The sequence below is a fragment of the Bacillus timonensis genome (genome assembly GCF_004799755.1).
In the GTDB taxonomy this organism is placed as follows: domain Bacteria; phylum Bacillota; class Bacilli; order Bacillales; family Bacillaceae_L; genus Ferdinandcohnia; species Ferdinandcohnia timonensis_A.
In genome coordinates this window covers 115,344-202,791 of the sequence record NZ_SLUB01000003.1, presented here as the reverse complement: position 1 = coordinate 202,791, position 87,448 = coordinate 115,344, and the positions used below count along the sequence as shown (strand labels likewise).

Sequence of the window (87,448 nt, the reverse complement as noted above, 5' to 3'; positions counted from 1 at the left end):
TGTTCGCCCATTAAAGCGGTACGCGAGCTGGGTTCAGAACGTCGTGAGACAGTTCGGTCCCTATCCGTCGTGGGCGTAGGAAATTTGAGAGGAGCTGTCCTTAGTACGAGAGGACCGGGATGGACACACCGCTGGTGTACCAGTTGTCCTGCCAAGGGCATAGCTGGGTAGCTATGTGTGGAAGGGATAAGTGCTGAAAGCATCTAAGCATGAAGCCCCCCTCAAGATGAGATTTCCCATAGTGTTAAACTAGTAAGATCCCTCGAAGATGACGAGGTTGATAGGTCAGAGGTGGAAGCATGGTGACATGTGCAGCTGACTGATACTAATCGATCGAGGACTTAACCAAAATGATGAATGTTGGAGCGTTATCTAGTTTTGAGGGAATGAAAATTTTCTCTTGAAATTTATTGTGAAGATAGTATAATATATCTTGTCTTTACCTTATCTAGTGACGATGGCGAGAAGGTCACACCCGTTCCCATACCGAACACGGAAGTTAAGCTTCTCTGCGCCGATGGTAGTTGGGACTTTGTCCCTGTGAGAGTAGGACGTCGCTAGGTTGGAGAAGATGGAGGATTAGCTCAGCTGGGAGAGCACCTGCCTTACAAGCAGGGGGTCGGCGGTTCGATCCCGTCATCCTCCACCATTAATTTTAACTTTTGCCGGTGTAGCTCAGTTGGTAGAGCACGACCGAATAAGCTTCTTGAAATTACTTCAGCGTACTAATCGAACTGCTTCTTGAATAAGCTTTCTGAGATTAGGACGACATATCTCAATCAAATCCTCAGTGGTTTGAGATCTTAATAATGCCGGTGTAGCTCAGTTGGTAGAGCAACTGACTTGTAATCAGTAGGTCGTGGGTTCGACTCCTATCGCCGGCACCACTTGTGAGCCATTAGCTCAGTCGGTAGAGCACAATCGAATAAGCTTCGAAGTAATACTTCAGCGTACCAATCGAGCTGCTACTTGAATTGACTTTCCGAGATTGGGACGTCGAAGATGTACTTTAATACGAGTACCGGATTTCATTATTACCCAATCTTTTGTACGAGCCATTAGCTCAGTCGGTAGAGCATCTGACTTTTAATCAGAGGGTCGAAGGTTCGAGTCCTTCATGGCTCACCATTTAAATAGTTTTGCGGGTGTGGCGGAATTGGCAGACGCGCTAGACTTAGGATCTAGTGTCTTTGACGTGGGGGTTCGAGTCCCTTCACCCGCATTATGCGGAAGTAGTTCAGTGGTAGAACACCACCTTGCCAAGGTGGGGGTCGCGGGTTCGAATCCCGTCTTCCGCTCCAAAGAAACTTACAATGCCGGGGTGGCGGAACTGGCAGACGCACAGGACTTAAAATCCTGCGGTAGGTGACTACCGTACCGGTTCGATTCCGGTCCTCGGCACCATTTGAATAATAATGCGCCCGTAGCTCAATTGGATAGAGCGTCTGACTACGGATCAGAAGGTTATGGGTTCGACTCCTTTCGGGCGCGCCATATTACGGGAAGTAGCTCAGCTTGGTAGAGCACTTGGTTTGGGACCAAGGGGTCGCAGGTTCGAATCCTGTCTTCCCGACCATTTAACAAATTGGGGCCTTAGCTCAGCTGGGAGAGCGCCTGCTTTGCACGCAGGAGGTCAGCGGTTCGATCCCGCTAGGCTCCACCAACGATTTTAAAAATGTAATGATATTATCCATGGCGGTGTAGCTCAGCTGGCTAGAGCGTACGGTTCATACCCGTGAGGTCGGGGGTTCGATCCCCTCCGCCGCTACCATTAAATTTAACAGCACTACGGACCTTTAGCTCAGCTGGTTAGAGCAGACGGCTCATAACCGTCCGGTCGTAGGTTCGAGTCCTACAAGGTCCACCATCTACAACTTCTTATATGTGGAGGAATACCCAAGTCCGGCTGAAGGGATCGGTCTTGAAAACCGACAGGGGTGTTAAAGCCCGCGGGGGTTCGAATCCCTCTTCCTCCGCCATATTTATTATTTAAGAATAGTTAAATTTTATATATTTTCTATTATCGCGGGGTGGAGCAGTCTGGTAGCTCGTCGGGCTCATAACCCGAAGGTCGTAGGTTCAAATCCTGCCCCCGCAACCAAAAAAAATGTTGACAAAGCAAAAATATTATCGTAAGATAATAATCGTGTCAGTTTTAAAAATGATAGATTAATTATTTTAAAATGGTCCCGTGGTGTAGCGGTTAACATGCCTGCCTGTCACGCAGGAGATCGCCGGTTCGATCCCGGTCGGGACCGCCATATGTAGTGGCTCAGTAGCTCAGTCGGTAGAGCAAAGGACTGAAAATCCTTGTGTCGGCGGTTCGATTCCGTCCTGAGCCACCTTATTATTTTTTAAAAAATTAATGGCGGCTGTGGCGAAGTGGTTAACGCATCGGATTGTGGTTCCGACATTCGTGGGTTCGATTCCCATCAGCCGCCCCATATAATGCGGGTGTAGTTTAATGGTAAAACCTCAGCCTTCCAAGCTGATGTCGTGAGTTCGATTCTCATCACCCGCTCCAATTTTATCATAATGGGCCTATAGCTCAGCTGGTTAGAGCGCACGCCTGATAAGCGTGAGGTCGATGGTTCGAGTCCATTTAGGCCCACCATATTTTTATTCCGCAGTAGCTCAGTGGTAGAGCTATCGGCTGTTAACCGATCGGTCGTAGGTTCGAATCCTACCTGCGGAGCCATTTTTGGGGAAGTACTCAAGTGGCTGAAGAGGCGCCCCTGCTAAGGGTGTAGGTCGCGTAAGCGGCGCGAGGGTTCAAATCCCTCCTTCTCCGCCATGACGATTTTAATATATTTTCTGGCCCGTTGGTCAAGCGGTTAAGACACCGCCCTTTCACGGCGGTAACACGGGTTCGAATCCCGTACGGGTCATCAAGCGTTATGAGAATATCTCATGGCGTTTTTTATTTTTTATAGAAATCTTCTATAAAAAAGGCTCTATAATATTTGTTGGGGTTTAGAAAAAATTTGTGTGCATAAAAAAACACGCAAACTCTTCATTCTTTTATACTTGAATTGACTAGAAACAAGTCTAAAGAATGGAGTTGCGTGCTATATGGATTTTACCATGATTATTCCTGGATTAAAAGGGGCTATCTTAACCAAAGTTGAAGAAGTGGGCGAAGTAGTACGACTGTACGTTGAAATGGAACGAAAAGTACACCGGTGTCCCAAATGTAATCAAAGAACGAGTAAGGTTCATGACTATCGTGTGCAAAAAATTCAACACTTAAAGTGGTTTGAAAGAAAAACTCAAATCTTTTATAAGCGTAGACGTTATGTCTGTGAATGCGGAAAACGTTTTTCGGAGAAAAACCCTTTTGTCATGCGTTATCAGCGTACTTCAATAGAGTGGAATCAAGCAATATCGATAAAAGCGATTAAAGGAAAAACGTTCAAGGAAACGGCCGAGATCTATGGATGTTCTCCTTCAACCATTATACGTAGATTCGATCAAATATCCCGAAGTGAAATTCGTCCTGTGGAAGAGTTACCAACAGTTATAGCCATTGATGAATACAAAGGTGACACCCGGGAAGGAAAATATCAGTTAATCATTGCGGATGGGATTACAAAAGAACCGATTGATATTCTACCAAATCGCTATAAACGTACGATTAAGGACTACTTGAGAAAGCATGGATCTAGGGTTCAAATCGTCATCATGGATATGAATCATTCCTTTAAAGCAGCCGTTCAAGAGGCATTGGCTAAACCCGTTATTGTAGCTGATAGGTTTCATTTTTGTCGTTACATTTATTGGGGGCTTGATGGAGTAAGACGCCGAATACAAAATGAGTTTCATGGATACGACCGAAAAAAGTGTAAACGTATGAAACATGTATTTCATAAAGATAGCCAGCGCTTAACTAAGGATGAACGTTGGCATTTAGAGCGATACTTGGAAATGTCCAGTGAACTCAGAAGAGCATATGAAATCAAAGAGGCTTATCGTTCTTGGTTTTCACGGGCCAAGGAAAATGGAAAAAGCCAGATTAGTTTAGTTAAAAAAGAATTAGAAGAATTATATAAGTTTATTGAGGATTCAAAGATACCAGAGATGAGTAAAGCCATAAAGACCATACAAAATTGGCAAGTTGAAGTATTAAATAGTTTTGCCTATGAATATTCAAATGGATTTTTAGAGGGAATTAATAATTCCACCAAAGTTCTAAAGCGAAATGCTTATGGATTTAGAGTGTTTGAACGCTTTAGGGCTAAAATCTTATTAACACACAAGTATAAAAGAATAGGGGTACATATTGGTTAACCAGGTTGTGGGGCATTTTCCTCAATAAAAAATGATGAATGGTACCATCCATCATTTTTTATTGAGGCCACCAAGTGAAGCGCGGTAGCCTAAAACCCCAACATTTGACTTAGAACCTAAAAAAAAAACACCTGTTGCCAGGTGTACTAATCTTTGGGCATAAAATCCTCTTCGATTTTTTGTGCAGGGTTATCTAAGTCCACATCAGAAAAGATACCAGGAGATACTCCACGAAACATATCAAAAGCAAGAATTTTATCGTCTGGCCCATCAAATAATGGAGCTTCACCGTTGAAATCTTCAACTTCTTTTTTTCGTCTCATCTCTACACCTCCATCTATTATCCTCCCAGTTCTTCATTTAATTATTCTTTTATTAATTATCCCCATTTAGAAAATTACCAAGTCCTCCTAGAATACTCCCTTCACCTGTGCTTCCACCATTTCTAGGTGCACTCGCAAAAATTCGGTCTGCTAGGCGGCTAAATGGTAGTGATTGTATCCATACCGTACCAGGGCCTCTAACAGTAGCATAGAATAGACCTTCACCACCAAAAAAAGCGGTTTTAATTTTTCCTACATACTCAATGCTATAATCGACATCTCTTGTTAATCCGACTAGGCAACCTGTATCGATTCTAAGGATTTCCCCAGGTTGAAGTTCTTTTTTATGTATGGTACCACCTGCATGTAAAAATGCTAGACCATCTCCTTCTAATTTTTGCATGATAAATCCTTCTCCACCAAAGAAGCCAGTTCCTAATTTTCTTTGAAAATCAATGCCAACTGAAACCCCTTTTGCTGCACATAAAAACGCATCCTTTTGACAAACTACTTTGCCACCTAGCATGCTTAAATCAACAGGAATGATTTTCCCTGGATAGGGTGCAGCAAAGGAAACATGTTTTTTCCCCATATTGCTATTTGTAAAGACAGTCATAAATAGACTTTCTCCTGTGAGTACCCTTTTACCAGCCCCTAATAGTTTTCCAAAAAGACCTCCACCTGCAGATCCTGAGCCGTCACCGAATATTGTTTCCATCGAAATGCCATCTTCCATCATCATCATGGCACCAGCTTCGGCAATGACACTTTCACTTGGATCTAATTCGATTTCAACAAACTGCATATCGTCTCCATAAAGTTTATATTCGATCTCATGTGCGTTCATCCGGTTCTTCCTTTCTTTCTCCAAAATATATACAAAGAAGTAATTCGTCATTTACTAGTATTATCCTTTAAGATTGTAAATGAAGTATGAAAAAAATGTTAATTCTAGTTGAGGATATCCATGACAAATTGAAATAGGAGTACTATAATATATTTAGAATTTTCTTGAAATAATTAAAGCGAAGGGGGATTGTATGAGTTCGGAAATCATTATAAAAAGACGGTTATGGCCAAGAAAGAAGCGTTGGAGGGCAGTTTTATTAACAGGAATCGTTATCATACTCCTTCTAATAGCAAGCATTATAATAGGCTATTTATTTTTAAGAAAAAGTTTACCTATGATTGAGGGAAACGTTTCGGTTGCAGGAATAACAGATAAAGTAGAAGTAATCCGCGATCAAAATGGGGTTCCACATATTGTTGCAAAAAATAATCATGATTTGTATTTCGCTCAAGGGTACGTTACGGCACAGGATCGTTTATTTCAAATGGATTTAAGTAGAAAACAGGCTTCAGGAGAGCTAAGTGAAGTAATTGGTTCTTCTCTTGTTGATCAAGATAAGTATTTTAGAACTCTTGGTCTAAGAAGGGCTGCAAAAATATCATATGAAGGATATTCAGACGAAGCTAAGTCTGTTCTCCAATCTTATGCAGATGGCGTAAATGCTTTTATATTGGAAGCAAAGGAAAAGAATACATTGCCTGTCGAATTTACTCTGGCAGGATATGAACCGACTGAATGGAGTCCCATTGATTCTCTTACCATTGGAAAATACATGGCCTACGATTTAGGGGGACATTATAAAGGGCAGGCATTTCGCTATTATATGGCACAGCATGTATCAGACGAAAAATTACTAGAATTGTTCCCGACCTATCCTGAAGAAGGTGCAACTGTTATTCAAGCAATGAGAGATCATCCCGTTGATATTTCAAAAAGTATAGCAACTGCTCCGTTTCCAAATGAGTTTAATGGGAGTAATAACTGGGTGGTTAGTGGTGTGAAATCAGAATCGGGTATGCCAATCCTAGCCGATGATCCACATCTCGCATTAGCTACACCATCAATTTGGTATGAAACGCATTTGCAAAGTGATGAAGTGAACGTTAGTGGTGTGATATTTGCCGGTGTCCCAGGAATCATATTAGGACGTAATGAACATATAGCGTGGGGAGTTACAAACGTGGGTCCTGATGTCCAGGATTTATATATTGAAAGAAGGAATCCGGACAATCCTAATCAGTTTGAGTATATGGGGAACTGGGAAGAAGCCACCATTATTGAGGAGCCAATAAAAGTAAAGGATGGGGATACAATCCCATATCAAGTCCAGGTTACAAGACATGGTCCAATCATTTCTGAATTTACTCATGATCACAAGGAGGAAACAGCTTTAGCATTAAGATGGACTGCACTTGATGCTTCGACTGAACTAGAAGCGGTGTTGATGTTTAATCAGGCGAAAAACTGGACTGAATTTAAAGAAGCTCTTACATATTTTCATACACCTGCTCAAAACTTTGTTTTTGCAGCTAAAGACGGAACGATTGCCTATCGAGCAAATGGGTTAATCCCAATTCGAAAGAAAGGAGATAGTTCTGTACCTGTACCAGGATGGACAGATGAATACGAGTGGGAGGGATATATTCCTTGGGATGAACTTCCTACGATTGTGAACCCGGAGGAAGGTTTTATCTCTACCGCAAACAATAAAATTGCGAAGGATGAATATCCTTATCATATTACAAATACGTGGGCTCAGCCTTATCGACAGCAACGGATTCAAGATGTATTGTCAAGTAAGAAAGTGTTAACGGCAAAGGATATGCTTAAACTTCAATTTGATCAGCATAATCTGCAGGCTGAAGAGTTTGTTCCGTTTTTAATAGATGTAGTATCAAACAGCGAAGATGGGCTTAGAGACATTGATAAAACGGTTATAAAGGAGTTTGAGGCTTGGGATTTTGTGGACCGAATAGAAGATGGCGAGCCTTTAGTCTTTCATAAATGGATGGAGGAATTTGCAAATGTCCTATTTGAAGAATCCATTCCTAAGGAAATCGATAACTTGTTTGAAGGAAAATCTCAAATTGTAGACCAAATGATTCGAGATGCAAAAAATGGACATGAAGGGATATGGTTATCTGAGGCAGGTGGTATAGAACAGGTAACAGTTGAGTCTTTTAAAAGGGCAGTTGAATTTGCCATCGAAAAGCAAGGGGACAAACCAAGTAAATGGTCTTGGGGTGAATTCCACCAGGTTCCGTTTAATCACCCATTGTCTGCCATTACACCGTTAAACTATTTATTTAATAGCAATGAAGCTGTATCAATGGGGGGAAGTGGGGTCACAGTTGCAGCTGCAAGCTTTAACCGTGATACAGGTGCAATTACCCATGGAGCGGCTTGGAGATCTGTCATTGACTTAGCAAACATGGAAGAAAGCTATAATGTGGTTGGTCCAGGCCAATCTGGCCATGTTTTAAGTACATTTTATCATGATCAAATTACGGATTGGACAACAGGGAATTACCATATCACCTATACCAATAAAGAGAAGTATAAAGAGAATAGTTATAAGCTTGTTTTACATCCAGCTAAGTAAGATAAAAAGCAGTGGGAATTTTTCCACTGCTTTTCATTTTTAATCTTCGGCTTCGTCCTTTGTATAAGGTTCTTTTTCATATGGAGGAAGGTCTCCAAACATCGTCATAATTCCTTCTTCCTCTAGCACTTCTTCATATCGTTCATGCTGGCTATTTGGATAGATGATAATCTCTTTTCCTTCAATATCTGTTCCAACAAAGTTCTCATAATCCTCAACATAGCCTACATTCTCATCAGATTCAATGAACACCTCATTATAACTGTCAACGGGATCTACAAGGTCTGAAGGAGATTCAGATGTTCCGTACCTCGCGACGTCCTGCCATGAATCCTCTGCATCATACGCTACATTATCTTCCTCATCCACGAACTTCCCAAATGGTGGCATTAATACGCCTTCTTCAATAGGTCGATTATGGGAAACGACTTGATTAGGACTATGTTCTACACAATAAGTAGTTGTTGGAATCGCGTCTAGACGATCAAGTGCTATGTCTTTACCGCATTTTTCACAAATGCCATATCGTCCTTCGTCGATCGCTTGCAATGCGGACTCAATGTCTTTTAATTGTTTTTCAATATGTTCATTTAAGGCAATATCTTTTTCGCGTTCATACAAATCTGTTCCTTGGTCTGCAGGATGATTATCATAAAGGGAGAGTTCACCCATGGATTCATGATAGTGACCTTGCTCCAAATCAAAATGATCCCCATCATCTAACTGTTCTTCAACCTCTTTTTTTGCCTTTATCAACTGTGAACGGAAGGTTGATAATTGCTCATTTGATAACATTGTAAGCACTCCTTCCAAAATGAGTTCGTATTGAATCTTGTTATGTATTATTTACATAAACACGAAAATCATAAATGTAAAAAAGTGAAAGGGATAAAAAGAAAAAACACGATATCAAAATCGTGTTTTAAAAGAAGTACCCGATAAAGATTCCAATAGATAAAAGGAATCCAAAAATTGTATTTGTTTGAGCAGTTGCCTTCATTGCTGGCATCATTTGAATTGGTTCAGATTTACCAATAAATCCTGTTACTGCTTTAATGGCTTTTGGAACACTTATGAATACAAGAAGAGTCCAAAATGAAGCAATCCCGATAAATGCCAAAACGATGATCCACATATAGGAAATGAAAAGCAAACCAGCAAAGAACTTGATTGCCTTGGTTCTTCCTAATAAAATCGGCAAAGTGCGACGTCCATTCTTTTTATCGCCATCCAAATCACGAATATTGTTTGACATATTGATAGCACCAACAAGAATCATAATTGGAATTGAAATTAAAATACTTGTGGTCGTAACTGTACTGGTTTGGATGAAAAACGATATTAAAATAATAATCATGCCCATAAAGAAACCAGCTGCTAGTTCTCCAAATGGTGTAGATGAAATAGGGAGTGGACCTCCAGTATATAAATAACCTACCGACATACAAATAGTCCCCACTAATGCCAACCACCAACTACTATTCATACAAATATAAACACCTAATAGTGCAGCAATTCCAAAGAAAGAAAATGCAAGGTTTAAAATAACCTTAGGCTTAATTCCATCTCGAACAATTGTACCGCCAATTCCGACCGAGTCTGCAGTATCAAGACCGCGTTTGTAATCAAAATACTCATTTATCATATTAGTTGCCGCTTGAATTAGAAGACATGCGAGTAACATTGTTAAGAATAGACCTATATGAATAGATGTTTCCAATAGTGCAAGAACTGTCCCTAAAATGACTGGAACAAATGATGCAGTTAGTGTATGTGGCCGCATGAGTCTCCACCATACCTGAAAACCACTAGAAGGCTTTTTGGAAAGCTTCTGATTTGACTGAAGTCCTGATTGCATAAGTTTTCTCCTCTCACGACAAAGCTCATGTATATCCAAAGTACAGTTTAGTGAATTGGACAAGTACTGTCAATGGTTTAAAGTTACAAAAAAGACATATCAACCTTATGATCCTTTTACCCAGCAGACTAACTTCACGTAAATTACATAATAATAAGGAAGTAAGTGGTCAGTGTATTGCAGGTATGGTAGAATCAAGTTTGTTGACAACAATTCATTATGAGGTATATCGTAAAGGCAGTTTTTAATAATAAGTTATACCTAGATAATATAGAGTGCTTATCAAGAGCTTGATTCATTTTAAATGATATACTATAAACAATATCTGTTATTTCTATATAAAATTGATGGAATCTATTTCGGGGGGATAAAAGTTGGTCATGATACAACAAAAAGGTTTGAGTGATTACATAAAGAAAGGTATAAACCGTTCCAAAGAGCTTTCTAGGCCTGTTCTGATAAGTCAGGTTAAAGAAATGAAGAACATAGACCCCCTATTGTTCTTTGCTGCTGGAAAAAGGACACCTTTTGAAACGCGTTCTTTCTGGTCAAATCCTACAAATGATACAATCATCGTTGGACTGGGGGAAGCCTATACAATTAGTGATAACGAGTCTACGGAACGTTTTGAGGCTATTGAAAAACAGTGGAAAAGACTCGTTCAGCATTCAATCATTGTTGATGATTTTGCACCTTATTCTACTGGTCCTATTTTAATGGGAGGGTTTTCATTTGATCCATTAAAAAAGAGAACAGAGCTTTGGGATTATTTTGATGACGCGAAATTTGTCTTGCCTGTTATCATGCTCTCCTATTATAAAGGTAGTACTTATTTAACGACGAATATTATTTGTGAACCGAACGGGACTACTTTTGGTGGATCCGACTTGGAGCAATTGGAAGTACTGCTTAAGGAAAATTATAAATATCAAAAGAACCATTCATTTACAAAAGAGGAAGTTCAGCCACAGGAATGGATGGATTCAGTTCGAAACGCAACCAAAAAGGTACAGAACGGTGAGGTTGAAAAGGTTGTATTAGCAAGAGAAATTAAGCTGCATTTTGACGAACCGATTGAAGCTGACGCAGTGTTGGCGCGTCTAAAAGAAGAGCAGCCGATGAGTTATTTATTCGCAATTGAATATAAAAATTCATGCTTTATCGGAGCATCTCCTGAACGTCTAATTAAGAAAAAAGGAGAGGAATTCTTAACTACTTGTCTCGCTGGCTCTATCCGCCGTGGAAAAACGCCGTCAGAGGACAAGCAATTAGAAAATGAACTATTACACGACCCTAAAAATCTGCATGAACATGATGTCGTTGTTCAAATGATTAAAAATGCGATGAAAGAGTCCTGTTCAAGTATTACGTCACCAACACATCCAGGTATTTTAAAAATGCGCGATATCCAGCATCTATACACACCTGTAAAAGGTGTAGCTAAAGATGATGTATCATTGCTAACGGTTGTGAATCGATTACACCCAACACCAGCTTTAGGTGGTCAACCTAAACAAAAGGCATTTGAAATTATTCGTGAACTTGAAATTCTTGATCGTGGTTGGTATGGGAGCCCTGTAGGTTGGTTTGATACAAATGATAATGGGGAATTTGCAGTTGCCATACGTTCGGGTTTATTAAATGGTAACAATGCATCCTTGTTTGCTGGTTGTGGGATCGTAGGAGATTCCCAACCAGAAAGTGAATATACAGAAACGATGATTAAGTTTAGACCGATGCTATCTGCATTAGGAGGCTTATATAATGAATAATCAAGCATTAACTCGGTATGTGGCATCATTTGTTGATGAATTAGTACGAGTGGGGGTTACCGAGGCTGTTGTAAGCCCTGGCTCACGCTCTACTCCGATGGCGATTTTAATGGCAGAACATCCTGACATGAAAGTTACCATTAATATTGATGAACGCTCTTCAGCGTTTTATGCGCTCGGTGTGGCTAAAGCAACGAAGAAACCTGTTGCGATTTTATGTACGTCCGGTACGGCTGCAGCGAATTTTTTCCCAGCAATTGTAGAGGCCTATTATTCCAGGGTTCCACTTATTGTTTTGACAGCAGACCGACCACATGAATTACGAGATGTAGGAGCACCACAAGCTATCAATCAAAATCAATTATACGGAAATCATGCGAAATGGTTTGTCGAAATGGCCCTACCGGAAGAGTCAGAACAAATGCTATCATATGCACGTACAATGGCTGGTAGAGCTGCAGGAACAGCACTATCTGCACCGGCAGGACCTGTCCATTTGAATTTTCCTTTCCGTGAACCGCTTGTACCGAACTTAGGTTTAGAAAACCTATGGAGAACAAATGAGTCCCAACGTAAAAACGTGAATGTTGTCGTTGGAAAACCGAAAATGGATGAAGAACAGGCTCAGTATTTTAGTGAACTAGTTAGCAGCAAAAAGAAAGGGATTATTGTTTGTGGTTCACATTATGATGAAGAGTTTGGCTATGCTGTTGCAAGTTTAGCAGAAATACTTCAGTTTCCAGTTCTCGCTGACCCATTATCACAACTAAGAAGTGGTGAACATCCGACATCATATATAGTAGACGGGTACGATGCTTTTTTACGTGATGAAGAATTCCGAGAAACATTCTCACCAGAAATCATTATTCGATTCGGTGCAATGCCAGTCTCAAAAGCACTTCTTCAATATATCCAAAAATATAAGAATACAACTCAAATCATTGTAGATGGGGATGGAGGATGGAGAGATCCTACCTTATCAGCAACAGATATGGTTTATTGTGATGAAATTGAATTTTGTGAGATGATCATTAGCCGAACAGAGAAACAAAGAGATTCTAGTTGGGTGAAAGATTGGCTCAAAGTCAACAATCTTGTAAAAGAAAATGTAAAAAAGGTACATAAAGAAGAGACTTTATTTGAAGGGAAAGTATTTACTGAACTTCAAGAAATTCTCCCAACGGGTTCTACCTTATTTGTTGGAAATAGTATGCCTATACGTGATCTTGATACATTCTTTTTAAACAATGAAAAGTCAATCCATGTGTTAGGTAACCGAGGTGCCAACGGTATCGACGGTCTAGTTTCAACTGCGATGGGCATCAGCTCACAAAATGAACATACCGTTTTAGTCATAGGTGATCTCTCACTCTATCATGATCTAAATGGATTATTGGCCGCAAAACATCACCACTTAAATATTACGATTGTTTTAATTAACAATGACGGTGGCGGTATTTTTTCTTTCTTACCACAATCCCAAGAAGAAAAGCATTTTGAGACCCTTTTTGGGACACCAATTGGTCTAGAGTATGAACATGCCGTTAAATTGTATGGTGGAAAATTTACAAGTATTAAGGATTGGACAGAGTTCCGTACAGCGATCACTACTTCTTTTGAAGAAAAAGGATTACATGTTGTAGAGGTAAAAACAGATCGCCACGAGAATGTCATGATTCATCGAAAAATGTGGAATAATGTTTCCCAGGAAATAAACGAAGCACTCAAAAGGAACCAATAAAATGTATATTTCTTCTAATGGATCTACCTATCATGTGAAAGTAATCGGTGAAGGTGTGCCGATTGTTTTACTTCATGGTTTTACAGGCAGTATGACGACTTGGAATCAAACAGTTGATATCCTGAAACAACAATTTCAATGTGTGCTAATCGATATTATGGGACATGGTAAAACAGATTCTCCAGATGACTTTACAAGATATCAAATTGAAAAAGTTGCTCGTGATATCATTCATATATTAGATATATTGGAGATTCCAAGCGCACATATTGTTGGATATTCGATGGGAGGAAGATTGGCTTTGGCGACAGCCATTATTTATCCAACCAGAGTTGCCAGCCTTATCTTAGAGAGTAGCTCACCAGGGTTAAAGACAAATGAAGAAAGAGCTGCCCGAAGAAAGTCGGATGAACAGTTAGCGACTCGTATAGAACAAGAGGGAATGGTTGATTTTGTTGATTATTGGGAGAACATTTCATTGTTTTCTACACAAAAAGCACTATCGAAGGATAAACAGTTAGAAATTCGTCATCAACGTCTAGAAAACAATCCTGTCGGGCTAGCAAACAGCTTGAGAGGAATGGGGACCGGTGCCCAACCTTCTTACTGGGATCGTTTGACTAAAGTTAAATGCCCAACATTATTACTGTGTGGAGAACTTGATCAAAAGTTTTGTACGATTGCGGAAGAGATGGGCTTAAGCATGCAAAATGCAAGAGTGGAAAAAATAGTGGAAGCGGGACATGCAATTCATGTGGAACAACCGTATTTTTTTGGTAAAATAATAATTGAGTTTGTTTCTGATCATTTTTCATAATGATCAAATATACATACATAAAAGGAGGACAAGCTAATGGCTTCAGTTGAATGGGTTGCAGAACGTAACTATGATGAAATCTTATATGAAACATACAATGGCATTGCGAAAATTACAATTAACCGTCCGCATGTTAGGAACGCATTTACTCCAAAAACAGTAGCAGAAATGATTGATGCTTTTGCCTATGCAAGAGATGATTCAAACATTGGTGTAATCGTACTTGCCGGTGCAGGAGATGAAGCGTTCTGTTCTGGTGGAGATCAAAAGGTAAGAGGACATGGTGGGTATGTTGGAGATGACCAAATTCCACGATTAAATGTTCTTGATTTACAACGACTAATCCGGGTTATTCCAAAGCCAGTTATTGCAATGGTTTCAGGCTATGCAATTGGTGGTGGACATGTGTTACATGTTGTATGTGACTTAACAATTGCCGCAGATAATGCTATTTTTGGACAAACAGGACCAAAGGTTGGAAGCTTTGATGCTGGTTATGGTTCAGGTTATCTTGCCCGCATCATTGGTCATAAAAAGGCACGTGAAATTTGGTTCCTTTGTCGTCAATATAATGCTCAAGAAGCATTGGATATGGGTCTTGTTAATACAGTTGTTCCTTTAGAGCAGCTTGAAGAAGAAACAATAAAGTGGTGTGAAGAAATTCTTGAAAAGAGCCCAACAGCACTTCGTTTCTTGAAAGCAGCAATGAATGCTGATACAGACGGTTTAGCTGGGCTTCAACAAATGGCTGGCGATGCGACACTTCTGTATTACACAACAGATGAAGCAAAGGAAGGCCGTGACGCGTTTAAAGAAAAGCGTATGCCAGACTTTAAACAATTCCCTCGTTTCCCTTAATCGTTCATTTTTCAGCTTGATGAAAACTTCATCAAGCTGTTTTTGCATTTTAAACTTTATTCAGCTAATTTTATAAGATGTGGGGATGAAATAATAAGAGTAACTATTATTAAGTAGGCGTTCAAAACTTGGCTGAATAAAGTTCGGCCTCCGGCGGATGCCACGATTTATTAAAGGTAATTTTCGAGAAGTAAGATTAAAGACTAAAAACGCCACATCCTGTGGCAACGTCTTTATGACCCACTTCCTGTGGGCCTAAAAATCGGGCGCAAATACGCCTTGGCGCATTTGATTAAGAGGAGACTTAACAAAGATGAAATCTACAGAGATACCAAATTGGCTTAAGCAACGTGCATTTTTAACACCCAATCGAATAGCCATTAAAACTGAATATGAAGAAATCTCATTTATCACTTTACATAAAAATGTGGTAAGGAAAGCAAACCAATTAACATTTGCCGGTATTCATAAGGGGGATGTTGTTTCCGTCCTCATGAAGAATAGTGTGGAGATGGTTGAGGTCATCCACGCATTAAAATATATTGGTGCGGTAACGGTGCTCTTAAATAGTAAGCTTACAAGCAATGAGTTAGGATTTCAATTAACCGACTCTGGTACGAAAATGATGCTAACTGAAGATGCCTTAATCGAAAAAGTAAATGAGATCGATATCGAAAAGGTTCTGGTGAAGGAAATGGAACAATTCCCCGAAAAGGAATGCCATATCCAGGAATACTTCTCGTTGGATCAAGCTGATACCATTATGTATACATCAGGGACGACTGGTCGACCAAAAGGAGTAATCCATACATACGGAAATCATTGGTGGAGTGCAGTAGGTTCTAGTTTGAATCTAGGGTTGCACCAGGATGACTGCTGGTTACTTGCTGTTCCTATGTTTCATATTAGTGGATTATCGATTTTGTATAGAAGTGTGATTTATGGAATACCTGCAGTCATTCATGAAGGCTTTGACCCCAAAAAGGCGAATGCTGCGATTATGAACCAAGGTGTTACCATCATGTCTATTGTAAGTGTCATGCTTTCACGAATGCTAGCTGAATTGGGAGATGAAAAGTATCCGGACAGTTTTAGATGTATGCTTCTTGGAGGAGGGCCAGCGCCGAAACCTTTATTAGAAAAGTGTATGGCACATAATATTCCTGTTTTCCAAACCTATGGGATGACTGAAACAGCTTCACAAGTTGTTACACTAGCTCCAGAGTACAGTATTTCAAAACTTGGCTCTGCTGGAAAACCACTTTTTCCGGTACAAATCAAAATTGAAAAAGAGGGAAAACCCGCAAAACCTAATGAAATAGGCGAAATTGTTGTAAAAGGACCAAGTGTAACGAAAGGCTATTTAAATCGAATCGATGCAACAAAGACGTCCATTGTTGATGGATGGCTTTATACGGGTGATATTGGATATTTGGATGACGAAGGCTTTCTCTTTGTGATGGATCGCCGCTCCGATTTAATCATTTCAGGGGGAGAAAATATTTATCCTGCTGAACTTGAAGCTGTTTTATTGGCACACCCCAAGATTTTGGAAGCAGGGGTGACAGGGATTGAAGATGCAAAGTGGGGTCAGGTGCCAGCTGCTTTTGTTAGAAAAGAGGAAGGAAGCCATATAACTGAAGCTGAGATTATTGCCTTTTGTTATGAAAATTTAGCACGTTTCAAGGTTCCAAAATCAATCTATTTCGTCGATCGCCTTCCAAGAAATGCTTCAAATAAACTCTTGCGCCGAAAATTAATTGAGTTATTAAAGGATGAAAACAATGATTAAGGTAAAAAAAACCACGCTTCATCTCATTGAACAAAACCTCCTTTCGCCATTTGTAACAAGCATGGGAAAGGTTGACAAAAGAGAGAGTATTCTCGTTGAAATAGAGGATGTTGATGGTGCTGTGGGTTGGGGAGAGGTGGTTGCTTTTTCATCCCCATGGTATACCGAAGAGACGATAAAAACATGCTGGCATATGCTTGAGGATTATCTAGTGCCAAAAATGGGAAAAGAAGAGTACCAACACCCAGAACAGCTACATGATAGCTTTCACTTTGTGAAACGTAACAACATGGCTAAGGCTAGTCTTGATATGGCGATATGGGATTTATTTTCAAAAAAGCAAGGAATCTCACTTTCTAAGGCATTGGGTGGTACGAAAGACTTTATTGATTCAGGAGTAGTCGTGAGCATTGATTCTATCGACCAGGTTTTGCGTAAAATGGAGGAGTATGTGAAATCGGGCTATAAGCGTATCAAAATAAAAATCAAGCCGGGACAGGATTATGACTTACTCAAACAAATTAGACATGAGTTTCCAACCTTACCATTAATGGTGGATGCTAATTCTGCTTATACATTAAAAGATATTAATCAGCTTCAAGCATTAGATGAGTTTCGTTTAATGATGATTGAACAGCCACTAGCGGAAGATGATATTTTTGACCATGCAAAATTGCAGAGAGAACTATCAACACCGATTTGTTTAGATGAAAGTATTACGTCAGCTGAGGATGCAAGAAAGGCAATTGAAATGGGGAGTTGTCAGGTCCTCAATATTAAAATCGGGCGCGTCGGTGGTATCACTGTGGCTAAAAGAATTCATGATGTTTGTAAAACACATAATATCCCTGTGTGGTGTGGAGGAATGCTTGAGACTGGCATTTCCAGAGCCCATAATATTGCTTTAGCAAGTCTTCCTAATTTTTCGATTCCTGGAGATATATCAGCAACCTCAAGATATTGGAAAAAGGATGTCATTCTTCCGGAAGTAATAGTTGAAAATGGTTGCATTGCCGTGCCACATAGTCCTGGAATTGGATATCAAGTTGACCGCGAATGGATTCAACAAATAACCAAACAGAAATTAGTAATGGGATTATAGAGTGGATCGGCAATGCACATTTTTTAATTATTGGATAAACAATAGTAAACTTAAGGCCATTACAGCCATGCCTGCTATTAAACCGTATATCGATAAGTGTCCACTGTCATAACGTTTTGATGCTGGAAGTAATTCATCCAGTGAAATAAACACCATAATTCCTGCCACAGCGGCAAAAATCATTCCAAACATCACGTCATTTAAAAATGGCATTAAAATTAAGAACGCTACAATGGCCCCAATAGGTTCTGCTAAACCAGAAAGGAAAGAGAGCTTAAAGGCTCTTTTTTTATCCCCTGTAGCAAAATAGACAGGTACGGCAACAGCGATGCCCTCTGGTATATTATGAATCGCTACAGCAACTGCAATGGCGATTCCAAGGCCTGGGTCTTGGAGTGCAGATGTAAAGGTGGCAATGCCTTCGGGAAAATTATGAATCCCGATTGCGAGTGCGGTGAAGGTTCCCATTTTTAATAATGCTGCTTCTTCAATTTCTGAAGAGGTGAGATTCATATCCTCCACTTTTTTGACCTCATGGGGATTGCTGCTTGCTGGTACAAATTTATCAATTACCGCAATTAAGAGCATTCCCCCAAAGAAGCCGATCACTGTCATCCAATTTCCCAATTGATCACCTAATTCTGAGGTTAAGGCAACTTTTGCTTTGAAGAAGATTTCAATCATGGATACATAAATCATGACCCCTGCTGAGAAACCGAGTGTCAGGGATAGAAATTTTGTATTGGTTCTTGACGTGAACAGGGATATTAAACTACCGATACCGGTTGCAAGACCAGCAAATAAGGTTAAGCCAAAAGCGAGTAATAAATTCTCATACATCGCTTATTCTCCTCTCAAGCTGTTATTTTTAATGTTTTTTGTCCGAATGAATAAATGTTTCCTTTGTGCAACTTTTAAAAGTATCATATGTTCAAATCTCTATTTTGTCAATTATTTTATTTCAAAAAATTCGACATGTTCATTAGGATATGCAAACTTGACGTTCAAGGATTAAAAAAAGACAGCTGAGTAATCAGCTGCCTTAGACTAGTCTTTATAGTTAACCTTCAGGAACGAAGGTTTTACAGTCGGTTTCTGTTTGTTCTGATGCGGTTTTACCGGTGTGACTCACAACATAGATCGCATCGGCACTACATTTATTCCCGTTTGCCCAATAATGACAATTCTTAACTTCGCATAATACGTCTTGTGCCATTTTACTACACCTCTTTCATGGAATATGGTCTAGCATCCTTTATTTTCTCCATCTCCAGAGAGTGGATAACAAGCAACATATCCCAAGGGAGGTAGTTAATTTAGTGCTTTTGTTAAGGTATTAAGATTTTGCCTCATTAAGCTAAAATAATCTTCGTTGCTTTCGATTTCTTGTTCCGTTATGGCTTCTAAATTGTGAAGGGTTAGGCTTTCTGTACCCGTTTCTTTTTGAACCGTTTCGGCAATCTTTGACGATATATTTTGTTCGAATAGAATATATTTAAGATTGTGCTCTTTTACTTCATCAATAATATTTTTGAGTTCTTTTTGTGATGGTTCATTTGTTGGGGAGTACCCAGTGATACTAATTTGCTTGATCCCATAGCGTTCTTCCCAATAGCCATAGGCAGAATGTGCAACTAAAATTTCTTTTTGTTTAGCAGAACTTGTAACTTCCTTGAAATCTGTATTTAAGGCTTCTAATTGTACCTTTAATTCTTTAAAGTTTTGTTCGTATACATCCTTATCTGAGGGATCAATATCGGATAGAGCATTTTTAATATTCTCGGCCATTTGAATAGAATAAATAGGATCTAACCAAATATGTGGGTCGATATTACCATGATTGTGCTCATCACTATGATGTTCATCACCCTCCGAGTGTAAAAACTCAATCCCAGCACCTGCTTCAATTAATGCAACATTTTCGTTATTAAGTGTTTTTTGGGCAGTTTCAACAAAGGCTTCTACTCCAACACCTGTATATATAAATGCATCTGCACTCGCGATTTTCGTCATATCTCTTGGAGTTGGCTCAAATGAATGAGCATCTGCTCCTGGTGGGTATACACTTTTTACTAAAACATCTTCACCACCAATTTTTTGTGTGAAATCTGTTAGAGGAAATACAGTCGTATAAACTGTTAGTTTACCTTCTTTATTTGTTTCATCTGCTCCGCAAGCCGAAAGGATGCTGATTAATAAAAGGAGCACAAAATATCCGCTTATTTTTTTCATGAATTGTCTCCTCTCAATTCTCTAAAAGGTCTTTGTTTTAAATCCTTTCATATTATATCGTAATTATTACGATTTGAGAACTAGAAACTTTTTCTGATACTCAATATCTCTTTTTAGTATCTCGGACTACGTAGAAATTAATTGACCAACTGCATAAAAAGTTATTAATAAAGACTGGTTTTTGATAAAATAAAATGAAATAAAAGAAAAAGGTGATCAAATGTCTCAATTGGATAGTATTTTAGAGTTCAACAAAACATTTGTTGAATCAAAGGAATATGAAAAATACCAAACCACAAAGCTTCCAAATAAAAGAATGGTTATCGTTACATGTATGGATACTCGACTTATTGAGCTTTTACCAAAAGCAATGAATATGAAAAATGGGGATGTGAAAATACTAAAGGTTGCTGGAGCAGTTGTTTCACATCCGTTCGGAAGTGTAATGAGAAGTATCTTGGTTGCGGTTTATGATTTAAATGCAGACGAAATTTGCATTGTTGGCCACCATGATTGCGGTATGAGTGCACTAGATGCCGATTCGATTTTACATAAAATTAAAGATCGTGGAGTTACTCATGCAAGAATTGATACTTTAAAATATTCCGGAATTGATCTTGAAGAATGGTTTCAAGGTTTCAGCAGTGTAGAGGAGAGCGTCCGACATAGTGTTGAAATGGTTGAAAACCATCCCCTTCTTCCAAAAGACGTGCCTGTTCACGGTCTCGTTATTAATCCAGAGACAGGTAAACTGGATGTCGTTCTTAATGGATACAAGTAAGAATGGGGTCATGGATTTGACCTCTTTTTAAATTTATAGGTTAAACAATTGCTAATATTGGTTAACATGGGTAATAGCAAGATTAATGTCATAAAACAGACACAGGAATAAATAGGCTTTTGTTGTACCATGTAGATGAGGTGAAGGTTATGAGAAAAAAGTTCTTATTTCTTTTTATAACTGCAATTATAACGCTTGCAGGGTGTAATAATGAAACGGAAACGAATAATACGAATACGGATGAGTTAACTCCTATTGCAGTTGATGTTAAAATGGATCCTGAAAAAATCAATCCGGGAGATGATGTAACCCTCCATGCATTTGTAACACAGGGAGAAGATAAGGTGGAGGATGCAGATGAAGTTCGATTCGAAATTGTTCAAAAAGGTAGTGAAGATAGCGAATTTGTAGATGGGGAACACACTTCTGGCGGAGAATATACGGCTGTTAAAACGTTTGATACGGAAGGTGTTTATTTTGTCACTGCCCACGTAACGGCTAGGAGCATGCATACAATGCCAAAGGTTGAAGTCGTTATCGGCAATCCTGATGTTAGCGAAGAGCCAGCAGATAAAGCAACAGAAAACCGTGATCATCATGAAGGTGAGAATCATCACGGTAGTGGCGATGTTACAATCGATTTTCCGTTAGAAGCTGAGTATTCCAAAGGGGAAGCTTCTACATTGGAAGTATCCTTTGAACAAACAGGAACCCCATTGACTGAAGCAAGGGTTCGGTTTGAGGTTTGGAAGACAGGCGCAGAAAAACATGATTTTATAGATGCAAACGAAATAAAAGCTGGCGTTTATCAGTCTGATTATACATTTGCAGAAACTGGTAATTACAATATTCAAGTACATGTTGAAAAGGGAGAAATCCACGAACATCTTGAAAAAGCAACAAATGTTAAATAATGAAAGGAAGGCTAGCATCAATGATGATGCTTACCTTCCTTTTTTTCTGGAACAAAATCAATTCCACCTGGATGAAGGGGATGACATTTTAATAATCGTTTTATGGTTAACCAGCCACCTTTAATTGCACCAAAGCGCTTGATTGCTTCAAGTCCATATTGTGAACATGTCGGATAAAAACGACAGGTTGGTGGTTTTAGCGGAGATATAAATTTTTGATAGGTCCGAATGATTCCTATAAATAACGCTTGAAGCAATTTTTTCTACTTCCCTTATCGTTTTTTTGTATTTATACTATACTATATGTAATAGATAAAAGCATCTTATACGTCTAATTCTATTTAAACAGATGAAAAAAATCGGAATTAGCGTTATGATAGATATAGATTAAAATGAGGGAGTGGAAGAGAATGCCATCAGTAGAAAGCTTTGAATTAGACCATAATGCTGTAAAAGCACCATATGTAAGACACTGTGGTGTCCATAAAGTGGGGACAGATGGAGTCGTAAATAAATTTGATATTCGTTTTTGTCAGCCAAATAAACAAGCAATGAAGCCAGACGTTATTCATACACTTGAACATTTATTAGCTTTTAATCTTCGTGAGCATTGTGAGAAATATGATCATTTTGATATTATTGATATTTCTCCAATGGGTTGCCAAACAGGCTATTACTTAGTGGTAAGCGGGGAGCCTACTGTTTCCGAAATCATTGATCTACTTGAAGCAACGATGCAAAGTGCATTAGAAATCACAGAAATTCCAGCAGCTAATGAAACTCAATGTGGTCAAGCAAAACTTCATGACTTAGAAGGTGCAAAACGCCTTATGCGTTTCTGGTTATCACAATCAAAAGAAGACCTTCATAAAGTTTTCGGATAATAAAAAAAGACCTCAGCCAAAGTGGCTGAGGTTTTAAAGTTTAGGTGGAATACGATATTTCGTCCCTTGCTCAAATGAATAGGCCAATTTAATCAATGTGCTTTCGGAATATGCAGTTCCGGTGAACGTAATTCCGACTGGTTCGCCTTCAAGTGTATACCCCGCAGGAACGGTAACCGATGGATAACCAGCTTTTGCTGGGATTCCAGCCCCAACATTATTTGGAAATACAATTGCATCCAATTGATGCTCGTTTAGTACGTAATCAATTCCATTATCCGTTGAATGGTATTGATCGTTTTCTAGTGCCTCAAGATACTCTTTTTCTGTCAAAGTTCCACTCGTATTTTCTGCCTCTTCTAAAATCACTTGACCGTATTTTAGCATTTTTTCTTCATTTTCTATGTTATATTTGATAAGGTCAGCTAAATTCCGAACTTTTACGGAAGGGTCTAATCGACGTAAATAATTGTTGAGGTCAACCTTAAATTCGTAGGTTAACACATCGTAGCTCCACTTATTCTTGCTAGATGGAATTTTTATATCATCTATGACAATTGCCCCAAGTTCTTCAAGCTTCTTAACAGCTTCTTTCATAACTGTCCGTTTTTCTTCGCTAAGGTAGTCAAAATATACGTCTCTTGCAATACCAATCCGTGCACCTTTTAAACCATTAGCATCTAAATATTCTGTGAAATCAGTAGAAGGCAGCACTCTACTTGTATAAGTAATTGGGTCACGTTCGTCTACTTCAGCAATGGCAGATAAAAGGTAAGCAGCATCTTTTACTGTGCGAGCCATTGGACCTGCTGTATCCTGTGTATGGGCAATTGGAATAATCCCAGAACGACTTACTAATCCTACTGTAGGCTTAATGCCAACAAGTGAGTTTTGACTAGACGGACTTAATATGGAGCCTGATGTTTCAGTACCAATGGCTACAACTGCAAAGTTTGCGGCAATGGCTGAACCTGAACCCGCGCTAGAACCGCCAACGTCAAATGTACCTGGCCCATAAGGGTTTAATGTTTGACCGCCGCGTGAACTATAGCCACTAGGCATTCCTTCCGTCATAAAGTTCGCCCATTCCGTCATATTCGTTTTTCCAAGTATGATTGCTCCAGCTTCTCTTAATAGATAAGTAACATGTGAATCCTCTGGTGCATATGACTCTGCTAAGGCAAGCGATCCGGCAGATGTGTGCATCTTATCATTTGTATCAAGATTATCTTTAAGTAAAACAGGAATTCCATGAAGCGGGCCACGGGGACCTTTTTCCTTTCGTTCAGCATCCAACATCATTGCAAGATGAAGGGCATCTGGGTTAATCTCAATAATTGACTTTAACTTTGAGTCATAGCTTGAAATTCTATGTAAATACATGAGCACCAATTGTTTGGCAGTAAGCTCTTCTTTTTCATACTTTTCTTGAATGGAATCAATTGTAGCCTCAATTAACCAATCATTAGCTAAGTCTTGAAGGATTTTATTTTCCATCTGAATTCTCCTCATTTTCATAATGATTTAAATGTGGATTCTCTTCTAAGTCATCGACTGTATGCTTGTACTGATATGCTTTTGAAGTTGTGCTAACAGCTAAAAATAAGACTACTAGCACAATAATGATTGAAACAATTAAAATTGCAAGCATGCTACATAGCAACCCCCTCTATTTTTCTCCTTTCATTTTAACATGGTACAGAGGTGGAAGGTATTGATATTCATTCAAAAAAAGTAAAAGGTTGTCATCTGCAAAAAAACAATCGAAAAATTTATGTTTCACCATGATATAAAGGGGGTATGTTAACAAATAAGGAGGAGATTTTATGAAAACACAATTAATCGAAATCGTAAATAAGCAAGTGGCAAACTGGAGTGTTCTATACACGAAGCTACATAATTACCATTGGTATGTAAAGGGCCCTCAATTCTTTACGCTACATGTAAAATTTGAAGAGTTATATAATGAGGCTGCTGTTCACATAGACGAATTAGCAGAACGACTTCTTGCAATCAGTGGACAACCTGTTGCAACTATGAAGGAAATTCTTGAATTATCTTCCATTCAGGAAGCAAACGGAAATGAAACTGCTGAAGAAATGGTAGCGAACATTTCAAATGATTTTTCCATTCTAACAGGAGAGTTAAAGGAAGGTATGAAGGTAGCTGCAGATGTGGATGATGAAACAACAGGTGACATGCTGCTTGCGATTCACAAAGAACTTGAAAAACATATTTGGATGCTTCAATCCTTCTTAGGAAAATAAGAAATATCATGGCCCTTCTTTCTTGTCGAAAGAAGGGTTTTGTATTATTTTTAATTATATAGGGGAGGAGAAAATATGATCGATTTGCGAAGTGATACCGTAACAAAACCAACAGCCGAAATGAGAAAAGCAGCGTATGAAGCTGAGGTTGGTGACGATGTTTATCAGGAAGATCCGACTGTGAAGGAGCTTGAGCAAACAGCTGCAGAAATGCTTGGGAAAGACGCCGCTATGTTTGTAACAAGTGGGACCCAAGGGAATCAAATTGCGGTTTTAACTCACACAAGAAGAGGAAATGAAATTATTGTAGAACAGGATTCACATATTCTTAATTACGAAGGTGCAGCTATTTCTGCATTTGCAGGTGTTCAACCAAGAGCGATTAAAGGAAAAAGAGGAGCAATGGATCCTGCTGAAGTTGAGGCGGCCATTCAAGAAGAGGATGTACATAACCCTGAAACCGGTTTGATTTGTATTGAAAATACACATAACAGAGCGGGTGGGGCAGTCATTCCACTTGAAAATATGAAAGCCATCTATGAAATTGCATCGGCAAACCAGATTCCTGTCCATTTAGACGGTGCACGTTTATTTAATGCAGCGGTTGCACTTGGGTGTCCTGTAAAGGATATTGCTCAATATACGGACTCCGTGCAATTTTGTTTGTCGAAAGGATTAGGTGCCCCAGTTGGCTCGATCATTGCAGGAAGTGGGGACTTTATAAACCAAGCAAGGAAGTGGAGGAAACGCCTTGGTGGTGGCTTAAGACAGGTTGGGATTATTGCGGCACCGGGACTAGTAGCACTTCGGACAATGGTTGACCGTCTTGCAGTTGATCACGAGAATGCTACGTTTTTAGCGCAAGGACTCGGAAATATTAGCGGTTTGAACGTTGTTAACCAGGTTGATACGAATATTATTTTAGTGGAAGTAAGTGAGAGAGGATTAACCTCAAGCCAGTTTGCTGCACTATTAAAAGAACATGGCGTATTAGTTTCAACATTTGGACCTAAACTTGTGCGATTTACAACTCATTATGATGTGGATCGAGAGACAATTGAAAAAGCTATACAGATTGTTGGTAAACTTTAATACCGATTACTTTAAAGGATTGCTCGTTAGCAGACAATCCTTTTTTTGATGAGATTAAAGCTAATGTTGATAGAAACAAAGTAACGCCGATAGAATTAAATTATCGTCGATAGACCCAACCTAATGAATATTCCTCAGTTCATCCACGGTCATCATCTTCGACTGGCCGATTCCATCACGGGCCATTTTTGCTTTTAGGTTCTCAATCATATAAAAACCGACTAAATTACGCAATTCCTGGTCGGTTAAATCACTTAAAAGGTCAATCAAATCTTCACGCGCAAATTGTTCAAGTACGGAGAAAGCAATGATGTCTGCATCTTCTTCGTCACCCGTTAATTTATTTCGATACATTTCATAAACTTCATCAATGATTTTCATATGTGTTTCCCCTTTATCTTTATTTTTACAGGTTTTCTTGGAAATTAGTATATGGGGGAACGTACCAAAAGATACTCATGTATTGAAAATAGGCAAGAAAACAGTTTTGCGCCAAGTGCATATTTTTTATACCAGAGGAAAAAGCTAAAATAACGGAATGACATTGTTAGGAGTGAACATGTTGGAACAACAGCCAAGGAAAACCTATTATATCTCTGTTGGAAGTGGAGAAATTTCTCAAGTAAAGTCTGGTTCTACATGGGAGTATAAAATTGAAGCAACCGACGAAGAAGTTCGTCAGTTGAGAAACCTTTTTGATGGTAACTATTCCAATGAGGTTGAAAACTTTTTACGTGCACATGTGCCTTTTGTTGAATATCATTATGATTCATCTAATGACAAATATGACTCTAATCTGCTTCAGGTGTATCAAATCATCTACCAACTGGGAGACCAAGAAGCAAAGAATTTCATTGAATCGGAAGGAATCCTGGATGTTTTACGAACAATTGATTAAGCCACTTCTACATGAAGCGGCTTGTTTTTATGTTATCATAATAAAAAACCAACAATAATGGAGACTAAACAAATGATTGTTTTTCATGATATGTATCATAATGAAGTGAATTTATCGTTTACACCAGATCCTTTTTCCACTCACCCTAAACATGTATGGGTCATTTGTCGTTATGATGGCCATTGGCTACTAACTGACCATTCCGAACGAGGACTTGAATTTCCAGGTGGTAAGGTAGAAGAAGGGGAAACTGCGGATGCTGCTGCTTTACGAGAGGTAATGGAAGAGACAGGAGCAGAGGTTTCAGAACTTGCATATATCGGGCAATATAAGGTCATTGGTAAAGGAAAAACGATTATTAAAAATATTTATTTTGCTGAAATTGAAAGGCTTCTTGAGAAGCAGGATTACTTTGAAACAAAAGGTCCTGTTCTGTTAAAGGAAATTCCTTTGGATACGGTGAAGTTTGATCGCCGCTATAGCTTTATCATGAAGGATGATGTTCTCCCGCATAGCCTGGACTATGTAGAAAACTACATAAAAACGAAGAAAGCTCTCTAGCAATCAACTAGAAGAGCTTTTATTTTGAATCCTTAATTAATTTTTTTTCAAGGTACTCGACGCCTTGGTACATAAGTGTCGCACAGATTGCGATTAATAATAAGCTTAGGAAGATTAATGTGAAATTGAACACCTGGAATCCATAGATAATGAGATAGCCTAAGCCTTGCTTTGAAACGAGGAATTCCCCAACGATGACTCCAACCCAAGATAATCCGACATTCACCTTTAATGTAGAGATTATCGCTGGAAAGGAAGAGGGAAGGATGACATTGCGGAAAATTTGCTTTCGATTCGCTCCAAACGTTAACAAGACTTTAATATAGTTATAATCCACTTCTTTAAACGACGTGTAGACGACAATCGTGGTGATAATGATGGAAATAATGGCTCCCATCGCAATAATTGAGATATATCCAGTTCCTAATGCCACAATTAAGATAGGACCAAGTGCAACCTTTGGCATGGCATTAAGAACAACTAAATAGGGGTCAAGAATATTAGATAGACGTTCAGACCACCATAAGATCGCTGCAATCAAAGCTCCTAAGAGGGTTCCTAAAATAAACCCAAGAACGGTTTCAAATAATGTTACTGCAAGGTTATTAAACAATGTTCCATCATTCATTTTTTCTAAAAAGAGAGTCCAAATTTTAGAAGGGCGACTAAAGATTAAAGGGTCAATCCAATGATATCGACTCGCAATCTCCCATATACCGAAAAAGACGAGAAAAATGAGAATTTGATAAAAACGAACCACTTTTTTCTCTTTTTTTATGTTCTGTAAGTAATGATGATGGAGTTCTTTAATGTTGAGATTTTGTTTCAAGTTGATCTAACTCCTCCCATATTTGCTGAAAAATGTTCGAATACTCTGGGTGCTGTCTTGCATCGAATGGAGTCTCATTCCGTAAGTTTTCTGGGATATCAAATACTCTTGCAATTTTCCCTGGACTTTTCGACAGGAGATAAATTCGGTCACTCATCGCAATGGCTTCTCCGATATCATGTGTGACAAGGACGGCTGTTTTGCGATATTCCTTGAGTGTATCAGAAACGAGATCTTCTAATTTTAGCTTCGTTTGAAAGTCTAATGCGGAGAATGGTTCATCAAGTAGGAGTATTTTTGGATTTGTTGCTAACGTACGAACCAAAGCAGCTCTTTGTCTCATTCCACCAGAAAGCTGATTGGGATACGCTTTTTCAACCCCTTGTAACCCAATTTCATCAAGTAATGCTAATGTGTTTTTTCTGGATTGTTCGGTTTCTTGATACATGATTTGAAGACCTACAAGAATATTCTCCTCAATCGTCTTCCACGGAAACAAGTAATCCTGCTGTAGCATATACCCAATGTCAGACTTTGCCTTTTCAATCGTCTTTCCTTCTATCAAAACCTCTCCATAGGTTGGTTTTAATAATCCAGCTATAATGGAGAGTAATGTTGTTTTACCACACCCACTAGGTCCGAGGAGGGAGATGAACTCCCCTTCCTCGATTGTGAGTGAAATGTTTTCGAGTGCGGTCGTTGTAGAATCCTTTGTAAAATAAACATGGTGTAGATCTTTTACTGACAAAAAGTTCATAGTAACACTCCTATTTGGAAATTACTTTTTCAGCAATACTTGTGTTAACAAGTGTGGTGTAATCAATTCTTTTCGGTAATTCACCAGCCTCATCCATGATGTCCTGCAGATTATTCCAAGCTTCTTCTGACAGGACAGGGTTTGTTGCGTAAGAGCCTTGGTTCTTATAACGTTCAATAGAGGATGTGATTAAATCAATAGGTGTATCTGGAAAGAATTCTTGCACGGATTTTGCAATTTCTTCTGGACTATGTGAATCAACCCATTGCTGCGCTTTGTAGACTGCGCGTGTGAATTTTTCAACAGCATCGCTATTTTCATCAATAAAGCTTTGCTTTGTCATAAATGTTGTATAGGGTACCTTTCCAGATTGTTCGCCGAAAGAAGCCACAATATAGCCACGGCCTTCTTTTTCGAACAAACTAGCAGTTGGTTCAAATAATTGGACAAAGTCGCCTGTACCTGATGCATATGCACTAGAAATATTGGCGAAATCGATGTTTTGAATGAGATTCAAATCTCCATGCGGGTCAATATCGTGCTTCTTTAGAACAAATTCCCCAACCATTTGTGGCATTCCGCCTTTACGTTGACCAAGGAATGTACTATCTTTAAGTTGGTCCCAGCTAAAATTTTCAATATCTTCTCTTGCCATTAAAAACGTACCGTCCGTTTGTGTAAGAGCTGCAAAGTTAATAACAGGATCGGTGGATCCCTGTGCTTCCACATAAATAGATGTTTCTGAACCAACTAAGGCAACATCAGCACCGCCAGAGATTAAAGCAGTCATGGTTTTATCTCCACCTGGTACGGTTGTTAATTCAATTTCTAAGCCTTCTTCTTCAAAAAATCCTTCTGTAATGGCTACATACTGAGGTGCGTAAAACACAGAACGCGTTACCTCAGCAATTCGGATTTTTTGAACCTGGTCATTATTACAAGCGGCTAATGGAATAATAAGCAGTAATCCAATAAGGCTAGCAAAAAAACGACGCATGTATTCATTCCTCCTTGACAGTTGATCTGTCTGCATAAGTAATATCTAAGATAGATTATGAAACGTGATAAAAATGTGTGAATGCCTATTTTTCCTTTTTTGTAAGGAGGATTTTATAAATTTTTTTCTGAAATAATGAGATAGAGAGGATGGATAAAAATGGCGGATGGCACAATAGTCGAAAAGCAGAGATTTCCGTCTCCTAACCCTAAAATTAATCTTTATTTAATTACATATTTGAGCAAAGGATTGAAAATAAAAGGGTATCTTGCTGAACCGAAGGAAGAAGGGGTGTATGACGGTTTTTTGTATTTGCGTGGTGGGATAAAAAATGTTGGAAAGGTACGAATTGGTCGGATTATTCAATTTGCCTCACAAGGCTTTGTGGTGATGGCGCCCTTTTATCGTGGAAATCAAGGGGGAGAGGGCAACGAGGATTTCGCCGGACATGATCGATACGATGCTTTCTCTGCGGTTAAAGTGTTGGAGGAACATGAAAAAGTGAATCCAACGCGAATACATGTTTTTGGTTTCTCTCGCGGGGGAGTGATGGCTCTATTAACGGCAATCCATCAGCCACAAATTTGTTCGGTTGTTTCATGGGGAGGCGTAAGTGATTTAAGCTTAACGTATGTGGAGCGTACCGATATGCGGAGAATGATGAAGCGGGTCATTGGAGGAACTCCAACTAAATATCCAGATCGATACAAGTGGAGAACCCCCTTATATGAAATTGAGAAACTTGAAGCGCCATTGCTTATTATTCATGGTGAAAAAGATGAAAATGTTTCTGTTGAACACGCATATCGACTTGAAAAAAGAGTAAGAGAGCTCGGAAAACAGGTAGAAAGCTGGTATTTCCCTCAATACGATCATTATTTTCCGCCGCATGAAAATAGGGAAACGGTGTGGAGATTAACAGAATGGATGAAAACGAGGGAGCCCAAAACCGAAAAGCTCGAGGGGTGATTTTCCTCGAGCTTTTAAATATTGAAATTAGATTCTAGGTCCACCCAATAATTCAATTTCCTTTGAAACATTAGGGAACTTTTTAAAGTTTTCTTTGAACTTTACTGCTAACTCTTTTGCTTTCACATAGTACGTACTTTGGTCTGCCCATGTTTTTGCAGGCTGTAGTACATCATCAGGAACACCTGGAATATGGATCGGAATTTCTAAACCGAAAATATCATTTTTCACGGTTTCCGCATGAGTCAGTTCACCTTCTAATGCTGCTTGAACCATTGCACGTGTATAGGAGAGCTTCATACGACTTCCTACTCCATACTCTCCACCAGTCCACCCAGTATTCACTAAAAATACCTGAACATTGTGCTCGTCAATTTTTCTTCCAAGCATCTCAGCATACTCAGTTGCAGCAAGTGGAAGGAAAGGAGATCCAAAGCAAGTTGAGAATGTTGCCTCTGGTGCAGTAACTCCGCGCTCTGTGCCTGCTAGCTTGCTTGTGTAGCCACTTAGGAAATGGTACATGGCTTGTTCTTTTGTTAGCTTACTTATTGGAGGAAGCACACCGAAAGCATCTGCTGTTAGAAATACAATTGTATTTGGGTGTCCTGCAATGCTCGGTACAATAATATTATCGATATTGTCGATTTGGTAGGCAGCTCTTGTATTTTCCGTCAATGAATTGTCATCATAATCAGCTATTCTTGATTCATCATCAACAACCACATTTTCCAACACTGAGCCAAAACGAATTGCATCAAAAATTTGTGGTTCCTTCTCACGAGAAAGATTGATGCATTTTGCATAGCAGCCACCTTCAATATTAAAGACTCCTGAGCTAGACCAACCATGCTCGTCATCACCAATAAGACGACGATTTGGATCTGCAGAAAGAGTTGTCTTCCCTGTTCCGGATAGACCAAAGAATAGCGCGACGTCCCCTTCTTGACCAACATTGGCCGAGCAGTGCATGGAAAGGATGTTTTGTTCAGGTAATACATAGTTCATCACTGAGAAAATTGATTTTTTAATTTCACCTGCATACTCCGTTCCTCCAATTAAAACTGTTCGCCTTTCAAAGGAAATAATGATAAAGGTTTCAGAACGAGTACCATCGACTTCAGGGTCTGCCTTGAAATTTGGTGCACTGATAACTGTGAATTCAGCTTGATGTGTTTTTAAGTCTTCTTCAGTTGGTCGAACGAACAATTGTTGGGAAAAAAGATTATGCCATGCATATTCGTTTATTACTTGGATTGGCATACGTACTTTTTTATCAGCACCTGCATACCCATTGAATACAAAAATTTCATCTTTTTCTTTCAAATATGAAAGTACCTTTGTGTAAAGGTTTTCAAATACAGTTTCAGAAATTGGCTTATTTACCTTGCCCCAGTCAATTCTATCTTTCGTAGACGCTTCTTCTACGATGTATTTGTCCTCTGGTGATCTTCCTGTATATTTCCCAGTTGTTGCACATACAGCCCCAGTCGAAGTAAGGATTCCTTCTTGTCTAGTGAGTACTTTTTCAACTAAAATAGGAACAGATAGGTTATGATGCGCGTTTTTTCCATTCACTAATGCTAATAGCTGCTCATTTGAAACTTCAACTGAATTCATGTAAAACCATCCTTTACCTTTTTTTATATAATCAAAATTTACAATTAGTATAACACATTGAATAAAATAGTCTATACTATTTACGTATTTTACGTAACATATCTTTAAAAAGTGCGTACAGATTCAAAAATAGTTCATGTGTTTGGATGTATGTCTGTTCTTGAGAAAAAAGTTGACACATTTCAATAGTGTTTTTTTCGGAATTTTTGTTGACTGAAAAGGATGACTACGTTATGATAATTCATTGAACGGATACTCTCTTATCCCGAGCTGGCGGAGGGACAGGCCCGATGAAACCCGGCAACCATCACTTTTTTACATATCAAGCGTATTTTTGTGAATCCTATACATAAATGTAGGTCTCCATGATAAAAGTGATAAGGTGCTAACCTGAGCAAGGTATGTCCTTGATCGATAAGAGTGAAAGGCGAGAAAAATGATAATACCTTTCCTCAAAAAAAGTAGGGAAGGTTTTTTATTTCTTTAATGAGAACTATGTTACTTAAAGCGTTTATATGTGTTTACCACAGATAACTAGTCTATTTTTATGCTGTATTTATGGTTATTAATATAGGATAGAAAGTCGTGAAGGTAACAATACTAAGGGAATGAGTACCGTATCAATGATTGTCAGAATTTGAGTATGACTTGATTCTGAATCCGAAAAGGAGGAAGCGTTTGTGACAACTAGACGCCGTTTATTTACTTCTGAGTCTGTTACGGAAGGACATCCAGATAAAATCTGTGACCAAATTTCAGATTCTATTTTAGATGCCATCTTAGCAAATGATGCAAATGCACGCGTAGCGTGTGAAACTTCTGTTACAACAGGTCTTGTACTTGTTGCGGGAGAAATTACAACCTCTACATATGTAGATATCCCAAAGATTGTCCGTGAAACGATTAAAGAGATTGGTTATACTCGCGCTAAATACGGATTTGACTATGCAACCTGTGCGGTCTTAACATCAATTGATGAGCAGTCTCCAGACATTGCAATGGGGGTTGACCAAGCTTTAGAGGCACGTGAAGGTCAAATGACAGACGAGCAAATTGAAGCAATAGGTGCAGGGGACCAAGGCTTAATGTTTGGTTATGCATGTAATGAAACAAAGGAGTTAATGCCTTTACCAATTTCGTTAGCTCATAAGCTATCACGCCGTTTAACGAAAGTTCGTAAGGATGAGATTCTTCCGTACTTACGTCCCGATGGAAAGACTCAGGTAACAGTAGAGTATGATGAGAATAACAATCCTGTCCGTATCGACACAATTGTCATTTCAACACAGCATCATCCGGAAATTTCATTAGAACAAATTCAGCGAAATCTTAAAGAACATGTAATCAATCCAGTTGTTCCTAGTGAACTCATTGATGAAAATACAAAATACTTTATTAATCCAACTGGTCGATTTGTAATCGGTGGTCCTCAAGGGGATGCTGGTTTAACAGGTCGTAAAATAATTGTTGATACGTATGGTGGTTATGCACGCCATGGCGGTGGTGCATTCTCAGGTAAGGATCCAACTAAGGTAGACCGTTCTGCTGCATATGCTGCACGTTATGTTGCGAAAAACCTCGTTGCAGCTGGATTAGCTGATAAATGTGAAGTTCAGCTTGCATACGCAATCGGTGTTGCTCAGCCAGTTTCTATTGCTGTTGATACTTTCGGAACAGGAACAGTATCTGAGGATGTTCTTGTAGAGTTGGTGCGTAATAATTTTGATTTACGCCCAGCCGGTATTATTAAAATGTTGGATCTTCGTCGTCCAATTTATAAACAAACTGCCGCATATGGTCACTTTGGTAGAAACGATCTTGATTTACCATGGGAGCGTACGGATAAAGCGGAAACTCTTAAAACACAAGCTTCTGCAAAATAAGAGAGAAAAGCTCGCTAATTTGGCGAGCTTTTTAGTTACTGCGTCTTTCTTTTTGTACTTGTTTATAATGCTGTCCTTTTTCAACATATTCACGGCGAATTCTAGCCATATCTTGTTTATCGTCTTCGTTTAGTTCACGAATCACCTTAGCGGGTCTTCCAAAGGCAAGAGTGTTGGGCGGGATTTTTTTACCTTGTGGAACGAGGCTTCCAGCACCAATAAAAGCACCTTCACCAATTTCAGCACCATCGAGGATAATCGATCCCATCCCAATTAGAGCATTTTTACGAATGATTGAGCTATGTAGGATAACCTGATGTCCAATTGTGACATCATCTTCAACGATTAAGGGATTATTGGGGCTTTGATGTAAGGTAGAATTGTCCTGGATGCTTACTCTTTTTCCGATAACTGTTGGGGCTACGTCACCTCGAATCACGGTATTAAACCATATATTTGTTTCCTCACCGATTTTAACGTCCCCGGTAACTGTGGCATAGTCCGCAATGAATGAAGATTCCGCTATTTCAGGATATTTCCCTTTGTATGGATAAATCATAACAGATACATCCTCTCTTAATTGTTTGATATTCGCTGAAATATCATTTAAGGTAAGTGTATCAACTTTCACAAGTATCGTAAATCAACATATATTCGGTTTATCTAAAATTTGAGGTGATATCTTTGGTACCAACACAACCAATTAGTTTAATGAAGAAAGTGTATCGTGAGGTATTTCCAATTGTCCATCGTGAATTAGCTATTTGGAAAAAGAAAGCAGAGGAGATTCCAAATGAGGAGCTTCGGATGCAGGCTTTGGCAAGTATTCAAACTAAAACCTTTCACTGTGAAGGTGGGGCCATCCTCGCATTATTAGCAGAAGAACAAATAGAGGAATGCATCCGTTTTATTGTAGCTTATCAGACAATTAGTGATTATCTGGATAATCTGTGTGATCGAAGTACCTCATTAGACCCTGTTGACTTTCGTTCGCTCCATGATTCCATGCCAGATGCATTACGGCCAGGGCAACCAACTAAAAATTATTATCAGTATCGCAATGAACAGAATGATGGCGGCTATTTAGAAAGCCTAGTCTTAACCTGCCAGGAAGTTCTTCAAAACATCAACCATTATGATAAAATCGCTACTTATTTACAGGAATTAGCTGCCTATTACTGTGATCTGCAAATACATAAGCATGTCAAGGTGGAAGAGCGTGTACCGAGGCTTGAGAACTGGTTTAAAAGCCATCAAGATCATCTCCCACGTATGGAATGGTATGAATTTTCAGCATGCTCAGGTTCAACACTAGGTATTTTTTGTTTAGTTGCTTATGCATTTCATGAGGAATTCAACCAGGAAATTGCCATTAAAGTTCGAAATGGATATTTTCCTTATATCCAAGGGCTCCACATCCTTCTTGATTATTTCATCGACCAAGAAGAAGACCGTCAAGGCGGGGACTTGAATTTCTGTTTTTACTATCCGCATGAGAATGAACTTGTGGCTCGCCTTAAGCATTTTATTATTGAAGCAGACAAGCATACAGCGGGATTGCCAAATGAAAAATTCCATCGAATGATTAATCGAGGATTATTGGGTCTTTACTTATCAGATGAAAAGGTTCGAACACAACGAAGTGTTTTAAAAATCGCAAAGAAAATCATTAGACTTGGTGGAAAGACGTCGTTTTTCTTTTACGTGAATGGACGGGCTTACCGAAGATTTCAACATGTAATTGGATAAAAAGATAGAGCGATGCAAGCTCTATCTTTTCTCGATAGCGATAATAAATGGCGGATTATTTATTTGATTCATAAATCGATACATTAATACATGTGCACGTTGTTGATCAAGTGTTGAGCAGTATTTTAAAAGGCGATCTCGCTCAACTGCTCCTTCTTCGTGACCGTGATACACCACAAGGACAATAATACCCTCAGGCTTCATAAGAGCTAGTAATTGCTCGATCGCATCAATCGTAGAATCAGGCTTTGTGACAATTTCCTTATTTCCACCAGGTAAATATCCTAAATTAAAAACGGCACCAGTAATTTTACCGTGGGCCTCTGTCGGTAATGTTGTTAAAAGTTGATTATGGCTTTTATGAAACAGGCTAACTCGATTGAGTAAATCCTGCTTTTGCAGTCGGGAAGTTGTACTTTCGATTGCATCTCTTTGTATATCAAAGCCGAAAACATGTCCATTATCCCCAACTAATGACGCTAACATAGCGGTGTCATGCCCATTTCCGATCGTTGCATCAACGGCATAATCGCCTTCATTAACTGCAAGTGTTAGTAAATTCCGTGCAAATGGAAGAATGCGGTCTATTTTCATAACACTTCAACAACCTTTTGATAATATTTCCCTTGATAGCTATCTCGACGTTTCAGTTCAGCATCAATAGTGTTCAATACTTCCCATTTATTTACACTCCACATCGGCCCTACCATTAAATCAATTGGACCGTCCCCTGTTATGCGATGAACAATCATTTCTGGGGGTAAAATTTCAAGTTGGTCACAAACTAATTGTATATATTCATCAAAAGAGAGGAATTCCAAAAGTCCTTTTTCATATTGTTTGACCATCGGTGTTCCTTTTAATAAATGTAGCAAATGAATTTTTATTCCTTGTACATCGAGTTTCGCAACCTGCTTTGCGGTTTCCATCATCATCTCTGGCGTTTCCTGCGGGAGCCCATTAATTATATGAGAGCAAATCTGAATATTGTGCTTACGAAGCTTATTGACCCCTTCAATATAGCATTGAAAGTCGTGAGCACGATTAATTAGTTGTGCTGTTTTTTCATGTACGGTTTGTAAGCCAAGCTCAACCCAAAGATAAGTTCGTTCATTTAGCTCTGCTAAATATTCGACAACATCATCCGGAAGACAATCAGGTCTTGTTGCAATCGAAATACCAACAACCCCTTCTTGGTTTAAAACAGGCTCGAATCGTTCACGCAATACCTCAACAGGTGCGTGAGTGTTCGTGAAGGCCTGGAAATACGCCATGTATTTACCGTCCTTCCATTTTTCATGCATTCTATTTTTTATTGTATGAAACTGTGTAAGAATATCATCCGCACGATTTCCAGCAAAATCACCAGATCCCGAAACACTACAAAACGTGCAGCCACCGTGTGCCACTGTACCATCTCGATTTGGGCAATCAAACCCTCCATCAAGTGCAACTTTAAATACCTTATGTCCAAATGTATTTCGTAAGTGATAATTCCATGTATGATATCGTTTATTATCTGTTGAATATGGAAAAGGGTTAACCTGAGGCATTTGTTTGCCACTCCTAACTAAGTAAAAATACCTACGTTAAATTTTAGCATGGGGGCTTAAAGAAACTCAAATGAAAAAAATTCAAAAGTTTAAAGACTAAGCACGCCAAATCCTGTGGCAACGTCATTGTGTGTCCCACCTCGTGTGGGCCACATAAATTGGTAATAACTTTTCTGAGAGAAGAAATTAAGGATGAACACACTATAAAGGAGAAAGCTTAGTTTTTCTCATTTTGGAATTAGGAGGGGGAAGTATGGCTACTCGACAATCTGTTGAGGCGTTTTTGCAACGCTGTGAGGATTCTCTTCGTAATGCCCAAGAACAAATCACCACTGCTAGAAGGCAAGAAGCTTATAATGAAACAGAGTATACCGAGGCACAGATGCAATTAGAGGAAGTCACAAACGAATTAGCAAAGCTGGCTCAGAGCTGTAATGACCAGCAACGTGAGCAATTGCACCGAATGAGACTCCAATTGCAGCAACTCCAAAATGATATGACTTTAGATGCAAATATCATTCAAGAGTATAAGATGTAGGGGATGAAATTATGAAAAAACGTTCCGACCAAAACAATCCTGAGCAAAAAACGAAAAATGGTAGAAATAGCAATGATGTGGAATTCGGACAGGATTTTGATCCTGTGAAGAAATCAAAGCAAAATTACCTTAAAAAAGGGCAACCGATAAAATCAAAGCAACGCCCTGAATAAACGTTGAACCGACAAGTGATGTATGCTTGTCGGTTTATATTTGAGTCTATTTGTCTTTCAAGCGTATATCGTGAGATGGCCCTTGTTTTTACAATACACGCTCGTCCTCTAATCCTCTAAACATGTCCCGTGAGATGGCTCTTACAATACACGCCCGCCCCCAAATCCTCTAAGCATGTCCCGCTAGATGGTTCTAGCGGTACACGCCCGCCCTCAAATCCTCTAAGCATGTACCGTGAGACGGTTCTTGCGATACATGCTCGTCCTAAATTCCGCCTAAGCCTGTCCCGTGAGAGAGTTCTTGCGATACATGCTCGTCCTCAAATCCTCTAAACATGTCCCGTGAGACGGTTCTCGCGATACACGCTCGCCTCAAATTCACCCAAGAATGTACCGCAACAATGTTCTCGCGGAACATGCACGGCAAAAATTCACCTAAGCCTGTACCGTGACCTTGTCCTTTTATCGGAATACTTTTTTAAATTGATTAAATGTGTAGCAGGGAATAGAATTATTTTGGTATGCAATTTAAAAAAGTTTAAAAGGAGGTGCCCGTATGCCGAGAGCACTTTGGATGATCATCATCGGAATGGTGATTAATGTAACTGGTTCATCTTTTTTATGGCCGTTAAACGCGATTTATATTCATGGCCATCTAGGAAAGTCTCTATCTGTAGCAGGTCTTGTGTTAATGGTGAATGCGGGTGCGACCGTAATCGGGAATTTAGTAGGTGGCGTCCTATTTGATAAAATTGGCGGCTACAAGTCAATTTTATCAGGAATCCTTATTTCTTTAGTGGCTCTTACAGGATTAACCTTCTTTCATGGGTGGCCACATTATGTTATTTTTCTTACCATCATAGGTCTAGGGACTGGAATGGTGTTTCCAGCCATGTTCGCGATGGCAGGAGCCGTTTGGCCAGAAGGTGGAAGAAAGTCATTTAATGCAGTCTATATCGCGCAGAACCTCGGAGTAGCGATAGGCTCAGGCCTTGGTGGATTTGTAGCTTCCTACTCGTTTGATTATATTTTTATGGCCAATACATTCATGTATGTCTTGTTCTTCCTGGTGGCATTATTCGGTTATCGTGGAATACATGCTGAAAAAGGAAAGCAAACAAGTATCCTTGAACAATCTAAAACAGTCAGAAACCGTTCGAAATTAACTGCCCTGTTAATTCTTTGTATCGGTTATGTTTTATGTTGGGTAGCCTATGTGCAATGGCAGGCTACAATTTCAAGCTATACACAGGACATTGGCATCACATTAAAACAATATAGTTTATTATGGACAGTCAATGGTGGATTAATTGTCCTCGGACAGCCGTTACTGAACATAGCGATAAAAACCATTGCTAAATCCTTAAAAAAACAAATTATCATTGGAATTCTTATTTTTATTTGTTCGTTCCTACTTGTCTCAACGGCTGATTCATTTAGCGGGTTTTTAGTGGCCATGATTATTTTAACGGTTGGTGAAATGTTTGTTTGGCCAGCTGTTCCAACGATTGCAAATGATCTTGCACCTAAAGGAAGAGAAGGTTTTTATCAAGGAATAGTGAATAGTACGGCAACCGGTGGCAGAATGATTGGACCTGTTCTTGGTGGAATACTTGTAGATTTATGGGGCATGAGTATATTATTCACGGTCCTGGCAGTTTTATTGTTCGTTTCCATTTTTACAACGGTTATCTATGATAGAAAACTGAAAGAAAAAAGCAATATTGTCCTAAGTGCGAAGGCCTGATACATAGTTTGTATCGGGTCTTTATTTTTATCCTCTTTAATGACCTGTTGTACTGGTGATATGATGTACGTAGGGGAGAGTGTGGGAAAATGTTTAATCAAGATGATTTAGAATTCAAAAATAAGATTCTAGAAACGATTATTGATACTGCTTATGAATGGATTGTTGTCGTAGATCATCAGGGGAAAATAGTGTATATCAATCACAATTATTGTGAATTTTTAGAGGTTAATCGAGAAGAAGTCATTGGAACACACGTTACAGAGGTTATTGAAAACAGTAGGATGCATATTGTGGTTCAAACGGGAGAAGAGGAAATCGGGAGCCCTCACTATATTAAAGGAAACTATATGATTGCCAATCGGATTCCCATTCATTCAGATAATAAAATTATTGGGGCGGTCGGCGCCGTTATTTTCCGAGATACAAAAGCATTAAATAAAATGAACACTCATATTAAAAGCGTGATGTCACAGCTCCAAACATATATCGAAGATTGGCAGGAGAATAATGGGGCGAAATATACATTAAATGATATTAAGACGGAATCAAGACAAATTCTCGAATTAAAGGAGAAGGTTAAAAATATTGCATCAGGGGATATTTCCGTCTTAATTAGAGGCGAAAGCGGGACTGGAAAGGAATTATTCGCCCATAGTATTCATCAATTAAGTGAGAGAAGTAAAAAACCTTTCATAAAAATTAATTGTGGTGCAATCCCGGAGCATTTGTTAGAGTCTGAGCTTTTTGGGTATGAGGAAGGAGCCTTTACGGGTGCAAAAAAGGGTGGCAAAAAAGGTAAGTTTGTCCTAGCAGATGGAGGGACCATTTTTTTAGATGAAGTCGGTGATATGCCATTACATATGCAAATAAAGTTATTGCGCGTACTTCAGGAAAAAGAAGTCGAACCTGTGGGTGGATTAAATCCTATTCCTGTGGATGTAAGGGTGATTGCAGCGACCAATCGACCATTAGAGCAAATGATTGTTGAAGAACGATTTAGGGAGGATTTATTTTATCGGATCAATGTCATCCCATTTACAATCCCACCATTGCGAGAAAGACCAGAGGATATTATTCCTTTAACAAAGTATTTTATCGAGAGAGCCTCAAAGCGAACTGGCAAGCGTATCACGGCTATCGATGATGAGGTGATAAATATTCTTCAAGTCCATCAATGGCCGGGAAATCTTCGTGAACTTGAAAATGTAATCGAAGCTGCTATTCATTTGACAGTTGGAGAAAAAATTGAAATTCATTCATTACCGGATTATTTGGTGGATGATCCTAAACTATTAATCGGTCAAAAATCATTAAAGGAAATCATTGAAGATACTGAAAAACGCGTAATCACGAAAACACTGCATAAATACAACAATGATAAGCAATTAGCAGCTAAAGCACTCGGGATAAGTAAATCTAGCATGTACGAAAAACTTAAAAAGCTAAACCTTGAAATATAGATTCCAGGTTTCCGGAACGTTATTCCGGTTTTCTGGAATCGTTTTTTTATCCAAAAATACAGGCTTTTATAAGAAACTTATAATCTACTATTCCAGAATTCTGGAATTTAAAGTGAAATTTATAGTAAGATATGGCGATTTTCTGAACTTTCCAAAGTTGGTACGTCACTTGCAATATAGTAAAGTGAAATTTTTAAAAAATGGGTGGTGAAAAATTCGAAACTGTATTAAGCCGCTAGCAAATTTACCAATTGTACTAAGAAAAGAAATGAAAACGGTTACTAATTTAAAGCGAGGGGGAAACAAAATGCTCAGTATGATAGGGCTAGTTGGGGGTTTAGCGCTTCTTATTTTTTTAACGATGAGGGGGATGAACCTATTAATCGCAGGTCCTTTATGTGCCTTGTTTGTTGGAGTTTTAAGTGGACTGCCATTATTTCCGCAGTTGGTCGGCGAGGGAGAAGCCAATTTTGTTGGAAATTATATGAGTGGATTTTCTAGCTTCGTAACCTCTTGGTACCTCATGTTCTTATTAGGTGCCATTTTTGGAAAAGTGATGGAAGATAGTGGTGCAGCGGATAGTGTATCAAAGTGGATAGTAGATAAGCTTGGGATGAAATTTGCCATTTTTGCCATTGTTCTTGCTTGTGCTGTTTTAACATATGGGGGAGTAAGTTTGTTCGTTGTTGCCTTCTCTGTTTATCCAATGGCTATTAGCTTATTTAAAGAGGCAAATTTACCAAGGAGATTTATTCCTGCAACCTTAGCATTCGGTTCTGTTACATTTACAATGACATCTGCGGGGTCGCCAGAAATTCAAAACTGGATTCCAATTGAATATCTAGGTACATCACCACTAGCAGGGTGGGAAGTTAGTGCAATAGTTGCTGTTTTTATGATGATTTTCGGTGGCTGGTGGTTAAAACGAATGATTTCTAAGGCAGTTGCTAATGGGGAGACCTTCGTTTCAAGAGAAAATGATCCAATTGTCGAAAATAAAGAACTGCCGCATCCGATTACAGGACTTATTCCGTTGATCGTAGTTCTAATTATTTCGTTTATCTTTCATGACAAACTTGCCCAATCTGCACTTATTATTGCTTTATTAGGTGGGGTTATTTCAACTTATTTATTAAATAGAAAGTATTTTACATCTGTTGGTAAAGCACTATCAGAGGGAACGATGGGTGCGTTGATAGCAATTGGTAATACAGCAGCTGTTGTAGGTTTTGGCGGAGTCGCTAAGGCAGTGCCTGCATTCCAAGTAGCAGTTGATGCAATGACAAGTATTCCTGGAAGTCCATTAATCGGTGGAGCCATTGCGGTTAGTGTGATTGCAGGGATGACAGGATCTGCGTCAGGTGGTCAGGCAATTGCATTGCCACTTTTAGCCCCGCATTACATTGAAACGGGGGTAAATCCAGAAGCACTTCACAGGGTAGTCGCCATATCTTCGGGTGCTTTAGATTCATTACCACACAATGGCTATGTTGTTACAACTGTTCGTTCCATTTGTGGAGAGTCACATAAGGATGCATATGGAGCGGTCGGTGCTTTAACTGTTATTGTTCCTACTATCGGGCTTATTTTAGCGATTGTTTTATTTTCATTAGGCTTAGGGATTTAGGAGGATATTTATTTTATGGTCAAAAATCAGGTTGTCTTAATTACCGGTGCAGCACGTGGAATTGGTTTTGAAGTCGGAAAAACTTTTGCTGAAAAGGGTGCACGTGTCGTATTAACCGATATCGATGAAACTGAAGTTGAAAATTCGGCTTTACAGCTTCAACAATCAGGTTATGATGTAATTGGTTTGCGATGTAATGTCACGAATGAAACAGAAATTATTAAGATGATCAATGAGACGGTTTCAACATATGGAAGAATTGATTGTTTAATTAATAATGCAGGATTGCAACATGTGTCACCAATTGAGGATTTTCCAAAGGAAAAATTTGAACTGCTATTATCTGTTATGCTAACTGCTCCATTTGTTGCCATTAAGCATGTTTTTCCGATTATGAAACAGCAGAAATTTGGGCGGATTATTAATATGGCATCCATCAATGGGTTGATTGGCTTTGCCGGCAAAGCTGCCTATAATAGTGCAAAGCATGGTGTCATTGGGTTAACGAAGGTTGCGTCATTAGAGGGAGCAGAGCATGGGATTACAGTGAACGCTGTCTGCCCTGGGTATGTGGATACTCCACTTGTAAGAAATCAATTGGCGGATTTAGCAAAGACAAGAAATGTTGATTTGGAAAAGGTTTTAGAAGAGGTGATTTATCCGCTTGTACCGCAAAAACGATTGCTAGCAGTGGATGAGGTTGCCAATTATGTACTATTTTTAGCAAGTGAGCATGCAAAAGGAATAACAGGTCAGGCATGTGTAATCGATGGGGGATATACGGCTCAATAGAAATAGAAAAAGAATCTCGGAAGTTGAGATTCTTTTTCTGCTATTTTTCTAATTGTATGTTAAACTTTATTTAGACTTTTGTTGACTGTATAAAGAAGTGCCAGTTGTGTGCTTTTTTATATGGTCTTTTTTTAATGCCCAGCTGCTGCACTTCCATCATCTTTCCCATCTGCAGTTACCTTTAACAATGCTGCTGCTCCTTTTTGTACGTGGTTAAATTGATGGGTAACGATTGAATATGTTCCTTCTTTCATTACGGTGAATTCTACAACTGCACCACCACTTGCAGGAAGCATAACTGTTTGTAGGCCTTCCATATGATTGTATGGGTTGCCGTCGATATACACATCATCAAATATTGTACCTACTACGTGGAAAGAACTTACTTCATTTGGACCAACGTTGTTAACGTAAAGTCTTACTTTGTCTCCTACTTTTGCAAGTAGTGGTGTTTCTTTTAATGAGAAAGTATCGCCATTTGTATTTAAGTCGCCTTCTTTAAGAGCTTTTGTTGAGAAAACAACTTGGCTAGGTACACCATTTGTCATATCATCTAAGTCATTGTATTTATACCATTCGTTTTGGATGATCAAGTATTCTCTATCAACCTCATTATCTGTTGGATAGCCATCTTTCGGTTTTACAATAATGGTTCCGTGCATGCCATTTGCAATATGTGATAACACAGGTTTTGTACCACAGTGATACATGAACACTCCCGGTTTGGTTGCTGGATAAGAGAATGTTCCACTCTCATCTGGCATGACATCTATGAAATCTTTTGAAGGTGATGCATGCACCGCATGGAAGTCCATGCTATGTGGAATGGCTGGATCCATATTTTTTAGTGTGAAGTTAATAGTGTCACCTTCATTTACAACTACGACAGGTCCAGGTGCTTCACCATTAAAGGTCCAAGCCTTATACATATAGCCTTTGTCAATTTCAATGTCCGTAATCTGTGCGGTCATTTCAACGTTAACAACATTTTCAGCAATTCTTTCTACCTTTAAAGGAATAGGTTCTTGGTTAAGGTCTTTGTGTGGGGAGATAATTTCTCCGGCTTTTGTTTCTTCAGCTGTTGTTTGAGCCTCCACCTTTTTTTCTAACGCCACGTCTTGCTTTCCACAACCAGATAAAACAATTGAAGTTCCAACCAAAGATGCGAGTAACCATTTCACTTTCTTGTTCATAACTTTTACCCCCTTGAACTTGGTTATTATTTTAGTAATTGATTGCTTTCTACACCTCTATCATATTCAGAGAGGGGACCCAAAAGAGTGATATAAATCACGATTTTAATGGTTAACTGTGTACAGTTTGTGAAAAGGTGAACATATAAACAACTTTCCAATAGTGGTAAGGGTTTAAACGCTCTCTATACATGATTTTTAGTCAATAATCCTTCACAATTTGGGGCTGTTTTCACAAAGTACTGGTTATCTTATTTTTAGAAGAAAAGTGAGATAAACTGAAGAATAAACCTTCCATGTTTAGGAAAGGATAAAGTGGGTATAATGTTGGGGGAAAAGCCCAATTTTTCCTATTTTACTTGCAGTTCTTTCGCAAATTCTATACAATACTGAGTATAATTAAAAATTAATGAAGCGTTGAAAAGGAGTAGTAATGTTCTATACACGTTTTAGAGAGTTGACGGGTGGTGCAAGTCAATCGTTGATGAACATGAACTCGCCTTAGAGCAATAAGCATGAAGAGTATACTAGTGCTTATCGTATGGTCCGCGTTAAGGATAAATGAAGTGAGTGCACAGTTTGTCACTAATGTGGGTGGTACCGCGGGAAGAATACATATCCTCTCGTCCCTTTTTGGGATTAGAGGTTTTTTGTTTTTTTAGAGGTTTTTTAGGATTATTTAAGGAGGAAGTCTTATGAGTTTTAATCACCAAAAGATCGAAAAAAAATGGCAGCAGCATTGGGAACAGAACAAAACATTTAAGACAACTGAAGACAAAGGAAAGCGTAAATTTTATGCGCTAGACATGTTTCCATATCCATCTGGTGCTGGACTACATGTAGGTCACCCAGAAGGCTATACTGCTACTGATATTTTAGCAAGAATGAAGAGAATGCAAGGGTACAATGTTCTACACCCAATGGGTTGGGATGCATTCGGGTTACCTGCTGAACAATATGCATTAGATACCGGTAATGACCCTGCTGAATTCACCGAAAAAAATATCAATACCTTCCGTCGTCAAATTAAAGAACTCGGATTTTCATATGATTGGGATCGTGAAATAAACACCACAGATCCTAACTATTATAAATGGACTCAATGGATATTCACTAAGCTTTATGAAAAAGGATTAGCATATGTTGATGAAATTCCTGTTAACTGGTGTCCAGCATTAGGAACAGTACTTGCTAATGAAGAAGTCATCGATGGAAAGAGTGAACGTGGAGGCCATCCTGTAGAAAGACGCCCAATGAGACAATGGGTATTGCGAATTACGGCATATGCTGAGCGTTTACTAGAAGACTTAGAAGAACTAGACTGGCCTGAAAGCTTAAAAGAAATGCAGCGCAATTGGATTGGTCGTTCTGAAGGAGCACATGTAACTTTCAACATTGATGGACATGATGAAACATTTACTGTTTTCACAACACGTCCGGATACTTTATTTGGTGCTACTTACGCGGTACTTGCTCCTGAGCACCCATTTGTTGATAAAATTACGACTCCTGAACAAAAAGAAGGAGTTACTGCTTATATAAATAAAATTAAGAGTAAGAGTGATCTTGAGCGTACTGATTTAGCAAAAGATAAAACTGGTGTATTCACAGGTGCCTATGCCATCAACCCTGTAAACCAAGAAAAAATGCCAATCTGGATTGCGGATTATGTCCTAATGAGTTATGGAACAGGTGCAATCATGGCAGTTCCTGCCCATGATGAGCGTGACTATGAATTTGCTGTGAAATTTGAATTGCCGATTAAAGAAGTAGTTGCTGGTGGAGATGTTTCTAAAGAAGCATATACTGGTGACGGTGAACATGTAAATTCAGATTTTCTTAATGGTTTAAATAAAGAAGAAGCCATAACTAAAATGATTGCATGGCTAGAGGAAAATAAGATTGGTAAAAAGGAAATTACTTACAAGCTTCGTGATTGGTTATTTAGCCGCCAGCGTTATTGGGGTGAACCGATTCCAATCATTCAATGGGAAGATGGAACAATGACAACTGTTCCAGAGGAAGAACTTCCACTTATGCTTCCAAAAACGAAGGAAATCAAACCTTCCGGAACAGGTGAATCGCCACTAGCGAATATCACAGATTGGGTGAATGTGGTTGATGAGAAGACCGGTAAAAAAGGTCGTCGTGAAACAAACACCATGCCACAATGGGCAGGTAGCTGCTGGTACTATTTACGTTATATTGATCCACATAATGAAGAAGCTCTAGCAGATCCGGAAAAATTAAAAGAATGGTTACCAGTTGATATATATATCGGTGGAGCAGAGCATGCGGTGCTACACTTGCTATATGCAAGATTCTGGCACAAAGTTCTTTATGATATTGGTGTTGTTTCAACGAAAGAACCATTCCAAAAGCTTTTCAACCAAGGGATGATTCTTGGTGAAGGTAACGAAAAAATGAGTAAATCAAAAGGAAATGTTGTTAATCCTGATGATATTATTGAATCACATGGTGCTGATACGCTTCGTTTATATGAAATGTTCATGGGACCATTAGATGCTTCTATCGCTTGGTCAACAAACGGACTTGATGGTTCTCGACGTTTCCTAGATCGCATTTGGCGATTGCTCGTTGATGACAATGGAAACATCTCAACAAAAGTAAAAGCTGATTCAAGTGATACTTCACTTGAACGTGTGTATCACCAAACAGTGAAGAAGGTAACAGAGGATTACGAAGCATTACACTTTAACACTGCAATTTCACAATTAATGGTATTTATTAATGAGGCATACAAAGCATCTGAATTACCGAAGCCATTTATTGAAGGATTTGTAAAACTTCTTTCTCCAGTTGCTCCACATCTTGCTGAAGAGCTTTGGGAGAAGTTAGGTAATACAGGTTCAATTGCTTATGAATCATGGCCAGCATTTGATGAAGCAAAATTAGTGGAAGCTGAAATTGAGATTGTCATTCAAGTGAACGGAAAAGTAAAAGCGAAGCTTCATGTCCCAGCGGATGCTACAAAAGAAGCACTTGAACAAATTGCAATGGGTGCAGACCCAATCAAAGAACAAATCGAAGGCAAAACAGTCCGTAAGGTAATTGCGGTACCTGGTAAGCTTGTAAATATTGTAGCGAATTAAAAATAAAGCCCTCCAAGTGGAGGGCTTTAAATATGTAACAGGATGCCTGAGGTTTCCTTCATCCTAATACGCTCATTCAACCATTTCGGATTGTAGATAGTGATAAATCAATTTTGTTGTGTTTTCGATTGAATCCTTATGTGTACGCTCAAACGCATGAGAAGAGTCAATTCCAGGACCGATTAATCCGTGGATAATATCATGTCCTGAACGAATCGCTGCAGAAGCATCAGATCCATAGTAAGGGTAGATGTCTAGCTTATAGCCAATCTCATGTTTTTCAGCAAGTTGGACTAGCTTTTTACGGAAAGCGTAGTGATATGGACCGCTTGCATCTTTCACACAAATGGAAACTGTATATTCATCTGTTGATTGACCATCACCCATTGCTCCCATATCCACTGCTAAATATTCAACAGTTTCAGGGGTGATATTGGAATTTCCACCATAGCCAATTTCCTCGTTATTCGAAATTAAAAAATGGGTTGTATATGGAAGTTCGATGTTTTCGGCTTTGATTTGTTTAATCAGTTGAAGCAGAATACCAACACTTGCTTTATCATCTAAATGACGAGATTTGATATAACCTTTAGGTGTAACCTCAACTCGTGGGTCGAAGGAAACAAAGTCCCCAACCTCAATACCAAGAGCTCGAACTTCATCAGCATTTTTTACTTTTTCATCAATACGGACTTCCATATTATCTTGATTACGCTCAGCCTTTCCAGCATCTTTATAGACATGTACGGATTGTTGATGCATCAGGATTGTACCCGTATAGAATTTCCCTGTGGAAGTCTCAATGCGGCAATATTCGCCTTCGATGGAGTTATATTTAAAACCACCGATGAGATCCAACTTTAATCGACCGCTTGGTTTGATTTCTTTTACGATAGCTCCCAATGTGTCCACATGGGCAGTGAGCATACGGTGTTTTTGTGTGTCCTTTCCAGGAAGTGTAGCGATGAGACCGCCTTTGCGATTTCGATATGTATCCACATTTGCTTCTGTTAGAAGCTTTTCAACAAAAGTGATCACTTCATTGGTGTTTCCAGATGGACTTGGAATCGAAACAAGTTCCTTTATGAGTTGAATCGTTTCATCAGTTTTTGGATAAGTCAACTTTATTTCCCCCTATAATCAAATGCGCCTTGGCGTATTTGCGCCCGATTTTTTTCGAGCTTGATCGAAAAAATTCCTTTGAAAAATCGTGGCATCCGCCGGAGGCTTTAACTTTATTCAGCTTTATTAAACCCCTACAAAATTCTTAATGCATTCACACACACATATAAATTATGGGACTTTTGCTGAATAATGTTCAGCTAGTTTTATCATACTCTTTTTTATATTGAAATTCTAGTTTGACAAAACGTGGGAAATTGTATTCTTTATTTCCACTTTGTTATAATGGTCGAGACGATTTTTGAAAGGATGGGACCTATGATTGAAGAAATCACAGAAGAACTAAAACAAAAGCTTGAGAATGGTGAAAAAGTAGAGCTAGTCGATGTCCGTGAAGATGAAGAAGTAGCAGAGGGTATGATTCCGGGTGCTAAGCATATCAAAATGGGGGAAATTCCAGATAACCTAGAGTACTTTGATAAGGATACAGAATACATTATCATTTGCCGCTCAGGTGGAAGAAGCTTCAACGTCTGTGCCTATCTAGATGACCAAGGCTACAAAGTCCGAAACATGGTCGGTGGCATGATGAATTGGACTGGTGAAACAAAACGTTAAAACAGAACCCAATACATATCTAGCGTGGATTCTATTATGAATTCACGCTTTTGTTTTGTTCAAAAACAATAACATTGTATTTAAAAGAGATAAAAATTTATTGAAAAACAATAAAACATCCGTTAAAATCAAATTAATTACTGTTTTTAAAGGAGGAAAATATGACGCTTTTTTTAATGGTCGGTATATTGTTAATCATTTTAGTGGGAATAAATCGAAATAAACTGGTAAATAGCATTAGTCTTAATAATCGTCTAGTAAAAAAACTATCAAATTATGAGTGATTCCAAAACCCTTGGCTTAGTGGGTTATTTTTATTTGTGTTAAATGCAATTCTATTTGGTTCAACTTTACTAATTCTTTTTTTACTGGGCTTTTTAACAATTCCTTTTCTTCATTTATTGATAATGTTTGGGGCTGTTATAGGAAGCTTGGTAACCTGGATTATTCTACTACATGCATGGACTGGAGATAAAAAGGGTCGGATTTTAAGAGGGTTTATCGGTAGTAGCTTTTATTTGCTACTAACAATTGTTTTTACCTACATGATTGTAACACTTGAACCACAATTCCCAGGGGACGATACATTCATGGCATTTATCGGTCTTGTAATGGCAATTACAGTAACGTTGGTAGCTTTCATAACCTGTTTTTTATTTACAGGCTGGTTTGAAAGAAAGGAAATGCACTAATTTCCTTAGATGCAACCTTTCACAGTCATTTTCGACTATACCTTAAAAGGGGGTCGACGATTTGAAATATGTAAAAGGGCTACTTGTCCTACTGTTGCTTTTTCTAATTTTTATTAGCCTTTTCCCTCGTCAAGCATCTGCATGTGATTGTGCTCGGCCAGAATCCGTAAATGAGGAGTTAAATAGAAAAACAGCGGTTTTTTCTGGTAAAGTGATTAATCTTGTTGATGAAAATAAATCTTCCTACATCCAATCAAGTGCAGACCCAATAAACGTGTTATTCGAGGTTAGAGAAACTTGGAAAGGTATTCAAACTTCCCAGGTCATCGTTAGTACTGCAAGGTCAGGCGCGAGCTGTGGATATGAATTTGAATTAAACAAGGAATATCTTGTATATGCGTACGGGGATAAAGAACAATTAGAAACAGGATTTTGTGAGAGAACGGAATTGTTATCTGCAGCGGGTGAGGATCTAGATATACTTGGAAAAGGGGAGGCTCCGACAGAAAAAGTGGATTTGCAAGATGATCTAGGAGAGCCAGGAACATCAAATCTTGTTTTGTACCTCTCCATAGTCGGAGTCTTATTCATTGTAGGGTTCATAATCCTTAAAAGAATGAAAAAACCTAGATTATAAGCTTAAGAATCTAAAACTCTGTCAATACTAGTAGTGGAGGTGGAGTTTATGGCATTAAAGGTTAAGGTTTTTGATGAAGAACATGAAGAGGATTTAGAACATAAAATGAATCGTTTTTTTGAAAAAGTAGATGAACATGATATAGTTGAGGTTAAATTCCAAGTTGGGGTTTCCTGTGACCAAGAGGATGACCAAATTTTTTGTTTTTCAGCAATGATCATATATAGAGCCTAACCCACTAGTTGCTAATGAGTTAGGCTCTATTTTAGTTTCGTAAGGCAGTTGCTTGCTTTCCTGCATTTTCACCGGCTAATCTCCCTGTCACAAGGGCAGATGTAATATTATAACCACCTGTATATCCGTGAATATCAAGGATTTCCCCACAGAAAAAGAGTCCGTTCATTAATTTTGATTCCATTTCCTTTGGATGAATCTCTTTAATCGAAACCCCACCACCTGTTACAAATGCTTTTTCAATGGGTAGCGTTCCGTTGACCGTGAACTGAAATTGTTTGCAATCTTTGGCAAACGCACGAATACGGTCATGCGATAAATTTGCATATGTTACGAGAGGGTCAATTTCATTTTTCTCCAGTAAAAAGAGTAGGTATCTTTCTGGTAAGAAGCCTTTTAAGCTATTTTTTAAAGATTTCTTTGGATCTTCTTTTGCTTGTTTTAAAATCTGCTGAAAGATCTGCTCCTCGTTTAATGATGGAAGTGCATCAATACTCATGACTACACGATCTGCATTAAACTTTTTCATCGTTTTTACAACAAACTGGCTACAGCGTAAAACGGCTGGTCCCGAAATACCAAAGTGAGTAAACAGCATGTCCATTTGATGTGTGATGACTGTTTTTCCTTTAGGATTTAGAACACTTACAGCAACATCCCGTAGAGCTAAACCTTGTAACGTCTTGTTTTTGATGAATTCCTCGTCAGATGTAACCGGAACTTCAGTTGGGAAAAGGTCTGTTATCGTATGACCAGCTGCTTTTGCCCAAGCATAGCCGTCTCCAGTCGAACCAGTTTGTGGTACCGATTTACCGCCGACAGCGACAACGATACAGCCAGCCTCTATATATTCACCATTTTTTAAATGAACACCGTTCACACGTCCATCTTTATATTCAAGCCTAGCAACAGGTGTGTTCGTTTCGATATCGACATCTAATGACTGGAGCCTAGTTAACAAAGCATCAACAACAGATTGCGCTTTATTGGTCGTTGGGAACATCCTGCCATGGTCTTCTTCTTTAAGCTGAATCCCTAATTTTTCAAAGAAAGCGATAATATCTTCATTATTAAAAACAGAAAATGCACTATATAAAAACCGACCATTTCCTGGTATGTGCTTAATGATTTCATCGATTGGAAGACGGTTTGTGACATTACATCGCCCTCCACCTGAAATCGCCAGCTTTCTTCCGAGTTTATTTCCTTTATCTAAAAGAAGTACCTTTGCACCTTGTTCACCGGCAGCAATCGCTGCCATTAAGCCAGAAGGCCCTCCTCCAATTACAACTACATCATATTGCAAATGTAAACACTCCTTAATCTAAAAATCTCTTCCGAACCTCTGGAGAAGGAAGCATACAGCTTTCCTGTTTTCCAAACCATTTATAACGATTATTGGCAATTATATGATAAAATATGTCCCTGATGGGAGCTGGTATCAATCTAAAAATAGACAGAAAGCGGTAAGCACCACTTAGATTACGACAGACTCTAAGCGCTGCAGTTGATTTTGTAAAATGTTGATCACCTTCAATTAATACAAAACTATTAATATCTTCAGGAATGCCATATTTTTTCAATAATGACTTTCCTGTTTCACTTTGAAGGGACGCAAATTGGTACATTTGTTTCGAATCTTTTTTCAGGATAAATTGCACACTGCTATTGCAAAAATTACATACCCCATCAAATAAGATAATATGATTCATGGTTTTCCACACTCCCATATTTTCTTATCTACATCATACCATGGGAACAGTGCATAGAATAACGTTGAATTTCAAATTCAATAAGTCTAAACTATACATGAAAAAGCGAAAGAATCCAATATGTCATGAAACTGACAAATAAATGTAGGTTATTAATTTTTATAAATATGATAAACTTGATTAGTTAGTCTTCAAAAATAGAGATTGGGGATTTAATATGGCAGATTCAAATTCAAAATTACTGCGTGGGACGTTTGTCTTAACCCTTGCTACATATATTTCTCGAGTACTTGGAATGATTTATGTTTTTCCATTCGTTTATTTAGTTGGAGATATTGGTTCTGCTCTTTATTCCTATGGGTATGCTCAATATACGATCTTTTTATTTATATCAACAGCCGGAATTCCAGCTGCTGTTTCTAAATTTGTTTCGAAATATAATTCCCTTGGCGATTATCATACTGGAATGAGGATGTATAAATCCGGACTTATCGTGATGGGGCTAACCGGTCTATTAGGCTTTACAATCTTAAACTTACTTGCACCCATACTTGCACCCATTGTTCTTGGTGGAGAAGATGCAAAAAATACAGTTGAAGATGTTACGTATGTCATTCGAATGGTCAGCTTTGCACTACTTGTCGTTCCGATTATGAGTATTCAAAGAGGCTTTTTCCAGGGACACCAATCAATGGGACCAACGGCTGTTTCACAGGTTGTGGAACAAATTGTTCGTATTCTTTTCGTCTTATCTGCAACCTTTATTGTGATGCAGGTAATGGCTGGTGAAAGGGTATTCGCAGTTGGATTAGCTACATTTGGTGCGTTTATCGGGGCACTGGGTGGATTGGCAGTCCTCATTTGGTATTGGTTTAAGCGAAAACCATATTTAGATGAAATGCTTGCAAAAAGTAGACCACAAACGGATATGACAACAAAGGAAATGTTTAAGGAGCTTTTCTCTTATGCAGGACCTTTTGTCCTTGTCGGACTTTCAATACCTCTTTATCAATACGTTGACCAACTAACCTTCAACAGGACAATGATCGAAAACGGTTTTGATAAAGATGTATCAGAGGGATTATTCTCATATGTCACATTCATGGTTCCAAAATTAGTTATGATTCCCGTTTCTTTGGCCACGGCGTTTAGTTTGACACTTGTTCCAACGATTACAAATTCATTTACTTCAGGTGATTTTAAACTACTTAGAAGCCAAATTGATAAGACATTTCAAATTTGTGTTCTGTTGGTTTTACCGGCAGTTGTAGGTTTATCTGTATTAGCGTATCCTACCTTTAATGCGTTATTTGAAATGAGTGCGGCTGGTGGCAGAATTTTAAGATGGTATGCACCTGTTGCGATTCTATTTTCATTTTATTCGATTTCAGCAGCTATTTTACAGGGAATTAATAAGCAAAAGTTTGCGGTTGTGAGTTTATTTATGGGACTCATTCTAAAAATCAGTTTCAATAGTCTGTTTATTACTTGGTTTGGTGAGATTGGTTCAATACTTGCAACAGCTTTAGGCTACACGGTTGCAATTTCGTATTGCTTCTGGATGATATCAAGACATGCGGGGTATAGTTATTCATTGTTTGTAAGAAGAACGCTTTTAATGGCTATTTTTGCGACAGTGATGGCGTTGATGATACTGTTAATTGAATGGTTATTATCGTTTATTGTTGGTTATGAGAATGGCAGATTACAGTCAGTCTTTGTGTTATTAGTAGGTGTTGGTGTTGGTGCTGTTGCATACTTATATTTAGCATATCGTTCACGCCTATTAGAGGTGCTAATTGGCAACCGAATTTCATTTTTATCAAGAAATAGGAAAAAGGCTGTGCAGTGAGTGCAAGCCTTTTTTTAAAGATTCTTAAACATAACTGTGTGTGGAATAAGTGTTCCCGGGTGTTAGAAGGTTCTCTTTATGTGTTAGCCTTGGAATGTACCAAAGCCGAGACGGCGCTCAATTCGGTCTACACGGCGGTCTAGACGATCAATCTGATTTTGTAATCTTTGCATTTGGCGCTCAAGACGGTCTAGACGAAGGTTTACGTTTCCGCCGCCTCCAGGAAATCCAGGAATGCCTGGGAAGAAACCCTGAGGTTGTTGACGATAATCATAGTCATAATAATACATAGTGGTCTCGCTCCTTTTTCTTTTTAAAAGTACAATAACAGTGTATGTAAAGAGGGCGTTTGTGCAATGAATAAAACGCCTATTCTTATAAAGATGGGTATTCGCACAAATAAGGGAGGGCATGACATGCGAATTGATAAATTACTCGCAAATCGAGGGTTTGGAAGTAGAAAAGAGGTAAAAAGCTTATTAAAATCAGGATCTGTTCAACTAAATGGCATTCCGGTTAAAGATTCTAGTAAGCATGTAAAAGTCGAATCAGATATAGTCACCGTTCATGGAGAAGTGATTGAGTACAAGGAATTTATCTATTTAATGTTGAATAAGCCTCAAGGTGTTATATCTGCAACAGAGGATCATCTTCATGATACAGTCTTAGACTTGTTAGAAATGGAAGATGCGGTCTATAAGCCTTTTCCAGTGGGGCGGTTGGACAAAGATACGGAAGGGTTATTACTTTTAACGAATGATGGGCAGCTTGCCCATCAATTGCTTTCCCCCAAAAAACATGTTCCGAAAACGTATGTAGCTATCATTGAGGGGGAGGTAACAGCAGAGGATGTGGAGGCTTTTCGAAATGGCGTGACCCTAGATGACGGATATGAGACGATGCCAGCTGTTCTCACCATCATAAGCAGTGGATTACGTTCTGAGATTGAAGTTGTAATCGAAGAAGGAAAATTCCATCAAGTAAAACGAATGTTTGAAGCAGTAGGAAAACGTGTCATCTACTTGAAAAGAACGAAGATGGGGCCAATACCACTTGATGAAACGCTTGAGCTCGGTGAGTACCGAGAACTCACCGATGAAGAGGTTACGCTATTAAAAACGTATACGAAAAAGTAACAAGGGCTGAGTGACAGCCCCTTTTTTTCATCTGATCTAGTTTCTATATATGTATCTGTATGAAAAGGCCTTCTAGTGTGAAGTTATTTGCTACCTTCTTCATGCGCCCCTTATAGTTGTTGCTAAGATATTTTGACTTTCTTCTTTGTGATTGTCCATTTTCCTCGGCTAGGGCTTTGAACCAAATCATTATATGCTAACACATTCAAATCGCGCTGAATGGTACGTGAAGTAGTTCCAAATTCATCCACAAGCTCCTGAGTTGTTACAGTCCCTTTTTCGTTAATAAACATGTAGACTGATTTGATACGAGTTAACATACGGTTTGTTGAAGGTTTCAAAAAACCACTCCTTATCATTTTTGTACATGATAGACATGCCTCAGTCGTACTCTTAAACTAATTTTCTCAAAATAACGATTCGCGACAGATTTTCTAATTTTTGAACCTTAATTTTATATATATGTCCCATATCACCTCATTTCTTTACAGGTGCGTTTGCTATATATATATAGTTGTATCTGAATAGTATGACTCTTTCTACATAAATTGTCAAAAATCTTCATTTGGTTCTATTATAATCATAAATTATTTCTACTATTCTGTTTTTTACATTTTTATTACAGTTTGGTAAATCCTTTTCTAAAAAAGGGAACTTTTTTGATGGATTTTCGTATGAAAGAGCGGAGGGATTGTTAATGGAACGAACCTTATTGGAAGTATCAATACAGAATTCAGGCTATGAAGAAAATAGTAGGATTGTAGAAGATCTATCTTTTTCAATCAACCGAGGTGAGATTGTTGGGCTCATAGGACCTAATGGTGCTGGAAAAAGCACAACAATAAAAACGATTCTTGGATTATTAGAAAATACCAATGGGAAAATTGATTTCATAAATAACCATACATATTCGTATATCCCGGAAAGACCGGTTTTTTATGATGAACTGACATTATGGGAGCATCTTGATTTGGCGGCAGGAGTAATGGAGATTGATGATGCTGACTTTAATGAGCGGGCAATGAGGTTAGTTAAACTCTTTCATATGGAAAAAGTGATACATAAGCTTCCAAGTACATTTTCTAAAGGAATGCAGCAAAAGGTTATGCTTATTACTGCGTTTCTCATAAAACCCGATATTTATATTATTGATGAACCATTTGTTGGATTAGATCCGATGGCAATGCAGGATTTTTTAATTCTTCTTGATTTGGAAAAACAACGTGGTGCAGGGATTTTGATGAGTACACATGTCCTAGATACCGCTGAAAAGGTTTGTGACCGTTTCCTCTTGGTGGCTGCTGGTAGACTAAAGGCTCAAGGTGAGCTTGATGATATCCGTAAAAAGGCTAATTTACATGAAGGCTCGCTTCTCCATTGTTTTAACCAAATTGTGCAAGGTGAGACTTCTGATGAATAAATACCTTTTTTTAACCAGACTTCGTAAGGAAATATTGTATCAATGGGGAGTATTTAGAAGTGTTGTAGACTGGACCATTTTTCTATACTTATTCATTCCGGTTATTGCAATCGGCGGTTATCATTATTATTCATGGTGGTCAGACATCCCAAGTTGGATGAATGGTTTCCCGCTTTCATTTATGGTTAGCCTGCTTTATTTTATTTGCTGGCAAGGACGGATTCGGACATTTTTGGAGGAATCAGACCAATTATTTTTACTGCAAAAACGCTCTCTTGTTGTCGCTTTGAAAAAATGGACAAGAAATCTCTACGTGAGTGGATATAGTATTGGAATTCTATTTTTTATAGGTATTTGTGCGCCATTTTTATTAAATCATTACACATTATCCTTGGCTGAAGTTCTTGGATTAGCTGTTTACTTTATCAGTTTAAAGGCACTGATTCTTGGGTGGAAACAGTACTTGGATGGGATTGTATCTACATGGAAAAAGAGCCTCTACACCATCCTGCTTTTCCTTTCATGTTGGGTCGCCTCTACAACCCTTGTTAATTGGTCTCTTGATTCGTCTGCCATCTTTTTATATATCATCAGTGTGATCCAATGGTTTTTATTTTTATTGAATTCCTCTAAAAGGATAAATAGGCTTACAACTTTTTCAACCGATGTTGATATAGAGAAACAAGCTAAGCTTGCTTATGTGAAAAGTATTTTTGCTTTTTCTGAATACGTTGAAAAAGTACCGAGTCAGAAGAAACGAAGTCCACTTTTTTATCGAAAATCAAAACGAATTTTTAAAAACCGAAATCGCAGGAAAAGCTTGCAAGAATTATGTATTAAAGTGTTTTTTCGGAACAGGTCTTATTTGTTTCAATGTCTTCAAATCACGAGTATCACAATGGGAGCTTTGTTAATCATTCCACCAATCTGGATCAAAGGGATACTCTTTTTTGGATTTATTATCATTCTTAGAATGTGGGTTAAGATTATCGTGAATCGGATTATGTCCAATCATTTTATCGTCAACGTAAGAAAAGATGATATTATTCGGATTCAGGCGGAACACTATATTGTGAATTTCATTTCGCTTCCTGTAATATCAATAATGGGACTTCTATTAATATTTATTATTTTGTAAGGAGAATTCAGATGGAACAGATTAATTGGCTTGAAGAAGTAGAGAAACGTAAAAATCAACTTATTAAAGATACTCAGGATTTCTTGAGAATAAAAAGTGTCCTTGATGAGGAGAATGGAACCCCGGCCGCACCATTTGGGGCTGGGATTGATGAGGCACTTCATTATTTATTGGAAAAAGGTAGTGAGGATGGGTTTACCTCGAAAAACCTTGATGGATATGCAGGACATCTCGAAATGGGCTCTGGAGAGGATTTAATCGGGATTTTATGTCATATTGATGTTGTGCCAGAAGGAGATGGCTGGTCAAGCGACCCATTTGGTGCAGAAATTCATGACGGAAAAATCATTGCCAGAGGCTCTTTAGACGATAAAGGACCAACAATGGCTGCGTATTACGCGATGAAAATCATTAAGGAATTAAATCTTTCGCTCTCAAAGCGTGTCCGCATGATTATTGGAACAGATGAAGAAAGTGATTGGCGTTGTGTTGACCATTATTTCAAGCACGAAGAAATGCCGACAATGGGTTTTGCACCTGATGCAGATTTTCCAATCATTTACGCTGAAAAAGGAATTGCAGATTTTGACCTACTTCAAAAATCTCAGGATTCTTCAGATGCTGAGCTTCAACTGGTGTCATTCAACTCAGGTCGTCGTTATAACATGGTTCCGGATTTTGCCGAGGCGAAGCTTGAAGGAAAAGGCAATTTGCTTGAAATGGTAAATGAATTCCAGGCATTTTTAGATAAGAACACATTAATGGGACGAGGCATTTGTGATGAAGATACTGTTGTTTTTCAGGTAGAAGGTGTCTCAGCACACGGAATGGAGCCAGAACATGGTAAAAATGCGGGTCTCTATTTAGCATCCTATTTACAAGGGTATTCATTAGATGAACAAGCCAAGTATTATTTAAGTATGGTGAATGAGTTTTTTGTAGGAGATTCCAGGGGACGAAGTTTAGGTGTTGCTTATAGTGACGACATTACAGGAGACTTAACCATCAATGTCGGAAAGCTTACTTATACGAAAACAGATGGTGGAAGCCTTGGTTTAAACCTACGTTACCCTGTAACGAATGATATGGATGGTACGAAAAAGAAAATTGAAGAAGTTTGTGAGGAGATTGGCTTTGAGCTTGCCAATTACAGCAATTCTGCCCCTCATCATGTCGATAAAAATCATCCATTGATTCAAACCCTTCAAAAAGTGTATAAAGAGCAGACAGGTGAAGAAGCAACTTTAGTTTCAATTGGTGGAGGCACATATGCAAGATCATTAGAAGCGGGCGTCGCGTTTGGACCATTGTTCCCGGGACGACCTGATGTTGCCCACCAAAAGGACGAATTTATTTTAGTCGATGACTTACTAAAAGCGACTGCTATCTATGCTCAGGCAATATATGAACTAGCAAAATAATAGAGTACGTTACGGCCCGCCATGGATGGCGGGCTTTTGTGTTGTATTTTTTCTAACGCAACTTGCCCCTAAGTTTCCCTTTACGCGTAAGTTTGCTAAAATGATACAATAAATATTGTTAAAGAGGGGCTTTTATATGGAGCATCAAACCCATTATTTTCTTGCACTCGCACTTCCCGCCGAGACAAAAGAGTTATTATCCAAATGGCGAGAAATGTTGGAACCACGGCTAATGTTTAAGTCTTGGGTTCATCCTGAGGATTTACATATTACGCTTGCTTTTTTGGGAGGGCAAGCATCCTTTAAACAACTCACTGACATTAAAAAGAAAATGCCTGAAATCGCCAAGCAACACGAACGTTTTACGCTTCAAATAAACGGATTGGGCACCTTTGGAAAGACAGATTCGCCTCGGATCTTATGGGCTGGAGTAGAGGAGAGCGAGTCATTACGTACGCTACAAAAAGATGTATATATAGCGTGTACAGACTTAGGCTTTTCTCTTGATAAGCGACGATTTACTCCGCATATTACAATGGCAAGAAGATGGAAATCGGAAAGTCCATTTTTGCCAACACAACTACAGGATATTGTACAACCGAAGGATGATAAATCAATTTTTAAGGCGGAGCATTTTGTCTTATACCAAACCCATCTGAACCGATCGCCAAAGTATCAGCCGCTATCTATCTTTTCTTTGAAATAAAAAGGGGAACTTTCGATGAGATTTGTTAAAGTTTGTATTCAGATTGCGATTTTATATCTGATTTATTGGCTGGGAACCTTGATTCAAGGGCTTTTACATACAGCCATACCAGGAAGTATCATTGGGATGATTTTGTTGTTTTTATTATTGCATACAAAAGTTGTCAAAGAAAAATGGTTAGGGGATGGGGCACAATTTTTGCTCACCTATTTAGCACTTCTTTTTGTACCAGCAACCGTAGGGATCATGAATTACTTATCCTTTTTTAATGGGAAAGGTATTATCACGGTAGCCATTGTATTATTGAGTACTTTTCTTGTCATGGTGATCTCAAGTGTAGTTGGCGAAAAAATCGCGATTAAGAAAAAGCAAAGCAAGGATCTCGGGGAGGGTTACGGGGCATGAATTTCTTTTTAACATTTGCTTCTATAGTTTGTACGATTGTTATATTCTTAATGATGACAAGGCTGTATAAACGAGTAACTCATCCATTACTTGTACCTATTGCGACGACTACGTTTGTCATCCTTATCATCCTGCTCATATTCTCTATACCATATGAAACATATATGTTGGGCGGAAAATGGATTGATGAACTACTTGGTCCTGCTGTGGTAGCATTGGCTTATCCTTTGTATCAAAATCGTGAATCTCTAAAAGAATTTTTTATGCCCATTCTAATAGGTGTCTTTGTAGGGTCTACTACTGGAATTGCCACAGGGCTTTATTTTTCAAAAATAGTAAGAATTGATCCTACAATCATACTTTCCATTTCTCCAAAGTCAGTTACGACCCCGGTTGCGATGGATATTGCAAGTGTAACAGGTGGAATTCCTGCACTTGCAGCCGTTTATGTGATGATTGCGGGAATTTCGGGTGCTATGTTTGGTCCAATCCTATTAAAATGGGTTAAGGTCGATCACTTTGTTGGAGTAGGTTTAGGGTTTGGAACTGCTTCACACGGAATCGGTACTTCAAGGGCGTTGGAAATGGGAACAAACGAAGGAGCAATTAGCTCGATTGCGATGATCTTAAGCGCTGTTTATACGTCGATCATATTGCCACTATTCGTTTCTTTTTTAATTTAATGAGGTGTAGTAAAGTTGGGACAATTAATCAAACTGCAAGATTATATTTCACGATATGAGGTTGATATGTTTCGGTATCCCGGACAGTTTATCCGCCTAAAAAAGCAACAATGGGGTAAAACAAAAGACAAAGGTACTGATGCCCTCGATGAACGTAAGCAACAATTTCTGGACCACATTTTTGAATTTCAGTTGAAATGGGCTAGTTCTACAATTCGAGAAAAATCATATGTTGACAGGGAATTTTATCACGATCCGAATTTAAAATACTTTCTTCAACGGTTTCCAGACACCAACCTGGTCCTATATAGACCTATATTTAAATTGAAAAATGCACCTGTTGAAGTGGAAATTATCATCATAAGCCCCACCACAACCTGGTTAATTACCATTCTAGAAGGGGAAGAAAACAGTGTGTTTTTAGGTTCAAATGAACGGTTTTGGACAGAAAAAAGGGGTCATCATGATAAAAAAGTGTTATCACCGATGATTGAACTCGATCGTATGGATGGGATTGTCCGCACGATTTATTCTTTATATCGGATTGAACTACCGATTCGAAAAGTGATCTTGAATCGAACAGGATACTTTGATTTTCCGCTTGTTCCTTATGACATAGAATTAGTGGAAAAAAGAAATTATGATGAGTGGTTTACTTCTTTAAGAAAAATGAGTTCTCCATTAAAACATATGCAATTAAAAGCAGGCAACGCTTTATTGCAATACTGTCAGACAGTTTGTGTTCGTAGAATGGATTAGGGTGCACGAGAATGCCCCTTCTTTATTTTTGTTGTTATCTTTTCAAAATTTGAATACTATTAAAGCATAAATGTCGAATTTGCTAGAGGATAAACTATGAAACTATTCATTTTTATTGTGAATCAAAAGGCGGGAAATGGAAAGGGATTAAAAGTTTGGAATAAGCTTAAGCAAGAACTAGAAAAGAAAAAAATCGATTACCGATCTTTTTTTACAAAATACCCCAATCATGCAACTGATTTAGCACGACAAATAGGTTCTATGTTCGAAGATAAGGTAGAGGCCGTAGTTGCGGTTGGTGGGGATGGAACAATTAATGAGGTTGTAAATGGGATGGTGTATTACCCAAAGATAAAAGTGGGCTATATCCCTGCAGGCTCCGGAAATGATTTTTCAAGAGGATTTAATGTTCCGAAGTCTCCAATAGACGCACTGTCCTTCATCCTTCGAAATAAGGCAAGTAAGGGAAAATGGTTTGACATCGGAAAATGTAAGGTCCGTGGTAAATCGAACAGTTCCTATTTTGTAAGTAGCTTAGGAACAGGCTTTGATGCAGCAGTCTCAAAACTAACAAATGAATCGAAAATGAAAAAGTATTTAAATAAAATACATATGGGGTCTTTAGCCTATGTTGGCGCCCTAATACGACTTCTTTTTACCTATCGCCTTACAAATGTTTCGTTACACATCGATGGAAAAGACTATCAGTATGAGAATGTATGGTTTGTAACGGTTTCGAATCAACCCTTTTATGGAGGGGGGATGAAAATCGCTCCAAAGGCAAATACAATGGATGGTTTCTTTGATATAACAGTGGTGCATAACCTTTCAAGAATAAAACTCTTATTTGTCTTTGTAACGGTGTTCTCTGGCGCACATACAAAGTTTAAAGAAATTGCTCAACATAAAGGTGCAAACATTAAGATAGAATCAGATGAGAAAATACTCGTGCATGCAGATGGTGAATTGATTGGACAAACTCCCATTCAGGTGGAAGTCCAACATAGAAAACTTCCCTTTATGGTAAAATGATCCTAATTGGTATCATTTACTAGTGTTATTTTTCCTATTATTTGTAACCAAAATGCTACTTTTTCTTGACTTTAATTGTAATTGAACGCTAAAATTTAGTAAGATAGCTATTGTTATATAGATCGTCAATAGCTGTCATTTTTTTTTTAGATTTTTTAGGAAATGTTGTGTTGAAATTGGAGATAAACTGGCTTACATACGTATTAGGCAACGAGTGGGAATTCTCCCCAGCGGGTGGTTCAACGGGAGACGCGTATTTTGCCCAATTGAATGATAAAAAAATATTTCTAAAAAGAAATTCTTCCCCATTTCTGGCCGTTCTTTCAGCAGAAGGAATTGTTCCAAAGCTGATCTGGACGAAACGTCTGGAAAATGGCGATGTTGTGACTGCACAACAATGGCTTAGTGGGAGAGAACTAAAACCAGTCGATATGTATGGTGAAAATGTAGCAGGTTTGCTCAAAAAAATTCACCAGTCGAATGAACTTTTAGACATGCTAAGACGTATAGGGAAGAAGCCTATAGAAGCAAAAGATGTCTTGGAAGATGTTGTACGCAAATTACATCCTGATTTACGAAAAATGAATATTGTGAACAAAGCCATCGAGTTCTTAGAAAAAGAACAAGATAATGTTAAGACAGACCATATCGTCGTTTGCCATTCAGATGTCAATCATAATAATTGGCTATTATCAGATGAGGATGAGCTTTATTTAATTGATTGGGATGGAGCAATGATTGCGGACCCAGCCGTTGATATTGGTATGCTATTACATTGGTATATAAAAAAAGAAGACTGGCCAAAATGGATCAGTCTTTACGGAATGGAATTAACGGATCATTTACTTCTACGTATGAAATGGTATGTGGTTGCACAATCCCTACATCTTTTAGGCTGGTATCAGTTGAAAAATAAGAAAAAAGAAGTTCTTCATTGGCTCCAATATTTAGAGAAGTTGTTATGAGTATTGGTCAATATCAGATATCCACTGGCTGATTTCGTTTTGATGCGATTCGATGTGGTTATCAAGATGTTGGGTATATTGTCCCTGTTGACTATAAGAATAGACATCGGTTAGTACCTGTTTGATGCTCTGGTCAATATTCGGATTAGCAATTAAAGATTGAATTAATCTCCCTAATTGCTCACATTCAGCAACGGTACCACAACAATCCATTTGGTGATTTGCTAGGATATCCTTTAAAATATCCATTTGATGTGTATGATCTAGAGGCATTAATAACACTTCCTTTTTGATGTTGTCTATATACTACATTTCCATGAAATGACCTTTTTTATACGATGTAAACTCAAACTCACAATGGATGGGTTTGAGTTTTTTAACGACAAAGTAAGCTTGCACGAATGCTTTGGACATGTTATTCTTTTGTGCGATACAAATTAAATGAGGTGGCAATATGCGTTTACGCAATAAACCGTGGGCAAAGGAAAAATTAGCTTCATACCCACAGTACGTAATCGATAATCCAGTTGAACATAAAGGAAACTGGAATCAACTTTTTGGAAACGATAATCCGATTCATATAGAAGTAGGTACTGGTAAAGGCAGATTTGTGACAGAAATGGCAAAAGCTCATCCGGATATCAACTATATTGGGATTGAAATATATGAAAGTGTGATTGTCTCTGCTTTAGATCGTGTAGTTGAAGCAGAAATTCCGAACATCAAATTGTTAAACCAGAATGCAGTAAACCTTAGAGACTTTTTTGAAAAAGGTGAAGTTGATAGAGTTTATCTTAACTTTAGTGACCCTTGGCCAAAGGTGCGTCATGAAAAACGTCGCCTAACCTACAAAACCTTTTTAAAAATGTATGAGGATATTCTAGTTGATGATGGAGAAATCCATTTTAAAACAGATAATCGAGGGTTATTTGAATACTCACTTAGAAGTTTTTCAGAATATGGTCTCCTTTTGACATTTGTAAGTCTTGACCTGCATAAATCTGATTATGAAGGAAATATCATGACGGAGTATGAAGAAAAGTTTTCGGAAATGGGGCATCCTATTTATCGTTCCGAAGTTCGATATCAGAAAAAATAACTATAAAGTATCCCATGAACCGTTCGGTTTATGGGTTTTTTATTTTATAAAATTCTTAATAATGATAAAATGAAGGCATCATAACAAGAGGGGTGAGGAAGAATGGAGCAGCTAACAATTGGTGAGATTACACTTACGTGGCTTAATGGAGGAGTAACCAATTTAGATGGTGGGGCTATGTTTGGTGTTGTCCCTAAACCACTATGGTCAAAAAAATATCCACATAATGAAAAAAATCAAATTGAGCTTCGAACAGATCCAATCCTTGTCAAAGTTGGCACAAAAAATATGTTAATTGAATCTGGGATTGGAAATGGGAAGCTAACTGATAAACAAAAACGGAATTTTGGAGTTCTTGAAGAATCTTCCATTGATCAATCATTAGCGGAGCTTGGGCTTTCAACAAGTGATATTGATCTTGTCCTGATGACACATCTTCACTTTGACCATGCATGTGGTCTTACGAAATGGGATAACGAGAAGTTAGTTCCAACTTTTGAGAACGCTATCATTTATGCTTCTGATGTGGAATGGGAAGAAATGAAAAATCCAAATATCCGCTCAAAAGCGACGTACTGGAAGGAAAATTGGGAAGCGATTGAACATCAAGTGAAGACTTTCTCAGGTCAGTTTGAAGTTGCTGAGGGAATTACAATGGTACATACAGGCGGGCATAGTGATGGACATTCTATCATCTTATTTGAAAGCCAAGAGGAAGCGGCGATTCATATGGCTGATATTATGCCAACCCATGCCCATCAAAATGTGTTATGGGTTTTGGCATACGATGATTACCCCATGAAATCCATTGAGCAAAAACAAAAATGGATGGAAAAAGGTCTTGAAAAAGAGGCTTGGTATGTTTTTTACCACGATGCTTATTATCGAGCAATCAAATGGAGTCAATCTGGAGAAATAATCGATTCTTTGAAAAGAGATCAAAAATAATAAAAAAGCTTATAAGGTCTTCTTATAAGCTCATCTATTTTATAAAGGGTTCACCTCTAAAATAGAACCTGTTTTTGCATCTATAACGAATTCATATTGGTGGCTTTCTTGATTTAGTTTACGGGAAATGCCACCTTTATACACTTGATACTGAATTCCTGACTTTGAGTAATTTTCTGGATTCATTTGAATCCAGGAACCATCAATGGGACCATTTTTTTTGAAAGCTTCTTTTGCTAATTTTAATGCTTTGTCACCTGGAATCAAGGAGTCACTTAGTGCTTCTTTTAGTAGAAGAGCACTTGCAAAACCGACTCCAAAGCCAAGTAGAAATTTGTTCCAGCCCATTTTATCCCTCCTCAACGAACTTAATTCTTACCATAAGTATACCTAGATTTTATAAAAATCGCTATGTTCCCTATGGTAACAAAAAAACAATTTCGATATACTAAATATTGTACATAAATAGAACAAACATAAAAACGTTTTTACCCGGAAGGAGAATAACAGTGAAACAGGATACACTAGAGCTATTTAAAACGTTAACAGAGCTTCCAGGAGCTTCAGGAAATGAACACCAGGTAAGAAAGTTTATGCGCACTCAGCTAGAAAAATACTCAGATGAGGTTGTACAAGACGGATTAGGTAGTATTTTTGGAGTACGTCACAGTGATGCTAATGCTCCAACAGTCATGGTTGCAGGTCACATGGACGAAGTTGGATTCATGATCACTTCCATTACCGAAAATGGGATGCTTCGTTTCCAAACACTTGGTGGCTGGTGGAGCCAAGTGCTTTTAGCACAAAGAGTCCAGATTATTACAGATAATGGTCCTGTTATTGGCGTGATTGGATCAATCCCGCCACATCTTTTAGAAGAAAGTCAACGTAATAAACCAATGGATATTAAGAATATGCTAATTGATATCGGTGCTGACGATCGTGAGGACGCGATACGCATTGGAATTAAGCCTGGTCAGCAAGTTGTACCGATTTGTCCATTTACACCAATGGCAAATGAGAAGAAAATCTTAGCAAAAGCATGGGATAACCGTTATGGCTGCGGACTTTCTATTGAATTATTGAAAGAGTTACAAGGTGTAGACCTTCCAAATACTCTTTACTCAGGAGCAACTGTTCAAGAAGAGGTTGGTTTAAGAGGAGCGCGAACTTCTGCAACTATGATCAAACCTGATATTTTCTTTGCACTTGATGCTAGTCCAGCTAATGATATGTCAGGAGATAAAAATGCGTTTGGTAAACTTGGTCACGGTGCTTTACTTCGTATTTTTGATCGTTCCATGATTACGCACCGTGGCATGCGGGAATTTGTTCTGGATACAGCTGAATCCAATAACATTAAGTATCAGTACTTTGTTTCTCAAGGTGGAACAGATGCCGGCCAAGTTCATCTTGCAAATGAGGGTGTACCATCAGCCGTTATTGGTATTTGTTCACGTTATATTCATACACATGCTTCTATAGTCCATGTTGATGATTATGCAGCTGCAAAAGAGTTACTAGTTAATCTAGTAAAGTCATCAGACCGTACAACAGTTGATTCCATTCGTCAAAATGGGTAATAATATGTAAACATGCTCGGCATTTGCCGAGCATTCATTTTGAAAATGAGGTGTTTTTTGATGTTACAAGTTGCAATAGGTACGAAAAATCCTGCAAAAGTAGAAGCAATAAAAAATGGATTTGCGGGCATTGAAGCCAACTTCTTACCCATATCCGTATCTTCAGGGGTATCTGCCCAGCCATTTTCAGATGAAGAAACCATACGAGGTGCCATAAATCGTGCGACATCTGCTCTAGAAAAGGAAGGTGCTGACCTTGGGATTGGTCTTGAGGGTGGCGTCGTTGAGTCTGAATTTGGGTTATTTTTATGTAATTGGGGTGCAATTATTGACAGGACCAATGAACCGATCATTGCTGGGGGGGCAAGAATTCTTCTGCCAGATGAGATTGCAGAGGAATTAAAAAATGGCATTGAGCTTGGAGATGTTATGGAGGAATTCACAAAGCAAAAAGACATTCGAAAGGCTGAAGGTGCAATCGGCATCTTCACAAATCACTATGTTAACCGAAATGATATGTTTACCCATGTCGTCAAACTACTAGTCGGTCAATTTACATACAGGAAAAATATCTAAAAGTATTTGAATTGAAAAATGGTACTTATTACATATTGATTAAAATTAAAAGATTAGTCTTGCAACCTAGAAAATAATAGGTTTATTATAGAAAATAGAGAAATAGAGATAAGTCTACCTGTTTAAGGGGTGAGAGAAAATGAAACAAGGAAAGGTCCTTTTTCTAACCTTATTATTAATAGTAGGACTTTTGGCAGGTTGTGCGTCAGTTGAAGATGAATCAAAGGAAACAATATCAACTGTTGAAACGGCATTTAACGCCCAACCTGAAAAAACAAATAGTGAGAATGGGAATGTCTCCTTTTATCTACCTTCTACTATGAAAATAGAAAAGAAGGATGAAAATAACATAATCCTTCAAAAAGGAAACCAAACCTTCATTTTATTTGTAAATCCAAATGAAGACCGGACCAGCGATACTCTGTATAAGGAAATTGACAAAGAGAAGTTTGTAGTTGATCAAACCTTTACAGACAAAGAACGATATGGATATGTAAAAGCATACGAAATCGAGGACAAGTTTTACCTTGTAACTGTTGGCATAGGCGGCGTAAAAATGACAACAGAAGTAAAGGTAAGCGAGATCTCGGAAAGTGCTTCAGAGATGATGAAAGTTGTTTCATCGGTTAAGTATTAAATGTACGTTAAAGCCCCACTACTTGGTAGGGGCTTTTATTTGTTTTTAGACAAAGAATATATGATAATAAGTGCATATGGAATTTGGAGGTTATAATCATGAAGAAACTTGAACATACAGATCAATATCAGGAGATTATCCAGAACGGAAAAAACATTTTAATGTTTTCAGCAGATTGGTGTCCAGATTGCCGTTTTATCGATCCATTCTTACCTGAAATTGAACGTTCATTCCCAGACTATACATTTTATTATGTAGATCGTGATGAGTTTATAGATTTATGTGCGACCTTAAATGTGTTTGGTATTCCTAGCTTTGTCGCGTATGAGAATGGAAAAGAAACCGGCCGATTTGTTAGTAAGGACCGTAAAACGAAAGAAGAAATTGAACAGTTCATCAATGAGCTCTCTTAAAACAACAAAAAAAGAGAGGAGAATGTTTCTATGGACTCAAACAAGAGTAAAATGGACTCGAAGAAATTAAAGAAAATCATTCAGGATAAACTTGCAAAGCATAACTGGCAATTCTCTTTTGATCCTAAAAAGGATACGTTACGTATCGAGGATAAGGAGACGAAAAGAGGAACGACCGTTACCCTTCCAGGGATTGTAGCGAAATACCAAGAAGAGGGGCAAGCAAGTCTTGATGAGGTCATCTATTATATTGAAGAATCCTTAATGGTTATGAATAGTGAACTAGAGCTTGAAGGAAAAGAGAAAAATATTTTTCCTGTCATTCGTTCAACCTCATTTCCAACTCAATCAAATGACGGGGAAGATTTAGTGTATGATGACCATACGGCTGAAACGAGAATATATTATGCACTTGATTTAGGAAAAACGTATCGTTTAATTGATCAGGGACTACTTGAAAAAGAAAATTGGAAATTTGAACGAATTCGCGAAATTGCAAAGTTCAATCTTCGATCACTGGATGTTTCGTATAAAACGGATGAGGTTGCAGGTAATACCTTTTATTTTATCAATAAAAATGATGGGTATGATGCAAGCCGTATTTTGAATGATGCGTTTTTACAAAAAATGAGCCAGCAAATGAAAGGTACGATGGCAGTGGCTGTGCCACACCAGGATGTTCTGATAATAGTGGATATTCAAAATGAAACGGGATATGACATTCTTGCACAGATGACCATGAGTTTCTTTGCAAGTGGACGTGTACCAATTACAGCACTTTCATTTTTATATGAAAATGGTGAACTTGAGCCAATTTTTATCCTTGGAAAAAATCGACCAAGAAAATAATCTACTAAATCAAAAGTCGCTAGGAAAACTAGCGGCTTTTTTGTTACAATATAGAATAGAATTAAAATGGAAGAGTGATAGTTGTGAATTGGATAAAAAGATTACTACAATTTTTTAAGGCGGACGATGAAGATCCAATTGAAATGAATACGACTCAAATCCGACAAAATAAACATATCGAAGCGAAAGTTACATACGAATACCCAAAGGGGAATTTTCGATTTCCGGTCATTCCTGATCAAGAAATCAGAAACACAGAAAAGGTACAGAAGAAGCGGACTCAGCAAACAAGTACCTCACATCCAAAAAGGAATACGAATCCTAAACCCGTTGTGAAGGTAAAAGAGAAACAACCATTTCGGCCAACTGAAACGCCTTCCCCAGTATTTGGTCTAAGTAAGCCAAAGCCTCATGAAGCAATAGAGTTTGAACTTCCTTCAACACCTATCACGGATACAGAATCAATTGCTAGGGCATGGAAAGAAGCACAAGAAGAAGTGGCTCCCACAATTCTGCGTACTGAGCAAGCCAAGCCTAAACTTCAAGTTGTTTCCGATGGAGATAAGCAGCTAAAGGTTTCCAGCTTTGCGGATCAATTAATAAGGGAAGAAGATGCTAAGGTAGAACCAGATTTAACAGAGCCATCCACCTTAAATGCTAGTAGTGAAGAAGCACCGATTCAGGTTCCAAGTCAAGATGCTAGTAGTGAGGAAACACCTATACAGGTTTCAACCCAAGATGCTAGTAGTGAAGAAGCACCAATACAGACTTCTTATATGGAAATGCCTGCGGTTTCTGTTGAGTCGAAATTGATAGAACAAGATATGGTAGAAACTGAAAGTATGATAGAAGAATCAATGCAACCTGCTGAAGATATGGAAAATATGGAAGAAAGTGCGGAACCTAAAGCGGAAGCAGTCGAGGAAACCGTTGAAGTTGATATGGATGTTCCACCTACTGAACAAATACAGAAGGAAGAACAGACTCGTTCGGAGCCGAGAAGGTCCCATATTCCTTTTAATGTTTTAATGTTTAAAAAGGACAAACAGAAACTGTCGCAAAAGGAAACGAGACCAGTAAGTCAGCCAGAACCTAAAGAACCTATCGAATCTGATAGAAAACAGGAACAACCGATCCTGCAGGAAACATCTATACAAATGGAACAACCAAAACAGCAAGAATTAGAAATGCACCCACAAGACGAAGAGCCGCTCTCAAGCTACTCGTTTCCGGGGCTATCTTTTTTAAATGCACCACCTGCTGAGCAGCACGATGACAGTCAGTGGCTTTTGGAACAGAGAAATATTCTAGATCAAACTCTACGAAATTTCAAAGTGGGTGCAAAAGTAGTGAATGTAACACAGGGTCCGGCTGTTACTCGTTTTGAAGTGCATCCTGAACCTGGAGTAAAAGTAAATAAAATTACAAATCTATCAGATGATATTAAATTAAGTTTGGCGGCAAAGGATATTCGAATTGAAGCACCAATTCCAGGGAAAAATACAATTGGTATTGAAGTGCCGAATAAAAAAAGCAAGCCTGTCCTTTTAAAAGAAATTATTCAAAGCTCGGAATTCACATCGAATCCATCTCCATTAACCGTGGCAATGGGTCTCGACATTTCGGGTAAGCCGATTGTGACAGATTTGCAAAAAATGCCACATGGATTAATCGCCGGTGCGACTGGTTCTGGTAAAAGTGTTTGTATCAATGCAATGCTTGTAAGTTTACTTTATAAGGCTTCTCCAGATGAAGTGAAGTTACTCTTGATTGATCCAAAAGTGGTGGAACTTGCGCCATATAATCATATTCCACATCTTGTAAGTCCTGTTATTACGGATGTGAAGGCCGCAACGGCTTCTCTTAAATGGGCTGTAGAGGAAATGGAAAGAAGATATGAATTATTTGCCCATACTGGTGTTCGTGATATTGGACGATATAATGAAATGGTGAAGAAATATGATGAAAAAAGTGGTAAGCTTCCATATCTCGTCATTATCATTGATGAGTTAGCAGATTTGATGATGGTTGCTCCAGGAGACGTGGAGGATTACATCTGCCGTATTGCCCAGAAAGCAAGAGCGTGCGGAATTCATTTGATTCTTGCGACGCAACGACCATCTGTTGATGTCATCACTGGACTAATAAAAGCAAATATTCCAACACGTATCGCATTTTCAGTATCTTCACAGGTAGATTCTAGAACAATCATCGATTCAAGTGGGGCAGAAAAGCTACTTGGTAAAGGGGATATGCTATTCCTTGAGAATGGTTCATCAAAGCCATTTCGTGTTCAAGGGAATTTTGTTTCCGATGATGAAATTGAAGCCGTTGTTGATTTCGTAAAAGCCGAAATGAAACCAAGCTACATGTTTGAGCAAGACGAGCTTTTAAAGAAGGCTTCCATTTCAAATGAAGAGGATGAGTTATTTTTAGAAGCTTGTGAGTTTGTGTTAGAACATGGGGGAGCTTCTACATCTAGTGTACAACGACGATTTAGAATAGGCTATAATCGTGCAGCTCGCCTCATTGATATGATGGAGGATCAGGGAATTATCTCTGAGTCCCGTGGCAGTAAACCGCGTGAAGTTTTAATAACGGAAGAAGAACTAGCGGAGATTTATGAAGGCTGATAACGTTTGTTATCGGTCTTAAGTTTTTTTAGTTAAAAAAGCCCTAAAACTACATAGCCAAAGGTTATTTCTATGCCCCAACGTTCATAATAAGGATAACTCACCCCATAATGCTTCTTAGTATGTGGGACTTACTACATATCTTCGACGAAATTCTAGTCATTTTTTCGTAATGGTCTTAACCATTGATTAGTGCTATAATGAAAAAATGTGAGATGATTGTATATTACATAAAATTCATTAGCACCGATCTCAAAATCATGGGTACAATTATCAAAACTAGATGAATTTCATATACTGTCTTACAGATAGACATTGTTGGAGGTTCTTTATATGACAGTTTACCACTTCGTTGGAATCAAAGGTACTGGCATGAGTTCATTGGCACAGATACTTCATGACATGAATTATGAAGTTCAAGGGTCTGACCATGAAAAATTTTATTTCACACAAAAGCCCTTAGAGGCACGAGGAATAAAAATATTGCCCTTTAATCAGGACAATATTCATGAAGGTCTGACGATTATTGCCGGGAATGCCTATCCTGATACACATGAAGAAATAGCAAAAGCAATTGAAATGGAGTTACCTGTTATTCGATACCACCGTTTCTTAGGTGAGTTTATGAAACAATATACGAGCGTTGCTGTAACAGGATCCCATGGAAAAACTTCTACGACAGGCTTACTTGCGCATGTTTTGCAGGGTGCAGAGCCAACTTCTTATTTAATTGGTGATGGAACTGGGGTTGGATCCGAGAATAATAAAAACTTTGTGTTTGAAGCATGTGAATACAGACGACATTTCTTAAGTTATCATCCTGACTATGCGATTATGACAAATATCGATTTTGATCATCCAGATTATTTCGCAAATGTTGATGACGTATTTAATGCCTTTCAAGAAATGGCACTTCAGGTGAAAAAGGGAATTATTGCATGTGGAGATGATGAGTACCTTCAAAGCATCCAAGCAAAGGTTCCGGTTGTTTTCTATGGATTTGGTGAAGAAAATGATTTTCAGGCACGTAATATTAAAAAGAGCACGGAAGGTACGACCTTTGATGTGTTTGTACGTAATACATTCTTTGCTACTTTTTCAATCCATGGATATGGAGATCATAATGTATTAAATGCTTTAGGTGTAATTACACTCTGCCATTATGAGAATATTGATGTGTCCATTATTCAAGAGCGTTTATTAAGCTTCCAAGGTGTGAAGAGAAGATTTTCCGAAAAGCGAGTGGGAGATCAAATCTTAATTGATGACTACGCACATCATCCAACAGAAATCAATGCCACTATTGAGGCAGCACGGCAAAAATACCCTGACCGTGAAATAATCGCGATTTTTCAACCACATACGTTTACAAGAACACAAACGTTTTTAGATGACTTTGCGACAAGTTTGGAAAAAGCGGATCAAGTATATCTTTGTGATATTTTTGGATCAGCCCGCGAGAATAAAGGTGAACTTTCAATCGTTGACCTACAAGGTAAAATTCCTGGAGCTGAATTAATGAAAGAGGATAATACTTCAATACTTAAAAAACACGAGAACAGTGTGTTGATTTTTATGGGAGCAGGAGATATTCAAAAATTTCAAGACGCGTACGAAAAGGCTTCTGTTTAAACAAAAAAGATCTTTGCGATTTAATTTCGCAAAGGTCTTTTTTTAATTATTTTAGATTTTCTGGATTTAATGGTTCAAGCTCTGGGATGACGAAACGGCCATCTTTTCGAATGAGTACATCATCAAAATAGATTTCCCCACCGCCATATTCAGGTCGTTGGATATTAACCATATCCCAGTGGATATTTGAGTTATTGCCGTTGTAGGCATCATCGTAGGCTTGACCAGGTGTGAAGTGGAAGCTGCCATCGATCTTTTCATCAAATAGAATGTCCTGCATTGGATGTTGGATATATGGATTTACTCCGATTGCAAACTCACCGATATAACGTGCCCCTTCATCTGTGTCAAGAATTTTATTGATACGCTCTGTATCGTTCGCTGTTGCTTCAACAATTTTTCCATCCTTGAAGGTTAGAGAAACATTTTCAAACGTAAAGCCTTGATAAGGTGATGGCGTATTATAGGTTAGGGTACCATTGATTGAATCACGGACAGGTGCCGTATATACCTCACCATCAGGAATGTTCATTTCGCCAGCACATTTGATAGCTTTGATACCTTTAATAGAGAAAGTAAGGTCAGTACCTGGTCCAGTAAGGCGAACCTTATCTGTCTTGTCCATAAGTTCCACAAGGGCATCCATTGCATGGCTCATTTTTCCATAGTCTAGGTTACAAACATTAAAATAAAAATCTTCAAATGCCTCGGTGCTCATTTTTGCAAGTTGCGCCATTGAGGAATTTGGGTAACGAAGAACGACCCATTTTGTCTTTGGTACACGAATTTCACGATGCACCTTTTTACCGACTGTATTTCCTTCAATTTTCATTTTATCATCCGGAACATCTGCTAGTTCATTAATGTTATCTCCAGAACGTAAGCCGATATAGGCATCCATCTTACTCATCACTTTTGCTTCAAAATCTGCTTTCATCTCAAATTGCTTTTCCTGTGCTCCAAGTAATAGCGCACGGTCAACTTGATGGTCCTTTAATGATACAAATGGATACCCACCTGCTTTATATGCTTCATCAATTAACGCGATCACAAGTTCACGCTGTAAGCCAAAGTTTTCAATTAGTACTTTTTCACCTTCTTTGAGGCGGACAGAGTAATTAATTAAATTTCGAGCGAGTGTTTCAATACGTGGATCCTTCATGTTTATTGCCTCCATATCCTAATTGCTTATGTATAATCTTATTGTAACCTAATAGAAGAAAATTGTTTACTAAAATTCCGTGAAGGATTTTAAAAGGAAATGTCGAAACTTTAACATTAGGGGTATATGATTAATTATCGGAAAGATGGGTAAGAAAGATATAGGAGGTGCACCAAGATGATTCTGATCGTTTACATAAGTGTTGCAGTAATTGCAGTGGCCTTTTCAATATTAGTTGTTTATCTCTCTAGAACACTGAGTTCACTTCAAAACACATTGGATAATGTGGCGGGAACTTTATCTGGGTTAGAAAAACAAATGGAAGGTGTCACAAGTGAAACGACGGCACTGTTGCATAAAACAAATAAGCTTGCAGAAGATATTCAGCAGAAGTCTGAAAGCCTGAATACAGTTGTAGATGCTGTTAAGGATGTCGGAACTTCATTGCAACGCTTTAATCAATCAGTAGGAAATGTGACAGAAGAGGTTGCTGTACAGCTGGATAAAAACAAAACCAAAATCTCACAAGTTGTTCAAGTTGGGAATGCTGTTATAGAGATGTGGGATAAATGGAAAGATAAGAAACAAAAGCATGATAAACATTTTTCGAATTAAAGAAAGGGGATTCCAATGGGAAAAAATAGTGGTTCAACCTTTATTCTTGGAACAATTGTAGGTGCAGCAGTTGGAGCTGCAACAGCACTATTTCTAGCACCAAAAACAGGACAGGATTTACGCAAACAGATTAATGACCAAGCCTCTGTTGTAAAGGAAAAAACAAATTCACTTTCTAAAACCATTTCCGAACAGTCTAATCAAATTTTAACAAAAGTAAAAGATTTTAAAGCTCCTACTGGTCAACACAGCGAGGAACCAGAAGTTGCTTTAGCTACAAGTACAACTTCAACTTCAGAAGATTTGAATCATGTTGGGGATCATCCTAAAAATGAAGAATTATTCCAAGAAAAGCTTGCTGAAGCACAGCAAGCCCTCACAGAAGCCGAGAAGAATACACAAACAAATGAGTAGGAGAGATGGAAAGATGGGGAAAACAAAGATTGAGACTATTGAGGAATTCAACCAAGTTCTTGAAAAAGAAAATACATTTATTTTAATCAAGCACAGTTTAACATGTCCCATAAGCAAAGCCGCGTTTGATGAGTATGAGCAATTTGTTGCAGAGCATGAGGATGTACCCACATATTATCTTTATGTTCAAGAAGCTAGAGAACTCTCTACTTACATTGCGGAACACTTTGAAATTAAACATGAATCACCACAGGCACTTCTATTTGATGATGGAAAGGTAAAATGGAATGCCTCACATCGAAGTATTACAAAACAATCACTAGTCGCAGCAGGCGAATAAAAAAGAGTCCATGGCTCACATAGCCATGGACTTTTCTATTTTTATGAAATGGACTTTTCTGACCAAACAATATCTAAATGATCCCCTGGTGACAGGACATCATAAAATGTGCATTCTTCTCCATTTTTTAATAGCTTAAACCTCCCAATTGAACCTGTAGGTAATTGGATATCGACGAAGCGAAATAGATCCTGAAAAATAAAAGGTTCCACTTCTTTTGTTCTCATTTGGAGTTGATCACTGTGTTTAAGAATCTCATCTTCATGAAGAATTTTTCCATTACGATAAAATTCATGTAACGGCTTTTTCAAGGATATCATTTTCTCTTGAAAGAATACTTCAATTGTATAGTCCAATTGAATTTTTTGTATTTCTGCAAATAAACGTAAGGTTGGGGTTGTCCCCGGTTCTATTTCAAAGGAATCCTCATCCATAAATGGTGAGTGTATGGGGAACTTTACTCCGTTTTTTGTTAATTTATTAGAAAATTGTTCTACCTGTATGTTTTCCTCGTTTAATGAAATCGTAAACTCATTTATTAACTCATCATGGAATGGAATGCTTCTTGTCTCGATCATTTCTTCAATCGTTTCAGGAAAATAAAACGAAATTTCATCATGGTCTTGGACAATACTTTCAGGACTAGCTAATTTGTGATTTTGCTTAATAGTAGCTGTTATCACTATTTCTTTGCCATTTATGTAAATTCTTTTTTGAGGAATAACGTCAATCAGTTCTTTAATCATCACGGTTGCTTTTACACCGTCTTTTCCTTTGCTAACCACGATTTCATCACCATTTGTAATTTCATCCTCAAATGAACATGGTGCTCCATTTTTTAAAAGGACAGGAGGTTCCCCGTATCCTCCAGGAATAGTGATGGTCTGGTGGTTTACCTTTACAATCATCGCCAACCCAGGTTTTCCATATAACGTATGCAGCTTTATTCCGGCTGCTAGTAAGCTATCTCCAACAGTTAAACGTTTCATTTCAAAAAGTCTCACTGATTTTTGATTGACTATTACGTTGACATAGTGGACAGGTGATAGGCTCGATGCAACAGCTATTCCAATTGGTGTTACGAGTTCAGGACCTTTCTTGATGTTCTCCGTCATCTCAATCTGATTAATGGCATCAATACCGCGAATCGCAACACGATTTTCTGGCAATCCAAGTGAGTTCGCAAGTCTTTTTGGAAGGTCCGGCGTTAAGCTACCTCCACCAACGAGCATAATAGCCTTAGGCGATTTATTTTTATTTAAGCTTAGGATCTCACACTGAATGGATTCTGCTAATCGATCAATTGAATCAGAAATTTTTTCAATCACTTCTTGCCTGTTGATTTCAGATTCAAAGCCAAGAATGTCGACGACTCGAATGGTGTCATTAGCTAATAAATCACGTTTTGCTTGCTCGGCTAATGGAAAGTCAAGGAGGAGTTGGTCACTAATGGCTTCTGTTATCTCATCCCCAGCAACTGGTACCATTCCATAAGCAACAACGGTTCCTTCATCTGTAATAGCAATGTCAGAAGTCCCTGCACCAATATCAACTAACGCTACGTTTAATCTTCTCATTGATTGTGGAATGAGAACATTAATAGCAGCGATAGGCTCAAGCGTTAGTGCCTGCATATCAAGTTTTGCTCGATTTAGTGCCGATATTAATGATTCAATACTACCTTAGGTAGGAAAGTCGAGATGATTTCAACGCTGGCTTCATTTCCTTGCTGGTCAATTAAGCTCCCTATTTCTTGATTGTCCAAAAAGTAGTGAATGACGGAGTAACCTACACAATAATAATCATGACTTTTTTCGGACTGATTTTTTTCGGCTAATGCATATTGAGCCTTTTGGACAGCACTTAACTCTAAATGTAAAATATCTTCCTTTTGAATCAAAGGCTTTGAAGAAATTTGTATGGTTTCTTTAGAGCGTTCTGTTTTTAATGATCTTCCTGCAGCAGCAACAGCTGCTTTTGTTAATTTACCATGCTTTACCTCTAGTGTTTCTTTAATGTCACATATTACATTAGAGACAGCTACAATATCATGAATTTGCCCATCAACCATCGCTCTTTCCTGATGTTCACGTATGACAATGTCTATTATTTTATAGGAGGAGCCTGTTTTTTCGACAATAAGTCCGACTACAGAGTGTGTCCCAATATCGAGTGCAAAAATTGTTGATTTTTTTTCCATTATGTATTCACCTATTATTTTTAAGAGTCATATTATACTTTATTGCTTAAAAGCGTTTAAGTAATAAAAAAATTCGTGACAGTTCGAACGATTTCGTTTATAATGAATTTTAATTACTTGAAATGTACCATATTTTCATTTAGATTGCGACATATAGCTTGTGAAGAAAGGAAGAGTGAGATGAGTAAAGCAGAATTGGATAATCTTCGTGATAGAGTTGAAGAAATTAATCTTGAAATTCTAAAACTTATTAGCGAACGTGGTAAATTGGTTCAAGAGATTGGAAAAGTAAAAGAGACACAAGGTGTTAATCGTTATGATCCGGTTCGCGAAAGAAAAATGTTAAATAATATTTTGGAGCATAATGAAGGACCATTTGAAACATCAACCATTCAACATATCTTCAAAGAAATCTTTAAAGCAGGTCTTGAGATACAAGAAGATGATCATCGCAAAGCTCTCCTTGTTTCACGTAAGAAAAAACCCGAAGATACAATTGTAGATATTAAAGGTGTTAAAATTGGAAATGGTGCACAGCAATTTATCGTTGGCCCTTGTGCAGTTGAAAGCTATGAGCAAACAGCTGCAGTTGCAGCAGAAGCGAAAAAATACGGCTTACGATTACTTCGTGGCGGAGCCTTCAAACCAAGAACATCCCCTTATGACTTCCAAGGATTAGGGCTTGAAGGATTACAAATTCTAAAACGTGTTGCAGATGAGTTTGATATGGCTGTTATTAGTGAAATTGTAAATCCAGCAGATATTGAAGTTGCTTGTGATTACATTGATGTCATTCAAATCGGTGCACGTAACATGCAAAACTTTGAATTATTAAAGGCAGCAGGTTCAGTTAAGAAACCTGTATTATTGAAACGTGGATTGGCTGCTACGATCGATGAGTTCGTAAATGCAGCTGAATATATTATATCTCAAGGAAATGACCAAATCATTCTTTGCGAAAGAGGTATCCGTACTTACGAAAAAGCGACTCGTAATACTTTAGATATTTCTGCGGTTCCAATCTTAAAACAGGAAACACACTTACCAGTATTTGTTGACGTAACACATTCAACTGGACGTCGTGATTTATTATTACCATGTGCAAAAGCAGCTCTAGCAATTGGAGCAGATGGTGTCATGGCGGAGGTACATCCAGATCCAGCAGTTGCTTTATCAGATTCAGCGCAGCAAATGGATTTTGATCAATTTGAAAAATGGATTACAGAACTTAAAGCATCTCAAGCTGTTCGTGTATAACTTTATTTAGTCGGGGTTCAGACCCCGACTAAATAAACTTAAAGCCTCCGGCGGATGCCTCAGATTTTTTAGAGGAAATTTTTCAAGCTTAGGATCAAAGACTAAGAACGCCACTTCCTGTGGCAACGTCTTTGTGACCCACATCGTGTGGGCCTAAAAAAATCTGGGCGCAAATACGCCAAGGCGCATTTGATTTTTCATGAAAACCTCCTACTACTATAGTGGGAGGTTTTTTTGAGCTTTTTTTTAACGAAATTGTTAAAAAGTGCACAAAGTAATTGCCCTAATAAACTAAGTAGCGTATGATAATCTACATAAAGTAAGCAAATATGACATTTGTTTGTATAAAAAAGTTCATACTACATATAAGTGGTAACTTGAAATAAGGAGTGCTGTCAATGAATGTGACAATTTATGATGTTGCAAGGGAAGCCAATGTTTCAATGGCAACCGTATCACGTGTTGTGAATGGTAACCCTAATGTAAAACCAACAACCCGAAAAAAAGTACAGGAAGCAATTGATCGATTAGGTTATCGTCCTAATGCTGTGGCTAGGGGATTAGCAAGTAAAAAAACGACAACAGTCGGAGTAATCATTCCAGATATCTCTAATATTTTTTATTCAGAGCTTGCACGTGGAATTGAAGATATTGCGACCATGTACAAATACAATATTATCCTTAGCAACTCAGACCAAAACAAGGATAAAGAATTTCATCTTTTAAATACAATGCTTGGTAAGCAAGTAGACGGTATTGTATTTATGAGCGGAAATATTACAGAAGAACATGTCCAAGAATTCGAAAAATCTCCTGTGCCAATTGTATTAGCTGCCTCAGTAGAAAACACAAACACAGTCCCAGCTGTGACAATTGATGTTGAGCAAGCATCATATGATGCGGTTACTGAATTAACTAAACGAGGTCATAAGAAAATTGCCTTTATTAGTGGGCTATTAAATGAACCAATTAATGGTGAAAAGAAACTAGCTGGTTATAAACGTGCAATCGAGGATGCTGGTCTTTCTTACAATGAAGAATATGTGATCGAAGGTGATTACACCTATGATTCTGGTATTGAAGGATTCGAGAAAATCCATGAATTAGATGACAAGCCGACAGCTGTCTTCGTTGGTTCAGATGAAATGGCATTAGGTGTTATCCATAGCGCACAAGATTTAGGCTATTCAATCCCTGAGGACTTTGAAGTGATTGGCTTTGATAATACACGCTTAGCGCTAATGGTACGTCCACAGCTTACATCAGTTGTTCAACCAATGTATGATATTGGTGCAGTGGCTATGCGATTACTAACAAAGTTCATGAACAAAGAAAATGTAGAGGAACAAATTGTGGTATTACCACATCGTATTGAATTTAGAAAATCAACAAAACAATAAGGTAAGAAGGAAACACGACGATTGCCGTGTTTCCTTTTTATTTATTACGAATCGGATAAAGGGTTTTTGTAACGGTTAGCGCATTTTTTTCCTCAATTTCTGATTTTCTAGGGATAGGTGGATAAATCGTCGGTTCATCGTCCCAGAATGAAGGAAGAGTTAACTTTGCCATTGGTTGCCATTTATTAATCCAATCAATTGGAAGGGGACCACCTATTTCCGATTTTTCAATCATTTCAAGCCAAATTAAAGACCATGCCCTTGGTACAACTCTCCATATATCATAGCCTCCGCCACCTACTGCAATCCAGCGACCGTCACAATACTGGTGGGCAAGTTTGTGGGCAAGCTTAGGAATTTCCCGATAGATTTTCATGGTGGCAGATAAATGGGTTAATGGATCATAATAATGAGAGTCTACACCATTTTGTGTAAAGATGACATCTGGTTTAAAAAATTCGGCTACCTCGGTAAAGGCCGTAGTGTAGGCGTGCAACCATGATTCATCCTCGGTAAATGCATCTAAAGGGACATTGAAGGAATAGCCGTAACCTTTACCTGAGCCCCTCTCAGTGACGTTTCCTGTACCAGGAAAGAGATACCGCCCTGTCTCATGTATGGAAAGTGTACATACTTCAGGCTCATCATAAAATGTCCATTGTACACCATCACCATGATGTGCATCTGTATCAACATAAAGCACTTTTACATTATATTTCTTTTGCATATAACGTATGGCAACGGCACTGTCATTATATACACAAAATCCGGAAGCTTTTCCCCGGAATCCATGATGTAATCCACCACCGAGATTAAGAGCATGCTTTGACTTTCCAGACATTACATGATCAACGGCAGAAAGGGTAGCTCCAACCAACAAAGCGCTCGCTTCGTGCATCCCTGGAAAAATGGGTGTATCCTCAGTCCCGATTCCATAACTATGTCCCACCTCTTCAGAGAGTTTACCTTCTCCGGCTAACTTGACTGCTTCGATAAATCTAGGGTCATGGACAAGCTCCAATTCCTCATCGGTTGCCATTCTAGGAGCTATAATATCCGAGTCATCTAACAAATTGATACTTTTGAGCAGATCATATGTAAGCTTTACCCTTGTTTGATTAAAGGGGTGGTCATCACTAAAACGATATGTTAACAATTGATCCGAATAGATAAAAACTGATTCTTTCGCCATGATTAAAGTCCTGGGAAGGATGGCCACATAACAGTGTAGCCTTCATTTTTTAGGTTTGTAATGATTTTATTCGGATTCATTGTTTGAACTCGTAGCACAAGTATTTTATAGCGGACATCTTTATCGGGATAAACAAGGACACTGTGAATATTAACATGATAATTTTTGATGATATTGACAACATCTGCTAGCGTACCTGCTTGATTCGGAACCTTAATTTCTAGCTGTGAGCCGGGTTGATTTGCACCAGTCAATTGTGCAAAGGTATGAAGTAGATCCGTCTCTGTGATGATTCCAACTAATTTTCCATTCGATTCAATGGGGAGACAGCCAATTCGATGCTGAGAAAAGACAGCGGTTACTTCTTCAACAAAATCAAGTGGATGCCCGGTTATCACGTCTTTTACCATAATCTCTTTAATGGGTGATTCAAGGGTTTTTTCCTCATTTGTAAAGTCCAGAATGGAGGGCTTGGCATCACGAAGATCCCGGTCACTTATTAGCCCAATCAGATGATGATGTTGATCTACGATAGGAATATGACGAATCTTTTTTTCATCCATCATTTTGATTGCTGTTGAAATGGTATCATCAGCTGATAACGTTGATACATTCTTTTTCATAATTTCTTCAATAATCATGTATATCCCCCTAAGCTTTGAACATCTTTTAATACATGAATCGATTCATGAAACGTAGCCTGTCGAATCTTTCGATGGTATCCTGATTAACCCGTTTTCCAATTCGTGCCATTAAACAATTGGCAGGATGTGAACTAATTTCAGGGTCGTCTGTTGCAAACCATTCAAGTCCACCAGCACTCATCATTTTTTCCATTACCTTCCGATATTCCCAGACATTAAGGCCAGTGCCTTTTAAGTCCCAGTGCCAATAATATTCAGTAGTTATAATTAGGTAGTCCTCCATGGCATCATCCATCATTGAAACAAATAATAGATTTTTTCCAACCTGACAGCCGCGAAACTTCGGAATAACTTCAATTGCACCTAACTCTATTAAATTATCAATCTTCCCCTCAGACCAACGTTCAAGCGGGTCTGGGTATAGATATGTAACATACCCAACAATGGTATTATGCTCCCTAGCAATAATAATCCTACCTTCGGGTAAATCTGCAATTTCTATCAATGCTTTATGTTGTTGGTTAGGAGTACGAAAAGCTACCAGGTCCTCGTGAAATTCATAGCTTGCAAGTGCCTCTCCAGTTATAGGACCCTCTATAATGAGCGTACCATGAGGGGTCTTTAGTTCCTTTGCGTTATATGTTTTCTTATGCTCCACAATGTCACCACCATTCTAAAGTCACTTTTCATTATACATGAATCTAGGAAAAATGAAGCGTTTTCAAATTTGTTTACACTAATTATACAATTTTCTCTAGGAATATTATATATATAAAATTTTAAAAATTGAGAAAAGAGAAGTTTTATTTTATAATAGAATAGTAAATAACTTACATAAAGGGGAAATGTGATGTGAAAGTGGAAGCGCTACCAGCAACAAAAGGAAATTATAATTTAAAAGATTATGATGAAGCTTATGCGAATTTTGATTGGACGGAAGTAGAATCAAGTTTCTCTTGGTCTGAAACAGGTAAAGTTAATATTGCCTATGAAGCTATTGATCGCCATGCTGAGGGTGTGAGAAAAAATAAAATTGCCCTTTATTACCGTGATTCAACTCGTGACGAGAAATATACATTTAAAGAAATGAAGGAATATACAAACCGTGCGGCAAATGTCTTAAAACAAGCTGCGGATGTTGAAAAAGGGGATCGTGTCTTCGTGTTTATGCCGCGTTCTCCGGAATTATATTTTGCTATATTAGGGGCAATTAAATTAGGAGCGATAGTGGGTCCGCTATTTGAAGCATTCATGGAAGGTGCTGTACGTGATCGTTTAGACGATAGCGAAGCGAAAGTGATCGTCACTACACCAGATTTAGTAGACCGTATTCCATTTAATGAATTACCTGCATTAAAACATATTGTTTTAGTAGGAGATAATGTTAAAGAAGATGGTCCTTTTATTGATTTTCTTGGTCGGTTAAAAACGGCAAGCAAAGAGCTAGAAATTGAATGGGTAGAACGAACGGACGGCATGTTATTGCACTATACTTCTGGTTCTACAGGTAAGCCAAAGGGCGTCTTGCATGTTCATAATGCGATGATTCAACAATATCAAACAGCCAAATGGATTCTTGATTTAAAAGAGGATGACATCTATTGGTGTACCGCTGACCCGGGATGGGTAACAGGAACCTCCTATGGGATATTTGGTCCTTGGCTAAATGGAGCATCCAATGTAATCGTAGGAGGACGTTTTAGTCCGGAAAACTGGTACCAAACCATTGAGGATTATGGAATTACAGTCTGGTATAGTGCACCAACAGCTTTTAGAATGTTAATGGGTGCAGGAGACGAATTAGTAAAACAATTTGATTTACGTTCATTGCGCCATATTTTAAGTGTTGGTGAGCCGCTAAATCCCGAAGTTGTTCGTTGGGGAGTAAAGGTCTTCAATTTACGCATTCATGATAACTGGTGGATGACCGAAACAGGCGCCCAATTGATTAGTAATTATCCTTGTATGGAGATAAAGCCAGGCTCTATGGGTAAACCATTCCCTGGAATTAAGGCGGCCATTGTCGATGATCAAGGCAATGAATTACCTCCAAATCGAATGGGGAACTTGGCCATTAAAAAAGGCTGGCCGTCTATGATGTATCAAATATGGAACAATCCATCCAAATATGAATCTTATTTTATGCCAGGTGATTGGTACGTATCAGGGGATTCAGCATACATGGACGAAGATGGCTATTTCTGGTTCCAAGGTCGTGTAGATGACGTAATCATGACCTCTGGAGAGCGAGTAGGACCATTTGAAGTAGAAAGCAAGCTTGTTGAACACCCAGCCATTGCTGAAGCAGGCGTTATCGGAAAACCTGACCCAGTACGCGGGGAAATCATTAAAGCGTTCGTTGCATTAGTTGATGGCTATGAAGCGACTGATGAGTTAAAAGAAGAAATTAGAGATTTTGTGAAAAAGGGATTAGCTGCACATGCGGCTCCTCGAGAAATTGAGTTTAAGGATAAACTTCCAAAAACGCGTAGTGGAAAAATCATGAGACGTGTTCTGAAGGCGTGGGAGCTTGACTTACCGACAGGCGACCTTTCTACAATGGAAAATTAAATATCATTACAAAAGAGGTGATCCAATGGACCACCTCTTTTTCTATTCTTTAATTTCCACCTTTATCATTGCCATTACCATTGTTACCCTTATTTCCGTTATCACCTTTGTTATCTTTAT

Annotated in this window: 88 protein-coding genes, 21 tRNA genes, 2 rRNA genes, 1 riboswitch and 1 other annotated feature (1 of these 113 running past the window's edge); of the genes, 78 read left to right on the top strand and 33 right to left on the bottom strand. The window is 38.4% G+C overall.

Features of this window, described 5'->3' with window-relative positions; genetic code table 11:
• The 24 genes from E1I69_RS03445 to E1I69_RS03330 form a co-directional block, all read left to right on the top strand.
• Positions 1-349 (top strand): 23S ribosomal RNA (locus E1I69_RS03445); the annotation flags it as partial.
• A 98-nt stretch (positions 350-447) separates the two neighbouring features.
• Positions 448-563: ribosomal RNA gene (rrf, locus tag E1I69_RS03440) — 5S ribosomal RNA — on the top strand.
• 10 nt (positions 564-573) lie between these two features.
• Positions 574-649: transfer RNA gene (locus E1I69_RS03435), tRNA-Val, on the top strand.
• Between the two features lie 162 nt (positions 650-811).
• Positions 812-887, top strand: a tRNA-Thr gene (locus E1I69_RS03430).
• Positions 888-1,052: 165 nt separating this feature from the next.
• A tRNA-Lys gene (locus E1I69_RS03425) sits at positions 1,053-1,128 on the top strand.
• A gap of 13 nt (positions 1,129-1,141) precedes the next feature.
• Positions 1,142-1,222, top strand: a tRNA-Leu gene (locus tag E1I69_RS03420).
• A 4-nt stretch (positions 1,223-1,226) separates the two neighbouring features.
• Positions 1,227-1,301 (top strand) — tRNA-Gly (locus E1I69_RS03415).
• A 14-nt stretch (positions 1,302-1,315) separates the two neighbouring features.
• Positions 1,316-1,404: transfer RNA gene (locus tag E1I69_RS03410), tRNA-Leu, on the top strand.
• A gap of 13 nt (positions 1,405-1,417) precedes the next feature.
• Positions 1,418-1,494, top strand: a tRNA-Arg gene (locus tag E1I69_RS03405).
• A 5-nt stretch (positions 1,495-1,499) separates the two neighbouring features.
• Positions 1,500-1,576, top strand: a tRNA-Pro gene (locus E1I69_RS03400).
• Between the two features lie 11 nt (positions 1,577-1,587).
• Positions 1,588-1,663 (top strand) — tRNA-Ala (locus E1I69_RS03395).
• A 31-nt stretch (positions 1,664-1,694) separates the two neighbouring features.
• Positions 1,695-1,771 (top strand) — tRNA-Met (locus tag E1I69_RS03390).
• A 19-nt stretch (positions 1,772-1,790) separates the two neighbouring features.
• Positions 1,791-1,867, top strand: a tRNA-Ile gene (locus tag E1I69_RS03385).
• Positions 1,868-1,886: 19 nt separating this feature from the next.
• Positions 1,887-1,979 (top strand) — tRNA-Ser (locus E1I69_RS03380).
• 45 nt (positions 1,980-2,024) lie between these two features.
• A tRNA-Met gene (locus tag E1I69_RS03375) sits at positions 2,025-2,101 on the top strand.
• Positions 2,102-2,185: 84 nt separating this feature from the next.
• Positions 2,186-2,261, top strand: a tRNA-Asp gene (locus E1I69_RS03370).
• 8 nt (positions 2,262-2,269) lie between these two features.
• Positions 2,270-2,342 (top strand) — tRNA-Phe (locus E1I69_RS03365).
• A 26-nt stretch (positions 2,343-2,368) separates the two neighbouring features.
• Positions 2,369-2,444, top strand: a tRNA-His gene (locus tag E1I69_RS03360).
• 6 nt (positions 2,445-2,450) lie between these two features.
• A tRNA-Gly gene (locus tag E1I69_RS03355) sits at positions 2,451-2,524 on the top strand.
• A gap of 13 nt (positions 2,525-2,537) precedes the next feature.
• Positions 2,538-2,614: transfer RNA gene (locus E1I69_RS03350), tRNA-Ile, on the top strand.
• A 9-nt stretch (positions 2,615-2,623) separates the two neighbouring features.
• Positions 2,624-2,698 (top strand) — tRNA-Asn (locus E1I69_RS03345).
• A gap of 5 nt (positions 2,699-2,703) precedes the next feature.
• A tRNA-Ser gene (locus E1I69_RS03340) sits at positions 2,704-2,794 on the top strand.
• A gap of 22 nt (positions 2,795-2,816) precedes the next feature.
• Positions 2,817-2,888, top strand: a tRNA-Glu gene (locus E1I69_RS03335).
• A 184-nt stretch (positions 2,889-3,072) separates the two neighbouring features.
• A complete protein-coding gene (locus E1I69_RS03330; protein WP_136378206.1) occupies positions 3,073-4,287 on the top strand; it encodes an ISL3 family transposase in 1,215 nt (404 codons plus the stop codon).
• 146 nt (positions 4,288-4,433) lie between these two features.
• Here E1I69_RS03330 and E1I69_RS24655 read toward each other — a convergent pair whose 3' ends face one another.
• Together E1I69_RS24655 and E1I69_RS03325 are read right to left on the bottom strand one after the other, a co-directional pair.
• Complete coding sequence (locus E1I69_RS24655; RefSeq protein ID WP_165439136.1) at positions 4,434-4,610, bottom strand: hypothetical protein; 177 nt, start codon at positions 4,608-4,610, stop codon at positions 4,434-4,436.
• A 52-nt stretch (positions 4,611-4,662) separates the two neighbouring features.
• Positions 4,663-5,457, bottom strand: a complete 795-nt coding sequence (locus tag E1I69_RS03325; RefSeq protein ID WP_136378205.1) for a TIGR00266 family protein — start codon at positions 5,455-5,457, stop codon at positions 4,663-4,665.
• Positions 5,458-5,650: 193 nt separating this feature from the next.
• On the opposite strand from E1I69_RS03325, the gene E1I69_RS03320 reads away from it, so the two are divergent.
• On the top strand, positions 5,651-8,062 hold the full coding sequence (locus E1I69_RS03320) for a penicillin acylase family protein (protein ID WP_136378204.1): 2,412 nt from the start codon (positions 5,651-5,653) through the stop codon (positions 8,060-8,062).
• A 39-nt stretch (positions 8,063-8,101) separates the two neighbouring features.
• Here the strand turns inward: E1I69_RS03320 and E1I69_RS03315 are convergent, their stop codons facing one another.
• Both E1I69_RS03315 and E1I69_RS03310 read right to left on the bottom strand, forming a co-directional pair.
• Positions 8,102-8,857, bottom strand: coding sequence for a yteA family sporulation protein (locus E1I69_RS03315; protein ID WP_136378203.1), 756 nt, complete (start codon positions 8,855-8,857; stop codon positions 8,102-8,104).
• A gap of 127 nt (positions 8,858-8,984) precedes the next feature.
• The gene (locus E1I69_RS03310; protein WP_136378202.1) at positions 8,985-9,920 is read right to left on the bottom strand and encodes a 1,4-dihydroxy-2-naphthoate polyprenyltransferase; all 936 of its coding nucleotides are present in this window, start codon (positions 9,918-9,920) and stop codon (positions 8,985-8,987) included.
• Positions 9,921-10,300: 380 nt separating this feature from the next.
• Here E1I69_RS03310 and E1I69_RS03305 point away from each other — a divergent pair, with 380 nt between their 5' ends.
• The 6 genes from E1I69_RS03305 to menC all read left to right on the top strand — a co-directional run bounded on the left by E1I69_RS03305 (position 10,301) and on the right by menC (position 18,002).
• Positions 10,301-11,692, top strand: a complete 1,392-nt coding sequence (locus E1I69_RS03305) for an isochorismate synthase (protein ID WP_136378219.1) — start codon at positions 10,301-10,303, stop codon at positions 11,690-11,692.
• Positions 11,685-13,433 carry a 2-succinyl-5-enolpyruvyl-6-hydroxy-3-cyclohexene-1-carboxylic-acid synthase gene (gene menD, locus E1I69_RS03300; RefSeq protein WP_136378201.1) on the top strand — a complete coding sequence of 583 codons (1,749 nt, stop codon included), beginning with the start codon at positions 11,685-11,687 and terminating at the stop codon, positions 13,431-13,433. The genes E1I69_RS03305 and menD overlap by 8 nt, the downstream gene beginning before the upstream one ends.
• Before the next feature lies 1 nt (position 13,434).
• On the top strand, positions 13,435-14,250 hold the full coding sequence (gene menH / locus E1I69_RS03295; protein WP_136378200.1) for a 2-succinyl-6-hydroxy-2,4-cyclohexadiene-1-carboxylate synthase: 816 nt from the start codon (positions 13,435-13,437) through the stop codon (positions 14,248-14,250).
• 36 nt (positions 14,251-14,286) lie between these two features.
• The gene (menB, locus tag E1I69_RS03290; protein WP_136378199.1) at positions 14,287-15,108 is read left to right on the top strand and encodes a 1,4-dihydroxy-2-naphthoyl-CoA synthase; all 822 of its coding nucleotides are present in this window, start codon (positions 14,287-14,289) and stop codon (positions 15,106-15,108) included.
• Positions 15,109-15,421: 313 nt separating this feature from the next.
• Positions 15,422-16,900, top strand: coding sequence for an o-succinylbenzoate--CoA ligase (locus E1I69_RS03285; RefSeq protein WP_136378198.1), 1,479 nt, complete (start codon positions 15,422-15,424; stop codon positions 16,898-16,900).
• Positions 16,896-18,002 carry an o-succinylbenzoate synthase gene (menC, locus tag E1I69_RS03280; protein WP_207308498.1) on the top strand — a complete coding sequence of 369 codons (1,107 nt, stop codon included), beginning with the start codon at positions 16,896-16,898 and terminating at the stop codon, positions 18,000-18,002. Before E1I69_RS03285 ends, menC begins: the two co-directional genes overlap by 5 nt.
• 27 nt (positions 18,003-18,029) lie before the next feature.
• Here menC and zupT read toward each other — a convergent pair whose 3' ends face one another.
• From zupT to E1I69_RS03265, 3 genes are all read right to left on the bottom strand, one after another.
• A complete protein-coding gene (gene zupT / locus E1I69_RS03275; protein WP_136378196.1) occupies positions 18,030-18,842 on the bottom strand; it encodes a zinc transporter ZupT in 813 nt (270 codons plus the stop codon).
• A gap of 220 nt (positions 18,843-19,062) precedes the next feature.
• On the bottom strand, positions 19,063-19,218 hold the full coding sequence (locus E1I69_RS03270; RefSeq protein WP_116351852.1) for a DUF1540 domain-containing protein: 156 nt from the start codon (positions 19,216-19,218) through the stop codon (positions 19,063-19,065).
• 95 nt (positions 19,219-19,313) lie between these two features.
• Positions 19,314-20,234: a metal ABC transporter substrate-binding protein gene (locus E1I69_RS03265; RefSeq protein WP_136378195.1), complete on the bottom strand. Its 921-nt coding sequence runs from the start codon at positions 20,232-20,234 to the stop codon at positions 19,314-19,316.
• 220 nt (positions 20,235-20,454) lie between these two features.
• On the opposite strand from E1I69_RS03265, the gene E1I69_RS03260 reads away from it, so the two are divergent.
• Both E1I69_RS03260 and E1I69_RS03255 read left to right on the top strand, forming a co-directional pair.
• Complete coding sequence (locus tag E1I69_RS03260) at positions 20,455-21,015, top strand: beta-class carbonic anhydrase (RefSeq protein ID WP_136378194.1); 561 nt, start codon at positions 20,455-20,457, stop codon at positions 21,013-21,015.
• 149 nt (positions 21,016-21,164) lie between these two features.
• Positions 21,165-21,929 (top strand): FixH family protein, encoded by a 765-nt coding sequence (locus tag E1I69_RS03255; RefSeq protein ID WP_136378193.1) that lies wholly within the window; start codon positions 21,165-21,167, stop codon positions 21,927-21,929.
• Between the two features lie 17 nt (positions 21,930-21,946).
• Here the strand turns inward: E1I69_RS03255 and yidD are convergent, their stop codons facing one another.
• On the bottom strand, positions 21,947-22,186 hold the full coding sequence (gene yidD, locus E1I69_RS03250) for a membrane protein insertion efficiency factor YidD (protein WP_136378192.1): 240 nt from the start codon (positions 22,184-22,186) through the stop codon (positions 21,947-21,949).
• Between the two features lie 153 nt (positions 22,187-22,339).
• Between yidD and E1I69_RS03245 the strand changes: the two genes are divergently transcribed.
• Positions 22,340-22,813, top strand: coding sequence for an S-ribosylhomocysteine lyase (locus E1I69_RS03245; RefSeq protein WP_116351847.1), 474 nt, complete (start codon positions 22,340-22,342; stop codon positions 22,811-22,813).
• 33 nt (positions 22,814-22,846) lie between these two features.
• Here the strand turns inward: E1I69_RS03245 and E1I69_RS03240 are convergent, their stop codons facing one another.
• On the bottom strand, positions 22,847-24,310 hold the full coding sequence (locus E1I69_RS03240; RefSeq protein ID WP_136378191.1) for an amidase family protein: 1,464 nt from the start codon (positions 24,308-24,310) through the stop codon (positions 22,847-22,849).
• The gene (ytzI, locus tag E1I69_RS03235) at positions 24,300-24,464 is read right to left on the bottom strand and encodes a YtzI protein (protein WP_136378190.1); all 165 of its coding nucleotides are present in this window, start codon (positions 24,462-24,464) and stop codon (positions 24,300-24,302) included. Before ytzI ends, E1I69_RS03240 begins: the two co-directional genes overlap by 11 nt.
• 175 nt (positions 24,465-24,639) lie before the next feature.
• On the opposite strand from ytzI, the gene E1I69_RS03230 reads away from it, so the two are divergent.
• Both E1I69_RS03230 and ltaE read left to right on the top strand, forming a co-directional pair.
• The gene (locus E1I69_RS03230) at positions 24,640-25,080 is read left to right on the top strand and encodes a Dps family protein (RefSeq protein ID WP_136378189.1); all 441 of its coding nucleotides are present in this window, start codon (positions 24,640-24,642) and stop codon (positions 25,078-25,080) included.
• A gap of 75 nt (positions 25,081-25,155) precedes the next feature.
• Positions 25,156-26,172 (top strand): low-specificity L-threonine aldolase, encoded by a 1,017-nt coding sequence (ltaE, locus tag E1I69_RS03225; RefSeq protein WP_136378188.1) that lies wholly within the window; start codon positions 25,156-25,158, stop codon positions 26,170-26,172.
• Between the two features lie 120 nt (positions 26,173-26,292).
• Here the strand turns inward: ltaE and E1I69_RS03220 are convergent, their stop codons facing one another.
• Positions 26,293-26,553: a DUF6154 family protein gene (locus E1I69_RS03220; RefSeq protein ID WP_136378187.1), complete on the bottom strand. Its 261-nt coding sequence runs from the start codon at positions 26,551-26,553 to the stop codon at positions 26,293-26,295.
• Positions 26,554-26,731: 178 nt separating this feature from the next.
• On the opposite strand from E1I69_RS03220, the gene E1I69_RS03215 reads away from it, so the two are divergent.
• Positions 26,732-27,070, top strand: coding sequence for a hydrolase (locus E1I69_RS03215; protein WP_136378186.1), 339 nt, complete (start codon positions 26,732-26,734; stop codon positions 27,068-27,070).
• 72 nt (positions 27,071-27,142) lie between these two features.
• Positions 27,143-27,631, top strand: a complete 489-nt coding sequence (gene ytkD / locus E1I69_RS03210; protein ID WP_136378218.1) for an RNA deprotection pyrophosphohydrolase — start codon at positions 27,143-27,145, stop codon at positions 27,629-27,631.
• Between the two features lie 19 nt (positions 27,632-27,650).
• On the opposite strand, the gene E1I69_RS03205 is transcribed toward ytkD, so the two are convergent.
• The 3 genes from E1I69_RS03205 to E1I69_RS03195 are packed head-to-tail and all read right to left on the bottom strand — an operon-like array spanning position 27,651 to position 30,214.
• The gene (locus E1I69_RS03205) at positions 27,651-28,460 is read right to left on the bottom strand and encodes an ABC transporter permease (RefSeq protein ID WP_136378185.1); all 810 of its coding nucleotides are present in this window, start codon (positions 28,458-28,460) and stop codon (positions 27,651-27,653) included.
• The gene (locus tag E1I69_RS03200; protein ID WP_136378184.1) at positions 28,438-29,217 is read right to left on the bottom strand and encodes an ABC transporter ATP-binding protein; all 780 of its coding nucleotides are present in this window, start codon (positions 29,215-29,217) and stop codon (positions 28,438-28,440) included. The genes E1I69_RS03205 and E1I69_RS03200 overlap by 23 nt, the downstream gene beginning before the upstream one ends.
• Positions 29,218-29,227: 10 nt before the next feature.
• Positions 29,228-30,214: an ABC transporter substrate-binding protein gene (locus E1I69_RS03195; RefSeq protein WP_136378183.1), complete on the bottom strand. Its 987-nt coding sequence runs from the start codon at positions 30,212-30,214 to the stop codon at positions 29,228-29,230.
• Between the two features lie 159 nt (positions 30,215-30,373).
• Between E1I69_RS03195 and E1I69_RS03190 the strand changes: the two genes are divergently transcribed.
• Positions 30,374-31,183, top strand: coding sequence for an alpha/beta hydrolase family protein (locus E1I69_RS03190; protein WP_136378182.1), 810 nt, complete (start codon positions 30,374-30,376; stop codon positions 31,181-31,183).
• 27 nt (positions 31,184-31,210) lie between these two features.
• Here E1I69_RS03190 and pckA read toward each other — a convergent pair whose 3' ends face one another.
• Complete coding sequence (gene pckA, locus E1I69_RS03185) at positions 31,211-32,800, bottom strand: phosphoenolpyruvate carboxykinase (ATP) (protein WP_136378181.1); 1,590 nt, start codon at positions 32,798-32,800, stop codon at positions 31,211-31,213.
• A 257-nt stretch (positions 32,801-33,057) separates the two neighbouring features.
• Positions 33,058-33,221: riboswitch (SAM riboswitch) on the top strand.
• A gap of 259 nt (positions 33,222-33,480) precedes the next feature.
• Between pckA and metK the strand changes: the two genes are divergently transcribed.
• Positions 33,481-34,683 (top strand): methionine adenosyltransferase, encoded by a 1,203-nt coding sequence (gene metK / locus E1I69_RS03180; protein WP_136378180.1) that lies wholly within the window; start codon positions 33,481-33,483, stop codon positions 34,681-34,683.
• Between the two features lie 31 nt (positions 34,684-34,714).
• Here the strand turns inward: metK and E1I69_RS03175 are convergent, their stop codons facing one another.
• Entirely contained in the window at positions 34,715-35,242 is a 528-nt protein-coding gene (locus E1I69_RS03175; RefSeq protein WP_136378217.1) for a gamma carbonic anhydrase, read from the bottom strand.
• A gap of 152 nt (positions 35,243-35,394) precedes the next feature.
• Between E1I69_RS03175 and E1I69_RS03170 the strand changes: the two genes are divergently transcribed.
• Positions 35,395-36,432, top strand: a complete 1,038-nt coding sequence (locus tag E1I69_RS03170; protein WP_136378216.1) for a tetraprenyl-beta-curcumene synthase family protein — start codon at positions 35,395-35,397, stop codon at positions 36,430-36,432.
• Positions 36,433-36,453: 21 nt separating this feature from the next.
• On the opposite strand, the gene E1I69_RS03165 is transcribed toward E1I69_RS03170, so the two are convergent.
• Both E1I69_RS03165 and E1I69_RS03160 read right to left on the bottom strand, forming a co-directional pair.
• Positions 36,454-37,026: a class I SAM-dependent methyltransferase gene (locus E1I69_RS03165; protein ID WP_136378179.1), complete on the bottom strand. Its 573-nt coding sequence runs from the start codon at positions 37,024-37,026 to the stop codon at positions 36,454-36,456.
• Positions 37,023-37,985, bottom strand: coding sequence for a TIGR01212 family radical SAM protein (locus E1I69_RS03160; RefSeq protein WP_136378178.1), 963 nt, complete (start codon positions 37,983-37,985; stop codon positions 37,023-37,025). Before E1I69_RS03160 ends, E1I69_RS03165 begins: the two co-directional genes overlap by 4 nt.
• 253 nt (positions 37,986-38,238) lie before the next feature.
• Here E1I69_RS03160 and E1I69_RS03155 point away from each other — a divergent pair, with 253 nt between their 5' ends.
• The 6 genes from E1I69_RS03155 to E1I69_RS03130 all read left to right on the top strand — a co-directional run bounded on the left by E1I69_RS03155 (position 38,239) and on the right by E1I69_RS03130 (position 44,325).
• A complete protein-coding gene (locus tag E1I69_RS03155; RefSeq protein WP_136378177.1) occupies positions 38,239-38,523 on the top strand; it encodes a YtzC family protein in 285 nt (94 codons plus the stop codon).
• 11 nt (positions 38,524-38,534) lie between these two features.
• Positions 38,535-38,696 carry a glycogen biosynthesis protein GlgD gene (locus E1I69_RS03150; protein WP_116351830.1) on the top strand — a complete coding sequence of 54 codons (162 nt, stop codon included), beginning with the start codon at positions 38,535-38,537 and terminating at the stop codon, positions 38,694-38,696.
• A 556-nt stretch (positions 38,697-39,252) separates the two neighbouring features.
• Positions 39,253-40,443 (top strand): MDR family MFS transporter, encoded by a 1,191-nt coding sequence (locus E1I69_RS03145; protein WP_136378176.1) that lies wholly within the window; start codon positions 39,253-39,255, stop codon positions 40,441-40,443.
• Between the two features lie 89 nt (positions 40,444-40,532).
• Complete coding sequence (locus tag E1I69_RS03140; protein ID WP_136378175.1) at positions 40,533-41,906, top strand: sigma-54 interaction domain-containing protein; 1,374 nt, start codon at positions 40,533-40,535, stop codon at positions 41,904-41,906.
• Between the two features lie 307 nt (positions 41,907-42,213).
• A complete protein-coding gene (locus tag E1I69_RS03135) occupies positions 42,214-43,533 on the top strand; it encodes a GntP family permease (RefSeq protein ID WP_136378174.1) in 1,320 nt (439 codons plus the stop codon).
• Between the two features lie 15 nt (positions 43,534-43,548).
• Positions 43,549-44,325: a 3-hydroxybutyrate dehydrogenase gene (locus tag E1I69_RS03130; RefSeq protein ID WP_136378173.1), complete on the top strand. Its 777-nt coding sequence runs from the start codon at positions 43,549-43,551 to the stop codon at positions 44,323-44,325.
• A 131-nt stretch (positions 44,326-44,456) separates the two neighbouring features.
• On the opposite strand, the gene E1I69_RS03125 is transcribed toward E1I69_RS03130, so the two are convergent.
• Entirely contained in the window at positions 44,457-45,518 is a 1,062-nt protein-coding gene (locus E1I69_RS03125; RefSeq protein WP_136378172.1) for a multicopper oxidase domain-containing protein, read from the bottom strand.
• A 408-nt stretch (positions 45,519-45,926) separates the two neighbouring features.
• Positions 45,927-46,152, top strand: a binding site (T-box leader).
• A gap of 61 nt (positions 46,153-46,213) precedes the next feature.
• Here E1I69_RS03125 and leuS point away from each other — a divergent pair.
• Positions 46,214-48,631, top strand: a complete 2,418-nt coding sequence (gene leuS / locus E1I69_RS03120) for a leucine--tRNA ligase (RefSeq protein ID WP_136378171.1) — start codon at positions 46,214-46,216, stop codon at positions 48,629-48,631.
• Positions 48,632-48,703: 72 nt separating this feature from the next.
• On the opposite strand, the gene E1I69_RS03115 is transcribed toward leuS, so the two are convergent.
• Positions 48,704-49,753 carry a M42 family metallopeptidase gene (locus tag E1I69_RS03115; protein ID WP_136378170.1) on the bottom strand — a complete coding sequence of 350 codons (1,050 nt, stop codon included), beginning with the start codon at positions 49,751-49,753 and terminating at the stop codon, positions 48,704-48,706.
• A gap of 318 nt (positions 49,754-50,071) precedes the next feature.
• On the opposite strand from E1I69_RS03115, the gene E1I69_RS03110 reads away from it, so the two are divergent.
• From E1I69_RS03110 to E1I69_RS03095, 4 genes are all read left to right on the top strand, one after another.
• The gene (locus E1I69_RS03110; RefSeq protein ID WP_136378169.1) at positions 50,072-50,371 is read left to right on the top strand and encodes a rhodanese-like domain-containing protein; all 300 of its coding nucleotides are present in this window, start codon (positions 50,072-50,074) and stop codon (positions 50,369-50,371) included.
• Between the two features lie 320 nt (positions 50,372-50,691).
• The gene (locus tag E1I69_RS03105; RefSeq protein ID WP_242634524.1) at positions 50,692-51,063 is read left to right on the top strand and encodes a hypothetical protein; all 372 of its coding nucleotides are present in this window, start codon (positions 50,692-50,694) and stop codon (positions 51,061-51,063) included.
• A 61-nt stretch (positions 51,064-51,124) separates the two neighbouring features.
• Positions 51,125-51,700: a hypothetical protein gene (locus E1I69_RS03100; protein WP_136378168.1), complete on the top strand. Its 576-nt coding sequence runs from the start codon at positions 51,125-51,127 to the stop codon at positions 51,698-51,700.
• A gap of 48 nt (positions 51,701-51,748) precedes the next feature.
• A complete protein-coding gene (locus tag E1I69_RS03095; protein ID WP_116351820.1) occupies positions 51,749-51,934 on the top strand; it encodes a sporulation protein Cse60 in 186 nt (61 codons plus the stop codon).
• A 31-nt stretch (positions 51,935-51,965) separates the two neighbouring features.
• Here E1I69_RS03095 and E1I69_RS03090 read toward each other — a convergent pair whose 3' ends face one another.
• Both E1I69_RS03090 and E1I69_RS03085 read right to left on the bottom strand, forming a co-directional pair.
• Entirely contained in the window at positions 51,966-53,240 is a 1,275-nt protein-coding gene (locus E1I69_RS03090) for an NAD(P)/FAD-dependent oxidoreductase (RefSeq protein WP_136378167.1), read from the bottom strand.
• Between the two features lie 13 nt (positions 53,241-53,253).
• Positions 53,254-53,646, bottom strand: a complete 393-nt coding sequence (locus E1I69_RS03085; RefSeq protein ID WP_136378166.1) for a thiol-disulfide oxidoreductase DCC family protein — start codon at positions 53,644-53,646, stop codon at positions 53,254-53,256.
• Positions 53,647-53,863: 217 nt separating this feature from the next.
• Here E1I69_RS03085 and E1I69_RS03080 point away from each other — a divergent pair, with 217 nt between their 5' ends.
• Positions 53,864-55,498 (top strand): putative polysaccharide biosynthesis protein, encoded by a 1,635-nt coding sequence (locus E1I69_RS03080; protein WP_136378165.1) that lies wholly within the window; start codon positions 53,864-53,866, stop codon positions 55,496-55,498.
• An 83-nt stretch (positions 55,499-55,581) separates the two neighbouring features.
• On the opposite strand, the gene E1I69_RS03075 is transcribed toward E1I69_RS03080, so the two are convergent.
• Positions 55,582-55,788, bottom strand: coding sequence for a hypothetical protein (locus E1I69_RS03075; RefSeq protein ID WP_136378164.1), 207 nt, complete (start codon positions 55,786-55,788; stop codon positions 55,582-55,584).
• 126 nt (positions 55,789-55,914) lie between these two features.
• Between E1I69_RS03075 and E1I69_RS03070 the strand changes: the two genes are divergently transcribed.
• On the top strand, positions 55,915-56,634 hold the full coding sequence (locus E1I69_RS03070; RefSeq protein WP_136378163.1) for a pseudouridine synthase: 720 nt from the start codon (positions 55,915-55,917) through the stop codon (positions 56,632-56,634).
• A gap of 122 nt (positions 56,635-56,756) precedes the next feature.
• Here E1I69_RS03070 and E1I69_RS03065 read toward each other — a convergent pair whose 3' ends face one another.
• Positions 56,757-56,975, bottom strand: coding sequence for a DeoR family transcriptional regulator (locus E1I69_RS03065; protein ID WP_116351814.1), 219 nt, complete (start codon positions 56,973-56,975; stop codon positions 56,757-56,759).
• A 356-nt stretch (positions 56,976-57,331) separates the two neighbouring features.
• Between E1I69_RS03065 and E1I69_RS03060 the strand changes: the two genes are divergently transcribed.
• The 9 genes from E1I69_RS03060 (at position 57,332) to E1I69_RS03020 (ending at position 65,163) form a co-directional block, all read left to right on the top strand.
• Positions 57,332-58,054 carry an ABC transporter ATP-binding protein gene (locus tag E1I69_RS03060; protein ID WP_136378162.1) on the top strand — a complete coding sequence of 241 codons (723 nt, stop codon included), beginning with the start codon at positions 57,332-57,334 and terminating at the stop codon, positions 58,052-58,054.
• A complete protein-coding gene (locus E1I69_RS03055) occupies positions 58,047-59,192 on the top strand; it encodes an ABC transporter permease (RefSeq protein WP_161974829.1) in 1,146 nt (381 codons plus the stop codon). Before E1I69_RS03060 ends, E1I69_RS03055 begins: the two co-directional genes overlap by 8 nt.
• 11 nt (positions 59,193-59,203) lie before the next feature.
• Positions 59,204-60,613, top strand: a complete 1,410-nt coding sequence (pepV, locus tag E1I69_RS03050; RefSeq protein WP_136378160.1) for a dipeptidase PepV — start codon at positions 59,204-59,206, stop codon at positions 60,611-60,613.
• 136 nt (positions 60,614-60,749) lie between these two features.
• Positions 60,750-61,319 (top strand): RNA 2',3'-cyclic phosphodiesterase, encoded by a 570-nt coding sequence (gene thpR, locus E1I69_RS03045; protein WP_136378159.1) that lies wholly within the window; start codon positions 60,750-60,752, stop codon positions 61,317-61,319.
• Between the two features lie 15 nt (positions 61,320-61,334).
• Positions 61,335-61,724: a CidA/LrgA family protein gene (locus E1I69_RS03040; RefSeq protein ID WP_136378158.1), complete on the top strand. Its 390-nt coding sequence runs from the start codon at positions 61,335-61,337 to the stop codon at positions 61,722-61,724.
• A complete protein-coding gene (locus E1I69_RS03035) occupies positions 61,721-62,407 on the top strand; it encodes an LrgB family protein (RefSeq protein ID WP_136378157.1) in 687 nt (228 codons plus the stop codon). Before E1I69_RS03040 ends, E1I69_RS03035 begins: the two co-directional genes overlap by 4 nt.
• A gap of 15 nt (positions 62,408-62,422) precedes the next feature.
• Positions 62,423-63,166: an NERD domain-containing protein gene (locus E1I69_RS03030; protein WP_136378156.1), complete on the top strand. Its 744-nt coding sequence runs from the start codon at positions 62,423-62,425 to the stop codon at positions 63,164-63,166.
• A gap of 96 nt (positions 63,167-63,262) precedes the next feature.
• Positions 63,263-64,198 (top strand): diacylglycerol/lipid kinase family protein, encoded by a 936-nt coding sequence (locus E1I69_RS03025; RefSeq protein WP_136378155.1) that lies wholly within the window; start codon positions 63,263-63,265, stop codon positions 64,196-64,198.
• A gap of 176 nt (positions 64,199-64,374) precedes the next feature.
• Positions 64,375-65,163 carry a phosphotransferase family protein gene (locus E1I69_RS03020; protein WP_136378215.1) on the top strand — a complete coding sequence of 263 codons (789 nt, stop codon included), beginning with the start codon at positions 64,375-64,377 and terminating at the stop codon, positions 65,161-65,163.
• Here E1I69_RS03020 and E1I69_RS03015 read toward each other — a convergent pair.
• The gene (locus tag E1I69_RS03015) at positions 65,158-65,436 is read right to left on the bottom strand and encodes a YtzH-like family protein (RefSeq protein ID WP_136378154.1); all 279 of its coding nucleotides are present in this window, start codon (positions 65,434-65,436) and stop codon (positions 65,158-65,160) included. The genes E1I69_RS03020 and E1I69_RS03015 overlap by 6 nt on opposite strands.
• Before the next feature lie 181 nt (positions 65,437-65,617).
• Here E1I69_RS03015 and trmB point away from each other — a divergent pair, with 181 nt between their 5' ends.
• Complete coding sequence (gene trmB, locus E1I69_RS03010) at positions 65,618-66,262, top strand: tRNA (guanosine(46)-N7)-methyltransferase TrmB (RefSeq protein ID WP_136378153.1); 645 nt, start codon at positions 65,618-65,620, stop codon at positions 66,260-66,262.
• A 102-nt stretch (positions 66,263-66,364) separates the two neighbouring features.
• Positions 66,365-67,210: a YtnP family quorum-quenching lactonase gene (locus tag E1I69_RS03005; protein WP_136378152.1), complete on the top strand. Its 846-nt coding sequence runs from the start codon at positions 66,365-66,367 to the stop codon at positions 67,208-67,210.
• A 39-nt stretch (positions 67,211-67,249) separates the two neighbouring features.
• Here E1I69_RS03005 and E1I69_RS03000 read toward each other — a convergent pair whose 3' ends face one another.
• Entirely contained in the window at positions 67,250-67,558 is a 309-nt protein-coding gene (locus tag E1I69_RS03000; RefSeq protein WP_136378151.1) for a PepSY domain-containing protein, read from the bottom strand.
• 161 nt (positions 67,559-67,719) lie between these two features.
• Between E1I69_RS03000 and E1I69_RS02995 the strand changes: the two genes are divergently transcribed.
• The 7 genes from E1I69_RS02995 (at position 67,720) to murC (ending at position 75,533) form a co-directional block, all read left to right on the top strand.
• Positions 67,720-68,793 (top strand): M42 family metallopeptidase, encoded by a 1,074-nt coding sequence (locus tag E1I69_RS02995; RefSeq protein WP_136378150.1) that lies wholly within the window; start codon positions 67,720-67,722, stop codon positions 68,791-68,793.
• Between the two features lie 60 nt (positions 68,794-68,853).
• Positions 68,854-69,369, top strand: coding sequence for a DUF84 family protein (locus E1I69_RS02990; protein ID WP_136378149.1), 516 nt, complete (start codon positions 68,854-68,856; stop codon positions 69,367-69,369).
• 139 nt (positions 69,370-69,508) lie between these two features.
• Positions 69,509-70,006, top strand: coding sequence for a hypothetical protein (locus tag E1I69_RS02985; RefSeq protein WP_136378148.1), 498 nt, complete (start codon positions 69,509-69,511; stop codon positions 70,004-70,006).
• Positions 70,007-70,104: 98 nt separating this feature from the next.
• Entirely contained in the window at positions 70,105-70,419 is a 315-nt protein-coding gene (locus tag E1I69_RS02980) for a thioredoxin family protein (protein ID WP_136378147.1), read from the top strand.
• Positions 70,420-70,470: 51 nt separating this feature from the next.
• On the top strand, positions 70,471-71,268 hold the full coding sequence (locus E1I69_RS02975) for a DUF1444 domain-containing protein (protein ID WP_136378214.1): 798 nt from the start codon (positions 70,471-70,473) through the stop codon (positions 71,266-71,268).
• 83 nt (positions 71,269-71,351) lie between these two features.
• Entirely contained in the window at positions 71,352-73,901 is a 2,550-nt protein-coding gene (locus E1I69_RS02970; protein WP_136378146.1) for a DNA translocase FtsK, read from the top strand.
• Between the two features lie 333 nt (positions 73,902-74,234).
• Positions 74,235-75,533, top strand: coding sequence for a UDP-N-acetylmuramate--L-alanine ligase (murC, locus tag E1I69_RS02965; RefSeq protein WP_136378145.1), 1,299 nt, complete (start codon positions 74,235-74,237; stop codon positions 75,531-75,533).
• 46 nt (positions 75,534-75,579) lie between these two features.
• On the opposite strand, the gene E1I69_RS02960 is transcribed toward murC, so the two are convergent.
• Positions 75,580-76,695, bottom strand: a complete 1,116-nt coding sequence (locus E1I69_RS02960; protein ID WP_136378144.1) for an aminopeptidase — start codon at positions 76,693-76,695, stop codon at positions 75,580-75,582.
• Positions 76,696-76,872: 177 nt separating this feature from the next.
• Here E1I69_RS02960 and E1I69_RS02955 point away from each other — a divergent pair, with 177 nt between their 5' ends.
• Genes E1I69_RS02955 through ytxJ form a run of 3 tightly spaced genes read left to right on the top strand, consistent with a single transcriptional unit; the run spans position 76,873 to position 78,064 of the window.
• A complete protein-coding gene (locus tag E1I69_RS02955; protein WP_136378143.1) occupies positions 76,873-77,310 on the top strand; it encodes a DUF948 domain-containing protein in 438 nt (145 codons plus the stop codon).
• A 15-nt stretch (positions 77,311-77,325) separates the two neighbouring features.
• Entirely contained in the window at positions 77,326-77,724 is a 399-nt protein-coding gene (locus E1I69_RS02950) for a YtxH domain-containing protein (protein ID WP_136378142.1), read from the top strand.
• Between the two features lie 13 nt (positions 77,725-77,737).
• Positions 77,738-78,064 (top strand): bacillithiol system redox-active protein YtxJ, encoded by a 327-nt coding sequence (ytxJ, locus tag E1I69_RS02945; RefSeq protein WP_136378141.1) that lies wholly within the window; start codon positions 77,738-77,740, stop codon positions 78,062-78,064.
• A gap of 41 nt (positions 78,065-78,105) precedes the next feature.
• Here the strand turns inward: ytxJ and E1I69_RS02940 are convergent, their stop codons facing one another.
• Both E1I69_RS02940 and E1I69_RS25375 read right to left on the bottom strand, forming a co-directional pair.
• Positions 78,106-79,698, bottom strand: a complete 1,593-nt coding sequence (locus E1I69_RS02940) for a cell division FtsA domain-containing protein (RefSeq protein WP_347561762.1) — start codon at positions 79,696-79,698, stop codon at positions 78,106-78,108.
• Positions 79,699-79,727: 29 nt separating this feature from the next.
• Complete coding sequence (locus E1I69_RS25375; RefSeq protein WP_347561761.1) at positions 79,728-80,264, bottom strand: cell division protein FtsA; 537 nt, start codon at positions 80,262-80,264, stop codon at positions 79,728-79,730.
• A gap of 180 nt (positions 80,265-80,444) precedes the next feature.
• Here E1I69_RS25375 and E1I69_RS02935 point away from each other — a divergent pair, with 180 nt between their 5' ends.
• Positions 80,445-81,521, top strand: coding sequence for a bifunctional 3-deoxy-7-phosphoheptulonate synthase/chorismate mutase (locus E1I69_RS02935; protein WP_136378140.1), 1,077 nt, complete (start codon positions 80,445-80,447; stop codon positions 81,519-81,521).
• A 398-nt stretch (positions 81,522-81,919) separates the two neighbouring features.
• Entirely contained in the window at positions 81,920-82,921 is a 1,002-nt protein-coding gene (gene ccpA, locus E1I69_RS02930; protein WP_136378139.1) for a catabolite control protein A, read from the top strand.
• Positions 82,922-82,958: 37 nt separating this feature from the next.
• Here the strand turns inward: ccpA and E1I69_RS02925 are convergent, their stop codons facing one another.
• From E1I69_RS02925 to E1I69_RS02915, 3 genes are read right to left on the bottom strand one after another with little or no spacing between them, the layout of a single operon-like run.
• Entirely contained in the window at positions 82,959-84,113 is a 1,155-nt protein-coding gene (locus E1I69_RS02925) for an acetoin utilization protein AcuC (protein WP_136378138.1), read from the bottom strand.
• 2 nt (positions 84,114-84,115) lie between these two features.
• Positions 84,116-84,754 (bottom strand): acetoin utilization AcuB family protein, encoded by a 639-nt coding sequence (locus E1I69_RS02920; RefSeq protein ID WP_136378137.1) that lies wholly within the window; start codon positions 84,752-84,754, stop codon positions 84,116-84,118.
• A 28-nt stretch (positions 84,755-84,782) separates the two neighbouring features.
• Entirely contained in the window at positions 84,783-85,415 is a 633-nt protein-coding gene (locus E1I69_RS02915) for a GNAT family N-acetyltransferase (protein WP_116351784.1), read from the bottom strand.
• Positions 85,416-85,609: 194 nt separating this feature from the next.
• Between E1I69_RS02915 and acsA the strand changes: the two genes are divergently transcribed.
• Complete coding sequence (acsA, locus tag E1I69_RS02910; protein WP_136378136.1) at positions 85,610-87,328, top strand: acetate--CoA ligase; 1,719 nt, start codon at positions 85,610-85,612, stop codon at positions 87,326-87,328.
• 49 nt (positions 87,329-87,377) lie between these two features.
• Here the strand turns inward: acsA and E1I69_RS02905 are convergent, their stop codons facing one another.
• Positions 87,378-87,448, bottom strand: the end of a protein-coding gene (locus E1I69_RS02905; RefSeq protein WP_136378135.1) for a transglycosylase domain-containing protein. Its footprint extends 2,845 nt past the window's final position; 71 of the gene's 2,916 nt are visible here — the last part of the coding sequence; its start codon lies beyond the right edge, outside the window — the gene reads right to left on this strand; the stop codon is at positions 87,378-87,380.

What these genes read in the sequence shown, in the direction of transcription:
- E1I69_RS03330 (WP_136378206.1), top strand. Translation starts at nt 3,073, where the DNA reads ATGGATTTTACCATGATTATTCCTGGATTAAAAGGGGCTATCTTAACC.
- E1I69_RS24655 (WP_165439136.1), bottom strand. Translation starts at nt 4,610, where the DNA reads ATGAGACGAAAAAAAGAAGTTGAAGATTTCAACGGTGAAGCTCCATTA.
- E1I69_RS03325 (WP_136378205.1), bottom strand. Translation starts at nt 5,457, where the DNA reads ATGAACGCACATGAGATCGAATATAAACTTTATGGAGACGATATGCAG.
- E1I69_RS03320 (WP_136378204.1), top strand. Translation starts at nt 5,651, where the DNA reads ATGAGTTCGGAAATCATTATAAAAAGACGGTTATGGCCAAGAAAGAAG.
- E1I69_RS03315 (WP_136378203.1), bottom strand. Translation starts at nt 8,857, where the DNA reads ATGTTATCAAATGAGCAATTATCAACCTTCCGTTCACAGTTGATAAAG.
- E1I69_RS03310 (WP_136378202.1), bottom strand. Translation starts at nt 9,920, where the DNA reads ATGCAATCAGGACTTCAGTCAAATCAGAAGCTTTCCAAAAAGCCTTCT.
- E1I69_RS03305 (WP_136378219.1), top strand. Translation starts at nt 10,301, where the DNA reads ATGATACAACAAAAAGGTTTGAGTGATTACATAAAGAAAGGTATAAAC.
- menD (WP_136378201.1), top strand. Translation starts at nt 11,685, where the DNA reads ATGAATAATCAAGCATTAACTCGGTATGTGGCATCATTTGTTGATGAA.
- menH (WP_136378200.1), top strand. Translation starts at nt 13,435, where the DNA reads ATGTATATTTCTTCTAATGGATCTACCTATCATGTGAAAGTAATCGGT.
- menB (WP_136378199.1), top strand. Translation starts at nt 14,287, where the DNA reads ATGGCTTCAGTTGAATGGGTTGCAGAACGTAACTATGATGAAATCTTA.
- E1I69_RS03285 (WP_136378198.1), top strand. Translation starts at nt 15,422, where the DNA reads ATGAAATCTACAGAGATACCAAATTGGCTTAAGCAACGTGCATTTTTA.
- zupT (WP_136378196.1), bottom strand. Translation starts at nt 18,842, where the DNA reads ATGTATGAGAATTTATTACTCGCTTTTGGCTTAACCTTATTTGCTGGT.
- E1I69_RS03270 (WP_116351852.1), bottom strand. Translation starts at nt 19,218, where the DNA reads ATGGCACAAGACGTATTATGCGAAGTTAAGAATTGTCATTATTGGGCA.
- E1I69_RS03265 (WP_136378195.1), bottom strand. Translation starts at nt 20,234, where the DNA reads ATGAAAAAAATAAGCGGATATTTTGTGCTCCTTTTATTAATCAGCATC.
- E1I69_RS03260 (WP_136378194.1), top strand. Translation starts at nt 20,455, where the DNA reads ATGTCTCAATTGGATAGTATTTTAGAGTTCAACAAAACATTTGTTGAA.
- E1I69_RS03255 (WP_136378193.1), top strand. Translation starts at nt 21,165, where the DNA reads ATGAGAAAAAAGTTCTTATTTCTTTTTATAACTGCAATTATAACGCTT.
- E1I69_RS03245 (WP_116351847.1), top strand. Translation starts at nt 22,340, where the DNA reads ATGCCATCAGTAGAAAGCTTTGAATTAGACCATAATGCTGTAAAAGCA.
- E1I69_RS03240 (WP_136378191.1), bottom strand. Translation starts at nt 24,310, where the DNA reads ATGGAAAATAAAATCCTTCAAGACTTAGCTAATGATTGGTTAATTGAG.
- ytzI (WP_136378190.1), bottom strand. Translation starts at nt 24,464, where the DNA reads ATGCTTGCAATTTTAATTGTTTCAATCATTATTGTGCTAGTAGTCTTA.
- E1I69_RS03230 (WP_136378189.1), top strand. Translation starts at nt 24,640, where the DNA reads ATGAAAACACAATTAATCGAAATCGTAAATAAGCAAGTGGCAAACTGG.
- ltaE (WP_136378188.1), top strand. Translation starts at nt 25,156, where the DNA reads ATGATCGATTTGCGAAGTGATACCGTAACAAAACCAACAGCCGAAATG.
- E1I69_RS03220 (WP_136378187.1), bottom strand. Translation starts at nt 26,553, where the DNA reads ATGAAAATCATTGATGAAGTTTATGAAATGTATCGAAATAAATTAACG.
- E1I69_RS03215 (WP_136378186.1), top strand. Translation starts at nt 26,732, where the DNA reads ATGTTGGAACAACAGCCAAGGAAAACCTATTATATCTCTGTTGGAAGT.
- ytkD (WP_136378218.1), top strand. Translation starts at nt 27,143, where the DNA reads ATGATTGTTTTTCATGATATGTATCATAATGAAGTGAATTTATCGTTT.
- E1I69_RS03200 (WP_136378184.1), bottom strand. Translation starts at nt 29,217, where the DNA reads ATGAACTTTTTGTCAGTAAAAGATCTACACCATGTTTATTTTACAAAG.
- E1I69_RS03195 (WP_136378183.1), bottom strand. Translation starts at nt 30,214, where the DNA reads ATGCGTCGTTTTTTTGCTAGCCTTATTGGATTACTGCTTATTATTCCA.
- E1I69_RS03190 (WP_136378182.1), top strand. Translation starts at nt 30,374, where the DNA reads ATGGCGGATGGCACAATAGTCGAAAAGCAGAGATTTCCGTCTCCTAAC.
- pckA (WP_136378181.1), bottom strand. Translation starts at nt 32,800, where the DNA reads ATGAATTCAGTTGAAGTTTCAAATGAGCAGCTATTAGCATTAGTGAAT.
- E1I69_RS03175 (WP_136378217.1), bottom strand. Translation starts at nt 35,242, where the DNA reads ATGATTTATCCATACAAAGGGAAATATCCTGAAATAGCGGAATCTTCA.
- E1I69_RS03170 (WP_136378216.1), top strand. Translation starts at nt 35,395, where the DNA reads ATGAAGAAAGTGTATCGTGAGGTATTTCCAATTGTCCATCGTGAATTA.
- E1I69_RS03165 (WP_136378179.1), bottom strand. Translation starts at nt 37,026, where the DNA reads ATGAAAATAGACCGCATTCTTCCATTTGCACGGAATTTACTAACACTT.
- E1I69_RS03160 (WP_136378178.1), bottom strand. Translation starts at nt 37,985, where the DNA reads ATGCCTCAGGTTAACCCTTTTCCATATTCAACAGATAATAAACGATAT.
- E1I69_RS03155 (WP_136378177.1), top strand. Translation starts at nt 38,239, where the DNA reads ATGGCTACTCGACAATCTGTTGAGGCGTTTTTGCAACGCTGTGAGGAT.
- E1I69_RS03150 (WP_116351830.1), top strand. Translation starts at nt 38,535, where the DNA reads ATGAAAAAACGTTCCGACCAAAACAATCCTGAGCAAAAAACGAAAAAT.
- E1I69_RS03145 (WP_136378176.1), top strand. Translation starts at nt 39,253, where the DNA reads ATGCCGAGAGCACTTTGGATGATCATCATCGGAATGGTGATTAATGTA.
- E1I69_RS03140 (WP_136378175.1), top strand. Translation starts at nt 40,533, where the DNA reads ATGTTTAATCAAGATGATTTAGAATTCAAAAATAAGATTCTAGAAACG.
- E1I69_RS03135 (WP_136378174.1), top strand. Translation starts at nt 42,214, where the DNA reads ATGCTCAGTATGATAGGGCTAGTTGGGGGTTTAGCGCTTCTTATTTTT.
- E1I69_RS03130 (WP_136378173.1), top strand. Translation starts at nt 43,549, where the DNA reads ATGGTCAAAAATCAGGTTGTCTTAATTACCGGTGCAGCACGTGGAATT.
- E1I69_RS03125 (WP_136378172.1), bottom strand. Translation starts at nt 45,518, where the DNA reads ATGAACAAGAAAGTGAAATGGTTACTCGCATCTTTGGTTGGAACTTCA.
- leuS (WP_136378171.1), top strand. Translation starts at nt 46,214, where the DNA reads ATGAGTTTTAATCACCAAAAGATCGAAAAAAAATGGCAGCAGCATTGG.
- E1I69_RS03110 (WP_136378169.1), top strand. Translation starts at nt 50,072, where the DNA reads ATGATTGAAGAAATCACAGAAGAACTAAAACAAAAGCTTGAGAATGGT.
- E1I69_RS03095 (WP_116351820.1), top strand. Translation starts at nt 51,749, where the DNA reads ATGGCATTAAAGGTTAAGGTTTTTGATGAAGAACATGAAGAGGATTTA.
- E1I69_RS03085 (WP_136378166.1), bottom strand. Translation starts at nt 53,646, where the DNA reads ATGAATCATATTATCTTATTTGATGGGGTATGTAATTTTTGCAATAGC.
- E1I69_RS03080 (WP_136378165.1), top strand. Translation starts at nt 53,864, where the DNA reads ATGGCAGATTCAAATTCAAAATTACTGCGTGGGACGTTTGTCTTAACC.
- E1I69_RS03075 (WP_136378164.1), bottom strand. Translation starts at nt 55,788, where the DNA reads ATGTATTATTATGACTATGATTATCGTCAACAACCTCAGGGTTTCTTC.
- E1I69_RS03070 (WP_136378163.1), top strand. Translation starts at nt 55,915, where the DNA reads ATGCGAATTGATAAATTACTCGCAAATCGAGGGTTTGGAAGTAGAAAA.
- E1I69_RS03060 (WP_136378162.1), top strand. Translation starts at nt 57,332, where the DNA reads ATGGAACGAACCTTATTGGAAGTATCAATACAGAATTCAGGCTATGAA.
- E1I69_RS03055 (WP_161974829.1), top strand. Translation starts at nt 58,047, where the DNA reads ATGAATAAATACCTTTTTTTAACCAGACTTCGTAAGGAAATATTGTAT.
- pepV (WP_136378160.1), top strand. Translation starts at nt 59,204, where the DNA reads ATGGAACAGATTAATTGGCTTGAAGAAGTAGAGAAACGTAAAAATCAA.
- thpR (WP_136378159.1), top strand. Translation starts at nt 60,750, where the DNA reads ATGGAGCATCAAACCCATTATTTTCTTGCACTCGCACTTCCCGCCGAG.
- E1I69_RS03040 (WP_136378158.1), top strand. Translation starts at nt 61,335, where the DNA reads ATGAGATTTGTTAAAGTTTGTATTCAGATTGCGATTTTATATCTGATT.
- E1I69_RS03035 (WP_136378157.1), top strand. Translation starts at nt 61,721, where the DNA reads ATGAATTTCTTTTTAACATTTGCTTCTATAGTTTGTACGATTGTTATA.
- E1I69_RS03025 (WP_136378155.1), top strand. Translation starts at nt 63,263, where the DNA reads ATGAAACTATTCATTTTTATTGTGAATCAAAAGGCGGGAAATGGAAAG.
- E1I69_RS03015 (WP_136378154.1), bottom strand. Translation starts at nt 65,436, where the DNA reads ATGCCTCTAGATCATACACATCAAATGGATATTTTAAAGGATATCCTA.
- trmB (WP_136378153.1), top strand. Translation starts at nt 65,618, where the DNA reads ATGCGTTTACGCAATAAACCGTGGGCAAAGGAAAAATTAGCTTCATAC.
- E1I69_RS03005 (WP_136378152.1), top strand. Translation starts at nt 66,365, where the DNA reads ATGGAGCAGCTAACAATTGGTGAGATTACACTTACGTGGCTTAATGGA.
- E1I69_RS03000 (WP_136378151.1), bottom strand. Translation starts at nt 67,558, where the DNA reads ATGGGCTGGAACAAATTTCTACTTGGCTTTGGAGTCGGTTTTGCAAGT.
- E1I69_RS02990 (WP_136378149.1), top strand. Translation starts at nt 68,854, where the DNA reads ATGTTACAAGTTGCAATAGGTACGAAAAATCCTGCAAAAGTAGAAGCA.
- E1I69_RS02985 (WP_136378148.1), top strand. Translation starts at nt 69,509, where the DNA reads ATGAAACAAGGAAAGGTCCTTTTTCTAACCTTATTATTAATAGTAGGA.
- E1I69_RS02980 (WP_136378147.1), top strand. Translation starts at nt 70,105, where the DNA reads ATGAAGAAACTTGAACATACAGATCAATATCAGGAGATTATCCAGAAC.
- E1I69_RS02975 (WP_136378214.1), top strand. Translation starts at nt 70,471, where the DNA reads ATGGACTCGAAGAAATTAAAGAAAATCATTCAGGATAAACTTGCAAAG.
- murC (WP_136378145.1), top strand. Translation starts at nt 74,235, where the DNA reads ATGACAGTTTACCACTTCGTTGGAATCAAAGGTACTGGCATGAGTTCA.
- E1I69_RS02960 (WP_136378144.1), bottom strand. Translation starts at nt 76,695, where the DNA reads ATGAAGGATCCACGTATTGAAACACTCGCTCGAAATTTAATTAATTAC.
- E1I69_RS02955 (WP_136378143.1), top strand. Translation starts at nt 76,873, where the DNA reads ATGATTCTGATCGTTTACATAAGTGTTGCAGTAATTGCAGTGGCCTTT.
- E1I69_RS02950 (WP_136378142.1), top strand. Translation starts at nt 77,326, where the DNA reads ATGGGAAAAAATAGTGGTTCAACCTTTATTCTTGGAACAATTGTAGGT.
- ytxJ (WP_136378141.1), top strand. Translation starts at nt 77,738, where the DNA reads ATGGGGAAAACAAAGATTGAGACTATTGAGGAATTCAACCAAGTTCTT.
- E1I69_RS02940 (WP_347561762.1), bottom strand. Translation starts at nt 79,698, where the DNA reads ATGCAGGCACTAACGCTTGAGCCTATCGCTGCTATTAATGTTCTCATT.
- E1I69_RS25375 (WP_347561761.1), bottom strand. Translation starts at nt 80,264, where the DNA reads ATGGAAAAAAAATCAACAATTTTTGCACTCGATATTGGGACACACTCT.
- E1I69_RS02935 (WP_136378140.1), top strand. Translation starts at nt 80,445, where the DNA reads ATGAGTAAAGCAGAATTGGATAATCTTCGTGATAGAGTTGAAGAAATT.
- ccpA (WP_136378139.1), top strand. Translation starts at nt 81,920, where the DNA reads ATGAATGTGACAATTTATGATGTTGCAAGGGAAGCCAATGTTTCAATG.
- E1I69_RS02925 (WP_136378138.1), bottom strand. Translation starts at nt 84,113, where the DNA reads ATGGCGAAAGAATCAGTTTTTATCTATTCGGATCAATTGTTAACATAT.
- E1I69_RS02920 (WP_136378137.1), bottom strand. Translation starts at nt 84,754, where the DNA reads ATGATTATTGAAGAAATTATGAAAAAGAATGTATCAACGTTATCAGCT.